Consider the following 113,897-nt stretch of genomic DNA (forward strand, 5'->3'; position numbering starts at 1 on the left):
CCTGTTGATCGCCGGGCCGATGCTGTTGTGCGGTACGGCCGTTGCCCAGGCGCAAGACCTCGAGTTGGCGCCTGACTGCGTTCAATACAGCTCGGATCAGGGGAGAATTACAGCTGTCTACACCTGCGGTCCGATGGGACCCCACGGCCGGTACTTCAAGTCGGACATCGACCGGTGCAAGTATGTGGGTAGGAGCGAAAGCTGGGCGACGATCGACAACAAACTCTACGTTTGCTCACCGGACCAACCCAGCGCAGCGCCCTCGACAGGGTCGGCGTAAGTCTCTGCCGTAGCCGGCTACTGTGTCGGCGCGTGGGATGCCGATACCTATCCTGTTGTGGCCGTGGATATTCCATCGTTGGACTGCGCGAAAGCGGTTGCCACGCTTGCTCCAGCTGCTGTGCCGCATCGGCCTCCGCGCGGCGCACGGTTTCCATCAGCGGCTGAGCAAGCCGGGCTTCGTCGAGTCGCAATGCCTGTGGTGTCAGCCGAACATCGGGGAGATGTCACTGGTCAGGTTGATTTGGTGGGTCGAGAGTCGGATCGTCGGTGTTGCCTGGCGTGAATTTGAATTCGGTTCCGCCGAGTGTTTCGTCGAGAGGGTGCTCGAGTGTGAGTATCGGACCTGGTGTGACGGCGTATGCGACGGTCCTGGTGCTATCGATGTCGGTCCGCTGCTCGACGCGGTGAGCCGCGGTCCACGTGCCGTAGATCTCGGTGTGCATTCGGACGGTCAGGTGTCCGGTCGGGGTTGCTTGCCAGGCCAAGCGGATCACTGTGAATGCGCCGCTCCAACTCGACCAGTAGATCCAGCCGGTGCCGTCGGCGCGGAATCCGATCTCTGTGAATTCGGGTTGTCCTGGGGCGAGGCCCATCTCGGACCAGTAGCCGAGCAGCTGCTCGGGGTGCATAGTCCCGATGATTCCGGATCGTCGGTGGTGATCACGACGGGATCCGGATCGGGGTTGGTCAACTGACGCGCGCTCCTGGCCCGCGATGCCCGTGGCGGTGAGAGTGGCGGCCGACGATCTTGGGTCCGGTCCGGGAATAGAGCGGTGATGACGTCGGTTGAGTCATTTCGACAACGTTGAGTGCCTCCGGCTCAAGTTTGAGTTGACTCCCGGCGGCAACCCGGTGCAAGATTGAGCCGACCACGCTCAGCGTTGCTGGGACCGTGCTCCGTGAGGTGCTTGGGGCCAGGTCTCGCGGCACAGGACAACTGGCCGCAGGGCGATCGTTTGCCCAGCACCGACACAAGTAGTTACGTCAACTAGGAGGAAAACCATGGCTCGTGCGGTCGGAATCGACCTCGGGACCACGAACTCGGTCGTCGCCGTTCTCGAAGGCGGAGAGCCGGTCGTCGTCGCCAACTCGGAAGGATCGCGCACCACCCCCTCGATCGTTGCTTTCGCGAAGAACGGCGAGGTATTGGTCGGACAGCCGGCCAAGAACCAGGCGGTCACGAACGTCGACCGCACCATTCGCTCGGTCAAGCGCCACATCGGCACCGAGTGGAGCGTCGAGATCGACGGCAAGAAGTACACGCCGCAGGAGATCAGTGCGCGCACGCTGATGAAGCTGAAGCGCGACGCCGAGGCCTACCTCGGTGAGGAGATCACCGACGCGGTCATCACCGTCCCCGCCTACTTCGAGGACGCACAGCGCCAGGCCACCAAGGAAGCCGGCCAGATCGCCGGCCTCAATGTGCTGCGCATCGTCAACGAGCCCACCGCCGCCGCACTCGCGTACGGCCTGGACAAGGGCGACAAGGAACAGACCATCCTGGTCTTCGACCTCGGTGGCGGTACCTTCGACGTCTCGCTGCTGGAAATCGGCGAGGGCGTCGTCGAGGTCCGCGCGACCTCCGGCGACAACCACCTCGGTGGTGACGACTGGGACGAGCGCGTCGTGACCTGGCTGGTCGACAAGTTCAAGGCCAGTGCGGGCATCGACCTGACCAAAGACAAGATGGCGCTGCAGCGGCTGCGTGAGGCCGCCGAGAAGGCCAAGATCGAGCTGAGCTCCTCGCAGAGCACCTCGATCAACCTGCCCTACATCACCGTCGACGCGGACAAGAACCCGCTGTTCCTCGATGAGCAGCTGACCCGCGCCGAGTTCCAGAAGATCACCTCGGACCTGCTCGACCGCACCCGTGCGCCGTTCCAGTCCGTGATCAAGGACGCGGGCATCTCGGTCAAGGACATCGACCACGTCGTGCTCGTCGGTGGCTCCACCCGTATGCCTGCCGTCACCGAACTGGTCAAGGAACTGACCGGTGGCCAGGAGCCCAACAAGGGCGTGAACCCGGACGAGGTCGTCGCCGTCGGCGCCGCGCTGCAGGCCGGTGTGCTCAAGGGCGAGGTCAAGGACGTCCTGCTGCTCGATGTCACCCCGCTGTCGCTGGGCATCGAGACCAAGGGCGGCGTGATGACCAAGCTCATCGAGCGCAACACCACCATTCCGACCAAGCGCTCGGAGACCTTCACCACGGCCGATGACAACCAGCCGTCGGTGCAGATCCAGGTGTTCCAGGGCGAGCGCGAGATCGCCTCGCACAACAAGCTGCTCGGTTCCTTCGAGCTGACCGGCATCCCGCCGGCCCCGCGTGGCGTGCCGCAGATCGAGGTCACCTTCGACATCGACGCCAACGGCATCGTGCACGTGACCGCGAAGGACAAGGGCACCGGCAAGGAAAACACGATCAAGATCCAGGACGGCTCCGGCCTGTCCAAGGACGAGATCGACCGGATGGTCAAGGATGCCGAGGCGCACGCCGCCGAGGACAAGGCCCGCCGCGAGGAGGCCGAGACCCGCAACCAGGCCGAGTCGCTGGTGCACCAGACCGAGAAGTTCATCAAGGAGAACGAGGACAAGGTCCCCGGCGACGTCAAGGAGAAGGTCGAGGCGGCCATCGCCGAGGCCAACGAGGCGCTCAAGGGCACCGACATCGCCGTGGTGAAGTCGGCTGTCGAGAAGCTGGCGACCGAGTCGCAGGCGCTTGGCCAGGCCATCTACGAGGCGTCGGCGGCGGAGTCCGCGGCCTCGGGCAACGGCGCGTCGAGCGCTGCCGACGATGACCAGGTCGTGGATGCCGAAGTTGTGGACGAGCCGGTCGACACGGAGAAGAAGTGACCCACGGGAACTCGGGGGAGCGTAACTCCGAACAAGAGCCGATCACCTTCGTCGACAACCGCAAAGTTGATCCCGAGACCGGCGAGATTCGAGAACCGGCCGCAGCAGACGCTGCTGCGGCCGGGCCGGAAGGGAGCAACGGTGCCGACACCGTGCTCGGAGCCGACGAGGGGGCCGCGATTCTGGCCGACAGCATCAACGGTGAGCTGGCCGAGCGCACCGCCGACCTGCAGCGGTTGACCGCGGAGTACGCCAATTACCGGCGTCGGGTCGAGCGCGACCGCAAGGCGACCATCGACGCGGCGAAGGCCGCGGTGGTGACCGAATTGCTCGGCGTGCTGGACGATCTCGATCGGGCCCGCGCGCACGGCGACCTGGAGACCGGGCCGCTCAAGGCCGTCGCCGACAAGCTGGCCGACGCGCTGACAAAGCAGGGCCTCGAGGAATTCGGTTCGGAGGGTGAACCTTTCGACCCGACCCTGCACGAGGCCGTGCAGCACGAAGGTTCCGGGCACGACCCGGTGATCGGTGTTGTCATGCGCAAGGGCTATCGCTTCGGCGATCGGGTGCTTCGGCACGCGCTGGTCGGGGTAACCGATGGCGTGGCCGATCTACCGGTGAGCGAACCATCGAACGCTGGTTCCGATGCCGGCACACCCAACCAATAGGGCCGCGGCGCGAGCGACGGGCCCGGAGGCGGTAGCGCAGCGTGACCACGGAGGGGCCCGGGAGCGCCGCAAGATAAGCCGCACGGCAAGCACTGTGAGAGGAGGAGATGCCCGGTGAGTCAACGGGAGTGGATCGAAAAGGACTTCTACAAGGAGCTGGGCGTTTCCTCCAGCGCCTCCCAGGACGAGATCAAGAAGGCGTATCGCAAGCTCGCTCGTGACTTGCACCCGGATGCCAATCCCGGTGACACCAAGGCCGAGGAGCGCTTCAAGTCCGTCAGCGAGGCGCACGCCGTGCTGTCCGATCCGGCCAAACGCAAGGAATACGACGAAACGCGAAAGCTTTTCGCCGGTGGCGGTGCGTATGGCCGGGGCGGCGGGTTCACCCCCGGTGCGGGCGGCGGGTTCTCCCAGGACTTCAATATCGGCGACATCTTCGGTCAGGCGAATGCGGGCGACGGTGGTCTGGGCGACCTCCTCGGTGGCCTGTTCAACCGTGGTGGCACCCGGACCGCGGGCAGTCGCCCGCGCCGTGGCGCCGATGTGGAGACCGAGACCACGCTCGGCTTCCGTGAAGCCGCGCAGGGTGTCACCGTGCCGCTGCGGATGACGAGTCCGTCACCGTGTACGACGTGTCACGGCAGTGGCGCGAAGCCGGGGACAAGTCCCCGAGTGTGCCCTATCTGCAATGGAAACGGCGTCATCAGCCGCAACCAGGGCGCGTTCGGATTCAGTGAACCCTGCGACGAATGCCGTGGCACCGGCTCGATCATCGACGACCCGTGCGTCGACTGCCACGGCAGCGGTATCCAGAACCGGACCCGCACCATCACGGTGCGGATCCCGCCGGGTGTCAGTGACGGACAGAAGATCCGGCTGGCCGGACAGGGCGAGGCGGGCTTGCGTGGTGCCCCTTCGGGCGACCTGTTCGTCACCGTGCACGTCAGCCAGGACAAGGTCTTCGGTCGCAACGGCGACGATCTGACCCTGGTGCTTCCGGTCAGTTACAGTGAATTGGTGCTGGGTACAACGGTTTCGGTGCCCACACTGGAGGGGCGCGTCGGCGTCAAGGTGCCTCCCGGCACCGCGGACGGCCGCATCCTGCGGGTGCGCGGTCGTGGCGTGCCGAAGCGCGGTCCTGGCGGCGGCGCGGGTGATCTGCTGGTCACCGTCAAGGTCGCCGTGCCACAGAAGCTGGACGACAATGCCTCCGAGGCGCTGCGGCGCTACGCGGACGCGGAGAAGACCAGCGGGTTCGATCCACGTGCGGGATGGGCAGGTGCGTGATGTCCGGTGATCCGAAGAATGCGTCAGGTGGGCCCAACTCGGGCCGTACCGAGGCTCAGGTCTTCATGATCTCGGTGGCGGCACAGTTGGCGGGCATGCACGCGCAGACACTGCGCACCTATGACCGCCTCGGACTGGTTACGCCACGTCGGACGTCGGGCGGCGGTCGACGCTACTCGACACGGGACGTGGAGCTGCTGCGCGAGGTGCAGCGGCTGTCCCAGGACGAGGGCGTCAATCTCGCAGGCATCAAACGCATTATCGAACTCACCAATCAGGTGGAGGAATTGCGGCAGCACGTCGCCGAATTGGCGTCCGAAGTGGAGCGGCTGCGCGCGGGCTATCGCCCGGATCTTTCACCGCCGCAACGCAGTACCGCATTGGTGGTGTGGCAGCCCCGACATCGGCGCTGACACTTCCTGACAACCATCGGGCCCCGGTGTTTCGGTTCAGTACGGATGAACCGAAGCCCGGGGCCCGATGTCGTCGAGGCCCGGCGATAGCGGGAGGGATGCCGGATTCGTTGGGGCGTACGGTGGCTCGCGCGGTGGATCGGTCGGTCGGTCGTCGAGTGATTTTCGGTCGGTCGCCGGGCGGCGGGGTGCGTAAAGGTTGCTGACCCTAGGTAATGGACAACATTTCGGAGTTGCCCTGTGATCGCTCGATGTGCTGGATCGGGATGAAACTTGCAAATTGGATCTCACAAAATAAGTGAGTTTGTGACTGATTTCACCCAAATTATCGATCTGCCAGTCTGTTTCTACGGCGTTTCGCCTTTCGGATCCTCGTTTCGGGAGAATTTCACGCGTGATGTTTCGACGGAGGATTCCGTTGCTGGCAAACCTCACCTACACTCGGTTGCGTCGGCTGCTGTCGAGTGTCCCGCAGCACCTCACTCGCCGGCTCGGTTTGTGTACGAGTGCGAAATGGGGTTGTGACACAAATGGATTCGCGGACCGTCGCTTTGATCAGAACCACGTTCAAGGCGGTTGCTGCGGAGGAGGGGGGATCCGCAAGACTGGCCAGTTCGTTTTATGCGATCTTGTTCACCGATTACCCACACGCCCGAGAATTCTTCCCGGCTGCGATGGATGCACAGCGTGATCGATTGGTCAAGGCCATCTCCTACGCGCTGGACCGGCTCGAGGAGCCGAACAAGCTACTGCCGTTCCTGGCCCAACTCGGCCGTGATCACCGCAAATACGGTGTGCGGCCCGAGCATTACGTCGCGGTGGCCAATTCTCTGAAGGCCGCGATGCGGATTTTCGCAGGCACCGAGATGTGGACCGATGAAGTGGAGCGGGCCTGGGACGAAGGCCTGACCATCATCGGCGAGACCATGATCGGCGCAGCGGAGAAGGAGACCACGCCCGCGGTATGGACCGGAACCGTGATCGAGCGTCGCGATGTGTTGCGCAACCTGACCGTCGTGCGGTTGCAACTGGACCAGTTGATGCAGTTCGCGGCAGGCCAGTACACCAGCGTGCAGATACCGTCCCGCCCGCGGATGTGGCGCTACCTGTCGCCTGCCATCCCCGCGAACGCCAACGGAGAGATCGAATTCCACATCCGTAGCGTGATGGGCGGCTGGGTCAGCCCGGCGATGGTCGGCCACACGAACATCGGCGACAAGTGGCTACTCGGGTCCCCCCTCGGCGGGCTCGGCATCCCACGCAACGCCAAGCGCAAGATGCTGATGGTCGGTTGCGGCACCGGTCTCGCCCCACTACGTGCCCAGCTCATGGCGATGGCGCAGCGGCGGATCAATCCCCGTGTGCACCTATTCGTCGGCGGGCACCACCCCTGTGACCTCTACGATCTCGAAACGCTCAGCGCACTCGCCGTGGCCAATAAGTGGCTCACCGTGACACCGGTGACCGAGAGCGACGAAAATCCGTGGTGGCACCTGGACTCCGGTGAACCGGAACGCATCTGGCCGGGACTGGAACCACGCATGACCGGACAGATCGGCAAGGTCGTCGCCAGCTACGGGTCATGGGCCGATCGCGACGTTCAGATCGTCGGATCGCCATCGATGGTGCAGACAACCAAGTTCCGCCTGATGGCAGCGGGTACCCAGACCAAGAATATTCGCCACGACCCGCTGTTTTGATTCGGCAGCGCCTGCGGCGCCGGATTACTCTCGAAACCCCTATCCGGCGAGCTGGGTGATGATCGCACGACTGACACGCTGGAGGCTTTCGTCGTTGTCGATGCTGGCGGACCAACCGCTGCGACGGTTCATGGCCAGCTCTGTGCGCAGTTGCGGCAGAGCCGATATCGCGGCCGGGCCCATCCGTTCTAAGCACGCGACGACGTGATTGGCCGTTGCGGCATTGTCTGCCCAGGCCTGCAGCAGTGTGTCCAGCACGGTCGATGCCTCGGAGTGACCGCCGATCTCCCAGAGTGCCGCTGCACAGTGGACGCGTATCCATTCGTAGTCGGCGGCCATCAGTTCCCGCAAGCGCGGCGCGGCGGCCGTGGCAGCCGGACCCAGCTGGGTGAGTACGTCCGCTGCCTCGGTAATCCGGAAAGAGTCGGGACCGTCGAGCTGTTGCACCAGCAGCGGCAGCATCTCCTCGCGGTCGCGACCGACGGCCCACAGCGCGGTGACGGCGGCGACGCGCACCTGATCGTCGGAGGCGGTCGTCAGCGTCCGGATCGTGGCGAGGGCGGGTACCGCTGCCGTGCCGAATGCGGTCAGCGCGGCCAAAGCCGATCTCGTGATCACCCACTGCTGCTCGTGGTGCACGGAAGCTGTGAGGGTTTCGATGATTGTCGGCAGTGCCGCCGGGTCGCCGAGGGCGGCCAGCGCGGACAGCGTTGCGCACGCCTCGAACCGATGCGCGGCGAGGTCGCCGCGGCGCAAGTACTCGCACAGCTGAGGCGTGAGCTCGTCAGCGGCCTGTGGCAAGTCACCGGCGACCTCGATCGCGCGCCAGGTATCGACTTCGCCGTCCAATGCTGCCAGCAGGCTGGGCACGGCCCGGATATCGCCGAGGCGGGCCAGAGCACACACCGCGCTCTGGTGAGCCCGGCGCAGCGCCGGATCCGCCGCCGCCCAGACATCGGGCCCATGCGCTGTGCGTTGCGCGGCGACGTGTTCGGCCAAGGTCTCTCGGGCGGGTTCGGCGATCGCGTGGCAGGTGTCGAGGACGGCCGCGGCCTCGGCGGCCACCTGCAGGTCGGCGGCGCCGAGTTGGTCTGCCACCAGCACGATCAGGGTGCTGTGGTCGCCGCGCCAGGACGCCATCAGTGGGCGGGCCATCCGGATCGCGTCGAGCCGGATTCGGGGATCCGGGCTCCGCAACTGCTCGGTGAGCAACTCCGTCCGCTCAGCGGTCCGCGATCCCAGGGCTTGGTGTATGGAGTCCAGCAGCTGCGCGGTCGGTGCATGGACGCCGTTGTGCCAGTCGGCCGTTCGCAGACTTATGTTGTTCGTGGGGACTGCTGGGGCATTCGGTCCCGACGAATCATGCAGTGGTGCGGCGGCGTCGGCGATTCGGCGCAGCAGGCCAGTCGCGGCAGGGACGAAATCCGGGCCGATCTGCTCCGGGGCGCAGCGAGCTTGCTGGGCCAGCGCCCCGAGCCGGGTTTCCGGGTCTGCGCAAGCGTCGGTGGCGAGCGCGTCGAACCAGGCCATCGCCTCGACGGCCACTGTCGGAATCCGAAGGGCCAGTGTCGCCATCGCCTCCATGATCAGCAGGCGTTCGGTGATCCCGAGCTCGGCTAGCAGCCGGTCGCGCAACAGCCCCGCGGCGCGGGGCCCATCATCGATAAACCGCGCCAGCCCTGGTATCGCCGCTCGCCGCACCTGCGCATCCGGATCGGCGGCGAACGCAACAAACATCTCCGCGTGCTCACGCATCACTGCGACGGCGCCAACGAAATCCACGTCGTCGGCATAGTCGGTATCGCAGTTTTCGACCGACGCGGTCCCGATGCTGACCAGCAACTCGATGACCGCAGCACAGTTCGGGGTCGTCGTGTCGATGGTCAGTTCGAACAGGAACGGCAGGCTCGCCGTCGTACACGCGTACACGCACCCCTCGTCGTGAACGGCAATGTAGAACCTGGTCAAGGCGCTATCTCGCTCGACGGCGTCCGTGGAGCCCAGGGCCACCAGCAGCGCCGGGACCTCCTCGGCCGAACCGTACGCGTGACGCATCGACGACCAGTCGATATCGAAAAGTCCAGCAAACACACGCGACACTTTGCCGGATCACACCAACACGGGCGCAAATCCAGGGCGCGGGCCCTGAGCCACGCGATGACCGAATCATGCCGAGAGCTGATGACCCGCCTCGACCCACGCTGACCGACCACCGTGCCCAACACCTGTCGCACTCGATAGTCTGCTGAGCGGTCAGACCCCTTCGAATTGGATTCTTGCGGAAGGGGTTCCGGTCGAGATGAGTCGGTCGACGGTTGCGCGGGTCATGGCGGGGGAGCCGCAGACGAGTACCTGGTGGTTGGCGAAAGCGCCGTGTGAGCCCACCACGTCGGCGAGGGTGCCGTGGAGCATATCGTCGGGCGGGAAGCCGATGTCTACGCGGGACTGTTCGTACCAATCGTCGACCCAGCGAGGATCGTCGGGGGTTTCCACCACCGGGATGACGGTGAGCCAGGGCAATTCGCCGGTCAGCAGGAAGAGCATATCGGCGGCGTATAGGTCGCGCGGGGAGTTGCCGCCGATGAACAGGTAGGTGGGCGGCGGGTCTTCGTGCCTGGCCAGGTCGAGGATCTGGGCGCGCATCGGGGCGAGGCCGGTGCCGCCCGCGATCATCACCACCTCGTCGCCATCGGGATCGACGGCGAAAGTGCCTGCTGGGGCGGTGATCTGCCATTGGTCACCCGGTGCGGTGTCGGCGACGATGGAGCCGCTGCACCAGCCGCCCGGCACGGTGCGAACATGGAATTCGAGCTTGCCGTCCAATGAAGGCGGCAGGGCGGGGGAGAATCTTCGCCGCATGCCCGGCTGCTGCGGTACCCGCACCTCGACGGACTGGCCCGCGATGAACGGCACGAACTCGCCGATCAGCCGGATTACCGCGAGGTCGTGGCGCAGCCGATGATGGCCGACGACGGTCGCCTTCCATTCGGGCGGTGCGTCGAAATCGGGCAGTGTGCGGTGATCGGGCGAAGCACCGTTGCCGTGCAAGTCCCCCAACGGAGCCTCCTCGTTTACACAGGGTCGGAGCTGATTATCGACTCCGGGGTGCCCACCGCTATCAGCGCGCGGCGGGTGTCGGCGATCATCCGCGCCGATCCGGCGATCTGGATCTGCCGATCCGCCCACGCACCGAAGCTCGCGACCACTGCACCGAGATTACCGATCAGCGTCCGGTGCATGCCGTAGGGCGCATCCGCGGGCGGATGCGGATACCACCACGGGTTGGTCTTCTGTTCGCAGACCGGGACGATGGTGAGCCATGGATTGCTCTGCGAGAGCTGCCACATGTTCTCCACGTCGTACAACTCGCACGGGTAGCGGCCGCCGATGAAGAAGTGCACGCGCGGGTTGATGCCGCGCTGGCCCATCTCGATGAGCTGGGCACGCAGCGGGGCGATGCCGGTGCCCGACCCGATCAGCAGCACGTCGCGGCCGCTGTCCCGATCGACGTGCAGTCCGCCGAGCGGGCTGGCGATCATCCACTTGTCGCCGACGCGGGTCTCGTTCACGATCGCGGGGCTCACCCAGCCGCCGCGGATCTTACGGACATGGAATTCGATCTCGCCGTAAGGATTTGCCGGAATCGCGGGCGAGAGATAGCGCCATATCTTCGGTCGCTGCGGTAAGGCGATCGGCACGTACTGTCCGGCCTGGAAGGGGATCGGGCTCTCGGACTGTAGTCGCACGATCGCCAAGTCCTCCAGCACCCGGCGATGACCGACGACTGTCGCTTCCCAGAACGGGCGCGACTTGTCGGAGTTGGCGCCGATGGCCATGGAGGCGGAGATGAGGATGGTGATGTCGCGCCAGCCCTCCTCGAGCGCGCGATTCCAGACGCCGTTGTTGTAGTTGAAGGTACGACAAGCCGCCAGCAGCGCCCGGCCCGCGGCATCGTAGTGCCCCGGCAATACGCCGTACTTGCGATGGTCGCGAGCCAATTGCTCGAGAAACTTCTGCGCCCGCTCCCAGTCCTCCAGGTGGTCGAGCACATACTGGATGGCCGTCACCAGTCGTTTCGCCTGCATATCCATGGCAGGTGGAAACAGCTCGCGTAATGGGGGGTTTTCTGCGAAGAGGTGACCATAGAACGCACTGATCAACCGCTCGGCTCCGTTCGGAGACTCGGTCACCGAACGGAAGTTGGCGCGGACCAGCGCAGCCGAACGCGCATCCACGACGTGGAGCTTCCTTTCCCTCTGATTGCTGCCCGAGGACATACCCGTAACCGGCGGTCCTCCGCGGTCAAGTATCCCCGAAAATCCCGTGGTCGTGTGGGTATGGCCCATCACGGCTCGGCCAACGGTAATCGGTGGGCAAACATTGTGTACAACGGGCCTGTGGCAGGGGTTGTCACAGGCGATTATGCACCGACGTTTGTGCCGACCGCGGGTGCGATCAGCTCGGCATTTAGGTGGATCTGTTGGACGGTCCTTCGAACGACCGGCACGCCCTCGTCGGTGGCCGGGCTCGCACCCGTCACACGCTTCTAGATGGTCAGCACTGTCTTACCGCGTGCGCCACTGGCGCCGATCACCGACGCGGCCCCGGCCAGTGGCACCATCGCATCGATCGGCACGACCACATCGCCCTCGGCGACGCGCTTGAGCAGGCGGGTCAATTCCGGTGCGCCACCGGAGGATTCGATATTGCCGCCCTTGATGCCGCGTTCGCGCAGCGCCGCCTCGTCGGCGGACCAGATGGTGGAATAGGCGGTGCCGCCTTCGCGGACCAGCGTGGTCAGCTCGGCGAATGCTTCGGGCGGGCTCACCACGTCGAACAGCACGTCCACGCCGGCGGGATGAGCGGCCGCGACCTGGGCGGTCACCGGGCCCTGGGTGTAGTCGACGGTTTCGGCCGCGCCCAGGCGGGTCATCTGATCGGCCGCGTCGCCGCGCGCGGTGGCGATGACGTGGGCGCCCGCCATATTCGACAGTTGTACGAGGAAAGAGCCGACGCCGCCGGTGGCGCCGACCACCAGCACCGTCTGGTTCGGCGTGATCTGGGTGGCGTCCACGATGTCCTGTGCGGTGACGCCCGCGGTCGGCAGTGCCGCGGCCGCGCCGGTCGGGATGCCGTCCGGGATTCGGGTGAGTGCGGCGGTCTCCGGCAGCACCGCGTACTCGGCGAAGCTGCCGTGGCCCGCCGGAGACGTCAGGAACTTGCCGACCACCCGGTCGCCGACCGCGAATCTGCTGACGCCCGGCCCGACCGCGGACACCGTGCCCGCGCCGTCGACGCCGAGGATCATCGGAAAGTCGTGCGGCATCCTCCCGTCCAGGTATCCGGTGGCCATCCGCTGATCGAATGGGTTGACCCCGGCCGCCTCCAACTGCACGCGGACGGTGCCTGCGCCGGGCTCGGGCACCGGCATGTCGGTCAACTCGGGTGTTGCTCCGAACTTCCGTACCACGATCGCGCGCATCTGTTCGCTCCTTGTAATTGGGAGAAGAAGTGACGCATCCGACGGCAACCGCCGTCGTAGGTATCCATACACCACCGACGTCGTGATTCATCGCATTCGACGGTGTCGCGGCGTAGCGTTTGTCGAGAGCCGAGAGGCTGGAAGAATTTTGAAGTTGAGCGGAACAGACTCAACCTTTCCCACGTTGAACGGTGAGGAACGGCAGCGGGCCGCGTGACCCAGCGTGCGGTCGAGCAGTATGCGATCCCTCGGTGCCGTGCACATCGACTAGTAGGAAGGTGACCGTGGACTCGTTCAATCCCACCACCAAGACCCAGGCGGCGTTGACCGCCGCGCTGCAAGCGGCATCCGCCGCGGGTAATCCGGAGATTCGTCCGGCGCACTTGCTGGTGGCGTTGCTGGATCAAACCGACGGCATCGCCGCTCCCTTGCTCAAGGCTGTTGCGGTAGATCCGGCGACGGTCCGTCGCGAGGCACAAGACATCGTCGACCGGCTGCCGAGGGCGACCGGCGCGACCACGACCCCGCAACTCGGCCGCGAAGCCCTGGCCGCCATCACGGCCGCCCAGCGCCTGGCCACCGAGCTGGGCGATGAATATGTCTCCACCGAGCATGTCCTGGTCGGCCTGGCCGCAGGCGACTCGGACGTGACGATGTTGCTCATCAAATACGGCGCCACCGCGGACGCGCTGCGCGAGGCGTTCACCACGGTGCGCGGCAGCGCGAGGGTGACGAGCCCGGACCCCGAGGGTAGCTACCAGGCGCTGGAGAAGTACTCCACCGACCTCACCGAGTCGGCTCGCGCGGGCAAGCTCGACCCGGTGATCGGCCGTGACACCGAAATCCGCCGCGTCGTGCAGGTGCTGAGCCGTCGCACCAAGAACAACCCGGTGCTCATCGGCGAACCCGGCGTCGGCAAGACCGCGATAGTCGAGGGCCTCGCCCAGCGCATCGTGGCGGGTGATGTGCCGGAGTCGTTGCGCGGCAAGTCTGTTGTCTCGCTCGATCTCGGCGCGATGGTCGCGGGCGCCAAGTACCGCGGCGAGTTCGAGGAGCGGCTCAAGGCCGTGCTCGAGGACATCAAGAACAGTGCGGGACAGATCATCACATTCATCGATGAGCTGCACACCATCGTCGGCGCGGGCGCTACCGGTGAATCCGCAATGGACGCGGGCAACATGATCAAGCCCATGCTCGCCCGCGGTGAGCTGCGGCTGGTCGGCGCCACCACGTTGGACGAGTACCGCAAGCACATCGAAAAGGACGCCGCACTGGAGCGCCGTTTCCAGCAGGTGCTGGTCGGCGAGCCATCGGTGGAGGACACCATCGGCATCCTGCGCGGGATCAAGGAGCGCTATGAGGTGCACCACGGCGTGCGCATCACCGACTCTGCGCTCGTCGCCGCGGCCACCCTCAGCGACCGCTACATCACCTCCCGGTTCCTGCCGGACAAGGCGATCGACCTCGTCGACGAGTCGGCATCGCGGCTACGCATGGAAATCGATTCTCGCCCTGTCGAAATCGATGAGGTCGAGCGCGCGGTGCGGCGGCTGGAGATCGAGGAAGTCGCGCTGAGCAAGGAAACCGACGATGCCTCCAAGCAGCGTCTGGAGAAACTGCGCCAAGAGCTCGCCGACGACCGGGAGAAGCTCAACCAGCTGATGACCCGCTGGCAGAACGAGAAGAGCGCGATCGATCAGGTCCGGGTCCTCAAAGAGGAACTGGAAACCCTGCGCGGTGAATCCGAGCGCGCCGAGCGCGACGGCGACCTCGGCAAGGCCGCCGAGCTGCGCTACGGCCGCATCCCGGCGCTGGAGAAGCAGCTCGCCGGGGCCGAAAAGGCTTCTGCCGCAGCCGGTGACGGCGAGGTGATGCTCAAGGAAGAGGTCGGTCCCGACGACATCGCCGAGGTGGTGTCGGCTTGGACCGGCATCCCGGTCGGCAGGCTGATGGAGGGCGAAACCCAGAAGCTGCTCCGGATGGAGGACGAGCTCGGCAGGCGTGTTGTCGGCCAGCTGGAGGCGGTGCAGGCAGTGTCGGACGCGGTGCGACGGGCACGCGCCGGCGTCGCCGATCCGAACCGCCCGACCGGCTCGTTCCTCTTCGTCGGCCCGACCGGCGTCGGTAAGACGGAGCTGGCGAAGGCGCTGGCGGACTTCCTGTTCGACGACGAACGCGCCATGGTCCGCATCGATATGAGCGAGTACAGCGAGAAGCACGCGGTGGCCAGGCTCGTCGGTGCGCCGCCCGGTTACATCGGTTATGACCAGGGCGGCCAGCTCACCGAGGCGGTACGGCGCAGGCCCTACACCGTGGTGTTGTTCGACGAGATCGAGAAGGCGCACCCGGATGTCTTCGACATCCTGCTCGCCGTGCTCGACGAGGGCAGGCTGACCGACGGCCAAGGCCGCACGGTCGACTTCCGCAACACCATCCTGATCCTCACCTCGAACCTCGGGGCGGGCGGCGATCGGGAGCTCGTGATGAACGCGGTGCGCGCGGCATTCAAGCCGGAGTTCCTCAACCGCCTCGACGATGTGGTCATGTTCCACCCGCTCGATGAGGAGCAGCTGGCATCCATCGTCGACATCCAGCTCGACCAGCTACAGAAGCGGCTGTCGCAGCGCAGGCTGAAGCTGGATGTCAGCGATTCGGCGCGATTCTGGCTCGCGGTGCGCGGCTACGACCCGGTCTATGGTGCACGGCCGCTGCGCAGGCTGATCCAGCAGGCCATCGGCGACACTCTGGCCAAGGAACTGCTGGCTGGTGAGATCACCGACGGCGATACGGTCAAGGTGAGCGTGACATCGAACGGTGAGAGTCTCATCGTCGGCAAATAAGCGAGGCGTCCCTCGCCGAGGATCGCTCGATTCCTCCGGGTACCTCGGCGAGCGGGGTCTGTCGGCGGCGGCCGACGAGGCCACCGCCGATCGCGAGGATGAGCATCGCGCCGACCACTGCCCACCCGGTGGCGGCGGCGCCGAGCGCGGTCAGTAGATAGCCCGCGAGCAGCGCACCGAGCGCGACGGCGCCGTCGGTCACGAGATTGCCGGCACCGACTGCTCTGCCCAGCGTGTCTTCCGGGATGACGCGCACCCGGAAGAGGGTCCGCGCGACATTGACGACGGTGCCGACCGCACCGACGCCGCACCACGACACCGCCATGATCGCGGGGTTCGAGCTGACCGCGATCGGCACCAGCAGCGCCGTCCACACCCACAACGATCCGCGGTAGACGGCGTGGGCGCTGAATCGGGTGGTGAGCCCGGATGCCGCGAACGAGCCGAGAACCCCGCCGACACCCGCCGCACCGAGTACGACGCCGACCGTCCACGCAGGTCCTCCGGTGGTGCTCAGCTCGAAGATCAGCAGCAGGATGACGACCTGGATGACCATGTTCGACAACCCGCTGATCACCGTCGAGGCACGCAGGAACGGCTCGGCCCATACGATCCGCACGCCTTCCCACGCAGCGCGCCGGCGTCCGCCGCGGGGCCGGTCACCTTCCGGCTTTCGTGCTGCGAAGTTGCCGCGAATCGCCGACAGTGTCGCAAGGCAGAACAGGTACGAGACGGCATCGGCGACGAACGGCAGCCACCGTGCCATACCAAAGGTAGTCGCGCCCAGCGCGCGGCCGAGCACGATGCCGATGGGCTGCTCGGCCTCGAACAACGAGAACGCCGCTGGGCGCTGCTCGCTGTCGACGATGTCACGGACGGCACCCAATTCGCTGAGCGTGAAGAAGACATAGGCCGTGCCCTCGACGAAGGCCGCGACAATGAGGAACGGCCCTGGGTTCGGCACACGCAGAACGACAACCAGGGCGGCGACACCGGCCGCGGTCAGTCCGGACAGTTGGCAGATCAGCAAGGTGCGCCGCCGATCCCAGTAGTCCGCTGCGATGCCCGCCGGGATCTGGAAGATCAGGCTCGGCACCGTGATCACGAACCCCGCCCAGCCCATGAGCGTCACCGAACCGGTGACCGAAAGCGCCAGCAGCGGGTAGGCGATGCGAATGCCGTAGAAGCCGGTCAGCGAAACAACATTGCCCGACCACAGCAATACGAACGCCTTGTTCGTGTGAATTCCCTTGCTGTTCAATCGAACACCATCATCCAAGGGCTGCTGCGGTGATGTCGGCCCTGATGCGGGATTCGATGTGGCGGATCAACTTCACGAGATCGGCGCAATAGATCGAGGGATTCCGAAAGCCGCTGCCCTCGCGATAACGGTGCACATAGTGTCCGCCGCCGCAGACATTGTGGAGAGGGCAGGCTCGGCAAGTGTCGCTCAGCGCCTCGATACCGATCTGCCGAGCGATCACATGTGGATCCCACAGCGCTTCATCGAGCGGGTTGCCGGTCGCCGTTTGCTCGATCTTGGTGGCGCCGGCGAAGGCCGACTTCAACTCGTCGACCTGTTCCAGGGTCCCGTCCGTCTCGAACACCGCCAGGCGGACCGGTGCCAGCCCGACGGCCTCCGCCGAGGCGTTGCCGCCGAGCAGCAGTTCGATCACCACATCGAAGAGCCGGACCCTGGTCTCCACTTCAGGGGCGTGGTACCAGCGATCGAAGATCGGGATCAGCCAGTCTGCGTACGGTGTGTTGGTGGCGTCTGCCGTCTTGGCCGGTGGCGGCGTGGTCCAGTTGCCGTGGGGCAAAAGAAAATCGAGCGCGGGTGGGCCGAATTGAACTAGTGCCTCATAGGTTGCGATGGGATCGTTCTCGACATCGACCGTGCACAGGAGCCCGGAGTACAGATGTCGATGGTCACCGCCGATGAGTAGCTCCAGCCCTTTCGCGACATCGTCGAAGCTACCGGTGCCACGGCGATATTTCCGATGTCGGTCATTGGCCTCGCGATCGCCGTCGAGGCTGACGCCGACCTGGATGCCCCAACGGTCACAGATTCGCAGGAACTCCTCGTCGATCAAGACACCGTTCGTCTGGATTCCCAGGCGCACCTGGGTGATCGGCTCCAGCAGCTCGCGCGCGGACCTGGCGAAGTACTCCAGCTTCTCGTGTCCGACGAGTAGCGGTTCACCACCGTGCATCACCAGATTCACCGCAGGCAATGCGAAGCGACGCGCATGCTCGGCGATTGTTTTGCAGGAGTCGGTAAATACCTGATCGTCCATGTTCTTGGGTTGGGCGCGCCAGCTCTGGTCCGCCATTTCATAGACGTAGCAGTAGTCACAGGCCAGGTTGCAGCGACTGTGGATCTTCATGACGTACTCGACGAAAGGAAGGGGCTGCCAACCGATTCGGCGCAACCCTTCGACGTCCAATCCGACGGTAGGCCACGATGCGCCCGCGGAATTCATCTTCTTCGCCTCCTTGGCGATGTCCAGTCGACTCGTCCGGGTGGCCCCGCGCGCCGAAACGGACGCGCGGGGCCACCCGGAGTTTCAGCCTGTTGCGTCGGACTACAGGTTCGAGCTGAGAGAGGAGTTGGAGGCGTGGTCTTCGTTGGTGATGGCCGAGTTGAATGCTGGGTTGGTGATGGCCGAGTTGAATGCTGGGTTGGTGATCGCCGAGTTGAATGCGGGGTTGGCGATGGCCGAGTTGAATGCTGGGTTGGTGATCGCCGAGTTGAATGCTGGGTTGGTGATCGCCGAGTTGAATGCTGGGTTGGTGATCGCCGAGTTGAAGGCATGGGCTTCGCCGTCGACGCGCGGAGTCAGATGACGCTGCAGCGCGGGATGCACAGCGGAGCCGGTCGAGAGCTTCCCGGCCAGCTCGGCAAGACCGATTCCGGCCGCGGCGCCGGTCGGAGCGGTGAGGGTTGTTGTCATGGCGATTCCTTACCAACAAAGGTGATCGGCCGACCTCGACTTGTAGTCGGCCGGCTCGGGGCCGAAGTCCGGATGACGTGTGGCAGCACGTTTCTCGTGGATATCCGGCTGTTGCCGTCGGCCCCAGCAGGACCCTACGGGCGCGAGATCACCTGCGGTATCGGACAAATGTCGGAGATCTGACGGATGCGGGCGGGCCGGATCGTCAGTATTCGCCGGACGAGCCGTACCTCAGATCGACGCGTGTCAGACCGTTCCTGTTGGTAACGCCCAGCTTGGGAAAAGCTCGATAGAGATGGTGGGCAACAGTTTTGGGACTCAGCAACAATCGGGCGGCGATCTCCTTGTTCGTCGCGCCCGCCGCCGCAAGCCGCACCACCTGTAGTTCTTGCGGAGTGAGCAGCGCGGCCGGATCGGATCCGTTCGGCGCGGTCGCCTCGCCTGCCGCGCGCAGCTCGATGCGGGCCCGTTCGGCCCACGGCTCGGCATAAAGCCGCTCAAAGGTCCGCCACGCGCCGCGCAGCACCGAACGCGCCTTGGTTTTGGAGCGGTCGCGCCGCAGCCATTCGCCGTACAGCAGGGCGGTGCGAGCGTGGTCGAACCAGCGTTGTTCGGTGGCGTGCAGTTCCAGTGCGCGAGCGTACGCCTCTCCGTTGCCGTCGAGCATTCCGCGACAGCGCAGTAGATGCGCCTGGATCCATGGTGAATGGGTGGCCGCGAACCACTGTTCGAGTGCGGCGATCGGTTCCCGCGCGCGTTCCGGGCTGCGCAGTCGGACCGCCGTCTCGACGCGGTCGCTCATGAGATGAATCCATTGGCCTAGCGCGCGGTCCGGCCGCTCCCATAGTGCCTCGAACCGATCGATCGCCGCCTCGTAGCGACCGTAGCCGAGGTCGAGCAGTCCCAGTGCCCACTCGGCGTGTGCGATATCGATGGCGTTGAAGTCGGTACTCGCTTGGCACAGGGCATGTTTGGTGAGCTTGCGGCAGCGTTCTTCGTCGCCACTGATAGCGGCGATCACAGCCAGAATCGACTCCGCCTGGCCGACCCGGTTGGGTTGGTTCACCTCCTGCGCGATTCGCACGCCCTCGGTCAGCGCCGTCTCCGCTTCCCGGAAGTGGCCGAGCAACATCTCGACCGTCCCGAGGGCGCCATCGACAGCGGGCAGTGAGCCGTCCATCGCGAGCTCCCTGCATGTCCGAGCCAACTCGACCAAGATGTCGCGGGCGTCGTCGAGATCACCTGCGGCAGTCGCCTGGTTCGCCACCGCGACCAGTACCTGCGGCCTGCATGATGGCTGGGATCTGGTGTGCCGCACGTTCGTTCGAATGAGCCGCACTCCCGCGGCGTGGTCACTGGAATGCAGCGCGAGCAAGCCGTCCACCGAGGCGAGTAACGGCACACGCTGCTGTCCGAGATCGAGCTCGGCCATTGCTATCCGTGCGCTGGCCACCGCCGATAGATCCCCGGTCGTCCATGCCGCAGTGGCGGCGCCGATCAGCAGCCGGGCCGCATACTGTGGTTGCACGGAAGCGAGGTCCGCGGCGCCGTCGACAAGTAGTCGGTGTGCCGCGCGCAGCGAGCCGCGGTCGAATTCGACACGGGCTCGGACGATGGCCAATCGGGCCCGTTCCTCCGGCCGCGCATCCATCGAGTGGATCGTCTCATAGGCCAGTTCGAGGGCGCGCCGATGTTGGCCTGCGTCGAGGGCCGCTTCGGCGGCGGCGACCAGCCGGCGGGCCCGGGCGATCGGGTCGGGGCTGAGCCGGGCTGCTCGCTCCCATGCCGCGCCCGCGCATCCGGTGCGGGCGCCTGCGCGCCGCGCGACCGCCTCCAACGCGGCGGCAGCTGTTTCGTCGGGCCCGGTCGCGGCCGCGGCGAGATGCCAGGCCCGACGGTCGGGCTGGTCGGTGAGTGCCGCTGCGAGCGCCGCATGCACCGCGAGTCGCTGCGTGAACGGTGCGTTGCGGTACACGGCCGTCCGCTCGAGTGGATTCGGAAAATCGATCGATTGGTCCATCACGGTCACCACGCCGGACCGTTCGGCCGCCTCCAGTGCGTCGATCGTCAACCCGAGATCGGCGAGGACCCGCAACACCAAATCCAGATCACCGGTTTCCTCGGTGGCCGCCACCAGTACCGCTATCCGGGTGGTCTCCGGCCTTTCGACAACAGTGTTGCGACGATCGATCGGCGTCGCGGTCGCGCGGCCGCGCAGCTCTGTCGTCCGCGCGACCGTCAGTACTTCCCGGGTCGCGACACCCAGGGGTCGCAGTCGTATATAGGGCAGGCAGTGCCCGGAGAACTCCGGCCGTCCTGCCAGCAGGATCGCGATCCGTTCGTGTCCGAGGCGCCGCGTGACCGACAGCAGCACCTCGATCGTTGGCTGGTCGAGCCAGTGCGCATCGTCGATCAAGCACAGCACCGGTTGGGTGTTCGAGAGCTCCGCGAGCAGCGACACCGTGCCGACGGCGACCTGCGTGCGGTCGGCCGCCTGTGGTGTGTCGAGCACCTCGACAACGGCGCGCAGTTCCGCACACTGTTGCCCCGGGAGCCTGTCGACATGACCGATAGCGGGCGCCAGCAGCAGTCGCAGGCCGCCGAATGGCAGCTCCGGTGCGTTCTCGATACCCGCGCAGCGCAACACCAGCCAGGAATTGCCTGCCATTCTGGCCGCGAGATCCAGCAACGCGGACTTTCCCGCGCCCGGTTCGGCGACGATCAACGTGGCAGCGCTTTGTCCCGCCGCGGCGCCGTTCAGCAGTGCCCGGATCTGTAGCTGTTCTTCGACCCGGCCATATAACACGCGATCTAAAGTAGCTGGCCCACAATGCTTCCGAACCCCCAATCTTGGTGGCAAACCCAAGAATGGGTAAAGGCTTCGAACCTCGTCGCGGGCGCGACCCGCGGGCCGGATGGCCAGGTCTGACTGCCTGCTGGGCCGGACCCGGCTTACCCTGGACGCCATGACGAACCGGGATGACCCCTGGGCGCAGCGGCCGGAGGATGCTCCGACCGAGCATCTGGGTAATCCGGACAAGTCCGGATTCGAGCAGCCTGCGCACACGACGGAGTACACCGAGGCATACGGCCACGGTGCGGGCCCGACGTATCCGTCCACCGAGCAGTTCGATCCGTGGACGCCGCCGCCGGTGAACGCCACCCGCGAGTTCCCGCCCTACGACAACCAGTGGGGCGCTTACGAGAGCAACTACGGCCAACAGTGGGCCGATCCGACCCTGCAGGCCAACCACGCCGTGCCGGGCCAGGGTGGCATCGCCCCGCCCGGTCCACCGCAGCCACCCAAACGGAACACGGGCCTGTGGATCGCGCTCACGCTCGGCATCGTCGCGCTGGTCGCGGTGCTCGGCGTTGTCGCTGGGCTGATGCTCGGCGGTGACGACTCGGCATCGCCGAGCGCCGCGAGCACTTCGACGCTGCCGGGCCCGGCCAGAGCGACGGGCACACCGAGGTCGGGTCAGTCCACCGCGACGATCCCCAGCATCCCCGGGCTCGGCAAGGTCGACGAACTCGGCGCGACCATGGGCACCATCACCGCCAACAACGGCGGCACCCTGACCCTGAATACGATGACGGGCGGCTCGGTCACCGTGCGCACCGACGCCAACACTCAGGTGATCTCGCTGTCCGCGGTCAAAGCCGCCGATCTGCCCGTCGGTGACATGGTCGTCATCCAAGGCGACAAGGCCGCGGACGGGTCGATCCAGGCCAGGATCATCATCAGCACCTCGTTGCCGGGAGGACCGAGATGAGCGACCCGATACGACGAGTTCCTCGCATGGCTCGGCCCGGCGCGGGGCCAATGTCGGACTCCGTCCGACTCGGACGATTAGGCTAGACGGCGATGACGGCATTGTGGTTCGGGTTGGCGGCGATCGCGCTGGTAGGTGCGATCGTGCTGCTCTATTTCGATCGGGTCCAACGACAGCGGACCGGTCATGCGCGCCAGGTCTGGGCGAAAGCCCAGGGATACACGTATGTGTCGGTGGAACCGGCACTCGCGTCGACCTGGCGCCGTGGCGCGTTGGCCAAGCTCGGCTACCTCTCCGCGGTGGACGTGGTGTCCGGTATCCGCAAGGGCGAGAAGTTCGTGCTCTTCGATCTGGAGGACGCGGCGACGTTGGTCGCGGTGCGGCGGCAGATCGGCTCGGATATCGACGTCGACATGCGGCTCAAGACCGCGTCACCGCCCAAGGACGCCGACCTGGAACTACTCGGCGCCATCGGTGACCGGGTGGTTTTCGCGACCAATCCGGAAATCGCCAGGCATGCCGTCGACCAGCGGATGGTCGCCTTCATCGAGACGCTGCCCGACACGGTGCAGATGCTGTGGAGCGAGGGCAACTGGACACTCGGCATGCTGAATGTCGGTACCGCCGCGCGGGATTGGGAAACCACCATCGACGCGGTGCTGCGACTTTCCGGTCTGCTGCACGTGTTGCCGCCGGTCAGCGATGTGCTGGGAATGGACTCCGGCGACCACGACCCAGGCCGCCCGCACCCGCGTACCCGCACGCGTCGTGACGAGCCCGGCGAGCGTGGTGAGCGTGGTGAGCCGGATGGTCCGATCGGGGCCGGCCGCGTGGCGTCGCCCGAGGTGAAGAAGGGCGCTGACTCCTACGACGATTCGGCATACAGCGATTCGTCGTACGAGGACGAGGATTCCGAGTACGACGATTCCGAGTACGAGCAAACAGGCTTCGACAAGTCCGGATACAAGAAGCCGAGCTATTCCGCTGCCGCCTACGACGATCCGGACGGGGACGAGGAGCCCGCGCAGCGCGCACCGGCACCGGCGGCTGCGGCCGTCCAAGACCCGCCGCGCAGCAGACCGTCGCTCGCGGTGGTGCCCGACGCTCGTTCCCGCTCACGTGAAGACCGCTGGTCGGCCGACGACCAGGCGCCGCACCCCACCGCGGAGGCCGACGACCCGTGGCCACCGATCGATGAAGCACCGGAGCAGCCCGGTGGCCCCTTCCATCCGGGATTCCGCCCATACCAGGGACCTGTGCCGCAGTGAGCGGCTGTCACAGATTGCGCAGACATGACCGATAGTCCTGTTCCCGCGCGCCTGCCCGGCGCGACCCGTCCTGTCGCGCTGATCACCGGACCGACCTCCGGTATCGGGCACGGGTACGCTGTGCGACTTGCCTCACTCGGCTACGACCTGGTGCTCGTCGCCCGCGACGAGCAGCGCCTCGCCGGGCTCGCGGCGGAACTGGAACGGAAGTTCGCCACCCGTTCGGAGGTGCTCGCCGCCGACCTGTCCGCCGCCGCCGATCGTGAGCGGGTCGCTGCGCGAGCGGCCGAAGGTGTCGAATTCCTGGTCAACAACGCCGGATTCGCGCATTCCGGGGAGTTCTGGACGTTGGCGCCGGAGCAGCTACAGGCGCAGCTGGATGTCAACGTCACCGCGGTGCTGCAGCTCACCAGGGCCGCGCTGCCGTCGATGATCGCCGCGGCGAAGGGGTCGATCGTCAACGTGGCCAGCGTCGCCGGTCTGATCCCGGGACGCGGCTCGACGTATTCTGCGTCGAAGGCCTACGTCGTATCCTTCACCGAAGGGTTGGCGGGCGGACTGGCCGGAACCGGTGTTCGGATCCAGGCCTTGTGCCCCGGCTTCGTGCACACCGAGTTCCATCAGCGAGCCGGTATCGAGATGTCTTCGCTGCCGAAACCGTTGTGGCTGAGTGTCGATCAGGTTGTCGCCGGTTCGCTGCGTGATCTGGAGAAGGACCGGGTGCTCAGCGTGCCCGGTGTGCAGTACAAGGCACTCACCACGGTCGCCGGAATGATCCCGCGAACCCTGGCAGCCCGAATGAATCGCGGCCTGTTCAACGCACGCGGAAGGACTTAGGCATGGGCGGTCGGGCCCGGAGTCGGCAGCGCATGCGTAACCACGGAGGGCCCCGCCCATGCCAGAAAGGAACACAGACATGATCGACCAGGCAACAAGCAATGACGCAGTGATCGAGGCCGCCGGATCCGACCGAGACAGGTTGGCCGCGCTGGTGCGCGAACTGGCGGTCGTGCACGGCCGCGTGACCTTGTCTTCGGGCAAAGAGGCCGATTACTACGTCGACCTGCGCCGCGCCACCCTGCACCACAGCGCGGGACCGCTGATCGGCAAGCTGCTGCGCGAGCTGGTGGCCGACTGGGACTTCGAATCCGTCGGCGGACTGACCATGGGTGCCGACCCGGTCGCACTGGCCGTGATGCATGCGCCGGGGCGCCCGATCAACGCCTTCGTCGTGCGCAAGGCCGCCAAGACGCATGGCATGCAACGCCAGATCGAGGGCCCGGACATTGTCGGCAAGCGGGTACTGGTTGTCGAAGACACAACCACGACCGGAAACTCGCCGCTCACCGCCGTGCGGGCGCTACGTGACGCCGGTGCCACGGTGGTCGGGGTCGCGACGGTCGTCGACCGCGAAACCGGGGCCGACCAGATCATCGCCGCCGAAGGGCTGGAGTACCGGTCTATCCTCGGATTGAAGGATCTTGCCCTCGGTTAAGCTGCGTTTGCGGGCCCGGGTCGGGTTCGGACTTCAGCTGGGAGCGACGAGCGACCGATAACGAGCCAACGCCGCGACCCGATATACGGAACGTATACGCCGAGCGCAGCGAGGCGGTCGGAGACAGTGAAGGGTCGTGTGGGTTACCTGTGGTGAGCATTGCAGTCAACAAGAGTCGTGAGAACGTCGCGATGCTCGGTATCGGTGCCTATCGCCCCCAACGCGTGGTCAGCAATGAAGAGGTGTGCGAGGTCCTCGACTCCACCCCCGAGTGGATCTACGAGCGTACCGGCGTCCGCAATCGCCGCTGGATCAGTGGCGAGGAGACCCTGCAGTCGATCGCCGCGGCGGCGGGCGAGCGCGCGATCGTCAACAGCGGTATCGATCGTTCCAAGATCGGCGCCTTGATCTTTGCCACCTCCAGCTGGCTGACGCTGACCCCGCACGGCGCCCCGAAGGTCGCCAACGACCTGGGGATGAACGGGATCGCGGCCTTCGACCTGACCTCCGGATGCGGTGGTTTCGGCTACGGCCTCGGTGTCGCCGCCGACCTGATCCGCGCCGGCTCGGCCGACTACGTGCTGCTGATCGGCGCCGAGACGATGACCGTCGGACTCGATCCGACCGACCGCGGCACCGCGATGATCTTCGGTGACGGCGCGGGCGCGGTGGTGGTCGGTCCGAGCGAGGAGAACGGCATCTCCCCGACGGTGTGGGGCAGCGACGGCGAGAACGCGGCCGCGATCGCGCAGGACGTCGATTTCCTCGAGTACATGCAGCGGGCGCAGGCATTGCAGGGCACCGACCCGGCTGTCGATCCGGTCGGCCGGATGTCGCTGCGGATGGAAGGCCCGCGGGTATTCCGTTGGGCGGCGGTCACTTTGCCGCGTGCGCTGTCCACCGCGCTGGAGATGTCCGGTGTCGCCAAGGAGGACATCGAGGTGTTCATCCCGCACCAGGCCAACGCCCGCATCAACGAACTGATGAAGAAGAACCTCGGGCTCGCCGACGACATCCCGGTGGCCAACGACATCGAGAACACCGGGAACACCTCCGCCGCGTCGATTCCGCTCGCGATGGAAGAGATGCTGGTGACCGGTAAGGCCAAGGGCGGCCAGACCGCGCTGCTGCTCGGCTTCGGTGCGGGTCTGAGCTATGCGGGCCAGGTGGTCACCCTGCCGCCCGCTCCGACCGAGCCGAGCTTCTAGTGTCCGATCGGCGCGAACTACCGCGGGGCCCGTCCCGGGTTGTGCGGCCGTTTCGGGCCGGCTTCCTTGTCGCGGCGGCGGTCACCGTGTACGGGGCTGTCACCGGGCGCGAGAAGCTCCAATGGCTCGCCAAACCGTTGCTGATGCCGCTGCTCGCGGCGGATGTCGCGCTCGACGGTGCGGAGTTGGAATCCACCGACCGAGCCCTGTTGCTGGGGTCGCTGGGCGCCGCGACGGTCGGGGACATCCTGTTGATCGATCCGGACAACGATCGTCGGCTGATCGCGGGCGCTTCGTCGTTCGCGCTGATGCAGACCGGGTACTCGGCACTGTGGTGGCGTCGCGGTGGGCGACCGCACACCGCGGTGGCCGTGCCGCGACTTCTTGCCTGGCTCGGTGCGGGCGCGCTGCTGCGGGCGAAGGCGCCCGGTGTCGCCGCGCCGCTGACGGCCTATGGCGCGACGTTGGGGACCGCTGCCGTGCTCGCCTCCGATCCCGATGTGGCACCGTACGCGAAAACCGTTGCCGGAGTGAATGTCCCCGGTGCCGACCCACGTAGCCGGCTCGGTGTCGGTGCGCTGCTGTTCACCGTTTCCGACGGGTTGATCGTGCTGCGCCGGCTCTTCGCGCGCGGCGAGCGATCTCGTCGCGTCACCGAAGGCGTCATTCTGTCCACCTACGCCGCCGCGCAGTACCTGCTCGCCGACCCGAGGGCGCACGCGAGAGTGGCTGTCGCGGTACCGGAATGAGTCAGAGGACCAGAATGATGCGGTCCCGGTTCTGTGGATCGACCCGGATCGAGATGGTCTCGCCCACCGCGAGCCGCGGCCTGTCGGCCGGGGTCACATCGAAAACAATCGTCCCCCGGTAACTTGCGGACCCGGGCACGGTGAGTTCCAGATCGAATTCGGTGAGCTCGGTGTGGTGATCGGTGGGGCGCAGCGGATGCGCTCCCTCGATCGTCGCCCAGCCCTCCAGGCCGTGCCGCCACAGCCGCCGATCCGCCCGCGACGGCCGCACGGCCAGCATCATCCCGATGCCGACGCACGATCCGAACAGGCCGACGAGCGCGATGATCTGATAGGGCTCGGTTCCGGGCGGGGTGTGCGGCAATAGCCAGCCCAGCCACAGCCCGAGCAGCATCAGGTACCCGGCGGTTACCCCGAGCACCGTGCGGAAGATGCGCGCGTGGTCCATACCAGCCTCCACCCAGACTGTCCTGCCCCTCCAGGATAGGACGTCGCGCTCGGCTGTGAACGCGCCTTGACGAGACTCGGCGGACCCTTGCGGGAGCGTAGACGTCTCGATGGTGTTGCCCTTTTCGGCCCCTGATCTGTGGTCCGACCAGCTCCGGCGGACCGATCCGAAGTCGTTCGGTCGGTCCGCCGAGCATTCCGGCGTCTTCCGGGCGATCAGCCTTTCAAGCGCAGTACCGCGAGCACGCGGCGGTGATGAGTATCCGACGGCGGAAGATCGAGTTTGGTGAAGATATTGCCGATGTGCTTTTCCACGGCACGCTCGGTGACCGTCAGCGTCCCGGCGATCGCATTATTGGACAGGCCCTGCGCCATCAATTCGAGGACCTCCCGTTCCCGTGGCGTGAGCCTGGACAGCGAATCCTGCTGTCTGGATGCACCCATCAATTGACTCACCACCTCGGGGTCGAGCGCGGTGCCACCAGTGGCTACCCGGTTCAAGGCGTCGATGAAGTCGCGCACATCGGCGACCCGGTCCTTGAGCAGATAGCCGACACCGCTGGCTCCGCCCGCGAGAAGTTCGGTGGCGTAGCGGGTTTCGATCCACTGGGAGAAAACCAGCACCCCGGTCATCGGGTACTTCCTGCGCAGCTCGATTGCGGCGAGTAGGCCCTCGTCGGTGAAGGATGGCGGCATGCGCACGTCCACCACGGCGACATCGGGATTGTGGGTGCCGACCACGTCGCTGAGCGTGCTCGCGTCACCGATCATGGCGACCACTTCGTGGCCGCGCTCGGTGAGCAGGCCCGCGAGTCCGTCACGCAGGATCGCGCTGTCTTCGGCGATCACGACGCGCAATGGCGTGCCGGTCGGTGGGATGGTCATTGCGGCCCGGCTTTCGGTAGCAGGATGGTCACCGCGGTGGGTCCGCCCGTCGGGCTCTGCACGGTGAGGGTGCCGTCGACGGCGCGCGCTCGCGCCGCCAGGCCCGCGAGTCCGCTGCCCGTGGTGTGGTCGCCCGCCGCGGGCGGCAGTACCCCGCCGATTCCGTTGTCGCGCACGGTGACCGCGATGGTTCGAATGTCGGTCGGCACCACCGAAACCCAGATGCGTTCGGCATGGGCGTGTTTGATCACATTCGTGAGCAGTTCGGCGACCGAGAAGTAGGCGATCGCCTCGATGGCAGGGTGCGGCCGTTGCGGCAGAACAACCCGCAGCTCCACCGGAACCGCGCAGCGCGCCGCCAGGGTCTCCAGGGCGGGCGCCAACCCGAGTTCCAGTGCGGGCGGATGGATTCCGCGCACGAGTTCGCGTAGTTCGGTCAACGCCTCTTTGGAACTGGCACGCGCGTCGGCGATCAGATCGGCGGGGTCACCGCCCATGGCCAGCCGCTCCTCGGCCCGCCCGAGCGCCATGGCGATGGTGACCAAGCGTGCCTGGGTGCCGTCGTGCAGATCCCGCTCCACCCGGCGCAGCGTATCCGCAGCGTTCTCGACCGCGGCTTTCCGGCTCGCCTGCAGTTCGGCGACCTGAGTATCGCGCGCCGTTGCGGCGAGCAACGTGACCGTGAGCGCGCGGTGCAGCAAACAGGTGCCACGCAACAGCCACGGCAGGGCGAAGCAACCGAGGATGCCGATCGCTGAGAACAGCAGCACCCTGGGCCAGGTGTCGATATAGAAAGAACCGAACTGCGCGAGCGAATGATGCTCGACGCCGTTGTCGTCGACATTCGTCGGGTGCAACAGCACCCACGGAATGGGCGAGATCGCGGTGAACAGCACCACCGCTATCACGACGAGCACGAGATAGCCGACGCCGACGCCGAGCACGGCTTGGGCGAACAGGAACAGGATGGCCCGCCAGCCGGCCCGATCGGTGAAGGCGCTCTTCAAGAATCCGAACACCCCCGGCCGCGGTGCGAACCGCGGCGGTGCGACGACCGGTGTGCCGAGCAGGTCCTTGCCTAGTGCGCGATAGATCCGGCCCCAGGTCCGCCCGCCCAGGATCACCAGCGCGAGCACCCACAACCCGATGAGGAAGATCAAGGCGTACAACCCGCCGAGGAAGCCGAAGAACACATACACGACGGCGACGCAGCCGAGCACGAATGCCGTGAAGACGTAGGCGAATTCCTTCCAGGTCTGCGCTTCGATCGGTGCCCGCAGCACCGCGCGAAGCACTTTCTGGGCGGCAGGTCGGCCGGGTGGCCCGGTCGGCACGGCCAGCACGAGGGTCGGATCGACGTCTGTCTCGGTCATGGCTCCATGGTTGTCGGGGCGGCCGTGGGATTCGATGGAGCTGTCCGCCGAATGGATGGTGTAGCCAGCTACACCCACTACCATCCACGCATGAGTTACCCGCCACCGCCGCCGCAGTACGGCTATTCACCTTATGGCTATGGCCCGCCGCGGGAACATCCGCAGGCCACCCTCATCTTGATTCTCGGCGTCCTCGGTCTGGCGTTCTGTCAGGTGCTCGGACCGGTCGCATGGGTGATGGGCAAGAAGGCGCTCAACGAGATCGACGCCTCTGGCGGCACGATGGGCGGACGCAGCACTGTCATGGTCGGCTACGTGTGCGGCATCATCAGCTCGGTGATGATCATCGTCGGCCTGCTGTTCGTGGTGTTCTTCGTGGTTCTCGGCGTCACCGGCGTGCTCGACTCCAGCTCGAGCTATTGAGCCGGGCGTGTATCCGCCTCGTGTGACGGCGGTGTCGCGACCGGAATTAGCATCATCCGAGTGAATGACCCAGTGCCGGGCACCTCGGAGCAGGAGCCGCCAGGACCCACCGAGTGGGGCGAGCATCCGCACGGTGTCGGCCCCTGGGCCGACGAGCACACCGAACCGCCGCCGGAGGATCCGCGCTTCGACAAGGAGCTGCTCGCGGGCGGCGACCGCCGCAATGTGGTCGACGCCTACCGTTATTGGACGCGCGAGGCCATCATCGCCGATATCGATCGGCGCAGGCACCCGTTCCACGTGGCCATCGAAAACTTCGGGCACGACGCGAATATCGGCACCGTGGTGCGCACCGCGAACGCTTTCGCCGCGGCCGCCGTGCACATTGTCGGCAGGCGGCGGTGGAATCGCCGCGGCGCCATGGTCACCGACCGCTACCAGCACATCGAACATCACACCGATGTGGCCGAGCTGCTCGCCTACGCCGCGCGCGCGGATCTCACCGTGGTCGCGGTGGACAACACCCCTGGCTCGGTGCCGCTGGAAACCGCGGTGCTGCCGCGCCGTTGCCTGCTGCTTTTCGGGCAGGAAGGCCCCGGTGTCACCCAGCATGCGAAGGACGCGGCGGTCATGACGGTCTCGATCGCCCAGTTCGGTTCGACCCGTAGTATCAATGCGGGCGTCGCGGCGGGGATCGCCATGCATGCATGGATCTGTCAACATGCCGATTTGGCCTCAGCTTGGTAACGAAAATAGGCGTAAAAACCGGCGTCCAACTGGCACCATTGATCTATGACATCGCGGAGCCCGCAGACCGGGCAGGGCACGGGTGGGGACAGAGCAGCACCGACGCCCGCGGTGTGGTCGGAGCGCGCCGACATGGCGGAGTCCGCGATCGTCTCGCGCCACTTGCGCGCACTGTGGGCTTGTCCCGGAACGGAATTGGGCGTGGTCGGCTGGCCCGCGACCAAGCGCGAGCGAACCTTCGCCTCCTGGCACTACTGGTGGCAGGCGCATCTGATCGACTGCGCGACCGACGCGGCCAACCGGGTGCCGACCCCGGCGCGCCGGCAGCGTATCGGTGCGATCGCGCGCTCGCACCGCATCCGTAATATCACCGGCTGGACCAATAACTATTACGACGACATGGCCTGGCTCGCCATCGCGCTGGAACGTGCCGAGCGCACCCAGGGCATCACCGAGGCGCGCCGCGCGCTCGTGGCGTTGGAGAAGGAGCTGTACGGCGCGTGGGATCCGGACCGCGGCGGCGGCATCCCGTGGCGCAAGCGATCGGACTACTTCAACGCACCGGCCAACGGCCCCGCTGGTATCGCACTGCTGCGCCTCGGCAGGCACGCGCGGGCCCAGGAGATGGCCGACTGGCTCGACGAGACGCTGCGCGATCCGGAGACCGGCCTGATCCTCGACGGAATCCATGTGTCCTCCGGCGAAATCGAGCGTCCGATGTTCACCTATTGCCAGGGCGTGGTGCTCGGTTTGGAGACCGAGCTCGCGATACACACCGGTGAGCCGAGGCACGCCGAACGGGTGCACCGGCTGCTCACCGCGGTCGAGGAACACATGACCACTCGCGGTGTGATCAACGGTGGCGGTGGCGGTGACGGCGGGCTGTTCAACGGGATCTTGGCCCGCTACCTCGCGGTGGTCGCCGTGATGCTGCCCGGTGACGATCGCGAGCAGGTCGCCGCTCGGCGTGACGCGGCCGCGATCGTGCGGGCCTCGGCCGCCGCGGCCTGGGCGAACCGGCTCGATGTCGAGGGTGAGCCGCTGTTCGGTCACGACTGGAGCAAACCGGCCCAGTTGCCCGGTGGTAGATCCGGTGCCGGGCATTTCACCGCGGGCGGTTCGGTGACCTCGTCGCGGGTCCCTGAGCGTGATATGTCGGTGCAGCTATCGGGGTGGTTGTTGATGGAGGCTGCCTACCAGGTCAGCGCCGCCGGGCTCTAGACGGCTGCCGCACCGGCGGCCCGGGGCTACTCAGATCGGGCTCAGCTCTCGGATTCGAGCATGCACGCGGGAGCGGATTCGAGATCGAAGTCCTCGGCGGGCTTACGCATCTCCTGCCGATAGTGCCGGATACCGAGCACCGTCCCGATGACCAACCCGACCACCAGCGTGCCGATGACGCCGGGCATCAACCACGGCACCCGCTCCAGGAAACTGCCCGCGTAATAGCCGATGAGCAGCAGCACCGGCGCCCAGATGATCGCGCCGATCGTGCTCGCCACGGTGTATTTGCGGTGGTTCATCCCGGCTGCGCCCGCGACCATCGGGCACAGCGTGCGCACCCACGGAATCCAACGAGCGATCAGCACCGCGAGGAACCCGTGCTTCTGCAACAGCTCGGTGACCCGTTGCAGATTGCGAGTGTTGATGTACCTGCCGTTTTTCCGCGCGACCAAATGGTGGCCGGTGCGGTGCCCGATGACATAACCCACCTGGTTGCCCGCGATGGCGGCGAGCATGGTGCCCACCGACAGCGCCCACACCTGAGTCTCGCCGGAGGCGTGCCCGGCCATCACGATGCCCGCGGTGATCAGCATCGAGTCGCCGGGCAGGAACAGCCCGATGATCACCGCGCACTCGATGAAAACGAAGGTCAGCACCACTGTCCAGACGAGCGCGGGGCCCGCCGAGGTCAGCGGATCGAAATTGCCCACTGCTAGGGGCAAAGGTGCCACCGACACCGGCTCAGTGGGTCGGCTCGTTCGCCGAGGCCGCCAACTCGGCGTCGGGCAGCGGAGCCTCGTCCTTGTTCAGCAGCCGCTTCGCCACCGCGAAGACGCCGGGCAGCACCGAGATCAGCACGATGAGCAGGAAGATCGCCTCGACGTGGTTTTTGATGAAGGTGACATTGCCGAGGAAGTAGCCGAGCACCGTCACGCCGCCGCCCCACAGGATGGCGCCGACGATGTCGAAGGCGACGTACTTGCGGTAGTCCATCTTGGAAACGCCCGCCAGCACCGGCATGAACGTCCGCACGATCGGCACGAACCGCGCGAGGATGATCGTCTTCGGCCCGTGCTTCTCGAAGAATTCATGCGTCTGCGTGACGTAGTGCTTCTTGAAAAACCGGCTGTCTTCCTTCTGGAACAGCGCAGGACCGATCGTCCGGCCTATCCAGTAGGCGCACTGATCACCCGCGAAGGCGGTGATCGCAACGGCGGGCACCAGGATCCAGATCGATACCGGATTCGGTGTCTGCGCGGCGAGCAGACCACCGGTGAACAGCAGCGAATCGCCGGGCAGGATCGGGAACAGCAGCCCGGTCTCGATGAAGACGATGACCAGAATTGCTGGAAGAACCGCGTTCTTCAGCCACGTCTCGGTGAGCAGATGCATCGGATCCAACAGCTGGGTCAGCGCAACATTGCTTACCGATTCTGTCGCTGCGAGCAGAATCACGCGGCCTCCTGTCCGGGTACGGCTGGCCAACTTGCTAATCGTCACGCGGGTTGTGTCACCGCGTCGGTAGCTGCCAGCGCAATTACGCGGCCCACAGTACCGGGTTCAACTGAGAATGCTCTATTGAATCTGGAGCGCCTGCGGCGCTGGTGTGTTTTTGGCCGCGGCGTGTTCGCGGCCCCCTTGGTCTCGCGGCCGAGCGGCCGAGACTCGCGACTGCGTCGCATGCACTTCGACCACTCGGCCGCGAGACGGGCCGCGAACGGTCGCTCGTAAGACTCGCTCCGTGGTGGGTGGGGTGGGGACGGGCCCTTTGGGCGCATTGTCTTGCCCGTGAAACATCGCGAAACGTCGCTGGCCTACTCTGTGGCCTGACAGAATTGTCTATTGCCGCACAACACGGAGGTCTTCACAGTGCCCATCGCGACTCCGGAGGTCTACGCCGAGATGCTCGGTAGGGCCAAAGCGAACTCCTTTGCCTTCCCTGCCATCAACTGCACCTCCTCCGAGACCGTCAACGCGGCCATCAAGGGCTTCGCCGACGCGGGCAGTGACGGCATCATCCAGTTCTCCACCGGTGGTGCGGAATTCGCCTCCGGCCAGGGTGTCAAGGACATGGTTGTCGGCGCGGTCGCGCTGGCGGAGTTCGCGCACGTGATCGCCGCGCGCTACGACGTGACCATCGCGCTGCACACCGACCACTGCCCCAAGGACAAGCTGGACACCTTCGTGCGTCCGCTGATCGCCATCTCCCAGGAACGGGTGAACGCGGGGCAGAACCCGCTGTTCCAGTCGCACATGTGGGACGGTTCCGCGATCCCGATCGACGAGAACCTGGAGATCGCCAAGGAGCTGCTCAAGGCGTGCGCCCAGGCGAACATCATCCTCGAGGCGGAGATCGGCGTCGTCGGCGGCGAAGAAGACGGAGTCGAGGCCGAGATCAACGACAAGCTCTACACCTCGCCTGAGGACTTCCAGAAGACCATCGACGCGCTCGGCGCGGGCGAGAACGGCAAGTACCTGCTCGCCGCGACCTTCGGCAATGTGCACGGTGTCTACAAGCCGGGCAACGTGGTGCTCAAGCCCGAGGTGCTGGCCGAGGGCCAGCGGGTGGCCGCAGCCAAGCTCGGTCTCGCCGCCGACGCGCAGCCCTTCGACTTCGTCTTCCACGGCGGATCGGGCTCGCTGAAGTCGGAGATCGACGACTCGCTGCGGTACGGCGTCGTCAAGATGAACGTCGACACCGACACCCAGTACGCCTTCACCCGTCCGGTCGCCGGTCACATGTTCACCAACTACGACGGTGTGCTCAAGATCGACGGCGAGGTCGGCAACAAGAAGGTCTACGACCCGCGCAGCTACCTGAAGAAGGCCGAGTCCGCCATGGCGGCACGTGTTCTCGAGGCGTGCAATGATCTGAAGTCCGCGGGACGATCGATCAGCGCCTGACCCGCTCAACCCCCCGGGGGCTCCCAGCTCATGAGTCTTGATGTGCGTGTGCTCGGGCCCGTTCGGCTGCTCGTCGGTGGTGAGCCGGTGGCGGTCGGCGGGCCCAAGCCGCGGGCGCTGCTTGCCGCGCTCACGGTGAATCGGCGGCGCGCGGTGGCTTCTGCCGCGTTGGCCGACATGGTGTGGAACGAGGATCCGCCCGATTCCTACGCCGCGAGCCTGCAGGTGTTCGTCTCGAATATCCGTAAGGCGCTACGTAATTCGGGTGTGGATCCGGCCATGGTGCTGCGCACCGAATCATCGGGCTATCGCCTCGAAATTGCCGAGGACGCCTGCGATCTCGGCCGTTTCGAGGCGGCCAGGGATGCGGGTGCACGCTGTGCGGAGGTTGGCGATCACACCGGCGCCGCGCAGTTGTTCGGTACCGCGCTGCGTGAGTGGAGTGGTCGCGCACTGGCCGATCTGGCCGGATTGCAGTTCGCCGACGGTTTCGCCACCGCGATGGACGAGGAGCGGCTGCAGGCCGCCGCGGCGCGCATTGATGCCGAAATCGCCTGTGGACGAGCGTCTTCGGTGATCGGTGAGCTCGTCGCCATGACGACCGAGCATCCGTTGCAGGAGCCGCTGTGGGGGCAGCTGATCACCGCGCTGTACCTGTCCGGTCGGCAGGCCGACGCGCTCGACGCCTGCCGCCGGGTACGCGGGGTGCTCGCCGAGGAGCTCGGCATCGATCCCGGCCCGATGCTGGTCGATCTCGAGCAGCGGGTGTTGCGTCAGGAACCACTCAACACAATCGAACTCAAGCGCACCGAGCGAATGGCCGCGGCGATGACCGAGACGGTCACCGAGATGCCGCGCGCGGTACGCAGCGGCCAGCTGCGGATGGCCGACGGCCGGGTGCTCGCGATCGGCCACGGCGGTTTGCGGATCGGTCGGATGACCGACAACGACTTGGTGCTGGAGGATCCCAAGACCAGCCGTTACCACGCGCACATCATGCCGAGCCGGGCCGGCCTGCTGATCAAGGACCTGCATTCGGCCAACGGTGTCTTCGTCAACGACGAGCCGATCGAGACCGGCGCCCTGCTGGCCGACGCCGACATCATCCGAATCGGCACCACACTCCTGGTGTTCCAGGCCGTTCAGTAGTCGCAGGCGACCCCGTCGCCATCGGGGTCGAGATGCGATGCGTACCCCGGCATCCCCCGATACAGCGGCAGCCTGCCCTCGGCCCGCGCCTGATCGCAGTTCGTGTAATACCAGGGCTGCTCCTGCGCCGGCTCCTTCGGCGGCGGCACATTGTTCCCTTTGGGCCCCGGCCGATAACTCGGTATCGGATGTGAATCATCCGGCCCGGATCTGGCGGAGGCCTGCGGCGGATCGGCAGCGGCGGTCGGCATGAGCGCCGACCCGCCCGCCAACAGACAGGCGGCGCCGAGTGCGGCGGCCCCGTGGCGGTGGATCAGTGAGATATTCACGCCATCCATCCTGCGCCGAATCCGGCGTGCGCGCCTGATGCTTCGGTCGGGGTGTAGTGGCCAGGTAGGTCTCCCGAGGGAAGCCAGGAGTTCGCACACGCTGGCGGACAGCGGATTTCCACGCGGACCGTTGCGCGATGGGATTGTCAGTTGGTGTGGGCCGCGGGTGTCTGCTCGACGAGGGCGGCGGTGGCGCGGTCGAGGAATTCGCAGAACAGCTTGTGCTCGTCGGGGGTGAATCGGTCGGTGAGAGCACGTTCGAGCACGATGACTTCCTGGTAGGCGTGATCGAGCAGGTCGAGGCCTGCCGCGGTGGGGCTGGCGATCATGACTTTCGCATGCTGGGGAGACGGTTTGCGTTCGATGACCCCCTTGTTCTGCATCCCGGTCAACACGGTGGCCATGCTCTGCTGGGTGACTCCGCACGCGCGGGCCAGCTGGGCACCGGACATGCCGTCCTCCCGGGACAGCGTCAGTAGCACCGCGTACTGGGTCATGGTCAACCCGTAGCCACGCAGCACCGCTTCGTGGTGGGCCATCAACGCCTGCTCGGCGCGACGGATCCGGGTGCACACGTATTCCTCTACGGGCACATCCATCATGTCACAACTCCCTAAGTTGACTCAATTACCTGATAATGTTTTAGTTCTGAGTATCAGGATACTGAGTCGACACAGAAGGTTGAATGTGATGAAGGCTGTTGTGTTAGGCGCCGACGACCAATTCCACCTCTCCGAGGTGGCCGAGCCCGTGCCCGGGCCGGGCGAGGTCGCGATCCGGGTCGCCTACGCGGGGGTGCAGTACGGGGACGTGCTGGTACGTGCAGGGCATTTCCCGATCCCGCGCCCGTTCGTGCCGGGCTTCGAAGCGGCCGGTGAGATCGTCGCGGTCGGCCACGGCGTGGCCGAGGCGCGGATCGGTGAGCAGGTGATCGCGCTGATCGGCGGGGGCGGTTACGCCGAGGTGGTGATCGCGCCTGCCGGGCTGGCGATCAATGCCGCCGGGGTCGGCCTGCGCGAGGCCGCGGGGTTCGGGTGGGTCGCGCCGACCGCCTACGACCTGATCAACTCGGTCGCCGGGGTGCGGGCCGGGGAAAGTGTCCTGATCCATGCCGCCGCCGGTGGTGTCGGCTCGTTGGCCGGGCAGTTCGCCGCAGCCGCGGGCGCGGAGCGGATCGTCGGCGTGGTCGGCAATGCCGGACAGGTCGATTACGCGCGCCAGTTCGGCTATCACGAGGTGCTCGTGCGGGAAGAGTTCCCCGATGCGCTGGGCGAGGAGAAGTTCGATGCGATCCTCGATCCGATCGGTGGCGCTACCCGGGTCGCGAATCTGGCACGGTTGGCGCCGCACGGCCGGATCGTGGTCTACGGCAACATCGCCACCTTCGAACCGGTCACGGTGTCGGCCAACGACCTACTGATGCAGGGCCAATCGCTGCTGACCTACAACAGCAACCTGGCAAGCCGGACCAACCCGAAGCGGTTGGCCGACAGCGCCGCCCGCGCCATGACCCTGGTCGTCGACGGGTCGGTGCGCATCGACATCACTGCCGAATACGCCCTCGCCGACGTCGAGACCGCGATCGCCCACCTGGCAGAGGGAGCGACCCGAGGCAAAAGCATCGTCCGCGTCGGGTGAGTCCCGGTCGCCGATCCGGCCGGGATTCCCCGGTCGCGTCCCGCGCTGGATCGGTCACCGCGCTGCCTGTGATGAGCCGGCCCCCCGCCAGCCGCTTCCGCGCCATCGGTGGTGTTTCCTACCTGCCGCGAGCCGGCTACCCGCCAGCCGCTTCCGCGCCGGTGGTGTTTCCTACCTGCCCGCCGACAACGAAGAAACCATTGCCGCAGATCAGCTCTACACCGAAGACAGGGCCACGACAGTGACATCGAGTCGGCGCGAATACCTTCGGCGATCGGAATGTCGCGCATGGCTGATCGGGTATGCCGGGTATGGTCGTCGGCTGGTGGCGGGTACTCCGAGCGATGTCGAGGGGTGGCTATGGCTGGGCGACTGGTAGCTGTACTCGGTGCTGTCGTGGTGGGGGCGGGGGTGTTGGTGTGCGCCGAGCGGGCTGCTGTGGCAGTGCCAGAGGCGAGCGCGGTAGGAGTCGGGCCGTGCGTGAGTGATCCGGTGGCCACCCATGAGCCGCTGATGCCGAAGACAATCGAGGTGCCGATTCCGTATCCAGTGGTCACCGTGCTTCCGCCGCAGCTGCCCGCGCCTGCGCCCAGGCGGGTCGTGATGGAACTGCCCGCCGATCCGTGCACCAATCCGTGTCCGGATCTCACCGACGGGCCGGTGCCGCCGCCCGGTCTGGCCAGTCGGCTCGGGATTCCGGAAGTTCTGTTGAGCCTCAAGCCTTTCCATTTCGGGGTTCCCGGACCGGGACCGCAACCGGGGCCCGTGCCGTCGCCGCCCGCTCGCGTCGATCCGCCGACCGAGCCCGCCGCGCGAACACCGCAGCGGCGTGCGCCGCGAGTCGGTGCGGTGCGCGAGGTGGCCAAGCAGACCGGTGCGAACTCGGTCAACCGCACCGACAAGCGGTGGCAGGTGGACGGGACCGACCTCGGCATCATGTGGGAGAGCGCACCGGGGGAGATCGCGACCGCCTTCGGTGACACGATCGGGCGCGGGTTCCACCCGCCCGGTGGGATGGGCCCGGACTGGCGCAGCAATGTGCTGGCATTCAGTACCGATCGGGATCTCTCCGACGGCATGACCTACGACCGGATGGTGACCGACGATCGCTGCCACGCAGCCGAAGTACTGTCCAGTCGCAAGCTCGACAATGTCGAGGTGACCACGATTCCGACCTCCGGATTCGCCATCGGTGACCGGCAGTACCTGAGCTACATGGCCATTCGTACCTGGAACAGCATCCCGGGCACCTTCTTCACCAACTACGGCGGCATCGCCTACTCCGACGATCACGGCCAAACCTGGACCAAGGACCCGCACGCGCGCTGGGACAACATCTTCGGCCTCGCGAACTTCCAGGTCAGCGCGATGGTCCCGCACGGCGACCACGTCTATGTGTTCGGCACGCCCAACACCCGCCTCGGCGCCGTCGGCGTGGCCAGGGTGGCGAAGGAGCAGATCCTCAACACCACCGCATATCAGTATTGGCGTGACGGGCAGTGGACACCGGTCGGCGGATTCGCCTCCGCCACTCCGATTGTCGACGCGCCGGCCGGCGAGTTATCGGTCCGTTTCGACGCGGCCCGAAACATCTGGCAGATGAGCTATCTCGACACCGCGAAGGCGGCCGTTGTTCTCCGCGAATCGGATTCACCGCAGGGTGAATGGTCCGAGAGCACGCCCACCGTGACGGTCCTGGATTACCCGGAGCTCTACGGTGGCTTCATCCACCCATGGTCCTCTGGCTCGGACTTGTACCTCAATGTGTCGACCTGGAGCGATTACAACGTCTATCTCGTGCACGCCACGATGGACTGAGTCGCGCGAAAAAGCTTGCTTCTCAGGCGAATCGGATCTCCGCAATGGCGCGCCCGAAGAGCTTGCGCCCCTCTGAGGTGCCCGCCATCATGACCGTCGCGGTCCGCCGCGCCGGATTCAAGGACTTGATCTTGCCGCTGAATTCGATGGTGCTCGGCGCATCGCTCGTCACCGGAACGAACCCGGAGAATCGCACGCTGAACTTCTCGATCGCGGTCGGATCGCCGACCCACGAGGTCAGGTAGCCGGAGGCAAGACCCATGGTGAGCATCCCGTGCGCCACTACGGTCGGCAGCCCGGCCAGCGTTGCGGCCTGCTCGCTGAAGTGGATCGGGTTGGGATCACCCGAGACCCCCGCATAGTTGGCCAGATCGCCACGAGTCACCTCGGCGGTAGCCGCCGGGAGTTGATCGCCGACCGACAGCAGGTCGAAGTCGGGCAGGCTGGGCATGAGCGCGCTCGGCGGCGACAGGCGCGCAGGCTCGGCGGCGTCGGTGCCGAGGGAGATCAGTGAGCTCTTGGCCGCCGCGACGCTGGTCGACGGGACGGCGTGCATCACGATGCTCTCCACCGTCTCGGCGATATTCGCGTCGACCTCGACGCCGCGACGCGCGACGATCGTGGTCGATCCGGTCTGCACGACCGCACCGTGCTGGTCGGTCAGCGCGAAGCCGACCAGGATGAAATCGTTGTCACCGAACTGCCGGATCGAGTCGATCACGACCTCGGTGGTGAGCCGGTCGCCCGCGAGGATCGGCCGCACGATCTCGAAGACCTGGTCGGTCTGCAGGATCTGGGAGAGGTCGTATTCGGTGAGCACGGAATCGAGCAGCGCCCGTGTCGCGGTGATGCCGATGACCGAGGAGAAGGTCGGCGGCGCGATGATGCCGGCATAGCCCAGCTTGCGCGCATCCGGCTCCCGCAGGTGCGCGCCGTGCTGGGCCTGGACGGCACGCGCGAATTCGCGGACCTTCTCCCGGCCTACTACGTAGTGGTCGCGGCTGCGGAATCGTCGTCCAGCCAGCGTCGGTGTCTGCGCCACAACATCCGATTCCGGGTGTGCGATTGTCTGTTCCGTGCCCATGATCCGGGCCATGCTACTGGCGAACCGGTCCCTTGACCAGGTCAATGTGACGTCCGGCACCACCCGAATGTGCTCGCGCTATGGCGTCGCCGTCGGCGGGTCGCAGACCTTCCAGCCGTCGTCGGTGCGTTCCAGATCGAAGGTTCGCGCCGATCGCTTGGCGGGATCCGCCTCGGTGTAGACGGTGGCCTGGGCGATCGCGGTGTTGTCGGTGATCCGGATCGCGTCGACGTTGTCCACCACCGGAATGTTCTTGCGCTCCACCGACAATTGGTGCACACCCGCGAATTGATCGGTCGGGATGTTTTTGTAGAAATCGTGCAGCGGACCGCACGTGGTGTCGCGCAGCGATGCCAGGTCACCGGTCTTCAAGGCCCGGGTGTAGTCGGTGATGGCACTGCGGACCTTGGCTTCCGGAGTGTTGTTGCGGGAATTGTTGATCAGCACCACCGCCAATGTGATAAGCGCCACGACGAGGAGGGCCGCCGCGGCGAGCACCGAGGTGGGCCAACGTTTCGAGCGTCCGGCTGGTGCCCCAGGTTCGGCGGCAGCCGGGCCAGGCTGCGGCTGAGCGGGCGGCATGATGCGCTGCGGTGGGGCGATCTGGCGCGGCTGCGGCGGGCGCGGGGCGGCGGGCGGGCCGGACAGCGACTGCGCAGGGCGGGTCACCTGCACATCTGCCGGTGACGGCGCCGAGTTGACTTGCCGTGGTGGGGCGGTCGGACGGGGTGCCGACGGCTGGGTCTGCTCGGTCGGCGGTGAACCGGGTGCGTTCTGCGGTGGTGCCGAAGAACCTTGCGCTGTGGGCTGTTTCGGGCCGGACGCGGGCCGAGGCGTACTCGGCGGCCGGGTGATCGGGGCCGGACGACCGGATGGTGACGGGACGCGGTCGGTGCCGGGTTTCCTGCCGGCCGCGGGAGGTTGCCTCCGCTGGGTCGCGTCGTTGTCGGCGCGCTTCTGGATCGGTATCGCCGTGGTCTTGGCGTCGTCGGCCGGGTTGGGGACGACCCGCATCGCGACGGTCTGCGCGTCGGCGCCCGCGATATTCGGCTCGTCGGGACCGGCGTCCTGTGGTTTGTCGGTCGCCGATTTGTCGGCGACCGGGGTCGCCGTCGGCAACGAAACAGTCTTGGCGTCGGCGGCCGCGATATCGGCGGGCGCGTTGCCGCCCGCGGGCTTGTCTGCCGGGGTCGCCCTGCGCATCACCACGGTTGCCGCGCTGGACTCGGCCAGCTCTGCCGCGGCGGCCGCGCGTTGTTGTCGGTCAGCGGTGGTCTCGGTGCCGGACCCGGATCGACCCGCCGCCGCGTCACGCTTGATCACCGCGGTTTCCGCATCGGGGCCTGCGGCGTCGGCCTGGGTCCGGCTCGCCGAGCTGTCGCCTCGGATAACGGTGGTTCGATCGTCACCACCGCTGCCGGCCTCGGAGGCGGACTTCGCGTCGGCAGCTGTGGGGCCGTCGGCTTCGGCGGACGCCGTGATGTTCGTGCCCGCGGCACCGGCCGCGGAGTGTGTCGGATGGCCGGGAACCGTCTCGGCATCGGGTGCGCCCGATGCCGCTGTGCCCGCCGCCGCACTGGAAGACGCCGCGCTCCCCGCGGATTTGCCGGACGCGGATTCGCCTGCGGTCTTGCCGGACGTGGATTCGCCCACGGCCCGGCCCGACGCCGATTCGCCCGACCTGATCGGTGTCGTTTCCGGCTCGGATTTCGGGTTCGCGTCCGCAGCTTTGCTGGAAGCGGCCGGGATCGGTGTGGTTTCCGGAGTTGTCCCGGCAGGCTTGCCCGACGTCGGAGCGTCGGGCCGGCCGGACGTTGCGGCGGCGGGTTCAGACGGTGTCTCGGGGGTTGATGCGGCCGGTGTCGCAGCAGACGGCGCGGACGGTGCGTCGATGGTTGGTGCCGACTGCGTTGCGGCGGCGGGTTCGGACGGTGTCTCGGTGGTTGGTGCCGACTGCGTTGTGGTGGCCGGTTCGGATGGTGTCGGGGGGGTCGGTGCGGCCGGTGTCGCAGCGGACGGCGCGGACGGTGTCTCGACGGTCGGTGGCGACTGCGTTGTGGTGGCCGGTTCGGATGGTGTCGCGGGGGTCGGTGCCGCAGCGGATGGTGGTGCTGACTGCGTTCCACCGGACGGCGCGGATTTCGCCGCGGGGGTTGATACGGCCGGTGTCCCCATGGGCGGCGCGGTCGTGGTCGCGGCGGCCGATGCCGTGGTGTCGGCGGCATCCTTCCCGTCATCGGATGCTTCGGACTTGCCCGACGTACCGGAGGCATCCGTGCGAGCCGAGGACCCCGACTGCTTCGCGGCGGCCGCGGTGGACAGTGGTTGGGTCGGTGCGGCGGTGGTGCCGCTCTGCGCGGTATCCGATGCGGATGTCCGTTCCGCGGGCGCGTCCGGGCGCGCGGCGTCCGCGGCCTGGTCGGCGGCACCAGCGCTACCTTGCGCCGGGTTTTTCTTGTCGGTCGGGTCGGACAACTGATACCCCTCGCTCACACGGAACTGTTGAACTCGACGGCCAGCCTAATGGGCGCAGCCGGAGGTAGTTCGCCTTTACCAGGTCCGGACGATGCTTCTGCCCGCCGCTGGTGATTCCCCTGTCGCCGCACTTCGCGCCACCAGGTGCACAATGATCGACATGACCTCGTTCGGTGACCTGCTCGGACCGCAACCGGTACTCCTACCTGAAAACTCCGAAGCGGAGGAGGCCTTGCTCGACAAGGTCGACCCCGTACAGGTCGCGGCTGCCCACCCCGCGGCCTCGATCGCTTGGGCCTACCTCGCGGAGGCCGCGCTGGCCCGGGGTGGCAGCGACGACGCCGTGGCGGCGGTCAATCACGACATCGTCGCCGCGTATGCCTTCGCCCGCACCGGCTACCACCGCGGGCTCGACCTGTTGCGCCGCAACGGGTGGAAGGGTTTCGGGCCCGTGCCGTGGAGCCACGAACCCAACCAGGGCTTTCTGCGGTGCGTCGGCGCGCTGGCGAAGGCGGCGCGTGCGATCGGCGAGACCGAGGAGTATGCCCGTTGCTTGGATCTGCTGGAGGACTGTGACCCACGTGCCGCGTCCGAGCTCGGCCTCGACTGAGCCGTAGTTGTTCGACCTGAACTCCCGCGTGGATGTCGCGCGGACGAGCAGTATGGACCGGCTGCGTAGCTCCTGGCGGCGGTTGCGACTGTCCGCCCTACCGATCCTCCAGTGCGCGGTCGGCGCCGCGCTTGCCTGGTATATCGCCCACCACGTCATCGGCCATAAAGTTCCGTTTTTCGCACCGACTGCGGCTGTGGTGTCGATCGGCATCTCCTTCGGCGCCCGGCTGCGTCGGTCGGTGGAGCTGGTGGTCGGCGTCGCGGTCGGCATCGGCATCGGCGATCTGTTCATCACCCGCGCCGGCACCGGGGTCTGGCAGATCGCTCTGGTGGTGGCCGTGGCGATGGCGGCGACGGTGTTCCTCGACGGTGGCTCGATCATCTCCATGCAGGCTGCCAGCTCCGCCGTGCTGGTCGCGACGTTGTTACCGCCATCGGCGGGCGGTGGTTTCTCGCGCATGATCGACGCGTTGGTCGGTGGGTTGGTCGGTGTGGTCGTCGTCGCATCGATTCCTTTGCATCCGGTGCGCAGGGCCCGCGAGCAGGCCGCGGAAGTTCTTGCGGTGATGGGCAAATCGCTCACCGAATGCGCGGACGGTCTGCTCGAGCAGGACCCGGACAAGATCCGTGCGGTATTGGACACCGCCCGCGCGACGCAGCCCCAGATCGATGGGTTGCGCTCAACCTTGGAGGGCGGCAGGGAGATCAGCAGGATCTCGCCGCTGTATTGGAATTCGCGCACGCGCCTGGAACGCATCCGGGCCACCGCCGACCCGCTGGACAACGCGATCCGCAATACCAGGGTGCTGCTGCGCCGTTCGCTCACGCTGGTGCAGGACGACGAAATCCTCGACCCGCGGCTGATCGAGCTGGTCGAGCGACTCGCGCAGGGCGTAGACGTGGTCCGCCGGATGATGCTCGCCGATCCGGGCGATCAGCCGGACCAGGCCGAGGCGGCGCGGGTGCTGCGCTCGGTTGCCAAGAGTGCGCGGCCGGAACTCGTTGTGGGCGCTGGGCTTTCGGCGCACGTGGTATTCGCGCAGGTGCGTTCGATGGTGGTCGACCTCATGCAGGTGTGCGGGATACAGCGCATTTCCGCCATGGCGTTGCTGCCGCCGACGGTGCCTCATCCGCACGTGCCGCCTGCGGAATGACCGAACTACTCAGCGTATTTCGGACATTCGAGCGAGCTGTGCGCGTGCCACACCACCCACCGGGCGCCCGAATACCGATCTTGGGGTAGTCCGCTACTCGTGTTCCCCCCGCCCTGCGGGTCATAACGTGTAGTGGTAACCGCGGTACGAGGGGTGTTGCGGTGCACCACTTCGCACGACTGTGCACGCTCGACCGGTCCTCTGGCGTGGTGGCCGGCCGGATCGGGCGCGCTACGGTCGGCGGAGATCGGTCGCCCGGTCCTGACATTCGGACCGGGCGGCCTGCGTGGCCGATCTGGCGCGTGCGCAGCCCTGAGCGTCAGGTCCAGAAGCGGGTCAGGTAATTGCCGAAGCGCGACCAGTTGGACGGGACGCCGGACAATTCGTACAAGGCATAGACCGCGTCGAAGAACACCTTGTTGACAGCAGGCGTGAACAGCAGCGCGAACAGGATCAGCATGCCGAACGGCTTGAGCTGGTCGAGCGAACGTCGGGTCTGATAGCTCAGCGACGGCTCGAGAATCCCGTAACCGTCGGTCCCCGGGATCGGCAGGATGTTCAAAAGCGCTGCGGTGACTTGCAGGAACGCCAGGAAGCTGAGCCCGTACCAGAAGGCGGGATGGGACTGCGCGCTGCCGAGCAGGCGCACGATCGCCAGCAGCACGACCGCGCAGAACACGTTCGTCGCAGGCCCTGCGCCACTGATGAGTCGCTGGGTGCGCGTGCTGAAGTCGGAGAGCCGCACGTAGACCGCACCACCGGGCAGGCCGATGCCGCCAAGTGCGATGAACACCATCGGCAGCACGATCGACAGCAGCGGGTGGCTGTATTTGAGTGGATTCAGCGTGAGGTAGCCGCGCAGCTCGACCTCGTTGTCGCCGGCCCGCCACGCGGTGAAGGCGTGCGCGAACTCGTGCAGGCAGACCGTGACGATCCAGCCGAACAGCACCAACACGAACACGCCGAACTTCGCCCGCGTCGAACCGAGCTCGGCGCCCCAGGCCAAGACGCCGCCTGCCACGGTGATCGCGACGACGAGCAGGAAGATGGGGCTGGGCCGGACCGCGCCGAGACCAGAGCGCCGATCCTTGGGGAACGTACGGCTCATCGGACCAGGAACCAGGGTTCGTGATGTCGATAGAACGTCGAGCGCGGTAGGACGCGGTCGTTGGCGATGCCGTCACGGGTCACCACCGCACCGGGGGTGCCGAGCTGTGCGGCCCGGCCCGCGACCCAGCGGCGCTTGCGGATGCCCTTCTGGACCGACGCGCGAACGCCGGGCATCTCCAGCGTCGGCGAAATGTGCATGGCCTTCACTTTGCCGGAGAACAGCATGGTGTCGTCCACATAGGCTTCGCCCTCCAGCTTGTCGCCGCCGGGGCCGGTGATCGTCGCGCGACCGATCAGCACGGTGCCGGTGTCGTCACGGATCAGCGGCGTTTGCGTGGCTCTGCCCTCCAACGCCCGCTTGGCCGCCGCATTTCCGGTGCCGGTTTGGTAGGCGCGGGAGCCATAGGTCTTGTCGACCGGCACATAACCGATCTCCACATGCAACCGTTCGGTCCGCATCAAGTGGGTCACTATTACGGCGAGCGCCGCATCGGTGCCGAGCACGATCAGCCGGGGCAGGCTATCGGCGGCGAGCACAGGCAGCAGTTCATCGATGACGCCGGTATCCGGAATGGCGAAGGTCTGGGAGGTCGGTAACGACGCGAGAGCGATGGGTACCGGTGCGCCGTCGCAACGGAGAACGTGGGTACTCAAACTGCGGTACACCCTCCTGATCCGGCCGACGACCGTCGGTGTCCACGGACCCCCTGCTTGGTCCGCTTCGGGTGTCACCATAGCCGCGTACGGCTTTGGGGACACGGTCGCCAAGCCTACGGGCTGAACCGGTTCGCTGCCGCCGCTGGTGCTTCGGCTAGACTGTGCTTCCGGCCACCGCCTCAATACGGCAGGTAGCTGCAACACTGGGCTTTTCCGGCCCCGCCGACTTCGTCGGCTGCCATCCCCCGGGGTGTTGCGCGTCGAACCGTAGGAGACGAGACAATGCCGGCAATCGTCCTGATCGGCGCCCAATGGGGCGACGAGGGTAAGGGCAAAGCAACCGATCTGCTCGGTGGCAGGTTGCAATGGGTGGTCCGGTATCAGGGCGGCAATAATGCCGGTCATACCGTGGTGTTGCCCAACGGCGACAAGTTCGCGCTGCACCTGATCCCCTCCGGCATCCTCACCCCCGGCGTGACCAACGTCATCGGCAACGGTGTCGTCGTGGATCCCGGTGTGCTGCTCGCGGAGCTGGCGGGACTGGAGGAGCGCGGCGTCGACACCTCGGGTCTGCTGCTCTCGGCCGACGCGCACCTGATCATGCCGTACCACGTGGCCATCGATAAGGTCACCGAGCGCTTCCTCGGCAACAAGAAGATCGGTACCACCGGTCGCGGCATCGGCCCGTGCTACCAGGACAAGGTCGCGAGGGTCGGTGTCCGGGTCGCCGATGTGCTCGACGAGAAGATCCTCACCCAAAAGGTCGAAGCGGCCCTGGAGTTCAAGAACCAGGTTCTCGTGAAGATCTACAACCGTCGCGCGCTGGATCCGCAACAGGTCGTCGACGAGGTGCTGGAGAAGGCCGAGAGCTTCTCCCACCGCATTGCCGACACCCGACTGCAGTTGAATCTGGCCCTGGAGCGGGGTGAGACCGTGCTGCTCGAGGGTTCGCAGGGCACGCTGCTCGATGTCGACCACGGCACTTACCCGTACGTGACCTCGTCCAACCCGACCTCGGGCGGCGCTGCGGTCGGCGCGGGTGTCGGGCCGAACAAGATCAACACGGTGCTCGGCATCCTCAAGTGCTACACCACCCGTGTCGGCTCGGGCCCGTTCCCGACCGAGCTGTTCGACAACCACGGCGAGTTCCTGGCCAAGCAGGGCGGCGAGGTCGGCGTGACCACCGGCCGGGCCCGCCGTTGCGGCTGGTTCGACGCGGTCATCGCCCGCTACGCGACCCGGGTCAACGGTGTCACCGACTTCTTCCTCACCAAGCTCGATGTGCTCTCCAGCCTGGAGACCGTGCCGATCTGCGTCGCCTATGAGATCGACGGTGAGCGGGTCGAGCAGATGCCGACCACGCAGACCGAATTCCATCACGCCAAGCCGATTTACGAAGAAATGCCCGGCTGGTGGGAAGATATTTCGCAGGCCAAAACTTTCGAGGAACTGCCCGCCAACGCACAGGCATACGTGCTGCGGCTGGAGGAACTCTCCGGTGCACGTATCTCGTGCATCGGTGTCGGTCCCGGCCGTGATCAGACCATTGTCCGCCACGACGTGTTGGCCTGAGCGGCTGACCGGTCTGTACCCGGTTCGGCGCTGTGTGGGCTGACTTTGTCCGACCACAACCGCCAGGAACAAAACAGTCTGAATTGCTGTGGCAGTTCATCGTTCGTTGGCTTCGATCATGATCGGTGAAGAACTACAGTTAGAGCATGGCTCGGAACTGGCCGATGATCGAGCGCGAGACCGAGTTCGAGGCGATCCGCGCGGCGCTCAGTGGTACCGACTATGTCGGCACGGTGCTCACCGGCGACGCCGGGGTGGGCAAGACGACGCTGGCGAGACAGGCGACAGCCGCCCTCGGCGGCAATATTCGATGGGTGGCGGGCACCGAATCGGCGCGGAGCATCCCGCTGGGCGTCTTTGCGCACATGGTCGGGGTCTACACCGCCCGTGATCCGGTGACGTTCATGTCCGCGGCGCGCGAAGCGCTGCTCGCGGACGGGCACACGATCATCGGCGTCGACGACGCACACCTGCTCGACCAACTGTCGGCCACGCTGCTGCTGCAGCTTGCCATCGACAAAGCCGCTCATATCGTGGCGACGGTCCGCAGCGGAGTGCCGGTTCCCGACGCGGTCACCTCGTTGTGGAAAGACGGCCATCTGCTGCGCATCGATCTGAGCCCGTTCACTCAGCGCCAGAGCGTCGACTTGGTCGAGTCGATGCTCGGCGGGCAGCTGGAGGGCTTCACCGCCAACCTCATGTGGGAGTCCTCCGGCGGAAATGCCCTGTTTCTCCGGCATTTGGTGGAGGGCGCGATCGAGGCGGGCACGCTACGTCAGGTCAACGGCGTGTGGCAGCTGCGCGGCCGGGCCGCGGTCACCTCGGAGTTGGCCGCGCTGCTGGAGGATCGGGTCGAGCAACTACCGGAGCCGGTGCTCCGGGTGCTCGAGCTGCTCACCTTCTGTGAGCCGATCGACCTGGACGTGCTTGCCGAGCTGGCCGGCGAGGAAGCCGTCGAGGCTGCCGAAAACCGTGGTGTGATCAGGGTTGTCGAGAACTCCCACCAACTGATCGTGCGCTACAACCACCCGCTGTTCGGTGAGGTGATCCGGCGCAGGCTCGGTATCGCCTCGGCCCGCAGGCTGCGTGGACGGCTGTACTCCTCGCTCAAGGAGCGGCGCATCAATTCTGCCGCCGACCGTATCCGGCTGGCCGAATTGGCTTTGGACAGTGATAAATCCGCCGATCTCGAGCTGTTCGAGGCGGCGGCGGCGGATGCGATCGGGCTGGCGAACCTGCCACTCGGTGAGCGTTTCGCCAGGGCGGCGGTGGAACGGCAGGGCGGTGTCGAGGCGGCGGATCTGCTCGCACGGGCGCTGCTGTGGCAGGGCCACCGTATCGAGGCCGAGCGCACCCTTGCCACGTTCGATCCCGATCAGCTGAACGAAGTGCAGCTGGCGCGTTGGGGCAGCACTCGGGTCTCGAATTTGCTGTGGGCCGTTGGTGATGCCGATCGCGCCGACGAGGTGCTGGCGTCGATCCGGGCCAGGGCGAAGCATCCGAAGATCGCGGCTACGCTCACCGGGCTTGCCTCGGCGTGTGCGGTCAACGAGAACCGGCTCGACGATGCGTTCGCAGATGCCGAATCCGTGATGTCGGCCGAAGGATCGCCGCCGTGGGCGGTGTGGTGGGCGTCGTTCGGCGGTGGACTGGCCTTGGCGCTGATGGGCAAAGGTGAGGCCGCCCGGCAGTATGCGACGCGGGGGCATCAGGTGGAATCCCACATCGATGGGCTCAACCGATTCATTTCGACGCACGCCGAGGTGCTCGCCCTGACCTTGACCGGTGACCTGGAAGCCGCGCGGCGTTGCGCCGCGGCGTATTTCGGCTACTCCGCGCCGGGCCAGTATCTGGCGTGGGGCATGTCCAAGATTCTGCAGGGCACCGTCAACGTGGCCGAAGGCCAGTTCCTGGACGGCATCGAGCATCTCGAACAAGCGGTCGCCGCCCTCTCGATGGAGGGCGCCGCGGCCTGGATGATCCCCGCGAGAATTCGCTTGGCGGAGGCGTATTCGGCGCTCGGCCGCACCACCGAGGCCGCTGAGACCATTGCCGAGGTCACCGCGCGCGCCGGCAGGCACAGCGCGGTGTACGACCCGCAGCTGGAGATCGCCAAGGCTTGCCTGGCGGCCGCCGAAGGCACCGTCACCCCGGCCATCCGATCGGCGATAGGCGCGGCCGACGCCGCCGCCCGGTCGCATCAGCACGCCATCGAGGCGATGGCGCTGCATGTGGCCGCCCGGTTCGGCGATCATACGGTCGCGGGCAGACTCGCCGATTTGGCGGCCAAAATCGACGGCAGGCTGGTGCAGGCACAGGCCACGCACGCGGTCGCGCTCGCCGCCCATGACGGGCCTGCGCTCGATGCGGCTTCGGCCGAATTCGAGCAGATCGGCGCGTTGCTCTCGGCCGCGGACGCCGCCGCCCAAGCCGCTTCCGCGCACGAACGCGGCGGCGATCGCCGCCGTCTGCTGGAGTCCGCCGCGGCGGCAAACCGACTGTCGGCCGCCTGCGGTGGGGCGAGCACCCCGGCGCTGCGCCAGGCCGCCCAGCCGTTGCCACTCACCTCTCGAGAACGCGAAATCGCGAATCTCGTTGCGGCGGGCCTGTCCAACCGGCAAATCGCCGACCGCCTCACCGTCTCGGTCCGGACCGTCGAGGGCCATCTCTATCGCGCCTGCATCAAGATGGACGTCACCGACCGGGAGTCGCTCGGCGCGCTGATGCGAGGCGAATTGGGCTCCGGCTGACGGGCACGAAGGTGTCGGGTCGGTCGATCATCGTGTCGGATCGGCCGAGCAGGGCAAGATGTTCTTCGACGTCCGGGCCATCGTCGGCGAGTCCGAGGTCGACCTGTGCGCCTGCGCACCCGCCGAGGTATGGCTATCGCCGAGTCCAAGGTCGAGCTCGACGGTGAGCAGCTCGAGTTGTTCGCCCGGCAGCAGTAGCACCTGGTGGAGTTGAACTAACAACCTGCCGACGCGTCACTGTGCACTGCACGACAGCCTCAGGATTGCAGGGCCGGTTCCGGGAACTCGCGCCCCCCTTCAACGCCGTGAAAAGCAGGACCACTGCTGCCCGCCGACGCACCCGCTGAGTTCAGCGGTCGCCTCGCCCGATGTTCACAGTGGGAAGGGTCCCAGCAGAGAACACCCCCACAATCTCTTTGCCCAACAAAGGAAGTGTGGCGAAGCCGCCGGCGGAAGACATCGAATTGGCCGTCCTTATCGCTCGTTCACCGCGGGTGAACTGATTCAGCGCTTCTCCGATAGTCCGCCCGGACTTCCCTTCCAGCAGCCACGCCTCGGTGGCTTTTCTTCCGAACGAAGCGCCGAGACCTCCGCCGACTGCGCCAATGGCGATGTCCGAGAAAAGATTCCAGCCGGTATGCTTATTCATCAGGCCGTAGACGGCACCGCCGACAAGTCCCCCAGCGGCCCCGATGAGCGGGCTCTTGAAGCAGCCGCCCAGAGCGGGGAGGACGAAGCCTGCTGCGGTACTGAGAAAAATGTTGTCGGTCAATGGTCACATCTCCGCCCTGGCCCGGTTCGCCCGAAGGTGGATCGAGGAACACCACATCATTATCTACCGAGTAATCGGCTTCTCAGAACAGAGTCGGTTCGCCGAATCCAGGGGTGCGTTCGATCTCCAGGAGGTGCTGTTTGGTGGTGATGCCGCCGGGGGCCGAGAAACCGGTCAGGGCGTTGTCTGCGGCCAGTACTCGGTGGCAGGGGATGATGAGGGGAATCGGGTTGCGGCCCAAAGCTTGTCCGACGGCCTGGGCCGCGCCGGGGGCATTGATCCGGTCGGCGACCTGCCCGTAGGTGAGGGTGTGGCCCGGATCGATGGCTCGGGTCACCTCGTACACCGCGCGGTGAAACCTGGGAATCGTACTGGTGTCCAAGGGAATCCAGCGCAGGTCGTGGGGGCTGCCGTCAAGGTGGGCGCGGATGCCCGCGATCGCTTCGGCGATCGGACCTGGCGGCGTCCGCTCGGGAATTTCGGCGTTCTCGGCACTGCCGCTGCGGCGGCGGGTGATCCGTGCGCGGGTAGCAGCGGGGTCGGCCTCGGGCAGCTGGAAGCGAATGACGGCGCCCTCGCTCCACGCGATCGCGCAGATCCCGATCGCGGTGTCGAAGAGCGCCGCCCCGGTGGACGCGCGAGCGGATTCAGTCATACCGCCAGTGTGCCTCCCGCGGCCGACATATTTTTGCGGACAAGTCCAGTTTTCCATAACTGGACTGGACTGCCTTTGTCGATCGGTCCCGCTTCGGAGCGCGGCGCGGCGACGGCAGGCCGCGCCGCGCTCCCCAAATCGGGATCCGGCACGTCGCTGCGCCCGTAGATCGCGACGAGATCCGAGTATCGGCGCTGGTCTTCGTAGTACGACGGCGACCGGTCTGTCAGTGGGCCCGGTGCGCGGAACCGGTCGAGCCGGAAGATCTCCTCCGGCCGTTTCGGCGCGTAGTGGTGGACGAGGTAGGTGCAGAATCCGAGGACGAGCACCGTCGCGATTGCGGTCATAGCGGTCAGCGTGCGCCGACTGGCCTTGCCAAGGAATATCCACTTCGTCGATACTGGACTTTATGTCGACAAGAGTGATCGGTGCCGCCAGCTTGGCTCGGGACCTGGGGCAGTGGCGCAGTGCGGACGAGGGCGGGGAATCCGGTGAGTCCCGCAGGTCCGCGCGCCCGGCCTACCTGGCCCTCGCCGAAAGCATTCGGCTACTCATCCACGACGGCAGGGCTCCGCTCGGCGTCGCGCTGCCCAGCGAACGCGACCTCGCCGCGACCATCGGCGTCAGCCGCACGACTATCACCTCCACCTACGCGTTGCTGCGCGAACACGGCTACCTGATCAGTCGGCAGGGCTCCCGCAGCACCGTGGCCCTGCCGCCCGCCATCCAGCACGACGGCGCCAAGCCCGCGCGCAGCATCCTGGCGCTGATGGCGCAGCCGGAATTGCCGACCATCGACATGACCTATGCCGCCATGGCCGCGCCGCTGGAAATGCAGGACGCGTATTCGACAGCGCTGCAGGGCCTTCCGCCCTACCTCATGACCCATGGCATGGACCCGGTCGGCGTCCTCGCGCTGCGCGAGGCGGTGGCGCGTCGCTTCACCGAGCGTGGCCTGCCCACCGGAGCAGACCAGATCCTGATCACCCTCGGCGCCCAGCACGGTTTGCGGCTGCTGCTCAATGTGCTCACCGCGCCGGCGGCACGGGTGCTGATCGACCATCCGACCTATCCGAACGCCATCGAGGCGATCCGCGATGTCGGCGCCCGCCCGGTGCCGGTGCCGCTGCGTCCCGAGACCCCGGGTTCGGGCTGGGATCTCGATGGAATCCGCAGTGCCGCACGGCAAACCGCGGCCACGCTCGCCTACCTGGTGCCCGACTTCAACAACCCGACCGGCCTGCTGCTGGACGCCGAAGGACGCGCGGAATTGGCGGCCATCGCCCGCGACACCCGCATGACCGTGGTGATCGACGAGTCGATGATGGACCTGCACCTCACCGACGCCACCCCGCCGCCGCCCGTCGCCGCCTTCGCCAAAGGCACCGAGATCGTCACCATCGGGTCGGCCTCGAAGTCCTTCTGGGGCGGCCTGCGCGTCGGCTGGATCCGCACCAACCAGGCGCTCATCACCAAACTGCTCGGCATCCGCTCGACTGTCGACCTCGGCACCCCCGTCATGGACCAGCTGGCCACCACCCATCTGCTGGAGAATGCCGAGACCATCCTCGACCGCCGCCGCGGCCAACTGCTCTCCCAGCGTGCCGCTTTGCTGACAGCGCTGGCCGAAGAACTGCCCGATTGGCGTGTCACCTCCGGTGCCGGTGGCATGTCCGTTTGGGCTCAGCTCCCGGCCCCGGTCTCCACCGCTCTCGCGGCCACCGGCCCCAACCACGGCGTATTGCTTGCTGCCGGACCGAGATTCGGCGTACAGGGCGCTTTCGAACGCTTCCTGCGCTTGCCGTTCACCCATCAGGAACCCGAACTCCGACTCGCGGTCAAGTCGATCGCCGCCGCCTATCAAGCGCTGACCCCCCGAGCGGCCGACCCGCTCCAGCCACTGACCTGCTACTGAGACCTGTTCGGCCCGAAGGGTTTTGGGACGTGCGACCATGTGCTCGGCGCGTATCGTCACCGTCCCGACGAGTAGCCGCGCGGTGCCGGTGCTTCAGCTGATCGGTCAGTTGCCGTCGGCCCGAATCCCGGCCGGTGTCGACAGCGTATCCGCGGGCGAAGTTCGGTGACCTCGGTTCCCAGCGCGCGGCGCCACACTGTTCGCGGTGACGTCGGCAGGAGAATCTTGTGCGGGCTTGTGCCGAGACTTCCTTCCCGGGCCGGTGGCATCATGCGTGGTCCCGGAATTGTCGGCTTCGGGTTCGGCGTGCGATGGGCAGTAGAAGCCGTCGAAGGCGCCGAATTCGCCGTGCTCGTCGCGCATGCGCGCGGAGAAAGGCCGCAGTCGTCCGTCGATGATCACTTCGCGTGTTCGCGTGGTGCCGGCTCCGAAGACGACGAGCACGGCGCTGCGTCGAGACCATACCGCGGTATCCCCTGTGACGGCTGACCGCGACGGACGCCGGGTTGGGGTTGGATGACGTTCGGTCGATGCGGTTGTTCCTGTGTCGGAGACCGCCAATCGGGCATTCGTTTCCAGCCGATTGCCGAACGCGGCATCGAGCACCGCCGCGGTCGCCGGTGCTACTTCTTGTGTCCTGCCGTCCGGGAACAGGTACATCACAGGCGCTCGTCTCGATCGCTTGCGCGACTTGTTCCGCACGCCGACCCGGGCCGCCGCCGCGGAGTACGCGGGGTTGCGCGGACCCGGCCCCACACCCGCACCGATGGCGGCTTGGTCCGGCTGGTGGGGATTGCTGCTTCGGCTACCCCCGGCGGTATCGGTTCGGCTGGTCCATGGCGTGCGCTTGTGTTGTTGTGCGGCGGGTTCCGGCAGCGCCGCGATACTTTCGCCGCCGCCTCGCACCGCATGCACGGGCGGGGTGCCGGTGTGCGTTGTCGGCGACTGATGGGCTTGCTCGGTCGCACCGATGCGGAAAGCATCGTGCGCATTGGACGACCGCGCGTTCAGTTCGGGTGACTCGAGGGTGGCGTCCCCAGCTGGTGTGCCGGTGCGGGGTATCACGAGTGAGTGCGCCGCGGGGACAGCCCGGTGGTCATCGGCTTCGCGATCGTCGATCGAAGTGGGTGTTCTCGCCGGTATCCGCCCGCTGCCGTCGCCGGTTGCCGACCGGATTCCGGGCGACTGCTCGGCGGGTGTAGTGACCGACGCCGCTTGTTGTGTCGACTCGATCAGTTGTGTGCTCAGCCCGATTACCACACTGGCGTGACTCCGCTGAGATTTTGTTGTGTCCTGAACAATTTGATCGATGTGGTCGAGTCCGTTGGATAGATACCGGAGGATATGAACGCTTTTGCTCATCCCGACCGGAACTGTTCCCGCCTCGGTGTTGACTCGTTGAATGGCGGCTTCGATCTGCTGTCGTCCCTTACGGGTGGCGAGCAGCGAATTATTGATTTGAACGGCCAGCCGCTCATCCATTTCCTGGAGTTCACGAAACCTTTGGTCGAGTCGTTCGGTGAGGTTTTCGTAGCTCTTGATATGCGCGCGTGCGGTTCCTGTTATTCGGCGAACAGTCGACGCGTTCGGCACCACAGCAGCGTCGGAGCCGTAGTTGTCCCAGTTTCTACGAAGGGTGCGCGGCAAGCCCCGGTAGTAGTTTTCCACGGCCGGTGAGAATTTGAAGGCGTCTGGATAACCTGGCGCGGTTTGATCCGGCATCAGAATCTCTGGCATCTCGGCCATCCGATGCTAGTTCCCTCGGCCGATGCTCACTGTCGGGGGCAACCTGTCGTCGGAGGATTCCGTCTCACCCAAAACGGCGTGGAAGATGAGTGCCTCCGCCAGGTAAAAACTCCACTACCGCCAGCGACGAGAGCTGGTGCGTGAGTCATGCGTACTCCGATTTCTACTACCGATTCATCCGGGCCTGATGCGTCGGAACGACGTAGGAGAACATGGTAGAAGTCGCGTTCACCGGGTCGCGGGCTTGTGCCCGCCACGGTTGGCAAGGGTGGTCTGGATAGTCGGGTCGCCGTGCGGATCACGATCGGCGCGCACGAACTCCACCGTATCCAGCACACTGCACTGGTGCGGTGGCGCCTACGAGATGCTGCCCCGCAGGGCGTGACGGCCACTCCTACGGCTGCTGTCTTGCCGTGCCCGGCCGACCTCGGCTGCGGTCGATTACCGCCCGCGTCCGGCTCCGAGGCCGCCGAGGAGGGTGTCGACGACGCGGCTCGCGAGCGTGTCCGGGTCGGTGGTGGTGTCGAATTCGGTTGCACCGTGCACTGTTTCGGTAATCAGTGCCAGGTAGACGCGGCGCACCCAGGTGAGGTCGGCCTCGGGGGCGATGATGCCTTCGGTTTGCGCGCGCGCGAACGCCGTATCGCATTTCGCGAAGACCTCTGCCTGGATCCCGGCGACTTCGGGGTCGGTGACGTCGATGCGGTCGAGGGCGTAGGAGGCTCCGTACTTGATCTGGATGACATTGGCCGTCGCTTGATGGAGCGCGACGAGCGGCGGGGCGGTTTGCGGACGGGCCGCATCGACCGCCGCGTTCATTCGGCGCCACGCGGTGACCGCCATGGTGCGCACCAGATCCTCACGGTTGGCGAAGCGGCGGTGCACGGTGGTCCGTGCGACGCCCGCGGCTTCCGCGATCTGTTCCAGCGTCGCGTTCGGGTTGTCGCTCAGTACCCGCTCGGCCGCGTCGAGGATGGCGCGCACGGTGCGTTCGGCGTCGGCGCGCAGTGGGCGTGCGGGTGTGGACGGCATGGGCTCCTCTTTGCTGATTACTGCTGGACATAGTACATGCGGCGGTCATTTTCAGATTTATGTGCAACATCGATGTTGCAATTTGAGGAATTACAGCTACTGTGATGTTGCATTCGATCGAAGGAGTTAGACATGACCCGCTCTGGAAGAACCGCCCTCGTCACCGGCGCCTCCTCCGGCATCGGCGCCGAGTTCGCAGCCGCCCTCGCCGCCCGCGGCCACGATCTCGTCCTGGTCGCCCGCTCGCTGGACCGCCTGGAATCCCTTGCCGCGCAACTGCGTGACCGCCACGGTGTCCGCGTCGAGATCATCGGCCAAGACCTCGCCGAACCCGATGCCGCCGCTCGCATCGCGAACGAGCTTGCCGCTCGGCGACTTTCGATCGACACCCTCGTCAACAATGCGGGCTTCGGCAGCGCAGGCCGTTTCGAGGAACTCGCCGCCGACCGCGAACACGACCAGCTGATGGTCAACGTCGTAGCGTTGGCCGGCCTCACCCGCCGTCTGCTCCCCGGAATGCTCGAGCGCGGCAGCGGCGAAGTCGTCAACGTCGCATCGACCGCCGCCTTCCAGCCCGCGCCCTACTTCGCCACCTACGCCTCGGGCAAGGCGTTCGTTCTCAACTTCAGCCTGTCGCTGTGGAGCGAATACCGCGACCGTGGCATCAAGGTTCTCGCGGTCTGCCCCGGCCCGACGGAGACCCAGTTCTTCGACGTGGTCGGCACGCGGAAAGCCGCCATCGGCGCACCGATCGGCAGCGTCACACAGGTTGTGGATTCCGCCCTGCGGGCACTGGAGCGCAACAAGGGCTATGTGGTCCCCGGTGTCGGGAACTTCGCCTCGGCCCACCTGATGCCCCGCCGCCCACGCACTTTCGTGGCCAGGATCGCGAAACTGGTCACCCGTGGAGTGGCCGACGCGGCGGCCACGGCTGCCTGAGTCCGAAGCGTCCGGCACGTACGGCCCCCGGGTGCGCGAACAGCGTCGGGTGAGGTTCGCGGCCGGTGTAGGCGGGCATGGCTGGGAATGGGCGTCCGGCTGCTGTGGGTCGAGGCGTTCGGCAACGTTGCCGAGGTGCCCGCCGGTTGCCATGGCAGATGCCCGAGCATCCGCCCCGTGTCATCTCATTCGACGGACCGCGGTGGGTGCGGATGTCGCTGTGGAGCTGTGGACCGCCCCCGGAGTGAGTGGGGCAGTATCGAGGGCATGGGCTCCACCACGGGACCGCGCGTCCCCGAGAACGTCGATGATTTCCGTGTGCTCGCGAGTGCGCGACTGAGCGAGTACCCGCACATCGAGGTTCCGGAAGCCCCTGGTATCCGGCGTGCTGCCGTGCTGTTGTGCGTGGTGGAGCCAGCTGATGGGCCACCGTCGGTGATCGTCATCAAACGGGCCTATCGAGGCCGCAATGCGGGACAGTGGGGGCTGCCCGGCGGCCGACTGGACGATGGCGAAACCGCCGAGCAGGCCGCCTTGCGAGAGCTGCACGAGAAACTCGGTCTGACCGCGACGTCCGCCGACCTGCTCGGCAGGCTCGACGATTTCCCCGCCGCATCGGGATTCGTGATCACCCCGTTCGTGGCGGCCCTCGCCGATATGGCCGGCCTGACGCCGAGCCCCGACGAGATCCATTCGGTCCATCTGGTGGATCTCGCTCGACTGGCCGCCGACGACACACCGCGATGGGTCCACCCTCGGGAGGCGGTGCGGCAATCCGAGCTCCCTGGCAACCCGCCGTCGCCTGTCGCCGATGCCCGCGGCCTGCTGCAGATGCGACTCGGCAGTGCCATGACGATCCACGCCCCGACCGGCGCGATGCTCTGGCAGTTCCGCGAGGTGGTACTACTGGGGCGTGATCCGTCCGAGGCGCGGATAGCCGACTTCGCTCAGCCTGACTGGACCCGTCGGTAGCCGCCGATATCGGAGCCGCGCCCCACCGACTGTGATGGGTTCGCGCCTGCCCTCCTCAGTCCCGTTGGTGGTAGGTGAGGAGTCGAGTGAGTAGGCGGGTCAAGTTCTGTCTGTCCTCGGCCGAAAGCGGTACGAGTAGGTCGTCCTGCACCTTGTCGAGCGCTCGGTCCATGCGGCGCAGTTGCCGATCGCCCGCCTTGGTGAGGGTCACGATGTTGCGTCTTCGGTCGTCCGGGTCCGGCGTCCGCTCGACGAAACCCTGCTCCGCCAGTTCGTTGATCGCCGCCACCACGTCGCTGCGGTCCATGCTGCACCGGCGACCGAGCTCGGCCTGGCTGGCCACCCCGAACTCGTCCAGTGCGGCCAGAATGCGGTAGTGGTACCCACGCGCGCCCACCTCGCCGAAGCTGTCGGACGCCAAACGGTGGGCGTGCACCGCCAACTGGGTGAGCAGCCAGCTCGGCTTTGCGGTCAGGCGTGCGGGTTTCTCCTCCACGAAGCAACCATACATCGTTGGCGCAGCCAATGAATCTCTACATGGTTGGGGGAACCAACGTTGAAGAAGTCAACGAAAGGGGCGCAATGTCCACGAATGCTCTGGTCGTCGACCGTATCGTGTTCATCCGGTCGCCCGGGGCGGGGTCGCACTCCGAGCGGCGAACGGCACGCTCGATGACGTGTGGTCATCCAACGTGCCGTTCGGGTAGTGCGGTGAAGGCCTAGTCGGCCCAGACGGATTCGAACGGGGTCGCCTCCGTCGGCGGTGGGGTGGGGGTGGCACTGGGGGTGCGGGAGAAGCGTGGGGCGGGTGCGTGCTGGACGACGCCGTCGAGCTCGATCAGACCGGTGCGGGCGACGATGTGCGGGTTCTGCTCGGCCTCGGTGAAGGTGAGGACGGGTGTGGTGCACGCATCGGTGCCGTCGAATATCTCGGCCCACTCGTCGCGGGTTTTGGTCTTGAACTTCTCGGTGAACAGCTTCTTCAGCTGGTCCTGACCATTGGGGTCGATCTGCATCGGCAGGCCCTCGGGATCGATCTCGAGGCCGTTGAGCAACTCGGCGTAGAACTGCGGCTCGATCGCGCCGACGGCCATGTACTTGCCGTCGGAGGTCTCGTAGGTGTCGTAGAAGGCCATGCCGGTGTCGAGCAGGTTGGTGCCGCGCTCGTCGGACCACAGGCCCATGCCCCGCATGCCCCAGATCATGTGCGAAAGGGCAAGGGCCCCATCGATCATCGCCGCATCGATCACCTGCCCCTTGCCGGAACTCTGCCGCTCCACCAGGGCGGCGAGGATGCCGAACACCAGGAACATCGAGCCGCCGCCGAAGTCGCCGACCATGTTCAGCGGCGGTACCGGGCGCTCACCCTTGCGGCCGATCGCGTTCAGCACACCGGTCAGTGAGATGTAGTTGATGTCGTGGCCCGCGCGGTCGGCGAGCGGACCGTCCTGTCCCCATCCGGTCATCCGCCCGTAGACGAGGCGTGGGTTGCGCGCCAGCGCGGCATCCGGCCCGAGGCCCATGCGCTCGGTGACACCGGGGCGGAAGCCCTCGATCAGCACATCGGCCTTCTCGACAAGTCCGAGCACCTTCTCGATATCGGCGGGATCCTTCAGATTCGCCTCGACAATGGTGCGTCCACGCCACTGTGGCCGTTCCATGAAGCCGGGGAGCAGGTTCGGCCGCTGCACCCGCACCACATCTGCGCCGAGATCGGCCAGCAGGAGCGCCGCATGCGGACCCGGACCGATACCGGCCAGCTCGATGACCTTGATGCCCGCGAGCGGGCCCTGCTTGGTGGCGGTGGTTGGTGTGCTCACGCCCTACCTCGGTTCGTCGTTGATCCAGTGCACCGGCGAGGCGGTGCGTCCGCCCGGGAGCGGCCCGGGGGTGTATTGACAGTATGACAATAACTTCGGATCTCCCGTTCGGAACCTCACTGTGCGCTGCTGCTGCGGCCGGGCTGCTACATAGCCCGGGCATCGTCCTCGCCCCCTCCGGACGCCGCCGAACCGGACCCGCTCCACGCCGCCACGCAGTTGTGGTTCGGTGCCACCAGGCCTACGTAGATCCGCCTGCTACGTGGAATTCCGGACATCACGGTGCGGATTCGGGGCCGCGCCGGCGTGATCTCCGACCCCGCGAGGACGGCCGTGCCGAGAACGTCGCCTCGTGGCCGACACTCTCAGCGGTTCGGGTCGAACGGTTCTGTGCCCAGGACCAGCGAGAGTCCCGAGATGCCGGAATGTGCTCGGGCGTATGCGAGTTCGTGGCTGATGTCACCGATGTTGTTGACGATCGGCACACCGATGCCCAGCGTCGACAGCGTGCCGAGGGCATAGCCGTTGCGGTCGAGGAAGGCGCTGCCGCTGTCGCCGGGTATCCCTGGCATGGTCGCGGTCAGCGCGTGTGTCCAACCGGCGGTGACATGCCCGTCGGCCTTGCTCTGGCCGGTCCGAGGGGACAGTTCGGCGATTCCGAACCGCAGGCCGGAGTTGCCGTAACCGTAAACGCGGTCACCGATGCCGCTTCCGGTGGTGTTGATGCCGACGGGACCACCCCAGTACGGCACGCTCGGGTTGACCTTGCCGACGTCCTCGGGGGCGACCTTCACCAACGCGAAATCGTTGTAGGCGCAGGTATTGCGGTCCTTCTCGCCGTTGTGCTGCATCGCCAGCCAGCTGCTGTAGACCAGACGGCCGGTGCCGACGACCTCGCCCGGGAACATCAGTAGACCGCCACGGTTGAAGGTAACCGTGGTGCCGAGGGGGAGACTGTCGGCGGTGCAGCCGTCGGGGTCGGCCAGATCGCCGATACTCGTACCCGCGCAGTGCGCGGCCTGACCGAGGTACACGTTGCCGGCAGCGTCGACGAAGGTGTAGTTCGCCGTGCACTGTCTCCCGCCCTGGGTGTTGGTCTGCACCCCGGGCGTTACGGTGGCTGACGCGGCGGAGGCCCATCGTTGCCCCGACCTGTCTGCGGCGAGGGTGAACTGCTCGGCGCTACCGCTACCGGTCCACGGCTGTGACGACGCAGTGCCGTATCCGGCAACGAGTTGCGCGCCAGTGGCTGCGACGACGGCAATCACGGTGACCGCGAGCGCACGGTAGAGAGTGGTTCGCTGCATGGGATATTTCCCTTTCGCTGTGATGTTCGACCGCTCTACTGCGCCGTGGCCTCCCGGCGTGGCGCCCGTGTCGATATTAGTAGCTGATATTTAGCTGAACGTCGGATTGGGTCGCGGAAACTCGGACCACGAGTTCGCCGACGCAACGGCTCGGGAGGCCGCCTGCCTGCTGGCCGCCTTCAGCAACAACGAACTGGCCGCCTTCATCCGCGATCAACTAGGGCTGGGTCGCTGGGGCGTGGTGAAGATAGCGAATCGATTGCCCGGGGTGTGGGTCCGTGTACGTCACGCCGAGTCCGGGTTGAATTGGTCTCGCGTCCACACATCGATTTGCCCTATTTTTCGGTAAATGCTCCCAACCTCACCCCGTTTGGTGTGGCTTTCCCGCAACAATCTCACCGCAGATGGGGGTGAAGCCCCGATATCCACACTGCCGGTGTGGATTCCGGAGCCTGGCATGCTGCCGCGTCACAAAACGATGAGCGGACACGGGGGATCACGGGAAGAGCGAGTGGGGTGAAGCTGCGGTGAAACCGAGAGTGTGTCAAGGGGGTCGAGAGCATGACCGTTCTTTCGTTGTCGGGCGCTACCGGCACCTACGGTTGCGCCCAGTCTGCTAAGTCGTCCCCACGACAACTTCCATCATCCATCCCCTGTTGACGTGCTACGTCAAGCCTCCGAGCCCACACAATCATTGTGGAAAGCACACCGCCACCACAGCTATCCAGCCACGCGGCCGTGTCGGCCCGGCCGCGTGTCGAATGAGCAATACCAACGTCAACCGGGTAAGTCCGGCGCATTCACCGAACCCCACACCTCGCGGAACGGGTGGCGGCACTTTCCGGCGCTTGGTGCTTGCCAGTGCGTCGGGGACTGTCTCGCAGCGGGACAAGTTGCCTGGTGAAAGCCCCAGTCTGATGTTGACAACCGGAGCCGGGCTCGATGCCAAATATTGGATACGCGATAACGCGGCCTGACTCGGCAGGTTTCAGGGCAACGGACCAGGCCCAATCGGTCACGTCAGCGGCTAATGGCCGTGCGGAATGTACTGGCTCCAAGACGTATTCCAGTAACCTGCACGGATATCGTCGACTCGTTGCCGCAACCGATCGGCGTGTTCTGCTGACGCCGTCGCCCGGCGGAGAGGGCCGGATACCTGAACAAGGTCCCGCATATCGAGCAGTACTCGGTATCCGGACCACTCCGACAGGTCGTAGCCGTACTCCTCGATGAAGTTCCGAACCCACGTCTCGTCCCGCCCGTAGCGCACCGTGGCATGCCATGTCGGTATCAGGTCGACTTCTCGTGGGCCGATGCTGACCCAGTCCCAGTCTCCGAGGATCGGCTGCGCCGGATTAATTCTGTTGTCCCATAGAAGATTTCCCGCCCAGGCATCGCCGTGGATGAGGCCGATTCCTAACGGCCAATCGAGTTGGCTCAGTTCTTTGCGGATCTCGTCGACGCGCCTCAGCAACCACGTCCGTTCGTCCTCGCTGATGGCGCTTGCCGTGTCCTCGAGCAACGCTGCGCGAAGTGACTCCAGCGGCATCCATCGTTGCAGCTCGATATCTGGCGTAGGTAGGTCGTGCAGTGAACGCAGCAGGCGGCCGAGCTCTTTCGATGTTGGCCCGGCGATGTTGGATGTTTGTGGGTAGTACTGCCAGAATCCGACCGTGTATCCGTTGACCCGGACGGGCTCCACGCCAGGCAGCGGCGCCGTCGCACCGAATTTGTGGTGTGTGGTCAACCAGTGGGTTACCGCGTAGGTCCGTCGCGGCCGGTCCGGGTCCGCCTCGTTGACACTTACCCGTCCAACGGCTGTGTGACGCGGTAGTACGTACACAGCGTTGGTCGAATGGTGGATGAGTTCCGCGCCGCTGGGATCGAGCCCGCAGGCTTCGCACGCGAGACGCAGAGCCGCATACTCTTCCGACGACATGCAGCCCTACCCGACCAGTGCCACTGTGGTTTGAAATTCGTTTTCGACCTGCTGAACGATAGCGAGGTCGGCGTACGGTGCCAAGCGACGACGCACGATATTGATCGATTCGATCCCGCGTGCACTCGTCAGTCCCCGGGCGGCACGCATCGTGTCTCGGAGCACATGACAGGCTTGCTCGATCTCGACACCTTTCACCGTTGCACCGTCGGATTCGGGTACGTAAGACGCTGCCAGGGTTGCCGCTACCAACACTTGCCTCCGCTCCATGCCAACTGAATCTGCCAGAACCAGCGGCGCACGCTGTTGGACATCGGCCGCATGCCGTCCATCGTGCGCCACGTACATGAACTCGGCCGTCAATTGCCGTTCCGTGAAGAACCGAATCCAGTCGGGCTCGTCGTCCGGACGGGCACGGTTCAAGCGACGCTCAGCTTCCGACATCGCCTGTGCGCCCGCGGCCGCGTCTCGGTTCAGTGCGTGCGCTCTCGCCAACAGCGCATTGCATCGGGCGGCGGTGCTCGGCGAGCCCGACTGCTCTGCCGCCCGCACGGCCGCCGTACCGAACCACAGCGCCTCTTTGGTGCGGTCCAGATAGTGCGCCTGCATCGACATATCTGTAAGGATGTGGGCTCCCAACGCGGCATTTCCGCTCGCTTTGGCGAGCCGAAGCGCCTGCCGAAAGTACCTCTGTCCCATTCCTTGTCGCGCCGAGTCGAAACACATGAAGCCGCTGAGGTCGCACAGTCGGGCTGCGACGGCGTACAACTCGGGCGCGGTACGGCCGTCATGCGAACCACGCAGCGCCGGTCCGACCACATCATCAAGAAACCGCGCCAGTGTCGCGCGCGCGTATCCGCCGCCGAGATGGTGATCTGCATTCGAGAACACGTCGCACATCGACCACATGACCTCGATGTCGGCGGTCCCAACGCGCCGATGGTTCTCGCCGGTAGCGAAGACCGGAACAGTCTCGTCAAGCCATTCGCGTACGGGATCGAAGACGTCACAGCCGGCCCATGGCGCGTTCGGTTCGTCCGCGACAAGTGGGACAGTCGAATCGGCCTGGCTCGCAGGCAAATTCATGTCTGCCCACATGCGTCTGAGAACGCCGCCGGTTTTCAGTGCCTCATCCATCCGCTGTGCGAAATCCTGCCCGGGACGCCTCTCGGCCTTCTCAACCTTGCCGATGAGCGAACCACTGTCGTGAGTGATCCCACCAAGCTGATTCAGTGACATCTTCCGCAACAGTCGCCAGTGCCGCAGTTCCGCTCCGAAGAACTGCTGCGCCGACTCCATAGCGGCCAGCTCACGCGGTTGTTGGGCCATCGCTTCATCCTCTGTGACCTGGTCGTTTGGGACCGGTTCCGGTACAGCCTCGGATGCGGACAGATTTTCTGTCCGCATCAAACATATACCGACCTCCGTGCGCCAGGTCACAGACTGAACCTGCGTCCGACGCCGGGCCGATGCCGACTCCTATCTCGGCACATCGACCGGCAGTGCCGCTGGTGGGTGGCGCAAGCCCCCGGCGTCGGGCGCAATCCGAAAATCGCAGGGAGGCAACGTTCATGACTCGGAACGATGAGAAATGCGCTGCGAACGCCACGCCGCTCCATGTCAGCCCTTCCAAGGTTCGCCGGGGGCTGGAAAGCGTTGCAGCCGAGCTGAAAAGCGAGCTTACGACTGAACGGGCAGGGTGCAGGGGCAAAGCTTTACAGGGCGAAGCGGGCGCCACGGTGGAGGAGTTGGCACGGCTGGCTTCCGCATTGGAGGCCATGCCAGATATCAGCCAGCAGTCTGAAGGGCTTCCGTGTCAATGGTTGCGCTACGACGACTCCACCTGGACGCCGGTCTATCCAGACGGTTCGACGGGCCACCAATTCACCTGGACTCAGATGATGGCCGCCCTTGGCGAGCGCATTGGCGACGTTATCGAATCCCTAACCGGCGCTGGACTCGTCCATGAAGTCGAGGAAGTCGGGATTGACATGTTCGACCACGGCAGGGGATGACGATGGGGTTCAACTGGTGGCGAGAAGCCGAGGCAGACGAAGTGTCACCGCAAGAGATCATCGACCGTGTGCAGGCCGAGTGGCGCGCCGAACGCCGACGTGAGCGAGTGAGAGCCGAGCAGGCCGATGCCAGACTGTGGCCTGCCGGGTGGCCGCACGAGGCTCCTGAGCACCTGCTGAGCGTTCCCGAAGCTCACCAGACGATGCAACGTCACAGGCAGTGCCGCGCTGATCAGTGCCCGCGGAAGGCAGCAGCTCGGCAAGTGCTGATCGATGCCGGGCGGATGAAGCCGGACGCCTCGCGGGAGCTCCAGTGAGGTTCGTAGCTGGAAGCGCAGTTGGAGCCGCGAGCGATGACACTGCCGAACTACCCGATCGCCCTACTGAAGCCTCGCCCCCATGCCCTGGTCATTCTGTCGACCGGCCGCATTCCCCGACCAAAACCCAGCGGTGCGGGATGATTGGTACATCGAATGCCTTTGCCCAACAACAGAAATCAGAATCCAACTATCTCGATGTGGCCGCCAACGACCACGGCCACGAGAAGGGTCTACTCGTTCACCGGGCTCTTGCTCGGGTTGGCGATGCCGACCCGCACATCGTCGAGATCGGCCCTGGTGGCGGCGCGGCCGTCGCATTCCTGGCGTCACAGCTGGAGGCCGAGCCCCGCAATGTTCGTCTCACCCTCATCGAGGCACCTGGAATAACGTCCCACTCACTCACCCAGGCCATTGACCGCTTCAATACGGTCGGCACTTGTGCACTCGTGCATGGCTGGGCCCAAGACATCGCGGCACTGGTCAACGAACCCGTCGATGTCATCAGCGCATCGGCGCTGCTGCACGAGGTCTACTCCTACGGCGGTGCCTACAGCGGCCTGCACACGATGATCCGGACCTTCCCGACCGTGCTGAAACCCTACGGATTCTTCGTCTACCGTGACGTGTACGCCGTCGACGCACCGTCACTGCACGAGCCCGCTGTCCAGTCCTACAGCGCCCCATCATGGTTGCAGTTCCTGCGCCTGTTCCTGCCGCACTACCTACACCACGGCACCCACCCCTACCACCACCACGACGACGAGGTCATCGTCCGCCAGAACTCCCGCATCGTCGCCGCCCCAGAACTCGACCCCCGCGTCTGCGCCGTCATCCACGCCCCGATCGGACTGTTCCGCGAAGCGCAACGCCACTACATCACCCTGCGCGATCACGTATGGCGGTCTGGCATATTGGGATTCACGCCTGTTCTCGACGGTCAACTCTCGGGAGACTGGATAGATTTCCGCACCGGTCACAAGCGCGTGCACTTCGCCTTCACCGATAGCGCGCGGATGTCGACCAACGACCGCGCGAACATTCAGGCGGTCAGCGAATCCTACGGCGACCATCACGTGATCGACGGCGACATCTTCGACGCCGTCACCGATGTCGCGGTGAACCTGTTCCTCGCAGCCGTCGAGCGCGGCAACAACGACTGCGGCCGGATCTGGGGTAGCTGGCTCGAGCGCGAAGGCCGCGAGACCTACGCCTACCTCACAGCCGACGAGCTATTGACGGCGTTCGCCGTCCACTCCGCCGAGACGGAAGCGGGTACACCGTCAGTTCTCATGCCGGTGCAACCCGCCGATGTGTTCGTACGAGAACGCCACTACTACAACCGGTTCCTAGGCAAGAACCTCGCCAACGCACTGAGCGACGCCAAACAGTTGGTGTTGTTTCAGAACATCCCCGTCACCGATTCCGAGGCACTACAGCAGGCGCTCGGAACGATCCGCCAGCATTGCTCCAAACCCAGCCTCGCCCGCGTCCACACCGCCATCCACACGAGAGGATGATCCACCCATGCACTTGATCGAGGTCGAGCGTAAACGCCAACTCCCCGACAACAGTTCCCTCCGCCAGCGGCTCACCGAACGCGGCTACCGCGAGGCCGGACACCTCACCGAGGTCGACGTCTACTACAGTCGCCCGGATGTTGACTACATGAAAACCGTTGAATGCCTTCGTATTCGGAAACGCGACGGGTTTGCCGAAATGACCTATAAACCCCCGTCCAACGCCGCCACGCACAGCGACACCGACGTGATTGCCAAACGCGAAACCAACGTCACCCTCGGTGGCCCTGACCAAGCAGCAGCCGCCAACCAGTTGCTTGCTGCAATCGGCATGGTCGAACTAGTCCGTGTCGAGAAGGCTCGCACCATTTACCGGCACCCCGAACACGACGACATCATCGTCGCCATCGACGCCGTCACCGATGTCGGAACCTTCGTCGAAACCGAGGTCACCGCCGCCGACACGGACGCCGCGACCATCCATCTCGAAGAGGTCGAAACTGAACTCGGCATAACCGATCACCCGGTCGTCGGCCTGCCCTACCGCGATCTGGTCATGGCCGCCGCCCACTGATAACAACCCGCAGAGAGCCTCCCGCATGCGAACCCTCGCCGTGAACGCAGGAACGGCCGACCCCCGGTGTCAGTCCAACAGCCCCTCGGACACCGGGGGTTCTTGCATGTAGCAGTCCGCCGTGCCGGGTGCGGTTTCCCCAATCCTGGAACCCTGCCCCGGAGGTACCTGCCGGGTCGCGTCGCGTGATGTGCGGGGAATCCGATCAGTCCCGCGAAATCTTCTGTGCCGCAGTATTGATGGCTGCTTGTAGAAGAGCGAGAAGGGTTGGGAGCCCCCGGGCGAGGAAGAAAAAGAAGAAAGAAACCGGAAACCCAAGAAAGAGAACTTGCCGAATTTCCCTCTACAGAATCAAGAGCGCGGCAAAGCCGCGCCGCCCAGGTGCACCGTCCTCGCTACGCTGCGGGCGGGCACCCGGGCGCAGAACCACAGGGGACGAGAGTCCCCTATATGTGAGGTTGATACTTCTGGAGACTCGTATGAAGTTCGATTTCAATCGCTGCAATTTGGACAGCTCGTTTGCCATTCATTCTCTAATTCTTCTATCCAAGAAATTTAGTGCACACGCGTGCATCACCGGCCTTCATCTGGGTCGTGGTCTTCTATCGAATCCGCCGTAGTATGCTCCGCCAATTTTTTTTCGAATTGCCGTGGAGATTGATAGATATGTTATCAGAACGCCATACTCCGCTCGAAGATATTGACGGACATAAGACTGTGCTTGGTAGAACAACAAAGGGAGTGTACAACTCGACTGGCGGCAGAGTATATCTGTCTTCAGTCGAAGGCGTCGGTATGGGGTTGCTTGTAGGTGACAAGTCAAAGTATATGTGGATCTGGCCATCATGGGGAGACAGAATGACTGAGACAACGTCTTCGCCGACGAAATCTGATATTCGTCCTGTATTGCGCACTGCATCGACTAGAATGGATCTAAATGCGTTTGGAGACTGATGGCCATGGTTCTTCAGTTGAACTCGCGTATTTGCGAGAACCGTTGAGTCTATGCAGCCTGCCGGTAAAACATGGTGTTCATGCCAGGATAGAAATCGATTGGGTTCAATGAATCCGTAACACTGGCAATTGGAAAACTCTAAGCCGATCATCAGGTGTCGCCATCTTGGTCGAGTAAACTGAAGTCCGGAGCCGACAATAAGTAGTGGGTGCTTACGCGTATCGTGTGATGAGCGCAAGATGGCCGATTTAATCTCCTCAGTGACGCGGTCAATAATTTCGTGCAGATTGAGAGGTGCCGGTGTCGGTCTAGAAACTATGGCGCCGTCGGTCAAATCGGGTATGCGGGTAATGGCCTCAGCGATTACTTGGTCGGTCGGTTTATTCTCTAGGTATGCAATTCCTGTGAATGACAGAATTATCCATGCATCGGAACCAACTGCAATAATCGTCTTGTTGGCCCGCGCGTCCCACTGTTGCGTTTTGCCGTATTTCTGAACCGTGGTCAGACGGTCGCTTGCGTGCAACGCATGGTCCTTTACTACTGCATTGACGAGCAGTGTCATGCGACCACCGTACACAGAGGTATCTCCTCGACATGCGGTCTGCCACTATCCGGGGGCTTGCGCGGAGCCCCGGGTTGCCAATCGGTAACTGAAGTCGAAGAATCACGGCGTGTCGCGATTGGACACGCCAGCTGAAGGTACCGATTTCTCCCAAGGAATTCCCAAGTAAGTCGGGAGACGTCACGCATGATCGAACGTGAATTCGAACATCCGTAGTAGTCAAAGATAGCTATAGCACCAGTTCAGAGCCCAGAACGATGAGCGCTTGATAGCCCAGAGTGGTTCGTGGTAGTCGTTACTTTTCGTAATGAAAAGTTCAGGGGTTCGATTGCCCTTTACCATCGTCAGCCCCGCCGTCCTGTCTCCCGCGCCCGGCGGCATCCCGGCATCTGTGACTCGCCCCCGGCGGTCTTGACCTCTAGGCTTCACCTGTGGAAGCGCACGCAACCCAGGGGTGGTTTTTAGCACTTGTCGGCCTGGTAATTCTGGTGGGGCTGTTGGGGATAATTGTCCCGATACTTCCTGGCGTCATCCTGATTTTCGGTGCCATCGCGGTCTGGGCGTTCGTCGAGGGCGGCGCTACCGCGTGGACCGTTTTCGCCGTCAGCACCGGGTTCCTTGTGCTGTCCGGGATCATCAAATACACCTGGCCCGGCCGGAAGATGAAGGATGCGGGTGTCTCCAACCGGGCGCTTTTCTTCGGGGCGGTTTTGGGCATCGTCGGTTTCTTCGTGATCCCGGTGGTCGGTCTGTTCGTGGGATTTGTTCTCGGCGTTTATCTTTCAGAGTTTCAGCGTTTGCGTGGAAATCAACAGGCTTGGCAGGCAACGGTTCACGCGCTCAAGGGTGTCGGTCTTTCGATGTTGATCGAGTTGTTCGGGGCGCTGCTGGCGACGGGGGTCTGGGTTATCGGTGCGATAGTGGCATAGCCGAATTCATCCCAGCGCTAGGGGCTGCGACACCACGCGAAATCCATTCGCTCTCGGGGGCACCCCTAGCGCACGACCTAGAAGTAGTCTTTCAGCATCTCAGTGGACCATAGAGCTCGGCGAATCTCTCCACGTGGGCCGAACTCCGCAAACCACGGCTTGATGTCCAACACTCCGACACCGACGGGCCCGAGCGAGTGTTCAGCTGGTGGGCTCGCACTCCCATAGCGCCGGATTACCGTTCGTGCCCTTGGGGATCGGGAAGAACGTGTGATGGGTGGTCGGGTCGAGGGCGACCGAATGCGCGCCCTCAGCAAGGTGCTTGGAGCCCAGGACGGTGGTGTGGCCGTCGCCGCGGTCGAAGACGCTGGCCCAGCCGCTTTCGGCGGCGAGGTAGACCCGGTGTGATTGCTGGTCGTAGGCAAGCACGTCGGGTGTCTCACTGACCTTGGTCGGGTCGCCGGTTGTCCGCGCGGTCAGGTCGACAGTGACCATCGTGGCGTTAGCCTCACAGCCGACGAACATCACCTGAACTGCAGAACCAAAATGGGCACCGCCGCCGCGGCCGGTGTACTCGTCCTCGCCGAGAGTCATCGAATACACCTGGCCCGGCCGGAAGATGAAGGATGCGGGTGTCTCCAACTGGGCGCTGATGGCGTCACTGCCCGGCATGCCTTGTCCGCCGCCCGATGGCTGGCGTCGACGTCTCGGGCCTGTTCAGCACGCGTGGTGAAGAAGGCCTGTCGGTCGACCTACGACGTCGCGGGGTTGTCGTGCATGGCGGTGATCAGTAGTCGGAACGGAGCTATGCCGTTCGGGTTGAGCAGGATGTCGACGCCCCGAGGAACGATCTCCGGAAGATTGCTGCCCAACGTAGGAATCCAACGGTCAACGTCCACTGTTCGTTTCTGAATCGCCGCGGTTGCGACGACTACGCACGGTGTACCGTCCGGCGCAGCGCCGATGAGTGGGAGATCGTCTTCGCCGCAGCCGATTTCCACAACCGAGTGGCAGATCATGGCGACGAGTTCGTCGCCGAGTTTCTCCCCGGCAGCGATCAGTCGCAGCATCGCATCGATCGGATCACTCGGCGTGGAGTCGTCCGCGGGCAGGTAGCCCGGATTTGGCTCGAAAGGGCCGATTGTGCCGTCTTCTTCCACTATCCAGCCTCCGGCGATCGCTTCCGGCGGAGGGGTCGCCGAAGGGCCATCGGGGTCCCAGGAGGGGGCGGGCAGCACGAACCAGTCGCCTTGCCGGATGACCGTCTTCGGTATCGGTTGGTCCATCGAGTATTCCTCCGATCAGATTGCGGCTAGAAGTAGTCGTCACTGGCGGTACGGCCTTCCGGCGGTGTGTTGCGGGCCCAAATGGGGATGTCCTGGCCTTGCACCGTGTGTCGTATCCAAGCCGGCTGGGTGCTGTCTATGCCTCCGGGTAGGCTCACGCCCAGTTCTGAAGATCGTAAGAAATTCGGCCAGATGGTTGGTGGTGTGCCGACGGTTCCAGTGGCAGCGAACACATCTTTTTTCACACCGGCCTCGTTGTGTATGTAATTGGCGAACTCCTTACTGGCATAGGTCATGATATGAAAGCCAGCTGCCGCCTCGCATGCAACGAGTGTCAATGCGTTTGCGTCCCGATTCTCCGACAATGCTCGATTGAAATGAATGTTGGCTGCGTTGAGGCGAGCGAAATCGGCGCCCCTGAAGTCCACTGCCCTAGAAGAAAACCTACCGGTCTTGATTCGGACGAGGAAGGCGGATTGATTCGCGTGCACATCCACGTACACTGGGTTCGTACGTGCGCGGGGGGAAGAATGCTGATAGTCAGAACTGATGCGGACCCATGGTGGCTCGCGTAGAGGTGAACGCCGTTTGAAAGACATTCTGGAGGATTCGACATCATCGTCGATGAAATACTCGAAATCGGTGTGTCGATACTTCGCCCTGGACCAGCCTTTACCGGTCGTGGAATCCCCCAATTTGGACGGATACTGGACGCCGATCGGTTTCCCATCATAGTTTCGCAGCAATCTGGACCGGACGTGATCCGCGGTGAAAGCCCATTGATTTCCGCGGTCGTCCCAGCCTAGGAAATGTTCGCCTGCGGGGATATCGCTGTCCTCCAGGACGCGGGTGGCATATCGTCCATCCGCCCTAGTGAGCGCGTCCGCCGCCGCGCGAATCCGGGCGGCACCTTCACGAAAAATCTCACCGACAGCTCGAGCGCCATGTCCGGTAGCTACGGCGATCCGCCGTGTCAGCTGAACGAGCAGCTGACCAGTCTGCATCACCATCGGATCGGCTACTTCTCGGGGGCATCCGCCGCGCCAGCGATTCTGCCGCTCGTCGCGGCGATGCTATGACCGGGTTGGTCGAAGGACTGGGATATGTGCTCGGCCCGGGGCGACGGGGTGTCTCTGGAGGAATTTCCCCAGCTGTCGATGTCCCGCCTGTCCGATCGCCGTGCCGTAATTCTCTCGCTCAGGTGCGGCACACCAGCAACAATAGCAGCAATAATCACGACAACCTCCCGATCTCACGCCGACGGTGTTGCCGACACAAATATGAGAGGCATGGGTCGTCCAAAAGGATTCTCATCCGATGACCGGGCTCGGCGCCGATCAGTATCGTTGGAGCACCGGTGCGCCATGTTTCGAACACTCAATTGATGGCGCAAGGGGTGAGTGTGACCCTGTCGGAGGCGAGTTGATCGGCAACACTGGGTAGAACACCCGAACCAGATCGGCGCCGATCATGTCGTATCGACACCTCGGTGATCCGAACTCGCTCGGCCGCGGCGTGTTTCGGCGACATGGACTGGCACCGAGACGACGGTTGACAAACGGGGGAACCGGCCTGGACCGTGAGCGACGGTGGTAGGAACGTCGTCGGCGGCTTCCGTGATGACAGTGTATTTCCGGGTCGGTTGTCATGTCCTCTTGATGAGTGTTCGGCGACGCAGATAAGTGCGGCGCCCCGGCGGTGAAACCGGACCGGGTTCAACCATGTGGTCGCCGCGTTGTACCGGATTCGGCTTCCCACCCCAAGGGCTTGCGCCGCCCGGACGCATTGCGCGATGTGCCCTTACATGTTCAGTTCCGCAAAATTCTTTGCCCCGATCGGCCTGTTCCGTGAGGCGCAACGCCATTACATCACCTTGCGCGATCACGTATGGCGTTCAGGCATCTTGGGATTCACGCCGGTCCTGGACGGTCAACTCTTGGGAGATTGGATAGATTTCCGCACCGACTGACGGCGTACCTCCCCGACCCCAGTTCTCTCCGCCAGCGGCTCACCGAACTCGGCCACCGCGAGGCCGGACACCACACCGATATTCGTCGAAAACGAGGTCACCGCCGCCGACACGGACGCCGCGACCATCCAACTTGGAGAGGCCGAAGTCGAACTCGGCATCGCCGACTACCTCGTCGTCAGCCTCCCCTACCGTGATCTGGTCATGGCCGCTGCCCGCTGATCACAACCGGGCGGGGGTCGCCCTCATGTCGGCCCTCACTGCCCGACTACTTCCCGGCGAGCTCGGCGACGACCGGAGCGAATCTGTCGGCGAAGTCGGCGCCGAAGACGAAGTAGGAGAAACCGATCTCCTCCCGGCGCCGCTCGATTTCCTCGACGGCGGCCGCCGGATCATCCGGAAGGACGGTCATCGCGTCCGCCGCGCGAAGCGCAGCAGTATCGGTATCGGGGCGCGCCATGTGCGGCGCGACAGTGTCACCGATCACCGGCACGGCGAGCGCGAGCTCGACGTCTGCGACGGCGCGGAACTCGCGTGCCATCCGCTCGACTTCGCCCCGAGGCTGATTCCCCAGCACGAAGGTGACCGTGTCCGCGACCTCGGCCGCCAACGCCCGGGCCTTCGGACCGAAGACAGCCATCGCCACGGGCGTGTGGCAGTCGGGGCCGTCGAGATCTCGCAGCCTCCTGACGGTCTCACGGACCTCGGCCAGCCGCTCGTACGGCGGCGGTACATCGGGCATCCCCTTGTCGCGGAGCTCGTCCTCGATTCCCGGTCTGCCGGTGCCGATGCCCATCTCGAAGCGACCCTCGGTCAGGAGCGACAGCGAATGCGCTTCCCACGCCGTCAACCACGCCGGGCGGAGCGGAGAGGCGTACACCCATGTGCCCACGCGCAGGTTGGTCAAGGCCGCGACGGTGGCCAGCATGGGGCCGGGCGCCGGTTGCATCTGCGGGAAGTCGGGCACCAACACTGTCGAGTAGCCGCTATCGGCGATGCGGCGCACCCGATCTCGCCATGTCGGCACGTCAGTTCTGAGCGGGGCAACGACCCCGAATCGAAACGGTCTCGTCATCTCAGGACTCCTGTCGTTCGGTCTCTCCAGAGGAATCGACGACGGATCCACCCGAAATTCATCGGTACAGCCGAGATCATGAACATACTCCGGCGAACGCCCTGCACTCCGCATGCCGGTCCGTTCGGCAAGGTGATCGGCCAGTTGATCTTCCGGGGCATCGACCTGACAGGTCCGAACCGCACTCGACGCGGCATGCGCGCGTGTTCGTGCGTACTGTCGGCCGCGTGGATCTGCAGCCCGTCGTCGATTCGTCCGAGCCGCTCACGCGCCGGGGCAAGTGGTTCATTTCGACGCAGGGTGTTCGCGGCGAATGCCCACGGGTGGAGGAGCATCGGGCCCGGTGGCTCGAAATCGGCATTCCCGCAACACAGATCGACCGTGTCGTCGAGTTTCAGCGGCGGTGGGGCGGGCTGATCCTGCCGCCATCTCCGGACTACGGGAGGATGACGGTGATCGTGCCGCTCGACCGCCCAGTCAATGCGTCCGCTCAGGTGCGAGCCCGGCCGCCAACCTCGGGGTCGGTCGAAGCCTGCCGAGATCTTGACGCAAGACAGCAGTGTGCGTGGCGATGTCACCGAAGAGGCATTCGAGAGCTGCCCGGCATCGCGCGGTAGCTGCCGCAATCCTCAAGGAGGGGGCCGACCCGATGAATCGGATCGGCCCCGCAACACGACAACGGTGTTACTCGGAATCGTTCTTGCTGTAGTAGACGGTGATCGACGGCCAGTTACCGTCCGCGGTGATCTCGTTGTGCAGGATCAGGTCCGCCACCGTGATGGGGCCGAGGTCTTCGATCGTGGACGCGACGGCGCGGAGCAGGTTCGGCACATCCGCCTGGCCAGGGCCGGCAGGGTTCGCCTGAGAGAAGTGCAGTGCCTTGAAGTCGGTTGACGCCATGAAAGGTCCCCTCTGGTTCGACTCGAACTACTTGCGTCCGCGCTTCTGCTTGTTCCGTTCGCCATCGTACTTTTCGGCCTGCTTGATCTTCTGCATGGCGCGGTTGTAGGCAGCCTGGTCATACGGTCGACCGGCGTTCTTGTTGTCGACGGCTGCCTGCTCCTCGGCCGACAACTGCGCGCCCTGCGGTGCCTTCTGAGGCATCACGATGCCCGCGGGTGCGGCGCCGGCCATCTGCGCTTCGACTACAGATCCGATCGAGAGTGCAGCGAGCACGGTGAAGGCCGCAGCGGCGGACTTTGCGGAGTACTTCAATTTTGTTCCCACCCTTCGAGTTCGTCCGATGTGACACGTGCCCCATCGGAGCGGCGTCTTTAGATCCTCTGCGCCACTACAGGATTAGATGCAGCACCAGGGCGGCCGGTTCCATGCGAGGTTGTGTGGGATCTCACAGTCGAGGTTGCCGCGCTGTTCCACGTGCTGTCCGGCATCATCGAATACACCTGGTCCGGCCTGAAGACGAAGGACACGAGTGTCTCCAACCCAGCCCCTTTCCTCGGGGCGGTCCTCGGCATCGTCGGTTGCTGGGCAGCGCCGACGGCGGAGTGGTCGAGCTACTTATTCTGTTCGGCCTGCAAGGCATGCGTGCGCGCCGGACGGCCTGAGAACCGTTGACCCGACAACGGGTCTTCTCCAGTTCACAAAGAAGCTCCTGCTGCGATGTCCGTTCGTCGGCATAATCGTGCGTTGGAAGCCCCGACGGGTTCGCAGTCGCTTGGTCAATGTTCTTGACAGCCTGGATTTTTCGGGTCTTAGGTCGGGTGTGGGGACCGGGTGACCCGCCCCGTCCTTCAGGGAGTGAAGCCGGCCTCGTGGTCAGCGGCAGCGATCGCGTCGTGAAAGCGCTTGTGGACCCAATGACGCTTGCCCAGGATGTTCATCTGACCCCATCGGCCGGAGACCGGACCGAGCTGGGTGTGGCGCGGCAATGTGTCCAGCAGTTGCTGCGGCATGGCGCCGCCCGACAGCTTGCTGCTCTCCAGCACATATATGGCGTCCTGAGTGACTGCCACACAACGGTATTTGTTCCAGAAGATCGTCAGACCAGTGAGATACGTGATGATGAAGAACGCGAAGCTCGGCGCGGTCTGACAGATGAACACCTGTCGGATTTCACTGCCCCTGGGAAGTAGGGGTGCTGCACGCTCCACCAGGTCCTTCCGCGGTTCGGATTGCGCCGGGCGATCTGGGGTGGGGCCGCTTGTCACTCGCACATTCATACCAGGTTCGCGTGGACCGTTTTCCCGTCAACACCGTGTTCCTTGTGCATCATCGAACACACGTGGCCCGGTAAAAAGATGAAGGACGCGGGTGTCTGTCATCAAGCCCTGTTCCTCGAGGCGATCCTGGGCATCGTCGGTTTCTTCGTTATCCGGGTGGTCGATCTGTCAGTGAGATTCGATCTGGGAGTTGAATTTTCGGAGCTCGAGCTCCAGTGTGGACTCCAGCGTCCATTGCGTCGGCGGTCGCTACTGCGATCTGATCATCTGTCAGAAACTGTTCGGACGCGGTCAGTCCCTCGACGAACGAGTCGAAATCAGGTGCGAGAAAGACGACGCCCGGCCCGTCGGAGTCGATTTCCACGACCGATGGTTCGCCTGTCGGGCCGCAGGCGCGATAGTCCAGCGCGACCCACCAGTGCCCGTCGCCGTGCAGGAGTACGACCGGTGCGGGAAGGTCCCACTCCTGCACCAGGTACGGCGTATCCAGGATCGTGGAGGAGTCGTTCTCGTCGAGGATGCCTTCGAGGTAGTCGAAGCACGCGTAATGCTCCGACCACGATGAACCCTCGACCGGAAAGGCGTCCCAACGGTCGGCGACGTGGCCGCCGTTGCGCACCCGGAGCAGGCGCAGCAGCGCGGCGGGAAGTCGCACACCGAGTTTTTCCTCGGCGTCTGCGATCGCCGCATCGGTCAACGCCACATGGTCGTCGTCGATCGCGTCCCGCCAGAAGGAGGTGAGGACTTCCTCGAACTTCGTCACGGCTGAAATGCTAGGGGCACAATAGATTTCGATAGCTTCCGTAGATGGGAAGTGCTGAATGCGTCAGCTGGGCCATCCGACGATGACGGCGCTATTCGATCGCCGGAAACGGAATGGTGTCCGCCACCGTTTCGAGTTTCGGAAGTTCGTCGCGGCGCAGGGGCAGCGTCGGCTGCTCCGCGCGAAACATGGGGGTGGTCCGGTTCGGATCGGTGGGGATCTCGCGGACCAGGGCAGGAAGCCGGTAGAAGGCGCGGGCGTTGTCTTCGAGGACCTTGACCATGTCGGTGCCGACGACATCGCAGATCAGGTCCACATCCGAGTCCTTGAACGGGCGACCTGCGCGAGTGCCGGGCAGGTCGGAGCCGAACATGAGGGCTTCGGGGTTCACCGTGTGAATGCGGCGCAATGTGTCGGCGACGTTCGAGACGACGCGGCCGAAGCCCGTTGCCTTCACACGGGCGCCGCGGTCGACCAGGTCGAGCAGGTAGGGCAGGCCCTCGTCGGACATGCCGAGATGGTCGATGGACAAGGCGGGAAGTTTGGAGATGACGGGCTGTAGCGAGCCGAGCATCTGGCCGTCGATGTAGACCTCGACATGCCAGCCGACCAACTCGTGGGCGCGTAGTGCCTGCAGGGTCATGCCGGTGATGTCGGCGGCGGCGCGTTTGAGGTTGAAGCGCAGCGCGCGCACGCCGATCTTGTCCAGTTCGATGATCTCGTCGTCGGTGGCGTCGAGATCCAGGCGCGTCACCCCGACCCAGCCCTCGCCCAATTCGGCGAGCGCCGCCTTGAGATAGGTCTGATCGTTGCCTTGGAAAGAGCCGCTGACCACGGCACCACCGCCGATATCGAAGCGCGACATGCGCTTTCGATAGTCGGCGATGGTGAACGGGTCGGGCAGGTAACCCTCGTTCTCGGCCAGCGGGAACCGCGGGTCGAAGATATGGACATGGGCATCGAACACTTGTACAGAATGCCTCAGTGTCGGAGTTTTCGCTGCCGCAGACGTGACAGTAGTTCCACTCCTCGCACAGACGAATCCGGCGCGATCACACCGAGCGGGTTTCAGACCTTGTGCGGCTCGCTGGCACGCAGCATGTCTTCCCGCTCGACCACCTTGACGCGCTCGCGACCTTCCGGCTCGCCCAGGGCACGCTCGTGCGCATCCAGGCGGTACCAGCCCTGCCACGTGGTGAAGGGGATGCCCTTGCTCTCCAGGAAGGCGGTCACCGCGTCCAGCTCCGGCTGGGCGGCCGGGGTGAAGTTCGCGCTGTCGTCGAGCAGGCAGGCGACGGTTTCGTTGGCGTCACCCTTGGTGTGGCCGATGAGGCCGACGGGGCCACGCTTGATCCAGCCGGTGACGTAGGTGGCGGGCAGGTAGCGGTCGGCGCCGTCCGCGTTCTCGTCACCGATCACGCGGCCGGCCTCGTTGGGCACGGTGCCCGCCTGATCGTCGAAGGGCAGGTTGGTGAGGTTCTGCGACAGGTAACCGACAGCCCGGTACACAGCCTGGACGTCCCATTCCCGGTACACGCCGGTGCCCTTGACGTTGCCGGTGCCATCGAGCTGGGTTCGCTCGGTGCGCAAGCCGACGACCTGGCCGTTCTCGCCGATGATCTCCGAAGGGGACTCGAAGAAGTGCAGGAACAGCTTGTGCGGGCGGTTGCCCGCGTCGCGGATGGCCCACTGCTCGAGGGTGTTGGCGATCATGTCGACCTGCTTGGAGTGCCTGCGCGCGGCCTCGGAGCCCTCGTCGTAGTCGATGTCTTCCGGATCGACGATGACCTCGATGGTCGGGGAGTGGTCCAGCTCACGCAGTTCCAGCGGGGTGAACTTCGCCTGCGCGGGCCCGCGGCGGCCGAACACGTGGACCTCGACCGCCTTGTTGGCCTTGAGGCCCTGGTAGACGTTCGGCGGGATCTCGGTGGGCAGTAGTTCGTCGCCGGTCTTGGCGAGCACCCGCGCCACGTCGAGCGCGACATTGCCGACACCGAGGACGGCGACCTTCTCGGCCTCCAGCGGCCAGGTGCGCGGCACATCGGGGTGCCCGTCGTACCAGGACACGAAGTCCGCCGCGCCGTAGCTGCCGTCGAGACCGATACCGGGGATATCCAGGGCGCGGTCGGCGTTGGCGCCGGTGGAGAAGATGACCGCGTCATAGAAGGTGCGCAGGTCGTCGAGGGTGATGTCGGTGCCGTAGTCGATGTTGCCGAGCAGGCGCACCTGCGGCTTGTCGAGCACCTTGTGCAGGGCGGTGATGATGCCCTTGATGCGCGGATGGTCGGGCGCGACGCCGTAGCGGATCAGCCCGAACGGAGCAGGCATGCGCTCGAACAAGTCGATCGACACTTCCGCGTCGGACTTCATCAATGCGTCGGCGGCGTAGATGCCGGCCGGCCCTGCGCCCACGATCGCGATGCGGAGCGGGCGGGTCGCTGCACTCTGTTCGGTCATCTCTTACGCGCACCCTTAAGGTCGAAAACAATTAATGGCGTCGGTCTTAGCCTAGGCTAACTCGACGCGCCGCTGTGGTTGCACCTGATGTGCGGACACTGGTGCCGACTCGCAGTCATATCAGCTATGACAGCAGGCCGCAGTCTCGCGATTCTATCGGTGGTCCAAGGGGCGGCCCGCGCCGGTGCGGTGACCGGCCTGCGGCCACTACGGCCCGCCTCTCGTTGCATACCCACGGTGTGCCCAGGGGTAACCGTTGTGTGCGCGGATCCTCGGCGGCGTGTCGTCCGAGTTCGGGGGCGCGCGCTCGATAACCCCGCCGACCAGGGATCATCGTGGCCATGACCGATCAGCAAGGCACCGACGGCGACGCCGTAATCGAGGTCGACCAGACCGACTCCCGCACCCCGTGGCCGTTCATCGCGGCGGCAGGGGTGGCGGCCATCGTGGTCGTCGGGATCGTGCTCGGCGGGCTGCTGTCACCGGCTGAGAAAAATGTCACAGAGGCAGATCGCATCGCGGCGGCGGTCCGCAACTACGCCAACGCTCGTGGCCACAGCGACGTCACGCCGCCGCCGGCTGTGGCGTGCGACGGATTCGACGAGCGCAAGTCGTCGCTGGCCACCCAACTCGGCGGCCTCGAAACCGGAAAGTCCGTCGAGATAACAAAAATCGAGAATCCGATGGTCGACGGTGACCGGGCGAAGGCGACGGTCACCACCGAGGTCGACGGCAAGGCGGCCACGGCGACCTGGAATCTGACGCGATCGGGCGACGGCTGGCTCATCTGTGGGTGACCATCCCACGTCGTGAACTGGGGTTTGACAGGGTGACCCCCGCCCAGGCAATCTCAGAACCAGGTCATGAGAACCAGCGTCAAGCCCCGGCTTGCTGGTCGGCAACCCTCCTCCGCGGCGGGGTGCTCCGGGTGACGACCTGGCCGCGCACCCGAACCCAGGTGCGGCAAGAGCGGATTCACAGGAGGTCCACATGAGTTATGCCGGTGACATCACCCCGCAGCAGGCGTGGGAATTACTGCGGGACAACCCCGAAGCCGTCCTGGTGGACGTGCGGACCGAAGCCGAATGGCGCTTCGTCGGAGTTCCCGACACCACATCGATCGAGCGCCCGACGGTGCTGATCGAGTGGGTCGACGGCACCGGTACTCGCAATGGGGCGTTCGTCGAGCAGCTGACCCAGGCGCTCGACGGCCGTAACCCGGAGGCCCCCGTCGTGTTCCTGTGTCGCTCCGGGCAGCGTTCCGCGCATGCCGCGAACACCGCGACCGGGCTCGGGATCGGACCGTCCTACAACGTGCTGGACGGCTTCGAGGGCGGCCTCGACGCGACCGGTCATCGTGGCGGCTCCGGTTGGCGCGCCATCGGCCTCCCATGGCGGCAATCGTGATCACCGGCGGCTCCTTCGACAAGCCGCTGCCCGATGGCGTCGGTCCGGCGACCCTCGGCGTGCGCGGTGGCTTGCGGCGCTCCGGTTTCGAGGAGACGGCCGAAGCGCTGTACCTGACCTCCGGCTTCGTCTACGAGAGCGCGGAGGCCGCCGAGGCCGCGTTCACCGGCGATGTCGAACATTTCGTCTACTCCCGCTACGGCAACCCGACGGTCGCCATGTTCGAGGAACGGCTGCGGCTGATGGACGGGGGCGAAGCCTGCTTCGCCACGGCGAGCGGTATGTCCGCCGTCTTCACCGCGCTCGGCGCGCTGCTCGGCGCGGGTGATCGACTGGTGGCCGCGCGCAGCCTGTTCGGCTCCTGCTTCGTGGTGTGCAACGAGATTCTGCCGCGCTGGGGAATCGAAACCGTCTTCGTCGACGGTGACGACCTCGACCAGTGGGAGCAGGCACTGTCGGTACCCACCCAGGCGGTGTTCTTCGAGACACCGGCCAATCCGATGCAGACGCTGGTGGACGTGCGCCGGGTCACCGAACTCGCCCATGCCGCGGGCGCGAAGGTGGTGCTGGACAACGTCTTCGCCACGCCGCTGCTGCAGCGTGGCTTCGAACTCGGCGCCGACGTCCTGGTGTATTCCGGCACCAAGCACATCGACGGCCAGGGCCGGGTGCTCGGCGGCGCGATTCTCGGTGCACAGGACTACATCGACGGCCCGGTGAAGAATCTGATGCGCCACACCGGTCCCGCATTGAGCCCGTTCAATGCGTGGACCCTGCTCAAGGGCTTGGAGACGATGCCGCTGCGGGTGCGTCATTCCACTGAATCCGCGCTGCGCATCGCCCAATTCCTCGAGGGCAACAAGTCCGTCGGCTGGGTGAAATACCCCTTCCTGGAATCACATCCGCAGCACGAGCTGGCCGTGAGCCAGATGAGCGGCGGCGGCACGGTGGTCACCTTCGAGCTGAACGCGCCTGCGGATGAAGGCAAGAAGCGTGCCTTCGAGGTGCTCAACCGCTTGCGCATCGTCGACATCTCCAACAATCTCGGTGACTCCAAGACCCTCATCACCCACCCGGCCACCACCACCCATCGCGCCATGGGCCCGGAAGGTCGCGCGACCATCGGTCTCACCGACGGCGTCGTCCGCATTTCGGTCGGCCTGGAAGACGTCGAGGACCTCCTCGACGACCTGGACCACGCCCTCGGCTAGAGCAACTCGCCGCCGGTCGGGACATTGTCGCGGCGGCCGCCGAGAAGCGAGCGGTGATGTCCCGTTCGGTGACCTGCGGCGCCGCCGCGTGCCTACCCTGGACGTATGCGGATCTCGGTGGCAGCGGACGAGCGTGTGGGAGTGGCGAGGGAACTGATCGAGGAGCTGCATCGGCGCGGGTTGGAGACGCTCGCACACGGGGCGCTCTCCGAGGTGGAGCGCGACGACTGGGCCTGGGCCAGTGCGGCGGCGGCGCGTGATGTCGCCGAGGGGCGAGCCGAGCAGGGCATCGTCTGCTGCTGGACCGGAACCGGTGCGTCTATTGCCGCGAACAAGGTGGCCGGTATCCGGGCCGCGCTCTGTGGCGATGCCGCCACCGCGGCCGGTGCGCGCAAGTGGAACGACGCGAATGTCCTCGCGCTGAGCCTGCGCACGACCTCGAGTGCCCTGCTGACAGAGATCCTCGATGCCTGGTTCATGACGGAGCCGAGCGCGGACTCCGACGACCGAGCCAATATCGCGCACCTCTCGAAGCTCGAGCGCGCCCGCTGAGTAAATCTGACCGGCCCGTTCCTTCGCCGATCCGCAGGTCGCGCCCCCTTTGCCCGTGCTGTCGAGCGCCTGAACCCGGGGTGTGCCCGGTGATAGGGGCGGGCGTAGTCGAATGGTCGCTCTGCCTCGCAACCACCCGCCATCTCGCTAACGACGATGAGCTCCCGAGTCCAAATAACGCGTCGGTTGAGCTGTGTTTCAGATCGGCCTCGCTTGCGGTGTTGACAGTATCCTGTCAAATATGACAGGATACTGTCATGACCACGCAGACAGTTCACCTGGCCGTTTTCGACACTCTCGCCGACTGGGAGGTCGGTGCTGCCACTGCGCACATCAACAAGCACACCTGGCATAAAGAGCCCGGAAAGTTCCGGGTCGAGACGGTCGGGTTGAGCACGGATCCGATCACCACGATGGGTGGGATGCGGATCGTGCCGGATGTGGCGATCGCCGATCTCACCCCAGCTGACAGCGCGATGTTGATCCTGCCCGGCGCGGATACTTGGGTTACGGGCGAACTTGCCCCGTTCGCTCGCCTGGCCAGAGTGTTCCTCGAGGCGGGTGTCCCGGTCGCCGGCATCTGCGGCGCCACCTTCGGGCTGGCGCAGGAGGGGCTGCTCGACAATCGCGCGCATACGAGCAATGTCGCGGAATTCCTTGCCTACAGCGGCTATTCGGGCGGCGACCGCTACATGAACGAGCCTGCGGTGACCGACGGTGATCTGATCACTGCGAGCGGGACCGCGCCCTTCGAATTCGCCCGCGAGGTACTGGGCAGGCTTGGTGTATACGAGCCGCACGTGCTCGACGGCTGGTACCGGCTCTACGCGCACAGCGATCCGGCAGGCTATGCCGTCCTCGCCGAATACGAGGCGCAGACGGCGGGAGCCTCCCACTGAGGGACAATCCACGGCGATCCGATCGAACGGTCGGATCGCCGACGATCCCTACCGAGGAGGTGGCATGCCAGGCGTCGAAAGCCTTGCGGCACAGGAGGACTGCTCGGCATGAGTGACACGCCCGAGCAGGAGCTCTTCAGCATCGCCGCCATCACCTCGTTCCGGCTCAACGGCCAATTCCTCACGATCGCGGAGGAACTCGCCCAGCCCGCCGGCATTACCGCGGCCTGGTGGCAAGTGCTCGGAGCAGTGCTGCGCGAACCGCTTCCGGTGGCGGGCATCGCCAGGGCGATGGGCATTACCCGCCAGAGCGTGCAGCGTATCGCGGACCTGTTGGTGGACAAGGGACTCGCCGAATACCACCCGAACCCCGCCCACCGCCGCGCGAAACTGGTCGCGATCACCGAAGCGGGCCGAGGTGCCATCGAACGCATCAACCCGCAACATGCCGTCGTCGCCCAGCGCCTCGCGACCGAACTCGGCCCCGACCGGCTCGCCCTGGCCGTGGATGTGTTGACCGAACTGTCAGCGGCGCTGGACACGATTGCCGACGAGTAGACCTGATCGCCCGTCCTGTGCACGCACCTCGATGGGTGGTGCGGCCGCATGGGACACCGTCTGGACGGCGGCGCCCTTCGCGTTCGGCGAAGCGCACTCGGCTTCGGCGTCGATATCGGGTTCATCTGCGATCACCATGAGATCGAGCGCGGTCTGAACTGAGGTCCCCCCGCACGTGCGGCGGGGGAAGTCGCGGGCAAGGCGGCCGGACGTGCGATCAACGGAAACCGGTTGTCTCGCCCGGCAATGCCATCCCTACCTATGCGCGAATTCGAGCCCTACGCATCGCATAGACCGTCACGACGGATGCGGTGCCCGCTCAGCGGGCACCGCCACACCACCGAATCGGTCCACGCCCTCGGCCCTGGCGCTCAGTCGCCGTCCACGCCGGTGCTCGGGGTTGCGGTCGAATCGTCCAGGCGTACACGCACCGTGACCCGCCCGCGCTCGTCACGATGCGCGAGCGCGTGACCACGCCGGTCGCCGCCCTCGAGGTGCAGCGTGATCGGGCCGCCTTCATCGGTGAAGTTGCGCCACCAACTCTTTCGATCGGGGAGGGCAACCCCGATGACGACCGAATCGCCGGAACGGCGGTAGTTCACGGGCGTGCTGAAGGTTTTGCCCGAACGGCGGCCCACGTAACTGATCTCGACGAAGCTCTTGCGCATGAGCGACCCCACCACGGGTGCATTCGTCAAGGTCAGCATCACCGCGTTGAAACCGTTCACGAAAGATTTCGCATTCACCGAATGCCTCCTGGTACAGCCTGGATAGCGGTCGAGCTCACTGTACCGACCAACCATGACACCGGCAGGTGGCGGCGGTCGGTGTATTCCGGCAGGACCAAGTCGCGGCCGAATTCAGCTGAGCCCCAGCACTTTTCAGCGGCAATTCGCGCCTGGCGGGCTGTCGGATCGGATTGATCTACTCGGCTCGTCGAACATTGTCGGTACGCGCTCCACGTGTCGTGGTTCGGCAACGGGAGGACCGAGTGCCACGGACAGTCATCACTGTTCGGTCTTGGGCCGAGCGCGGCGGCTTCTTCGAAAGCTGAAGGACCGCAACGTGTCTGTTGTGGGCGGAACAGATAACACTGAACGCATCGCACTCGCGATCGCCGCCGTCGTTGGCGAAGGTGACCTTGCGGGATCCACGAAGAATATTGCTGCGCAGCGCGTCTGATCCAGCGACGGTCGTTCCGAGTGGTCAGTCGGTGAACGGTGTCCTGGTGCGGCCGACGAGGTCCGCGACCGAATCGACGACCAGGGTCGGGCGGTAGGGGAATTGCTCTACCGAGGCGCGGGTGGAGATACCGGTGGTGACGAGGACAGTGCGCATGCCCGCCTCGAGGCCGGAGATGACGTCGGTATCCATGCGGTCGCCGATCATCACGGTGGACTGGGAGTGTGCGCCGATGCGCCGCAGGGCCGACCGCATCATCAGCGAATTCGGCTTGCCGACGTAGTAGGGGTCGCGGCCCGTCGCGCGGGTGATCAGGGCGGCGACCGAACCGGTGGCAGGCAGCAGGCCGTCGCGGGAGGGGCCGGTCGGGTCCGGGTTGGTGGCGATGAACCGGGCGCCGCGGTCGACAAGGCGGATGGCGGTGGTGATCGCCTCGAAGGAGTACGTGCGGGTCTCGCCGAGCACGACATAGTCGGGATCGCTGTCGGTCAGCACGTAGCCGATCTCGTGCAGCGCCGTGGTGAGCCCGGATTCGCCGACGACATAGGCGGTTCCGTTCGGGCGCTGGTCGTTGAGGAAAGTGGCGGTGGCGAGGGCGGAGGTCCAGATGGCCTCCTCCGGGATGTCCAATCCGGTGTGGCGCAGCCGGGCTTGGAGGTCACGCGGGGTACGGATCGAGTTGTTGGTGAGCACCAGGAACGGGATCTCGTTGGACCGCAGCTCTGCCAGGAACTTGTCCGCGCCCGGGATCATGTGGTCCTCGTGCACCAGCACGCCGTCCATATCGGTGAGATAGGACAGGATGGGCTCGTCAATGGCGGTCACCGGTCAATTGTCCACCATGGCGCGGCCGGACGAACTTCGTTGCCTGCTCTCGCTGGGTTGGGGGAAGGCGGAGCAGCTGTTTGCGTCGGGGTTGTGGGAAGGCGGAGCAGCCAGCTGTTCCAGGTAATCGCGGGCAGGGGTCGACTCGGTGCGACCCTGCACACATCAGGGGTGGTGGCTGACTATGGTCGAGGACGGCCGTCTGAAACGCGGAGGACTGTCGTGCGGCGTCGCGCCGCGACGCGGATTATCGCGACACGATGAAGCGTTGATACGGCCGAAACGGGGTGCGGGAACGCCCGCACACGAACCGTGGCAGCTAAGCGACAGGAGTGGCGCACATGGGTGAGCTCAAGCTCGGGTACAAGGCATCGGCAGAGCAGTTCGGACCTCGGGAGTTGGTCGAGATCGCGGTGCTCGCCGAGGAACACGGGCTCGACAGTGCCACCGTGAGCGACCACTTCCAGCCGTGGCGGCACAAGGGCGGGCACGCGCCGTTCTCGCTGGCCTGGATGGCCGCGGTCGGCGAACGCACCCAGCGCATCCAGCTCGGCACCTCGGTGCTCACCCCGACCTTCCGCTACAACCCCGCGGTGATCGCGCAGGCCTTCGCCACCATGGGCTGTCTGTATCCGGACCGGATCATGCTCGGCGTCGGCTCCGGTGAGGCACTCAACGAGATCGCCACCGGGTTCACCGGCGAATGGCCGGAATTCAAGGAGCGTTTCGCCCGCCTGCGCGAATCGGTCGACCTGATGCGCGCACTGTGGACCGGTGAGCGCACCGACTTCGACGGTCAGTACTACCGCACCGTCGGCGCCTCGATCTATGACGTCCCCAAGGGCGGTATCCCCGTCTACATCGCTGCGGGTGGCCCATTGGTGGCCCGGTACGCGGGTCGCGCCGGTGACGGTTTCATCTGCACCTCCGGTAAGGGCATGGATCTGTACACCGAGAAGCTGATGCCCGCCGTCGCCGAGGGTGCCGCGAAGGCAGGGCGCACCGTCGAGGACATCGACCGGATGATCGAAATCAAGATCTCCTACGACACCGATCCCGAACTGGCCCTGGAGAACACCCGCTTCTGGGCCCCGCTGTCGCTGACCCCTGAGCAGAAGCACAGCATTACCGACCCGATCGAAATGGAGGCCGCCGCCGACGCCCTCCCCATCGACCAGATCGCCAAGCGCTGGATCGTCGCGAGCGACCCCGACCAGGCCGTCGACCTCATCAAGCCCTACCTGGACGCGGGCCTCAACCACCTGGTCTTTCACGCACCCGGCCACGACCAGCGCCGCTTCCTCGACCTCTTCCAGCGCGACCTGGCCCCCCGCCTGCGCGCGCTCGGCTGACAATCGAACATGGCCACGCGGCACTCGAGACAGTCACCGTGGCCATGTCTCGTCGCCCGCACGGTTGTGTGTATTAGCGGTCCCCAGCTCTGGTGGGCGAATTGTGTTGTGTTGAAAGCTGTTCCAGGGAATGATCCGGTCATGTGATGAACAGACGAATCAATGGAGCTATCCTCTTGGCCGCGTCCGCTGCGGCTGTGGCGTTTGCCCCCGTGACCGCGGGTGCCGCGACACCATTCAACGCGCCTGAGGTCACCTTCGCGGGCACCGGAACCGGGACAGTGACGGCGACGCTGCACAATACGAACGACCGGGGTCAGTGCTGGGCGGAGGCCGGAGTCGGCCCCGAGAACAACCACGTATTCTTCGGCGGCTCCCGCCCGGAGTCGCTGGCCAACCCCGGCCAGACGATCAAGACATCGTTGGAAGGTCTCGAGCCCGGGACGACGATCACGGCCCGGGGTGGCTGCGTGAACGGCGCGGAGTTCGAATTGTCGGAGACGGTCACTGTCACCGTTCCCGCCGCCAAGCCCGCAACCGGTAGCTTCGGCGGCTAGCGGAATTCGAGGCGTGGTGGCGGCAATCGCATGGACCGCCACCACACCGCCAAGTATTTCGAGGGACTGCGCCCGGCGAAAGACCTATGGGCGGGGCGCGTCTCAGGCGCGGTGGAGGGCGAAGATGCGCAGGTCGCGGGTGGTGCGGGAGCGGTAGGTGTCGTAGGCGCCGGTGATTTCGACGAAGCGGGCGAAGACGGCGTCTTTATCCTCGGCGGCCACCAGGGTGGCCTCGACCGGTATGCGTTCACCCGCGATGGCGACAGTGGCCCGCGGGTTCGCCAGCAGATTGGCGGTCCAGGCCGGGTGCTTGGCCTGGCCGAAGTTGCTGCCGATCACGTACAACGTGTCGCCGTCGTGCACATAGAGCAGCGGCTGGGTGCGCGGCTCACCGGACTTGCGGCCGATGCTTGTCAGCAGGATGACGGGGGCACCGATCGGGCCGAGCACGGTGTACTTGGCGTCGGTGCGCTCGAGCAGTGCCCGATCCAGCGGCGTGATCTTTCGGATGAACCACGAACCAGGCTTGGTTGCCGCGAACTTATTCGCCGCGCGGGAAAGAACATTGGTGCGCGAACCCCATTGCCGGTCCGGGAACTGCTCAGCCATGTCCGGACTATAGGTGACGCCTTCGCCTTCGCTCGTCCGGGCACGTCCAGGGACAGGCTTCGTCCGGCTGCCGTCGATCAGGTGACGTTCTCGCCTTCGCGCGTCGGGGTAACGCTTGGGTGCGGGCTTCGTCCGCCTGCGCCGGACAGGTGACGTCCTCGCGTGCGCTCGGCTGGGGACGTGCTTCGTCCGGCCGCCGTCGATCAGGTGACGCATTCGCCTCCCGCTCGCTCGGGTACAGCTGGGACGGACTTCGTCCGGCTGTGGCGATCAGAGTTCGTCGCGCTCGAACACGAGTCCGAGGACGGAGCTCGCGATTTCAACCGTGATCACGGTCTCGCCACCCGGTTGTGGTTGCCATCTGTTTACTAAGCTTCGGGCATGGCCGAATCTGCTCCATCCGCTGTGTACATCGCGTCTCCGGAGGGTGACACCGGAAAATCGACGGTGGCGCTCGGGATGCTCCAGATGCTGTGCGCGACCACCGCTCGGGTCGGGGTGTTCCGGCCGATCACCCGCTCTAGCACCGAGCCGGATTACATTCTCGAACTGCTGCTCGAACACAGCACAGCCGATATCGACTACGCGCAGGCCACCGGCGTCACCTACGACCAGGTGCACGCCGATCCCGATGCCGCGATCAGCGAGATCGTGATGCGCTTCCACGAGGTCGCCAAGGTGTGCGATGCGGTGGTGATCGTCGGCAGCGACTACACCGACGTGGCCAGCCCCAGCGAGCTGCGTTTCAACGCCAGGATCGCGGTGAACCTCGGCGCTCCGGTACTGCTGGTGGTGCGCGGCTGCGGCCGCACGCCGGAGGAGGTCCGGCATCTGGCCGAGCTGTGCGCGAGCGAACTGGCCCTCGAGCACGCGCAGCTGGTCGCGATCATCGCCAACCGCTGCGATCCGGATCGGCTCGACGAAGTGCGCTCGGCCTTGCAGGGCTTCGATGTGCCGTCCTGGACGCTGCCGGAAGTGCCGTTGCTGATCGCGCCCACCATGGCCGAGCTGTGCACCGCCATCGACGGCGAGATGTACAGCGGCGACCAAGAATTGCTGCAGCGCGAGGCGCTGACGGTCATGGTCGGCGGCATGACGGCCGAACACATTCTGGAGCGGCTGGTCGACGGCGTCGTGGTCATCGCGCCGGGCGACCGCTCCGACGTGCTGCTCAGTGTGGTGAATGCCCATGAGGCGGAAGGCTTTCCGTCGTTGTCGGGCATCATCATGAACGGCGGCATGCGTCCGCATCCCGCGGTCGCGCGCCTGATGACCGGTCTCAAGCCGAAGCTGCCGATCCTCACCACCGAGCTCGGCACCTACGACACGGCCAGCGCCGCCTACCGCACCCGCGGCCGGATGTCGGCGGGCAGCCCGAGCAAAGTCGACACCGCCCTCGCGCTGATGGAACAGCGGGTCGACGACACGGAGTTGTTGCGGCGCATCGACGTTCCGCCCAGCTCGGTGGTGACTCCGCAGATGTTCGAGTATCAGCTCATCGAGCGGGCGCGTGCGGATCGCAAGCGCATCGTGCTGCCCGAGGGTGACGACGACCGCATTCTGCGTGCCGCGGGTCGGGTGCTGCAGCGCAAGATCGCCGACCTGATCATTCTCGGTGACGAAGGGGCCATCCGGGCCCGGGCCGCCGAACTGGGTGTCGACATCGCCGCCGCGCAGGTGCTCGATCCCGCCACCTCGGGATATCTGGACGATTTCGCCGCGGAGTACGTGAAGCTGCGCGCACACAAGGGTATGACTGTCGAGCGCGCCCGCGAAACCATGACCGACATCTCGTATTTCGGCACCATGATGGTCCACAAGGGCATTGCCGATGGCATGGTGTCCGGTGCCGCGCACACCACGGCGCACACCATCCGGCCGTCGTTCGAGATCATCAAGACCACGCCCGGCGTCGCCACCGTGTCCAGCGTGTTCCTGATGTGCCTCGCCGACCGGGTGCTCGCCTACGGCGACTGCGCGGTGGTCCCCGATCCGACCTCGGAGCAGCTTGCCGATATCGCGATCTCCTCGGCGGGCACCGCGGCCAGGTTCGGCATCGCGCCACGGGTGGCCATGCTGTCCTACTCGACCGGCGAATCGGGCAGCGGCGCCGATGTGGACAAGGTGCGGGTCGCGACCAAGCTGGTCCGCGAGCGTGCGCCCGAACTGCTGGTGGAGGGCCCGATTCAATACGACGCGGCGATCGAGCCGACCGTCGCCACCACCAAGCTGCCCGATTCCGAGGTGGCGGGCCGCGCAACGGTATTCGTGTTTCCCGACCTCAATACCGGCAACAACACCTACAAGGCGGTGCAGCGCAGTGCGGGCGCGATCGCCATCGGCCCCGTGCTGCAGGGGCTGCGCAAGCCGGTCAACGATCTGTCCCGCGGCGCTTTGGTCGCCGACATTGTCAACACCGTGGCGATCACCGCAATTCAGGCGCACGGAGAGTGACGGGGTGTCCTGCGGCACAGGGGCAATGTGGAACATTCGCGTCGTAATCGTGGTTGCTGGGGGTGTGCGAGAGCACCGCAGGACCCCGGAGGCGATGTGAACTCTCCCGGGACACAGGAGGCGTCATGAGCAGCGAACGTGCCGATGGTCTGGTGCTGGTGATCAATTCCGGCTCATCGTCGATCAAATACCAGCTGCTGGACCCGGAGTCGAGCTCGGTCGCGGCTTCGGGCCTGGTCGATCGAATCGGCGAGGCGAACGCCGGGATCGAGCATCGTGCCGAGGGGATAACCATCCAGCGGCATGAGCCGGTCGCCGATCACACCGCCGGACTGCGACTGGTCTTCGAGATGTTCGCCGAGACCGGACGCGATCTGGCGAGCGAGGGTGTGCATGCGGTCGGGCATCGAGTGGTACACGGCGGCGAGGTGTTCTACCGCCCGACGCTGATCGATGATGCGGTGGTGGCCGCGATTTCGACGTTGTCTTCGCTTGCGCCGCTGCATAATCCGGCCAACGTGGCGGGTATCGAAAGTGCCAGGAAGCTACTGCCGGGGGTGCCGCAGGTCGCGGTGTTCGACACCGCGTTCTTCCACGGCCTGCCCGATGCCGCGAAGACTTACGCGATCGATGCGAAAGTCGCTGCCGCGCAGGGTATTCGGAAATACGGCTTTCATGGCACTTCGCATGAATACGTTTCGGGGCGGGTCGCGGAGCTGCTCGGCCGCGATCCCGCCGACCTGAATCAGATTGTTTTCCACCTGGGTAACGGCGCTTCGGCCTCGGCGATCAAGGGCGGCCATCCGGTCGACACCACGATGGGTCTGACCCCGCTGGAAGGCTTGGTGATGGGCACCAGGTCCGGTGATCTCGACCCGGGCATCGTGCCGCACCTCATGCGCTCGGCAGATCTGACTATCGACCAGGTCGAGGAGCTCCTGAACCGGAACTCGGGCCTCAAGGGGCTCTCGGGCGTCAATGACTTCCGTGAGCTGCAACGGCTCATCGATCAGGGTGACGCCGCCGCGAAGCTCGCCTACGACGTATACATCCACCGACTGCGCCGCTACCTCGGCGCGTACTTGGTGCAGCTGGGTCACCTCGACGCCATCACCTTCACCGCCGGTGTCGGGGAGAACAGCCCACAGGTCCGTGCCGACGCCCTTGCCGAGCTCTCCCGCTTCGGCATCGCGGTCGATCCCGCGCTCAACACGGCGAAAGACCGTACCGCCCGGCATATTTCGGCATCAGGAGCCGAGGTGGCCGTGCTGGTCGTGCCGACCAATGAGGAATTGGCGATCGCTCGCGCGGCGCGGCGCGTGGTGGCCGCCGAACAGGTCTAGAAACCTTCACGAATTCCTCATGGTCGATACGCCAGTATCGGTATCGGATCAGTTCGTCGGCCCACCGAGATCCCGGGTGAACCGATCCGCGTGCTCTCGGGTCAGCGATGCCCTCGCCCCTCCCGAATTGCTCGCTCCGGCTGCCCCCGGAGCGTGCCGACTGCACGTGGATCCCGGAGTTTCGGTGGGCCGACTCTTCCGACAGATCCGACCCGGCCGGTCTTCCCTCCGGCCGGGTTCTTTCTTGGTGCGCGTCCGAAACTATCGTCAGTTGTGGCCGGCGTGAGTTTCCGGCGGATTCGGCCATGCAGGGCCGGTGGTGCGGGAGCGTGTGCCGGTATTGCCGAGCCGCCGACGCGATGTCCGGCTCAGCGTCCTCGTGTGGCGAGCAGTGGTCGCGCACCGACTGCGGCGAACACCGACTGCGGCGAACACCGACTGCGGCGAACACCGACTCCCCATCGGTGCCCGCCGGCGTGCGGCGCCAGTTCACGCGTAATGGGAAACGGCAAGTCGGCGGCCGCACACGGCGACGGGTCGGGCGTTATCACGGAGGTGCAGACATATTGTGCCGGTGGACAATACGATATCCGTGAGCTGACGGCGAGGGTGGTCACCATGAAGTGCTATCGCGTGACGGCGAGCGATTCGCAGTCGTGGACGACGGTCGCCAACAGCTTCGTCGGGATGGACTATCAGTACCGCGACCCCGAGCGCTGGCATTCGGGGCTGACGGTTCAGGAGTCGACGGTCTATCGGTTGTTGCGCTGGGAGCAGCGTGGCACCAGCACCTCCTACCGAACGCGAACACACATCCGCCGCGGTCCCTGCGACGACTTCTACTGGGTCGTCCTCCCCGAACAAGGCTTGTACTCGGTCCGTTATCGGGATGAGGTGACGTGGACGCATCCCGGTCATGCCGCGTTGACCGCCCTCGATGACGTGTGCCAGCTGCACATTCCGGAATTGTCGGCGTACGCATTCCAGGTGCCACGCACCGAGATCGACCATCGAGTGGGGTCTTCCGGCCCGGGTGCCAGGGTGCTCGACCTGAACTCCGGCCTCGGCCGCATCACCCAGGCCATGATCCGTAGCGCGCACGCCGAACAGTCGAACCTGTCCGACCGTGAGTTCAACGCGGTCTGCGATCGAATCGCCGAGCTGCTGTCGTTGATCTCACTCGGAGACACCCATCCGCAGCGGGCCCAGCACGCGCAGATCGCCGAACATGTTCGGCGATATGTGCGGGCGAACGTCGGCCATGGTGACGTGCGGTTACCCGCGGTGGCGCAGGCACTGGGATGGTCGGCACGGCAGCTGCGAACGGTCCTGCACCAGTCGGGTACCACGTTCCGTGATGTGCGTCGGGACGAGGCGCTGCGTGCCGCCCGAGACCTGCTCGAGGACCCGACAATGGAGGAAGTGCCCATCCGCGACCTGGCCATCCGCAGTGGCTTCACCCCCGCCTGGTTCTCCACGGCGTTCAAAGCGCGGTTCGGCGAGACACCACGCGATTTCCGACGCCGCAGGCTGGCCGAACCCGCCGAACCCACCGAGCGCGGCGGTGTACCGGCGCAGTGACCGGAGCCGCTCGAGCCGGATGCGCAAGCCGGCATCCGGTCGACATCGCCTAGGTCGCGGAATCGAGCCGCACCGGAAGCTCGAGTGGTCCGTTGGTGCTGATCTGCGGGGCGTACTCGATATCCGCCGGATCGGTCGCGAGGCTCAACCGCGGAAAGCGATTGAACAGCATGGAAAGTGCGATGCGGCTCTCCAGTCGGGCCAGTGGGGCACCGAGACAGAAGTGTGGGCCGCGACCGAACGCCAACTGGTCCCGGTGGTCGTGGTCGATGTCGAACCTACCGGCACCCGGGTAGTGCCGCGCGTCCCTGCCTACTCCGCCGTACCACATCATCATGCTGCCCGCGGGAATGTCGACTCCCGCCACCGTCACATCATGGCGTGCGTATCGCATGAGGGCACCGACCACAGATGACTTGTAGCGCAGCACTTCCTCTACGACATCGGCCCATCGGTCCTCGACGAGCGCCTTGGCCCGTTGTTCAGGATGGGTGCACAACGTGACGACGGCGTTGCCCAGCAGGTGCACGGTGGTCTCGTGTCCGGCGACGATCACTATCCAGAGCATGTTGCACAGCTCGTCGTCGGTCAGCTCGTTCTCTGTATTGGCTTGCAGCAGTGCGGTGGTGAGATCGTCACCCGGCGCACGCCGTTTGGTCTCCAGCAATTCGGCGAAGTAGCCGAGCATGCCCGCCATCGCGTTCTGCGCCTCTGCTCCAGTGCTGGTGTGCGAGATGAGGGTGGTGGTCCAGTCTTTGAGCTGCGGCTGTACCGCTGTCGGCACGCCGAACAGTTCACAGGTCACCCGAACCGGGAAGGGCGTGGTGAAGGCCGAGACCAGATCGATCCGGTCATCACTGGGAAAGTTCGCGATCAAGTTCGCGGCGATCTTCTCGATGCGCGGTTCGAGTGCGGCGACCCTGGCCGGGGTGAATGCCTGGCTGATGGTCTTGCGCAGCCGTCGGTGGTCGAGGCCGTCCTTATTGAGCATGTGGTCGATATCGGTGAGCGCGCGCATGGGCCAATCGGCCGGAATGGTGCCGTCGTGCAGGGCGGGACACTGCGCGGCGCTCTTACTGAACAGCTTGTCATCGAGGACTTCGCTGACAGCCCGGTAGCTGGTCGCGATCCAGGCGGGCACCCCGCCTGGCAATTCGATAGGAACGACCTCGCCGCCCTCGCGAATTCGGTCATAGGTGTCGTAGGTGGACTCTCCCACCGTGGGCAATTGGATCGCTTGCTCGGTCATGCTGTCTCCCAACAAATTTCGGATTGCTGGAGAAATTCTCGGTCGAGCGTGCCTGCGGAGAGCGCGGTACGCGCGTTTCCGGCCTCAGACCGGAATCGGAAGAACCAAAACGTAAGTGAGCGTCCGAGAACTCGGTCCGGTGCCTAACGCGTCGATGCGCCGTTGACATTGCTGGTGTACGCATCGTCGAAGAGGTCCCAGCCATTGCGGCGGCCGACTGTGTGTGCCTCGGCCATCCAGCCCGCATCGATGGCGGCGTCGACGAACCTGCGGACCACTCCGGGCTTGTTCAGGTTCAGGAAACGGTCGCCGATCCAGATGACACCGGTCACGGACGGCCCGCCGTCGGAGACGTGGCGCTCACCATCGGGGCGGAATACCAGTGTCAGGCCCGCCACCGACCCGAGTTGTCGCAGGCGCAGGACTTCCTCGCAGCCGTCTACATGATGGTGGTAGGTCGTCCAAAGGTACTGCTGCGCAACCACTGTAAGCACTCGGCGGCGGCCTTCTTTCACCAGCGCGATGCTAGAGCGGGTCCATGGATCCGGCCATCGGTTTGTTGAGCGGGCCGATCACCGTGACATGGCGATCGCGAGGTAGACCATGGCTTTGTGGTGGCTAGACCCAGGTCTTGGCTCGGATGGCGTTCGCCAGGTCGACCAAGGCGTAGCGATGGTTTCGCCCCGGTGCGCTGCGGGCCAGAGCCCGCAGGTTGGCTTCGGTGCCTTCGCGCAGGTCGCGGTCGGTGAAGGGGGCGCCGAACAGGGTGGCGTCCCGCCGTTTGGGCGTATTCCCCGATTGCAGCCAGGCCAGGGCCGCGCCGAGAACAAGGACGCGCATCTGGACCGCTCGGCCTTCGCTCTTCGGTATGGCAAGCATTCGGGAGGCCGCGACGTGCAGCGTCGCTTCCTCGAGTTCGCCCACCGGCGCGGAGGTGAGCAACAGCAGCACGGCGGTCAGGCGTGCGGTGGTGTGGTGCCGCGACGCGGTGGGGACCTCGTCGAGCGCGCGCACCGCATCGGTGACCCGACCCGCCGTCGCCAGTTGCCTGGCCAAGCCGAAGGCGGCGCTCACCACCGCGCGGTCGGTGCGCCACACCGTGTCGTAGAACTTCTCGGCATAGGCCCGCCACTGGTCAGGATCGTCGGAATCCCACTGTTGCAGTACGAGTTCCGCCGTGGCCGCCAACGCCAGCTTCGGCGCTACTTCGCCAGGCAGCACTTGCAGCACCGCGTCGAAACTCGCGAAAGCCTTTTCGTAATCGTGTTCCAGCAGCTGGGCCTGGCCGGTGTGCCAATCGATACGCCAATCGTGATCGGCGGGTATCCGCGACAGCTTATCCAGCACAGTGGCCGACTCGCCGAGCTCGAGGTGCGCCCGCGCCTGCGCGAGCGTCAGCTCCAGATCGATAGTCTCCGGCGCATTCTCGGGATCGGATTCGGCGCGCTCGCGTGCTTCACGTAGTGCTTCCAGCGCCTGCCGCGGATCGGGGCGCACGGCGGCGGCGAGCAACGGCGCGGAAGGGTTCGCCGGATCGATGAGCGGAATAGGAAGGGCCGCAACAACTTCCCGCGCAGGCAACCGACTGCTGCGGCCGATGCCGTCGGCGTAGGCATCGGTCTGACTGATCAGCTCCTCGGTGCCGAAACTGGCACGCTGCGGGCTGAACACCGTGGACAGCTGGGGATGCTCGGTTCCGGTCTCCGAAGCCAGTATCTCGCGCAGCACGCCCGCCAGCTGGGCGGACACGGCGCGAGCGGAGGGGAAGCGCCGCTTCGGGTCGGGGTCGGTCGCCGACAACAGCAACCGATGAAAGAACTCGTTGCGTTCGAGGACGGGATGTGCTGCGGGGTCTGGAATTCCATCCAGATAGCGGCCCTGCTCCATCGGCATGCTCAATGTAAGCACGGCAAGCGTCCGCCCGACGGTGTAGATGTCCGACGCCACAGTCGGCCCGGTCTTTGCTATCTCCGGCGCCTGGAACCCCCGGGTGCCGTAGAGATTTCCGTACGCTTCGATGGTGGCGACGGCACCGAGATCGATCAGTTTCACCTGGTCCTCGGTGATCATGATGTTGTCGGGCTTGAGATCGTTGTAGGTCAATCCGGTGGAATGCAGGTAGTCCAGCGCGGGCAGGATCTCGAGCAAGTAGGCGATGGCCTCGGCGACCGGCATCCGCTGTGGCCGCGGATAGGTGTCGAGGATGTCGCGCAGTGACTTGCCGCCGACGTATTCCATGACGATATAGCCGACCGGCTCACCGTCCTGGCCGGTGTGCTCGACGAAATTGTGGATCTTGACGATGCTGGGATGGGCAACCTCGGCAAGGAATTGGCGCTCGGCCACGGCCACCGCCTGAGCCTCGGCATCGCCCGTGTGCAGCAGGCCCTTGAGCACCACCCAGCGGTCGCTGACATTGCGGTCGATCGCCAGGTAGATCCAGCCGAGCCCGCCGTGGGCGATGCAGCCCTGGACCTCGTACTGGCTCGAGACCACGTCGCCCGGGTACAGCAAGGGTCGGAAATCATAGGTGGCGCCACAGGTTTGGCAGGTCCCCGCCGTCGTCGCAGGCCGGACCGCGGTGGCCCGGCCGACCGGGCTCCCGCAACGCCAGCAGAAGCGCTTGGCCTCGGCGACGACCGGATCGGTGAGCACCGCGTCGCGCGGATCGGCGGGCACGATGGACGGGATGGGTACCAGCCCTCCGCCGAGCTTGCGCACTGTCGGCCGCGAGCGGACGGTGCGTCCACTGCGGCCCGAGGTCCGCATCGTGGCATTCGAATTCGGCTGGGACTGTGGACGCTGTGTGCCGACGCTGAAGTTGGCGGCGATGGTGCCTGGTCCGATGGTTTCGGCGGCGTCCTCTTCGGCAGCGCGGTCGACGGCGGTGGTGTTCGGTCCGATGTTCTCCTCGGCCGCGGGTTCGTGCCCAGGTCGGACCGCCTGGGTGCCCGCTAGGTCGTTGTCGGCTGAATCCTCCTGCGGCGCAGCCGAACCACTTCTACCGGAAGCGGAATTGTCGGCGTCGGCGCCGTGCGTGCTGGTCATCTGCGGTCAGTCCAGGTAGGTCGGTTCCGGCGGGGCCGGCGGAGGGCCGAGCACGGAAAGCCACTGTTTATAGATTTTGGTCCAGGTGCCGTCGGTCCGGATCCGCTCCAGCGTCCCGTTGACGAAACGCACCAGATCGTCGTTGCCCTTGGGGATGCCGATGCCGTAGGGCTCGACACTGATGCTGCCGCCCACCAGCTGGGTGTAGGGATCCTGCGCGGCGAGGCCCGCCAGGATGGCGTCGTCGGTGCTCACCGCGTCGACCTGGCGCTGTTGTAGAACCACCAAGCAATCTGCCCAGGTCGGCACCGCAAGGATGGTGGCGCCCGGCTGTTGGTGGCGGATCCGGACCAGTGAGGTGGTGCCGGGCACTATGCACACCCGTCTGCCCGCGAGGTCGCCGAGGTCGTTGATGCCGGAGTTCTTCACCGCCAGCACGCGCTGGTTGGCGTGCAGGTACACCGTGGAGAACGTCACCTTCTGCCGTCGTTCACAGTTGATCGTCATGGTCTTGGCGACCAAGTCGACGGTGTGATTTTGCAGCGCCTGTTCGCGGTCGGCGGAGCCGAGACTGCGGTATTCGATCAGATCCGGGCTGCCGAGCAGGTCGCGTGCGACCTCCCTGGCGATGTCGGCGTCGAAGCCGACGACGGCGCCGCTGACCGGATCACGGAAGCTGAACAGATTGCTGCCGGTGTCCAGTCCGACCACCAATCGGCCACGGGCCCGGATCGCGTCGATGGTCGGCCCACCGACCGCCGAGCCTGTCGGCCGCAGGCTGGCGGTCGGATCGCCGCATTGCGGGTCGATCTCCGGCGTGATCGGTGTATTCGGCAGGACCGGGACGGCCTTGGCAGGCAGCGGCGGTTCGTCGTATCGGATGATCTTTGCCGGCGCGCTCGAGAGCGAGTCGTCGGCACAACCGCCGGCACAGGCGACGGCGAGCAGGGCTGCGGCCAGGATGCCGCGGGTGGATTTCATCGGTACTCCCGCAGTCGGGGCCAGAGACCGAGGCCGACCAAACTCGCGGCGAGGATACCGAGCACCATCGCGCCTGGAGCAAGGAAGTCGAGCACTCGGGCGCCCTGGGAGATCTTGCCGCGCAAAGTGTCCCTTGTCTTCGCGAGCGCCGCACCGAGCGACCTGTCGAGTGCGTCCACTTGGGCGGCGGCATCCGCGGTGCCGGGTCCGGTCGCGACCGCTGCTGCGCCGTTGAAGTCGCCGTGGGCGAGAGTTTCGTTCATTCGCTGATGCGCGGCGCGCCAACGGGCGAGTGCGCTACGGGCATTCGCCACGTCCCCGGCTGCGGGCGCGCGCGTCGGGTAGCCGTCGAGCAGTTCGGTCAGCCGGGCGATGCTGTAATCGTAGGTCCGGTCGTAGTCGCCCGTCGCGTCGCGGCGCACCAGTTTCAATGTTTCGGCGGAACGCGCCTGCTGGGTCACGATTCGGCTCTCGGTCAACCGGGATGCGGGCACCGCCGCACCGTCGCGGCCGCTGATCATCGACACGGCCGAGATCGACCCGGCGACCACGGTCCAGGCCAACAGGGTCACCACCGCGGCGGAGGCCAGCAGCAGTCCGGGATTGATCACCCGGTGCCAGCGCTTGGCCAGCTCGATTTGCGCCCAGACCAAAAACCCCAAGGCGAGCATCAGCAGCACGATGGCGGGCCACGGTGGCCGCGCATGGCGGCGCTGGGCCGCGTCGACGGCGCCCGATCGATGATCCTGTAGTTCCTGAGCCATCGGCAGCAGCGTCGTCTGCATCTGATTCGACGCCTCGCTCAAGTACGCGGCGCCGACCGGGTATCCGCTGCGATTGTTCGCTCGGGCCGTCTCGATCAGACCTGAATACACGGGCAGGCCGGTGGCGATCCCGGTCCGTAGCCGGGTGTCGGGGTCGCCGGATGACAACGCGGTGGGCCCGGACTGGGTCACCAGCTCCGAGGACGCCTCGCCGAGTGCCTGACTGTATCGGTCGCGCACAGCTTCGGGTTCCAGGCCGCCCGCGATGAACGCGGTACTCGCCGCGGCGTCCGCGATGGACAGCGTGGTGTAGAGCCGCTGTGCGGACTGCGCGTCCGGCTCGGTGTCGTCGAGCAGGATGTCGAGTGCCTGCTGACGCTCGCTCACCGTGACCGCGGTAACAACGCCCGCCGCTAGGCAAAGGCCGATGAGGACCAGGCCGATCGCGATGAGCCGTCCCGGTGACGACTGCGCGAATGAACGCAGATTGGCCGGGTCGAGATGCTCACGCACCGCCGAGTTGCGCGCGGCACCGAGATGCTTGCGCGCGGGCTCGGTAACGACCGACGGCGGCTGCACAGCCGTCGCCTGCTCGGTGCGAGCCATCTCCACCTCCCCGGTTTTGTGGCGCACGTACACGCCGTGTCGGAGTTTATTGTGGTCTTACCGGTGCCGTGGCGTGTGAAACACCCCCGCCACGGCTGGATGAGGATGGTTTAGCAGATGCGTGGTGACGGTGACGGTTGGTCGGACGACCCCGACGGTGCGCGACACTGGGGCCGCTTCGGCGCGGCCGGTCTGCTACTGCGCGCTCCGCTGGCCGGCGGTGGCTGCGCGGTGTTGCTGCAACATCGCGCGCTGTGGAGTCATCAGGGCGGTACCTGGGCGTTGCCGGGCGGCGCGCGCGATAGCCACGAGACGCCCGTGCATGCCGCAGTACGTGAGGCATGGGAAGAGGCTGGTATCAAACCCGCCGACGTCCGGGTGCGTGGGGAGCGGGTCACCGCCACCTCGTCGAGCGGCTGGACTTATACGACTGTGGTCGCCGACGCCGTGATGACCCTGGCGACCAGCCGCAACCGCGAGAGCACCGCGTTGGCCTGGGTGCCGGAAGACGAAGTCGACGCCCGTCCGCTGCACCCCGGCTTCGCCGCCTCCTGGCCGTCGCTGCGTGCCGCGCCCGCTCGCATCTGCTTGGCCGATGTGGTCGATGCCCCTGCCGTGGCAGCCGCGCTACCGCGCACTGTCGACCTTGCCGACGAAGGGTTCCTCTGGCTGCATTCGGATCCCGATGGCCCCGGCGGATACGCCAGGATCGTCGATTCGGCGGTGGTTGCGGCGCGGGAAACCAGCGTCCCCACGGCAGCATCGGATGCGACCTCGGTCGGCGATAGCGTGACGCTCGGCCCGATCCTCTCGCTCACCCGCGTCCAGGTGGTGTCCTAGTCGGCGCTGGACGCCCAGCCCTCGTTCGACTCGGAAGACGCAGGAAGCACAGCGTTTCGATTTTTGGTCGCCCGAGACCGCACCCTCGTGGACCGAGGTCGACACGATGTCGGGAGAGGCCCCGCGGTCTATGCGTTTTCGAGCAGTGCGGATTTGAGTTCGCGCGCCGCGGCCTGCGGATCACGGGCCTCGGTGATCGCTCGCACCACGACAATGCGGTCGGCCCCGGCTTCCAGCAGTTCCGGCAAGCGCGGGCCATCCACACCACCGATCGCGAACCACGGCCGAGTGGGGTGGGCGTCGGCGGTGGAGCGCACCAGATCCAGTCCCGCGGCCTGGCGGCCGGGTTTGGTCGGGGTCGTCCACACCGGGCCGGTGCAGAAGTAATCGAGGTGCTCGTCGATCGCGGCAAGTCCGGCCTGCGCGCGATTGTGGGTGGAGCGCCCGATCACCACATCGGGTCCGAGGATGCGCCGGGCGTACCAGGGCGGCAGGTCACCCTGTCCGAGGTGCAGCACATCGGCGCCCGAGGCGAGCGCGATATCCGCGCGGTCGTTCACCGCGACCAACGCACCGTGTCTGCGGGCCGCGGACTTGAGCTCGGCGAGCGCGCCGAGCTCGGCCTTGGCTTCCAGCGGACCGAATTTCGCCTCGCCGGGCGAGCCCTTGTCTCTGAGTTGAATGATGTCGACGCCGCCCGCGAGGGCGGCTTCGGCGAACTTGGCCAGATCGCCCTTCTCTCGGCGGGCGTCGGTGCAGAGATACAGCCGCGCGGTTGCCAGACGCTCCCTGGGCGGTAGGGACCGATAGAGGTGGGAGGGTTGCACGCCTTCGACCGTAGCCGCGCTACCGTGGGGATGCGAATAGAAGGCAGGTGGAACGGATGCGGACTTTGGCTGTCGTCGGTGGCGGCGCCATCGGACTCGCCGTGGCCTGGCGGGCCGCACAGGCGGGCTGGACGGTCACAAACTTCGACCCCGCCGTCGGATCCGGCGCCTCATGGGTTGCGGGGGGCATGCTGGCACCGCTGTCGGAAGGTTGGCCGGGGGAGGATCGTGTCCTCGAATTCGGCGCCGCCTCACTGGCCCGCTGGCCGGAATTCGCCGGGCGTGTCGCGGCCGCCACCGGAGTGGATGTCTTCGTCGCCGATGAGACGTTGACCGTCGCGCTCGATGGAGCCGATGCCGCTGACCTGCGCACGGTGGCCGACTGGGTGGGCGGTCGCGGTAGCGAGCTGCACCTGCTGGATCGGTCAGGCGTGCGTGCGCTGGAGCCTGCGCTGGCCCGCACGGTGCGCGCCGGTCTGCTCGCACCCGCCGAGCCCGCCATCGACAACCGGCGCCTGCTCGATGCTTTGCGACAGGCCTGCGTGGCCGAGGGAGTCGAGTTCCGCGCCGAATCGGTCGTCGCGCTCGACGCACTGCCGCATGATCAGATTGTGCTCGCGGCGGGCGCGGCCTCCGCGGGTCTGTGGCCGCAGCTGCCGGTCCGTCCCGTCAAGGGGGAGATCCTGCGCCTGCGGCATCGGCCCGGCGCGACGCCGCCGCCGATCCGGGTGATCCGGGCTCGAGTGCACGGCAGGCCGGTCTATCTGGTGCCGCGCTCGGACGGAATCGTTGTCGGCGCAACGCAATACGAGGCAGGCTTCGACACCGCGGTGACCGTGGCCGGTGTCCGTGATCTGATCGCGGACGCCGAGGCGGTGCTGCCCGGTATCGGCGAGTACGAATTGGCCGAGGCCAGTGCGGGTTCGCGGCCGGGCACCCCGGACAATCTGCCGCTGATCGGCAGGCTCGACGACCGTATCGTCGCGGCGACCGGACACGGCCGCAACGGCATGCTCGCGGTCCCGCTCACCGTCGAGGCGGTGCTGAGCGTGCTCGACGGCTCGGTGCTCAGGGCAGCGGAAGTCGCTGATCCGCAACGCTTTTCGGCGCCGGGTGCGCCGTCCCCAACGTCGTCAGTAGGAGGAATTCGATGACCGCGACGTCAATCCCCATCGGTGTCACCGTGAACGGCGCCGACCACGAGTTCGCCGAAGCACTGACCGTGCGTGAGCTGCTCGACCGACTCGGGCTGCCGAATCAGGGCGTCGCGCTCGCGGTGGATGGTGCGGTATTCCCGAAGTCCCGCTGGGGCGAGCCGGTCGGGCGCGGCTGGCAGATCGAGGTGCTCACGGCGGTCCAGGGTGGCTGACGCACTGGAGATCGCGGGTAAGCAGTTCGGCTCCCGGCTGATCATGGGCACCGGCGGCGCGGACAACCTGGCCGTGCTCGAGGAAGCGTTGCTCGCCTCCGGTACCCAACTCACCACGGTCGCGATGCGCCGCGTGGACGCGGTCGGCGGCACCGGCGTGCTCGATTTGCTCGAGCGCCTGGACATTACGGCGCTGCCCAATACGGCGGGCTGTCGCACCGCCGCCGAAGCGGTGCTCACCGCACAGCTGGCCGCCGAGGCGCTCGACACCAACTGGGTGAAGCTGGAGGTGATCGCCGACGAGCGAACCCTGCTTCCCGACCCCATCGAATTGCTCACCGCCGCAGAACAACTGGTCGACGCGGGTTTCGTGGTGCTGCCCTACACCACCGACGACCCCATCCTGGCCCGCAGGCTGGAAGACGCGGGCTGCGCCGCGGTCATGCCGCTCGGCGCCCCGATCGGCACCGGCCTCGGCATCGGCAACCCGCACAACATCGAGATGATCGTGGCCGGGGCGGGGGTTCCGGTCATCCTCGACGCGGGCATCGGCACCGCGAGCGACGCCACCCTGGCCATGGAACTCGGCTGCTCGGCCGTCCTGCTCGCCACCGCTGTGACCAGGGCCCGACGCCCCGCGCTGATGGCCGCCGCCATGGCGGACGCGGTCCGCGCGGGTCATCTGGCTCGCCAGGCCGGTCGCATCCCCAAGCGCTTCTGGGCTCAGGCGTCCTCGCCCGCGTTGTAGGGGAACATCCGCAGCACCCTCGGGGTCGAGATCATCCCTGAGGATGATCCGACTCGACACTTTCTAGTGACGCGCCCGGCCCGTTTTTGCGGAATGCTGGTCTCATGATCGAGCTGAGGGGCCTGACCAAGCATTACGGGCAGACCGTCGCGGTTCAGGATCTGTCCTTCACCGTCCGACCCGGACAGGTGACAGGCTTCCTTGGACCCAACGGCGCCGGTAAATCGACCACTATGCGGATGATCCTCGGGCTGGACAAGCCCACCGCGGGAACCGCACTGATCAATGGAAAGCCGTACCACGATCTCGACCACCCGTTGCGTGCCGTCGGCGCGCTGCTGGACGCCAAGTGGGTGCATCCGAATCGTTCGGCGCGCGCGCATTTGCAGTGGATGGCCGCCTCCAACGACATCGCTTCTACCCGCGTCGACGAGGTATTGCGCCTGGTCGGCCTATCCGAGGTGGCGGGCAAGAGCGCGGGTGGATTCTCGCTGGGCATGTCGCAGCGGCTCGGCCTGGCGGGCGCACTGCTCGGCGATCCGCAGGTGCTGCTGTTCGACGAGCCGGTCAACGGTCTCGACCCCGAGGGCATTCTCTGGATCCGCCGGTTCATGCAGCGGCTCGCCGCGGAGGGCCGCACCGTGCTGGTGTCGAGCCACCTGCTCTCGGAGATGGCGCAGACCGCCGAACACCTGGTTGTGATCGGCAAGGGTCAGCTGATCTCCGATACGACCACCCAGGAATTCATCGAACGTGCCTCGGAAGCGTCGGTGCGGGTGCGCAGCCCACAGCTCGAGCAGCTGCGCAGCGTGCTGACCTCCAACGGCATGACCGTGCGCGAAGACGGTGAGGGCACCGACGGCCCCGCCTTGGTCGTGGCGGGCGTGACCAGCGACGACGTCGGCAAGCTCGCGGGCGCGAACGACATCACGTTGTTCGAGCTCGCGCCGCAGCGGGCCTCGCTGGAAGAGGCATTCATGCGGATGACCGGCGGCGCGGTGCAGTACCACGGCGAAGGCTTCGATCAGGTGATGGGAGGTGCGCTCTGATGGGCGTGCTGGCAGCAGAACGAATCAAGCTCACCTCGACCAGGTCGCCGTGGTGGTGCTCGGCCATCATCGTAATCCTCGGTATCGGATTGTCGGCGCTGTTCGCGCTGGTCGTGCGTTCCTCGGGTGACAATCCCGCCGAGGGGACGCCGACGCTGGACATCGGCACCGCGACCGCGGGCGTCACCGGTTTCGGCATCATGGTCCTGATGATCATGGCCGCGTTGACCGTGACCAGCGAATACCGCTTCGGCGTCATCCGGACGACGTTCCAGGCCGTACCCCATCGGACGAAGGTCCTGGTGACCAAGACCGCGCTGGTCGGCGGCTTCGGGGCCGTGCTCACCACGATCATCGCGCTGATCGCCATTGCGGTCGCCAAGGTGGTCGGCGGCTCGAAAGCCGCCGCCGACATAGTGCTCGAGGACCATTGGCGCTCGGTGTACGGCATTCCGATCTACGCGTTCTTCGCCGTCGCGCTCGCCATCGGTATCGGCGTGCTCGTTCGGCAGTCGGCCGCCGCGATCTCCCTGGTCGTGTTGTGGTCCTTGCTGATCGAGCCGCTGCTGAGCGCCTTCGGCAGCTTCGGCCGCAATGTCGCGCCGTTCCTGCCCTTCCAGAACATCACGCGCTTCGTGAGCTCTTCGGAGTCCACCGCGAACTGGCACTGGGGCGTATGGGGCAGCCTGGCCTACTTCATTGCTTTCGTGGCGATCATCTTCGCCGCGGCGCTGGTCTCGGTGAACCAGCGCGACGCCTGAGCAAGGAGCTACCCGAGTAGCCCTCCCTCGCCACTCGGGTGTGGGGCGCGTCACCTCGTCGGGAGGAATCGCGCGCCCTTTGTCACCGCCTGCCACTGCCCGGTGGACGGTGTGATCGCCGGTCCGGTGTGTGAATCCCCTTCCACACCGGGCCGGCGATCTCGTTTTCGGGCGCTGCCGATGCGTGTGAACATCGCGGAAACTGTGAAATAGGCCGCTTCCTTCTGGAATCTGCGCTGGGTAGCATCGGCCCCAGCAACTATCACGTTATCTATCGGCGGCCCCAACGTCGTGCCCGCTCCGTTCGATCGTGAGGTGGCAGTGGCGATGATAAGTAATCCGCCGACGGTAGGTCGGCTGAGATACGCTCGGGGCGTGAGCGATACACCTTCCGGCGGTGCTGAGCCGGAGTCGACGCCGGAGGAGATCGGCGGCCCGTCCGAGGTGGTCATACCGCTGGTGCCTGTCGACCAAGATGGTTCGCCGCGCCGTCCGGGTCCGGGACTTCGCCGGGGGCAGCTTTCCGCACTGATGAATGTGGCGAATCAGCGACCGGATCTGATCGGCGCGCTGCGCAAGGCGCGTGAGCAGCTGCCAGGTGATCCGGCCTTCGGCGACCCGCTGTCGGTTTCGGGTCCCGGCGGCGCTCGCGCCGTCGCCCGCGCCGCGGACAAACTGGTCGGTGATACACCGAGTGCGGCTCGTGAGATCGGCTTCGGCGCGCTCCAGGTCTGGCAGGCCATGTTGGAGCGTGTGGGCCGCGGCAAGGGTAGCCAAGAGGTAACTGTGATGTTCACCGACCTGGTGGCATTCTCCAGTTGGTCGCTGTCGGCGGGGGATGAAGCGACCCTCGAACTACTGCGGGTGGTAGCCAAGGCTATCGAGCCGCCGATCGCCGACCGGGGCGGTCACGTCGTCAAGCGCATGGGTGACGGCGTGATGGCCGTGTTCACCTCGGCTGATCGTGCGGTGCGCGCCGCGACGCAGGCCAAGCGCAACCTGGCCGAGGTCGAGGTCCGCGGCTACCGGCCGCAGATGCGCGTCGGGCTGCACACCGGTTCACCGCGTGAGATCGGTGGCGACTGGCTCGGTGTGGACGTCACCATCGCCGCGCGAGTGATGGAAGCGGGCGGCAACGGCAACACGATGCTGTCGGGGGCGACGCTGGGTTCGCTGCGGCCGGAGACGTTGGCGGAATTGGGGTACGCGGTCAAGCCGTATCGGCGGAGTTTTTTCGCGGCGCCGTTGAGTGGGGTGCCCGATGATTTGCGGATCTTTCGGCTGAGTTGAATTGACTGGCGCTGTGTTTTGGCAGCGCCTGCGTGTGGCTGACCATCATATCTGTCACTTGATCACGCTATCTGTCACCGCTGAGTCTGCTGGTCGGCGGTCACGTATCTCGGCGGCGATCGGAAGGCGAAAACGTTTACGCGGAACGACAATTCGGTTCCCGCGACCACCGAATCAGCGGTGGATTGCCGTGAGCGCGGGCTTCCACGGCCGTTACGAGCCGGGGATGATGGGTGTGTCTCGGGCAACGGTGAAAACGTGTGAGCAGACTTGAGCGCATTTGGCAGATTGTCGTTAATCCGTTGCTAAACACCGGCTTTGGACGCTCACTTAGATGAGGTCCAGCGCAAGGGCGATGGTGCCGAGCGCCGCCAGGATCGAGGTCGAGCCGGCGTGCATCCCGATCGATAGCCGGATGTCTTTCTCTCGCCAGGCGAACCAGAACCCCGGGAACGTGAAGATCACCCGCGACACGAACACCCACGGCGACCAGAAGTGGTACAGCGCGAACAAGACCGTGTTGACCACTGGTGCCCATCCGCCCAGATGGGCGATGCGGGGCAGCAGGAAGCCGCGGAAGTACAGCTCCTCGATGAGCGGGAGGGATATTCCGGTCAGCGGCAGGCATATCGCCATCGTGGTGAGCATGATCGAGTGCGAGTATCCGTCGAGGTCGAGGTAGGTGTTGTTGCCGCTGCCGCCTGTGTCCGCGTACGGGAGCCATGTGAAGAAGTCTTTGAAGAAGTTGTTCATCGGTGCCAGCGCGAACCCGAGCACCATCATCCACAAGATGAGCCCGATGACCATCGCCATCAGCTTCCCGCGCGAGACCGGCTTGTCGGTGTAATGCAGCACGCCATGCAGCGAGAAGCGGCCGTTGTGCTTGCGGCCCAGCCACAGCAGCCCCACCAGGACCGGTAGCAGAACCAGGCACAGGGCGATCGCCCAGCCCATGAAGGCTGGACAACCGATGGCCTTGACGAATGGTTCGCCGATAAGCAGGTAGGCGGCGACGATCAGGACGCCGGGGACAAGATGCAATACGATCGACAGCGGCAGGGAGTGGCGGTCGCCCAGTAGCCGCGTGACTATTCCATTCGGTCGAGCGTCTTCAAAGGCGCGCATGACAAGAGTTCCTCAAACCTGCTCGTGAATTGGTGCGTGAAATGAATTGGAAAGTGCCCACCCGGCCGAGTAGAACTCGGCGGACCGGACATTGGCGAGATTCCCGGCCGGTTGCTGAAGTCGCCGTTCACGCTCGTGACGAAGGTCTGCCGACCGTCTCGGGTACCGAAGCCCCAGGTCCAGACGCTGAGCGGCGTCCGTGAGGCAGGCCAAGGGTTTGCTGCCGCCGGTGTGCAGACCTAGCCGGTGAGCTACTGGCGGTCGATGCGAGCCCGGTTGCCGGGCAGCTGGACGTTGGCGGAGATCTTCTCGGTCAAGTTGGAGTTTGGTCCGGGGATATCGATACCGGCGGAGCGCAGCTTGTTCGCGAAGAGCGCGGACAGCCGGGTCGCGGCCGGTGTCTGCTCTGCGCCGTACTGGCGGATCAGCGTGTATCGGGTCGCGGCCTCGGTGCGGGCTTGCAGGCCGGTCACGATTTTCAGCTGTGCGGGGTTGGCGAGGAAGTGGTCGGCTGCGGCGGTGGCGAGTTCCTCGATGCGGGGATCGTCCGGTTCCCAGGCCGTGGCCTCCTCCGCGCGCTTACTCAAGGCGACGAACCGGGTGTCCTGCAGGGCGTGCTCGACATGGGTGAGGTAGTCGTCGAAGCCCTCCGGGACCAGTGCCCTGGCCAGCACCAGGCCCTCCCGGTAGGTCGCCGCCTCGTCCGCGGTGAAGCCGAGGCCGGGCATCCGCTCCAGCAGCGCCACAGCGCGGTCGGGCAGCAGAGCCCGGTCGCCATCGGCGAGCCGGTGCAGCGTGTCACGCTGCGCGATCAGCTCCTCGATCCGTTCGGTGAGCTGCCGCTCGACGTCGGCGAGCGCGGCAGCGAACAATGCGGCATCGGTGTCGAGCAGGGGCCGGATCTCGGCCAGCGGCACCCCGGCGGCGGCCAGCGTCCGGACCTGCACCAGCCGCGACAGGTCGGCGGATCCGTACCGCCGGTAACCGGAGCTGTCGCGTTCGGGCTCCTCGACCAGGCCGAGCTTGTGGTAGTGCCGCACCGTCTTCACCGTGACGCCGACGAATGCCGCAGCCTGACCGATCGTGACACCGTTCATCATCTGCTAGCCAACCTCGCGGTGGAGGGCGGTGGCAAGCTCGCGAACCGCGTCGGCGACGGCGGGGGAGTCCTTGGCCAGGATCTTTTCGTGGTTGCTGGCGACCTTCGCGCTCACCGTCAGGTTCGGGTTGCGAGCCAGCAGAGGATCGAGGGTAGCGCGCGCCTGGTCCATCTCGCCACCCGCGTCGCCCGTGTGGTCGCCTGTGGCGACCACGTACCGGACCGGAACGGTCAGACCCTCGAGGATCGGGCCGAGGGCGGCGTGGAGTGCGTGCGCCTCGATGGCGATCTCGGCGTGCTTGGCGGCGGACATCCGCGCTGCCAGGCCCAGCGGGACCACCAGGGGCAGCACAAACCGCAACCGGCGGAACAGCTTGCGGACCCGCTCCAGGTCGGCCTCGTCGGTCCAACCGACCGGGAACGGGCCGTCGACCCCGACCACGCCCGCAACCCGGTCCGGGTTCCGGTCTGCCCAGGACACCCCCAGCAGCGCACCATAGGACCAGCCCACCAGCAGTGGCCGATCCACCCCTCTGGCTACCAGGACGGCATCGAGATCTCGGACGACGGCCTCGAAGGAGTAGTCCGCCGACCGCTTCGATTTGCCGCGGGCCCGCTCGTCGTAGGTGATGTGCCGGTAGCCGGGGCCCAGGTCGGCGATGACACGCTGCCAGTGCTTCTGGCTGGCGTAGGAACCGTTCAGATAGACCAGGGGGGTACCTGTCCCACCGGTGTCGGTGACGGCCAGCGCGGTGTCTTCCACCGGCACCATGCCGGTCCAAGCCGTGTTGTTCGAGTTGCGCGAGTGCGAAGAAGTAGTCATGCGATGAGCGTGCACCTTGACCTCGGGTCAAGGTCAAGCGTGCGAACTCCCGCGATTCGCTGCCCAGACCACCCCACAATCCCCGACTGGCAGCTACCACGTCACAGGGTCTCGAGCAGAGAGGATTGACCGAAGCGGGTGATGCTCTAGTTCATCCAGGCGATCGCGCCTGCCACGGCCAAGGCTGCGCACAGGCCCAGTGCGATCGACAGGGGGCGGAGGGTCTTCCAGGTGGAATAGGCGCCGCCGAGGAGGAATCCGGCGAGGGCGAGTAGGAGGATGGAGGACACGGCGGGCAGCTTACTCGCAGGTCGGGGTGAGGTTGAGGAATGTGTCAGGAGCGGCAAACGGAGCTGTCGGCCCGGTCATCGGTGGGCGTCGGGTCCGAGCAGGCTGATGAGGTTGCGCATGGCCTGGAGCGAGGCTGCCGACGACGCGAGTCAACCGGTCTTCGCTCGGTGAGTTCCCGACTTCGGCACAGATCCGAACGGAGGCCGCACCTGATGTGCGGGATCTCGGTCGAGGCTGTGGCCGGACAGCATCCGGGCGGGGTTGTCTCGCAGCAGTGTGTTGATCATGGTGGGGTCGATTCCCTGCACGGTGAGCATGTCTGCGAAGACAGTCGGGATGAAGACGAAACCGTTTCCGCCGTTGCGAGTCCACATTTGTTTGAGGAAGACGTCATGGCTGAGCAGGATTTGATCCGGGTGCCGTGCCACCAGGTCTGTGATTGCGGCAGCGATGAAATCGGGGTCGGGTGAGCGGCCTTCGTGGGGGAAGGTGATGTCCATGCCGATCATGTCGAATTCGAGCCATACTCCGCGTTCGGCAACGCTGCGCTGGTAGGCGGTGTCGGCAGCGGACGGGTCCATGTGGGCCAGCACGACCCGTTGTGGCGATACCCCGATCTGGTCGAGCACGATGTCGAGTACCTCGTGCGCGCGCCGTTGCCATCCCGGCAGGTGGATCATCAGGGCGAGGGCGGGATGGTCGAGTTGCGCCAGCGCTGCGGCGCGCAGCGACGCATGTTCGGCCGGCGTGAACGTCGGTGAGACACCGATTTCTCCGATGATGCCGGGTTTCGTGCCGTTGGGTCCGACGCCGTGGGCCAGTTCGTCGGCAATGGCGGCGGCCAGTGCATCGACGGTGGTGGCCGTGATCCGTCCCCCCTCGAATTTCTCGAGGTAGGCGCCACAGCCCATCACGATATGCAGCCCTGTCCGCCGCGCGGTCGCTACGAGGGCGTCCGGATCGCGCCCGATGGCCGCGCTGGATGTGGCGTCGACGATGGTTCTTCCGCCCAGATCGGCGAACTCGGCAATCTCGGCGACGACCTCGTCGACGGGTTTGGCGGTCAAGTTGTCCAGGCAGCAGTACGGATCGTGGCGCAGCGCCCACGCGGCCGCGGCGTCGACGGAACTCGTGGTGAGGAATTCGGTGAACTTATGGTTCGGTCGATCGCGAGCACTGGACAGGTCGTTGAACAGGTGCTCATGCGGCAGCACGATCCCGAGTTCGCTCGCCGGTACGGGGCCGGTGACCGTTTGCACCGGTGTCACTTGGCCGCTCCGTAATTACCGGTGTCGCGCGCCGGGATCGCCGCGATCCCGGCAGCAGCCAGCGCGAGGACGGTTCCGACCACTGTCACCACATGAAGCGACGCATAGGTTCGGGACTGCCCCCGGTTCGGTTGACTCCTGACCTGTGAGGATTTCCTTGCAGTGGAAGGATCATCGATATGCCCAAGGCCTATCCCGAGGAGTTCC

The 113,897-nt window shown here is 65.7% G+C and carries 106 protein-coding genes and 1 riboswitch; of the genes, 51 read left to right on the top strand and 55 right to left on the bottom strand.

Going from position 1 to position 113,897, the window contains the following annotated elements:
* Positions 1–506: 506 nt before the first annotated feature.
* Positions 507–911: a hypothetical protein gene (locus tag AB0M74_RS15100; protein WP_364906837.1), complete on the bottom strand. Its 405-nt coding sequence runs from the start codon at positions 909–911 to the stop codon at positions 507–509.
* 373 nt (positions 912–1,284) lie between these two features.
* On the opposite strand from AB0M74_RS15100, the gene dnaK reads away from it, so the two are divergent.
* The 5 genes from dnaK (at position 1,285) to AB0M74_RS15125 (ending at position 7,200) form a co-directional block, all read left to right on the top strand.
* Positions 1,285–3,132 carry a molecular chaperone DnaK gene (gene dnaK / locus AB0M74_RS15105; protein ID WP_364906840.1) on the top strand — a complete coding sequence of 616 codons (1,848 nt, stop codon included), beginning with the start codon at positions 1,285–1,287 and terminating at the stop codon, positions 3,130–3,132.
* Entirely contained in the window at positions 3,129–3,800 is a 672-nt protein-coding gene (gene grpE, locus AB0M74_RS15110) for a nucleotide exchange factor GrpE (RefSeq protein WP_364906843.1), read from the top strand. Before dnaK ends, grpE begins: the two co-directional genes overlap by 4 nt.
* 114 nt (positions 3,801–3,914) lie before the next feature.
* Positions 3,915–5,087: a molecular chaperone DnaJ gene (gene dnaJ / locus AB0M74_RS15115; RefSeq protein WP_364906846.1), complete on the top strand. Its 1,173-nt coding sequence runs from the start codon at positions 3,915–3,917 to the stop codon at positions 5,085–5,087.
* Positions 5,087–5,500: a helix-turn-helix transcriptional regulator gene (locus AB0M74_RS15120; RefSeq protein ID WP_364906849.1), complete on the top strand. Its 414-nt coding sequence runs from the start codon at positions 5,087–5,089 to the stop codon at positions 5,498–5,500. Before dnaJ ends, AB0M74_RS15120 begins: the two co-directional genes overlap by 1 nt.
* A 530-nt stretch (positions 5,501–6,030) precedes the next feature.
* Positions 6,031–7,200 (top strand): globin domain-containing protein, encoded by a 1,170-nt coding sequence (locus AB0M74_RS15125; protein ID WP_364906853.1) that lies wholly within the window; start codon positions 6,031–6,033, stop codon positions 7,198–7,200.
* Positions 7,201–7,239: 39 nt separating this feature from the next.
* Here AB0M74_RS15125 and AB0M74_RS15130 read toward each other — a convergent pair whose 3' ends face one another.
* From AB0M74_RS15130 to AB0M74_RS15145, 4 genes are all read right to left on the bottom strand, one after another.
* A complete protein-coding gene (locus tag AB0M74_RS15130; protein ID WP_364906856.1) occupies positions 7,240–9,255 on the bottom strand; it encodes a hypothetical protein in 2,016 nt (671 codons plus the stop codon).
* A 198-nt stretch (positions 9,256–9,453) separates the two neighbouring features.
* Positions 9,454–10,212, bottom strand: a complete 759-nt coding sequence (locus AB0M74_RS15135) for an FAD-binding oxidoreductase (RefSeq protein ID WP_364907136.1) — start codon at positions 10,210–10,212, stop codon at positions 9,454–9,456.
* A gap of 59 nt (positions 10,213–10,271) precedes the next feature.
* Positions 10,272–11,435, bottom strand: a complete 1,164-nt coding sequence (locus AB0M74_RS15140) for an FAD-binding oxidoreductase (RefSeq protein ID WP_364906859.1) — start codon at positions 11,433–11,435, stop codon at positions 10,272–10,274.
* Positions 11,436–11,746: 311 nt separating this feature from the next.
* The gene (locus tag AB0M74_RS15145) at positions 11,747–12,682 is read right to left on the bottom strand and encodes an NADP-dependent oxidoreductase (RefSeq protein WP_364906862.1); all 936 of its coding nucleotides are present in this window, start codon (positions 12,680–12,682) and stop codon (positions 11,747–11,749) included.
* Between the two features lie 284 nt (positions 12,683–12,966).
* Between AB0M74_RS15145 and clpB the strand changes: the two genes are divergently transcribed.
* The gene (gene clpB, locus AB0M74_RS15150; protein ID WP_364907139.1) at positions 12,967–15,522 is read left to right on the top strand and encodes an ATP-dependent chaperone ClpB; all 2,556 of its coding nucleotides are present in this window, start codon (positions 12,967–12,969) and stop codon (positions 15,520–15,522) included.
* Here the strand turns inward: clpB and AB0M74_RS15155 are convergent.
* The 4 genes from AB0M74_RS15155 to AB0M74_RS15170 form a co-directional block, all read right to left on the bottom strand.
* Positions 15,506–16,783, bottom strand: coding sequence for an MFS transporter (locus AB0M74_RS15155; protein ID WP_364906865.1), 1,278 nt, complete (start codon positions 16,781–16,783; stop codon positions 15,506–15,508). The genes clpB and AB0M74_RS15155 overlap by 17 nt on opposite strands.
* 10 nt (positions 16,784–16,793) lie before the next feature.
* Positions 16,794–18,005, bottom strand: a complete 1,212-nt coding sequence (locus tag AB0M74_RS15160) for an FxsB family cyclophane-forming radical SAM/SPASM peptide maturase (RefSeq protein ID WP_364906868.1) — start codon at positions 18,003–18,005, stop codon at positions 16,794–16,796.
* A gap of 102 nt (positions 18,006–18,107) precedes the next feature.
* Positions 18,108–18,476 carry a hypothetical protein gene (locus AB0M74_RS15165; protein WP_364906871.1) on the bottom strand — a complete coding sequence of 123 codons (369 nt, stop codon included), beginning with the start codon at positions 18,474–18,476 and terminating at the stop codon, positions 18,108–18,110.
* A gap of 205 nt (positions 18,477–18,681) precedes the next feature.
* On the bottom strand, positions 18,682–21,282 hold the full coding sequence (locus tag AB0M74_RS15170; RefSeq protein ID WP_364906874.1) for a LuxR C-terminal-related transcriptional regulator: 2,601 nt from the start codon (positions 21,280–21,282) through the stop codon (positions 18,682–18,684).
* Positions 21,283–21,442: 160 nt separating this feature from the next.
* On the opposite strand from AB0M74_RS15170, the gene AB0M74_RS15175 reads away from it, so the two are divergent.
* From AB0M74_RS15175 to AB0M74_RS15200, 6 genes are all read left to right on the top strand, one after another.
* Entirely contained in the window at positions 21,443–22,249 is an 807-nt protein-coding gene (locus AB0M74_RS15175; RefSeq protein ID WP_364906877.1) for a DUF5666 domain-containing protein, read from the top strand.
* A 92-nt stretch (positions 22,250–22,341) separates the two neighbouring features.
* Entirely contained in the window at positions 22,342–23,517 is a 1,176-nt protein-coding gene (locus AB0M74_RS15180) for a hypothetical protein (protein WP_364906880.1), read from the top strand.
* A gap of 24 nt (positions 23,518–23,541) precedes the next feature.
* Complete coding sequence (locus tag AB0M74_RS15185; RefSeq protein ID WP_364906883.1) at positions 23,542–24,354, top strand: SDR family NAD(P)-dependent oxidoreductase; 813 nt, start codon at positions 23,542–23,544, stop codon at positions 24,352–24,354.
* Positions 24,355–24,433: 79 nt separating this feature from the next.
* Positions 24,434–25,012: an orotate phosphoribosyltransferase gene (pyrE, locus tag AB0M74_RS15190; protein ID WP_364906886.1), complete on the top strand. Its 579-nt coding sequence runs from the start codon at positions 24,434–24,436 to the stop codon at positions 25,010–25,012.
* A 149-nt stretch (positions 25,013–25,161) separates the two neighbouring features.
* Positions 25,162–26,220, top strand: coding sequence for a beta-ketoacyl-ACP synthase 3 (locus AB0M74_RS15195; RefSeq protein ID WP_364906889.1), 1,059 nt, complete (start codon positions 25,162–25,164; stop codon positions 26,218–26,220).
* 41 nt (positions 26,221–26,261) lie between these two features.
* Entirely contained in the window at positions 26,262–26,969 is a 708-nt protein-coding gene (locus tag AB0M74_RS15200) for a lysoplasmalogenase (RefSeq protein WP_364906893.1), read from the top strand.
* A gap of 1 nt (position 26,970) precedes the next feature.
* On the opposite strand, the gene AB0M74_RS15205 is transcribed toward AB0M74_RS15200, so the two are convergent.
* The 3 genes from AB0M74_RS15205 to AB0M74_RS15215 all read right to left on the bottom strand — a co-directional run bounded on the left by AB0M74_RS15205 (position 26,971) and on the right by AB0M74_RS15215 (position 29,674).
* Positions 26,971–27,417, bottom strand: a complete 447-nt coding sequence (locus AB0M74_RS15205; protein ID WP_364906896.1) for a hypothetical protein — start codon at positions 27,415–27,417, stop codon at positions 26,971–26,973.
* A gap of 215 nt (positions 27,418–27,632) precedes the next feature.
* Positions 27,633–28,301: a response regulator transcription factor gene (locus AB0M74_RS15210; protein ID WP_364906899.1), complete on the bottom strand. Its 669-nt coding sequence runs from the start codon at positions 28,299–28,301 to the stop codon at positions 27,633–27,635.
* On the bottom strand, positions 28,298–29,674 hold the full coding sequence (locus AB0M74_RS15215; protein ID WP_364906902.1) for a sensor domain-containing protein: 1,377 nt from the start codon (positions 29,672–29,674) through the stop codon (positions 28,298–28,300). Before AB0M74_RS15215 ends, AB0M74_RS15210 begins: the two co-directional genes overlap by 4 nt.
* 90 nt (positions 29,675–29,764) lie before the next feature.
* Between AB0M74_RS15215 and AB0M74_RS15220 the strand changes: the two genes are divergently transcribed.
* The 3 genes from AB0M74_RS15220 to AB0M74_RS15230 all read left to right on the top strand — a co-directional run bounded on the left by AB0M74_RS15220 (position 29,765) and on the right by AB0M74_RS15230 (position 32,065).
* Positions 29,765–30,097: a DUF4190 domain-containing protein gene (locus tag AB0M74_RS15220; protein ID WP_364906905.1), complete on the top strand. Its 333-nt coding sequence runs from the start codon at positions 29,765–29,767 to the stop codon at positions 30,095–30,097.
* Between the two features lie 60 nt (positions 30,098–30,157).
* A complete protein-coding gene (locus tag AB0M74_RS15225; protein WP_364906908.1) occupies positions 30,158–30,844 on the top strand; it encodes a TrmH family RNA methyltransferase in 687 nt (228 codons plus the stop codon).
* Positions 30,845–30,976: 132 nt separating this feature from the next.
* Entirely contained in the window at positions 30,977–32,065 is a 1,089-nt protein-coding gene (locus AB0M74_RS15230) for a glycoside hydrolase family 76 protein (RefSeq protein ID WP_364907142.1), read from the top strand.
* Between the two features lie 41 nt (positions 32,066–32,106).
* On the opposite strand, the gene AB0M74_RS15235 is transcribed toward AB0M74_RS15230, so the two are convergent.
* Entirely contained in the window at positions 32,107–32,790 is a 684-nt protein-coding gene (locus AB0M74_RS15235; protein ID WP_364906911.1) for a DedA family protein, read from the bottom strand.
* 19 nt (positions 32,791–32,809) lie between these two features.
* Positions 32,810–33,460, bottom strand: coding sequence for a VTT domain-containing protein (locus AB0M74_RS15240; RefSeq protein ID WP_364907145.1), 651 nt, complete (start codon positions 33,458–33,460; stop codon positions 32,810–32,812).
* Positions 33,461–33,937: 477 nt separating this feature from the next.
* Here AB0M74_RS15240 and fbaA point away from each other — a divergent pair, with 477 nt between their 5' ends.
* Positions 33,938–34,972, top strand: coding sequence for a class II fructose-bisphosphate aldolase (gene fbaA / locus AB0M74_RS15245; RefSeq protein WP_364907148.1), 1,035 nt, complete (start codon positions 33,938–33,940; stop codon positions 34,970–34,972).
* A 30-nt stretch (positions 34,973–35,002) separates the two neighbouring features.
* Positions 35,003–36,121 carry a BTAD domain-containing putative transcriptional regulator gene (locus AB0M74_RS15250; protein WP_364906914.1) on the top strand — a complete coding sequence of 373 codons (1,119 nt, stop codon included), beginning with the start codon at positions 35,003–35,005 and terminating at the stop codon, positions 36,119–36,121.
* Here AB0M74_RS15250 and AB0M74_RS15255 read toward each other — a convergent pair.
* Together AB0M74_RS15255 and AB0M74_RS15260 are read right to left on the bottom strand one after the other, a co-directional pair.
* On the bottom strand, positions 36,115–36,450 hold the full coding sequence (locus tag AB0M74_RS15255) for an excalibur calcium-binding domain-containing protein (RefSeq protein ID WP_364906916.1): 336 nt from the start codon (positions 36,448–36,450) through the stop codon (positions 36,115–36,117). The genes AB0M74_RS15250 and AB0M74_RS15255 overlap by 7 nt on opposite strands.
* A 146-nt stretch (positions 36,451–36,596) precedes the next feature.
* The gene (locus AB0M74_RS15260) at positions 36,597–37,052 is read right to left on the bottom strand and encodes a MarR family transcriptional regulator (RefSeq protein WP_364906919.1); all 456 of its coding nucleotides are present in this window, start codon (positions 37,050–37,052) and stop codon (positions 36,597–36,599) included.
* 88 nt (positions 37,053–37,140) lie between these two features.
* On the opposite strand from AB0M74_RS15260, the gene AB0M74_RS15265 reads away from it, so the two are divergent.
* A complete protein-coding gene (locus AB0M74_RS15265; RefSeq protein WP_364906922.1) occupies positions 37,141–38,088 on the top strand; it encodes a zinc-binding alcohol dehydrogenase family protein in 948 nt (315 codons plus the stop codon).
* 360 nt (positions 38,089–38,448) lie between these two features.
* A complete protein-coding gene (locus AB0M74_RS15270) occupies positions 38,449–39,906 on the top strand; it encodes a DUF4185 domain-containing protein (protein ID WP_364906925.1) in 1,458 nt (485 codons plus the stop codon).
* A 22-nt stretch (positions 39,907–39,928) separates the two neighbouring features.
* Here AB0M74_RS15270 and AB0M74_RS15275 read toward each other — a convergent pair whose 3' ends face one another.
* Together AB0M74_RS15275 and AB0M74_RS15280 are read right to left on the bottom strand one after the other, a co-directional pair.
* Complete coding sequence (locus AB0M74_RS15275; protein ID WP_364906928.1) at positions 39,929–40,990, bottom strand: fused (3R)-hydroxyacyl-ACP dehydratase subunits HadA/HadB; 1,062 nt, start codon at positions 40,988–40,990, stop codon at positions 39,929–39,931.
* Positions 40,991–41,068: 78 nt separating this feature from the next.
* Positions 41,069–42,643, bottom strand: coding sequence for a hypothetical protein (locus AB0M74_RS15280; protein WP_364906931.1), 1,575 nt, complete (start codon positions 42,641–42,643; stop codon positions 41,069–41,071).
* On the opposite strand from AB0M74_RS15280, the gene AB0M74_RS15285 reads away from it, so the two are divergent.
* From AB0M74_RS15285 to AB0M74_RS15295, 3 genes are all read left to right on the top strand, one after another.
* Positions 42,621–43,469, top strand: a complete 849-nt coding sequence (locus AB0M74_RS15285; protein ID WP_364906934.1) for a hypothetical protein — start codon at positions 42,621–42,623, stop codon at positions 43,467–43,469. The genes AB0M74_RS15280 and AB0M74_RS15285 overlap by 23 nt on opposite strands.
* Positions 43,470–43,625: 156 nt before the next feature.
* On the top strand, positions 43,626–44,075 hold the full coding sequence (locus AB0M74_RS15290) for a DUF3151 domain-containing protein (RefSeq protein WP_364906936.1): 450 nt from the start codon (positions 43,626–43,628) through the stop codon (positions 44,073–44,075).
* 52 nt (positions 44,076–44,127) lie between these two features.
* Positions 44,128–45,231 carry an FUSC family protein gene (locus AB0M74_RS15295; RefSeq protein ID WP_364907151.1) on the top strand — a complete coding sequence of 368 codons (1,104 nt, stop codon included), beginning with the start codon at positions 44,128–44,130 and terminating at the stop codon, positions 45,229–45,231.
* A 319-nt stretch (positions 45,232–45,550) separates the two neighbouring features.
* Here the strand turns inward: AB0M74_RS15295 and AB0M74_RS15300 are convergent, their stop codons facing one another.
* Together AB0M74_RS15300 and AB0M74_RS15305 are read right to left on the bottom strand one after the other, a co-directional pair.
* Positions 45,551–46,339, bottom strand: a complete 789-nt coding sequence (locus AB0M74_RS15300; RefSeq protein ID WP_364906939.1) for a site-2 protease family protein — start codon at positions 46,337–46,339, stop codon at positions 45,551–45,553.
* Positions 46,336–47,007: a hypothetical protein gene (locus AB0M74_RS15305; RefSeq protein ID WP_364907154.1), complete on the bottom strand. Its 672-nt coding sequence runs from the start codon at positions 47,005–47,007 to the stop codon at positions 46,336–46,338. The genes AB0M74_RS15300 and AB0M74_RS15305 overlap by 4 nt, the downstream gene beginning before the upstream one ends.
* Positions 47,008–47,280: 273 nt before the next feature.
* Here AB0M74_RS15305 and AB0M74_RS15310 point away from each other — a divergent pair, with 273 nt between their 5' ends.
* Together AB0M74_RS15310 and AB0M74_RS15315 are read left to right on the top strand one after the other, a co-directional pair.
* Positions 47,281–48,570: an adenylosuccinate synthase gene (locus tag AB0M74_RS15310; RefSeq protein ID WP_364906941.1), complete on the top strand. Its 1,290-nt coding sequence runs from the start codon at positions 47,281–47,283 to the stop codon at positions 48,568–48,570.
* Positions 48,571–48,716: 146 nt separating this feature from the next.
* Entirely contained in the window at positions 48,717–51,320 is a 2,604-nt protein-coding gene (locus AB0M74_RS15315) for a LuxR C-terminal-related transcriptional regulator (protein WP_364906944.1), read from the top strand.
* Between the two features lie 349 nt (positions 51,321–51,669).
* On the opposite strand, the gene AB0M74_RS15320 is transcribed toward AB0M74_RS15315, so the two are convergent.
* The 3 genes from AB0M74_RS15320 to AB0M74_RS15330 all read right to left on the bottom strand — a co-directional run bounded on the left by AB0M74_RS15320 (position 51,670) and on the right by AB0M74_RS15330 (position 53,094).
* Entirely contained in the window at positions 51,670–52,092 is a 423-nt protein-coding gene (locus tag AB0M74_RS15320) for a hypothetical protein (protein ID WP_364906945.1), read from the bottom strand.
* A gap of 82 nt (positions 52,093–52,174) precedes the next feature.
* Positions 52,175–52,747, bottom strand: a complete 573-nt coding sequence (locus tag AB0M74_RS15325; protein WP_364906949.1) for a methylated-DNA--[protein]-cysteine S-methyltransferase — start codon at positions 52,745–52,747, stop codon at positions 52,175–52,177.
* Positions 52,744–53,094 (bottom strand): hypothetical protein, encoded by a 351-nt coding sequence (locus AB0M74_RS15330; RefSeq protein WP_364906952.1) that lies wholly within the window; start codon positions 53,092–53,094, stop codon positions 52,744–52,746. Before AB0M74_RS15330 ends, AB0M74_RS15325 begins: the two co-directional genes overlap by 4 nt.
* 62 nt (positions 53,095–53,156) lie before the next feature.
* On the opposite strand from AB0M74_RS15330, the gene AB0M74_RS15335 reads away from it, so the two are divergent.
* Positions 53,157–54,662: a PLP-dependent aminotransferase family protein gene (locus AB0M74_RS15335; protein ID WP_364906955.1), complete on the top strand. Its 1,506-nt coding sequence runs from the start codon at positions 53,157–53,159 to the stop codon at positions 54,660–54,662.
* 105 nt (positions 54,663–54,767) lie between these two features.
* On the opposite strand, the gene AB0M74_RS15340 is transcribed toward AB0M74_RS15335, so the two are convergent.
* Both AB0M74_RS15340 and AB0M74_RS15345 read right to left on the bottom strand, forming a co-directional pair.
* Entirely contained in the window at positions 54,768–56,399 is a 1,632-nt protein-coding gene (locus tag AB0M74_RS15340) for a hypothetical protein (protein WP_364906958.1), read from the bottom strand.
* Between the two features lie 450 nt (positions 56,400–56,849).
* The gene (locus tag AB0M74_RS15345; protein ID WP_364906961.1) at positions 56,850–57,440 is read right to left on the bottom strand and encodes a helix-turn-helix domain-containing protein; all 591 of its coding nucleotides are present in this window, start codon (positions 57,438–57,440) and stop codon (positions 56,850–56,852) included.
* A gap of 132 nt (positions 57,441–57,572) precedes the next feature.
* On the opposite strand from AB0M74_RS15345, the gene AB0M74_RS15350 reads away from it, so the two are divergent.
* Both AB0M74_RS15350 and AB0M74_RS15355 read left to right on the top strand, forming a co-directional pair.
* Complete coding sequence (locus AB0M74_RS15350; protein ID WP_364906964.1) at positions 57,573–58,379, top strand: SDR family oxidoreductase; 807 nt, start codon at positions 57,573–57,575, stop codon at positions 58,377–58,379.
* Between the two features lie 267 nt (positions 58,380–58,646).
* Positions 58,647–59,351, top strand: a complete 705-nt coding sequence (locus AB0M74_RS15355) for a CoA pyrophosphatase (protein ID WP_364906967.1) — start codon at positions 58,647–58,649, stop codon at positions 59,349–59,351.
* Between the two features lie 55 nt (positions 59,352–59,406).
* Here the strand turns inward: AB0M74_RS15355 and AB0M74_RS15360 are convergent, their stop codons facing one another.
* From AB0M74_RS15360 to AB0M74_RS15380, 5 genes are all read right to left on the bottom strand, one after another.
* The gene (locus AB0M74_RS15360) at positions 59,407–59,847 is read right to left on the bottom strand and encodes a MarR family transcriptional regulator (protein ID WP_364906970.1); all 441 of its coding nucleotides are present in this window, start codon (positions 59,845–59,847) and stop codon (positions 59,407–59,409) included.
* A gap of 223 nt (positions 59,848–60,070) precedes the next feature.
* Positions 60,071–61,171 carry a CaiB/BaiF CoA-transferase family protein gene (locus tag AB0M74_RS15365; protein ID WP_364906974.1) on the bottom strand — a complete coding sequence of 367 codons (1,101 nt, stop codon included), beginning with the start codon at positions 61,169–61,171 and terminating at the stop codon, positions 60,071–60,073.
* A gap of 365 nt (positions 61,172–61,536) precedes the next feature.
* A complete protein-coding gene (locus AB0M74_RS15370) occupies positions 61,537–62,478 on the bottom strand; it encodes a hypothetical protein (protein ID WP_364906977.1) in 942 nt (313 codons plus the stop codon).
* Positions 62,479–63,505: 1,027 nt separating this feature from the next.
* Complete coding sequence (locus AB0M74_RS15375) at positions 63,506–64,417, bottom strand: aminoglycoside phosphotransferase family protein (RefSeq protein ID WP_364906979.1); 912 nt, start codon at positions 64,415–64,417, stop codon at positions 63,506–63,508.
* Positions 64,418–64,423: 6 nt separating this feature from the next.
* A complete protein-coding gene (locus AB0M74_RS15380) occupies positions 64,424–65,746 on the bottom strand; it encodes a helix-turn-helix transcriptional regulator (RefSeq protein ID WP_364906982.1) in 1,323 nt (440 codons plus the stop codon).
* A gap of 242 nt (positions 65,747–65,988) precedes the next feature.
* On the opposite strand from AB0M74_RS15380, the gene AB0M74_RS15385 reads away from it, so the two are divergent.
* The 4 genes from AB0M74_RS15385 (at position 65,989) to AB0M74_RS15400 (ending at position 71,292) form a co-directional block, all read left to right on the top strand.
* Positions 65,989–66,432: a hypothetical protein gene (locus tag AB0M74_RS15385; protein WP_364906985.1), complete on the top strand. Its 444-nt coding sequence runs from the start codon at positions 65,989–65,991 to the stop codon at positions 66,430–66,432.
* A gap of 457 nt (positions 66,433–66,889) precedes the next feature.
* On the top strand, positions 66,890–68,269 hold the full coding sequence (locus tag AB0M74_RS15390; RefSeq protein ID WP_364906988.1) for a hypothetical protein: 1,380 nt from the start codon (positions 66,890–66,892) through the stop codon (positions 68,267–68,269).
* Positions 68,270–68,276: 7 nt separating this feature from the next.
* A complete protein-coding gene (gene cyaB / locus AB0M74_RS15395; RefSeq protein WP_364906990.1) occupies positions 68,277–68,843 on the top strand; it encodes a class IV adenylate cyclase in 567 nt (188 codons plus the stop codon).
* Between the two features lie 1,951 nt (positions 68,844–70,794).
* Entirely contained in the window at positions 70,795–71,292 is a 498-nt protein-coding gene (locus AB0M74_RS15400) for a DUF456 domain-containing protein (RefSeq protein WP_364906993.1), read from the top strand.
* A 201-nt stretch (positions 71,293–71,493) separates the two neighbouring features.
* On the opposite strand, the gene AB0M74_RS15405 is transcribed toward AB0M74_RS15400, so the two are convergent.
* From AB0M74_RS15405 to AB0M74_RS15415, 3 genes are all read right to left on the bottom strand, one after another.
* Positions 71,494–71,964, bottom strand: coding sequence for a hypothetical protein (locus tag AB0M74_RS15405; protein ID WP_364906996.1), 471 nt, complete (start codon positions 71,962–71,964; stop codon positions 71,494–71,496).
* 80 nt (positions 71,965–72,044) lie between these two features.
* Positions 72,045–72,578, bottom strand: coding sequence for a type VII secretion system-associated protein (locus tag AB0M74_RS15410; RefSeq protein WP_364906999.1), 534 nt, complete (start codon positions 72,576–72,578; stop codon positions 72,045–72,047).
* 26 nt (positions 72,579–72,604) lie between these two features.
* Positions 72,605–73,588, bottom strand: a complete 984-nt coding sequence (locus tag AB0M74_RS15415; protein WP_364907002.1) for a hypothetical protein — start codon at positions 73,586–73,588, stop codon at positions 72,605–72,607.
* A gap of 794 nt (positions 73,589–74,382) precedes the next feature.
* On the opposite strand from AB0M74_RS15415, the gene AB0M74_RS15420 reads away from it, so the two are divergent.
* Complete coding sequence (locus AB0M74_RS15420) at positions 74,383–74,547, top strand: hypothetical protein (RefSeq protein WP_364907005.1); 165 nt, start codon at positions 74,383–74,385, stop codon at positions 74,545–74,547.
* A gap of 268 nt (positions 74,548–74,815) precedes the next feature.
* Here the strand turns inward: AB0M74_RS15420 and AB0M74_RS15425 are convergent, their stop codons facing one another.
* The 3 genes from AB0M74_RS15425 to AB0M74_RS15435 all read right to left on the bottom strand — a co-directional run bounded on the left by AB0M74_RS15425 (position 74,816) and on the right by AB0M74_RS15435 (position 76,837).
* On the bottom strand, positions 74,816–75,622 hold the full coding sequence (locus tag AB0M74_RS15425) for an LLM class flavin-dependent oxidoreductase (RefSeq protein ID WP_364907008.1): 807 nt from the start codon (positions 75,620–75,622) through the stop codon (positions 74,816–74,818).
* 684 nt (positions 75,623–76,306) lie between these two features.
* Positions 76,307–76,522, bottom strand: a complete 216-nt coding sequence (locus AB0M74_RS15430) for a hypothetical protein (RefSeq protein WP_364907011.1) — start codon at positions 76,520–76,522, stop codon at positions 76,307–76,309.
* Between the two features lie 27 nt (positions 76,523–76,549).
* Positions 76,550–76,837 carry a hypothetical protein gene (locus AB0M74_RS15435; protein ID WP_364907014.1) on the bottom strand — a complete coding sequence of 96 codons (288 nt, stop codon included), beginning with the start codon at positions 76,835–76,837 and terminating at the stop codon, positions 76,550–76,552.
* Between the two features lie 123 nt (positions 76,838–76,960).
* Between AB0M74_RS15435 and AB0M74_RS15440 the strand changes: the two genes are divergently transcribed.
* The gene (locus AB0M74_RS15440) at positions 76,961–77,197 is read left to right on the top strand and encodes a hypothetical protein (RefSeq protein WP_364907017.1); all 237 of its coding nucleotides are present in this window, start codon (positions 76,961–76,963) and stop codon (positions 77,195–77,197) included.
* Positions 77,198–77,373: 176 nt separating this feature from the next.
* Here the strand turns inward: AB0M74_RS15440 and AB0M74_RS15445 are convergent, their stop codons facing one another.
* From AB0M74_RS15445 to AB0M74_RS15460, 4 genes are all read right to left on the bottom strand, one after another.
* Positions 77,374–77,733, bottom strand: coding sequence for a hypothetical protein (locus AB0M74_RS15445; RefSeq protein WP_364907020.1), 360 nt, complete (start codon positions 77,731–77,733; stop codon positions 77,374–77,376).
* 217 nt (positions 77,734–77,950) lie between these two features.
* Positions 77,951–78,565, bottom strand: coding sequence for an SMI1/KNR4 family protein (locus tag AB0M74_RS15450; protein ID WP_364907023.1), 615 nt, complete (start codon positions 78,563–78,565; stop codon positions 77,951–77,953).
* Between the two features lie 91 nt (positions 78,566–78,656).
* On the bottom strand, positions 78,657–79,532 hold the full coding sequence (locus tag AB0M74_RS15455; RefSeq protein ID WP_364907026.1) for an amidohydrolase family protein: 876 nt from the start codon (positions 79,530–79,532) through the stop codon (positions 78,657–78,659).
* Between the two features lie 101 nt (positions 79,533–79,633).
* Positions 79,634–81,022, bottom strand: a complete 1,389-nt coding sequence (locus tag AB0M74_RS15460; protein ID WP_364907028.1) for an FAD-dependent oxidoreductase — start codon at positions 81,020–81,022, stop codon at positions 79,634–79,636.
* A 341-nt stretch (positions 81,023–81,363) separates the two neighbouring features.
* Between AB0M74_RS15460 and AB0M74_RS15465 the strand changes: the two genes are divergently transcribed.
* The 6 genes from AB0M74_RS15465 (at position 81,364) to AB0M74_RS15490 (ending at position 85,649) form a co-directional block, all read left to right on the top strand.
* Complete coding sequence (locus AB0M74_RS15465; protein ID WP_364907031.1) at positions 81,364–81,819, top strand: hypothetical protein; 456 nt, start codon at positions 81,364–81,366, stop codon at positions 81,817–81,819.
* A 62-nt stretch (positions 81,820–81,881) separates the two neighbouring features.
* Positions 81,882–81,998: riboswitch (SAM riboswitch) on the top strand.
* Between the two features lie 14 nt (positions 81,999–82,012).
* A complete protein-coding gene (locus AB0M74_RS15470; RefSeq protein ID WP_364907033.1) occupies positions 82,013–82,429 on the top strand; it encodes a rhodanese-like domain-containing protein in 417 nt (138 codons plus the stop codon).
* On the top strand, positions 82,414–83,640 hold the full coding sequence (locus tag AB0M74_RS15475; RefSeq protein ID WP_364907036.1) for an O-succinylhomoserine sulfhydrylase: 1,227 nt from the start codon (positions 82,414–82,416) through the stop codon (positions 83,638–83,640). The genes AB0M74_RS15470 and AB0M74_RS15475 overlap by 16 nt, the downstream gene beginning before the upstream one ends.
* Before the next feature lie 105 nt (positions 83,641–83,745).
* The gene (locus tag AB0M74_RS15480; protein ID WP_364907039.1) at positions 83,746–84,192 is read left to right on the top strand and encodes an RpiB/LacA/LacB family sugar-phosphate isomerase; all 447 of its coding nucleotides are present in this window, start codon (positions 83,746–83,748) and stop codon (positions 84,190–84,192) included.
* Between the two features lie 257 nt (positions 84,193–84,449).
* Positions 84,450–85,091, top strand: coding sequence for a type 1 glutamine amidotransferase family protein (locus AB0M74_RS15485; protein WP_364907041.1), 642 nt, complete (start codon positions 84,450–84,452; stop codon positions 85,089–85,091).
* Between the two features lie 108 nt (positions 85,092–85,199).
* Positions 85,200–85,649, top strand: a complete 450-nt coding sequence (locus tag AB0M74_RS15490) for a MarR family transcriptional regulator (protein ID WP_364907044.1) — start codon at positions 85,200–85,202, stop codon at positions 85,647–85,649.
* 371 nt (positions 85,650–86,020) lie between these two features.
* Here AB0M74_RS15490 and AB0M74_RS15495 read toward each other — a convergent pair whose 3' ends face one another.
* Entirely contained in the window at positions 86,021–86,356 is a 336-nt protein-coding gene (locus AB0M74_RS15495; protein WP_364907157.1) for a hypothetical protein, read from the bottom strand.
* Positions 86,357–86,855: 499 nt separating this feature from the next.
* Entirely contained in the window at positions 86,856–87,656 is an 801-nt protein-coding gene (locus tag AB0M74_RS15500; protein WP_364907047.1) for an HAD-IIA family hydrolase, read from the bottom strand.
* 341 nt (positions 87,657–87,997) lie between these two features.
* On the opposite strand from AB0M74_RS15500, the gene fgd reads away from it, so the two are divergent.
* Together fgd and AB0M74_RS15510 are read left to right on the top strand one after the other, a co-directional pair.
* On the top strand, positions 87,998–89,008 hold the full coding sequence (gene fgd / locus AB0M74_RS15505; protein ID WP_364907049.1) for a glucose-6-phosphate dehydrogenase (coenzyme-F420): 1,011 nt from the start codon (positions 87,998–88,000) through the stop codon (positions 89,006–89,008).
* A gap of 146 nt (positions 89,009–89,154) precedes the next feature.
* On the top strand, positions 89,155–89,565 hold the full coding sequence (locus AB0M74_RS15510; RefSeq protein WP_364907052.1) for a hypothetical protein: 411 nt from the start codon (positions 89,155–89,157) through the stop codon (positions 89,563–89,565).
* Positions 89,566–89,667: 102 nt separating this feature from the next.
* Here AB0M74_RS15510 and AB0M74_RS15515 read toward each other — a convergent pair whose 3' ends face one another.
* Positions 89,668–90,174 carry a nitroreductase family deazaflavin-dependent oxidoreductase gene (locus tag AB0M74_RS15515; RefSeq protein WP_364907055.1) on the bottom strand — a complete coding sequence of 169 codons (507 nt, stop codon included), beginning with the start codon at positions 90,172–90,174 and terminating at the stop codon, positions 89,668–89,670.
* A 381-nt stretch (positions 90,175–90,555) separates the two neighbouring features.
* On the opposite strand from AB0M74_RS15515, the gene pta reads away from it, so the two are divergent.
* The 3 genes from pta to AB0M74_RS15530 all read left to right on the top strand — a co-directional run bounded on the left by pta (position 90,556) and on the right by AB0M74_RS15530 (position 95,552).
* Positions 90,556–92,628, top strand: coding sequence for a phosphate acetyltransferase (gene pta, locus AB0M74_RS15520; RefSeq protein WP_364907058.1), 2,073 nt, complete (start codon positions 90,556–90,558; stop codon positions 92,626–92,628).
* Positions 92,629–92,753: 125 nt separating this feature from the next.
* The gene (locus tag AB0M74_RS15525; RefSeq protein ID WP_364907061.1) at positions 92,754–93,971 is read left to right on the top strand and encodes an acetate kinase; all 1,218 of its coding nucleotides are present in this window, start codon (positions 92,754–92,756) and stop codon (positions 93,969–93,971) included.
* A 618-nt stretch (positions 93,972–94,589) separates the two neighbouring features.
* A complete protein-coding gene (locus AB0M74_RS15530) occupies positions 94,590–95,552 on the top strand; it encodes an AraC family transcriptional regulator (protein ID WP_364907064.1) in 963 nt (320 codons plus the stop codon).
* Between the two features lie 49 nt (positions 95,553–95,601).
* Here AB0M74_RS15530 and AB0M74_RS15535 read toward each other — a convergent pair whose 3' ends face one another.
* The 5 genes from AB0M74_RS15535 to AB0M74_RS15555 form a co-directional block, all read right to left on the bottom strand.
* On the bottom strand, positions 95,602–96,801 hold the full coding sequence (locus tag AB0M74_RS15535) for a cytochrome P450 (protein WP_364907067.1): 1,200 nt from the start codon (positions 96,799–96,801) through the stop codon (positions 95,602–95,604).
* A 143-nt stretch (positions 96,802–96,944) separates the two neighbouring features.
* Entirely contained in the window at positions 96,945–97,316 is a 372-nt protein-coding gene (locus AB0M74_RS15540) for a hypothetical protein (protein WP_364907070.1), read from the bottom strand.
* A gap of 103 nt (positions 97,317–97,419) precedes the next feature.
* Entirely contained in the window at positions 97,420–99,849 is a 2,430-nt protein-coding gene (locus tag AB0M74_RS15545) for a serine/threonine-protein kinase PknG (RefSeq protein WP_364907073.1), read from the bottom strand.
* Positions 99,850–99,855: 6 nt separating this feature from the next.
* Positions 99,856–100,830, bottom strand: a complete 975-nt coding sequence (locus tag AB0M74_RS15550; RefSeq protein ID WP_364907076.1) for a glutamate ABC transporter substrate-binding protein — start codon at positions 100,828–100,830, stop codon at positions 99,856–99,858.
* On the bottom strand, positions 100,827–102,200 hold the full coding sequence (locus AB0M74_RS15555; protein WP_364907079.1) for a hypothetical protein: 1,374 nt from the start codon (positions 102,198–102,200) through the stop codon (positions 100,827–100,829). Before AB0M74_RS15555 ends, AB0M74_RS15550 begins: the two co-directional genes overlap by 4 nt.
* A gap of 117 nt (positions 102,201–102,317) precedes the next feature.
* Between AB0M74_RS15555 and AB0M74_RS15560 the strand changes: the two genes are divergently transcribed.
* Positions 102,318–103,040, top strand: a complete 723-nt coding sequence (locus tag AB0M74_RS15560; RefSeq protein WP_364907082.1) for an NUDIX hydrolase — start codon at positions 102,318–102,320, stop codon at positions 103,038–103,040.
* A gap of 128 nt (positions 103,041–103,168) precedes the next feature.
* Here AB0M74_RS15560 and thiE read toward each other — a convergent pair whose 3' ends face one another.
* Positions 103,169–103,867 carry a thiamine phosphate synthase gene (gene thiE / locus AB0M74_RS15565; RefSeq protein WP_364907085.1) on the bottom strand — a complete coding sequence of 233 codons (699 nt, stop codon included), beginning with the start codon at positions 103,865–103,867 and terminating at the stop codon, positions 103,169–103,171.
* Between the two features lie 56 nt (positions 103,868–103,923).
* On the opposite strand from thiE, the gene thiO reads away from it, so the two are divergent.
* From thiO to AB0M74_RS15595, 6 genes are all read left to right on the top strand, one after another.
* Positions 103,924–105,021, top strand: coding sequence for a glycine oxidase ThiO (gene thiO, locus AB0M74_RS15570; RefSeq protein ID WP_364907088.1), 1,098 nt, complete (start codon positions 103,924–103,926; stop codon positions 105,019–105,021).
* A complete protein-coding gene (gene thiS / locus AB0M74_RS15575) occupies positions 105,018–105,236 on the top strand; it encodes a sulfur carrier protein ThiS (RefSeq protein WP_328406919.1) in 219 nt (72 codons plus the stop codon). Before thiO ends, thiS begins: the two co-directional genes overlap by 4 nt.
* A complete protein-coding gene (locus AB0M74_RS15580; protein ID WP_364907092.1) occupies positions 105,229–105,984 on the top strand; it encodes a thiazole synthase in 756 nt (251 codons plus the stop codon). Before thiS ends, AB0M74_RS15580 begins: the two co-directional genes overlap by 8 nt.
* Before the next feature lie 104 nt (positions 105,985–106,088).
* On the top strand, positions 106,089–107,033 hold the full coding sequence (locus AB0M74_RS15585; RefSeq protein WP_364907095.1) for an ATP-binding cassette domain-containing protein: 945 nt from the start codon (positions 106,089–106,091) through the stop codon (positions 107,031–107,033).
* Positions 107,033–107,794 carry an ABC transporter permease gene (locus AB0M74_RS15590; RefSeq protein WP_364907098.1) on the top strand — a complete coding sequence of 254 codons (762 nt, stop codon included), beginning with the start codon at positions 107,033–107,035 and terminating at the stop codon, positions 107,792–107,794. Before AB0M74_RS15585 ends, AB0M74_RS15590 begins: the two co-directional genes overlap by 1 nt.
* Positions 107,795–108,325: 531 nt before the next feature.
* Complete coding sequence (locus AB0M74_RS15595) at positions 108,326–109,084, top strand: adenylate/guanylate cyclase domain-containing protein (RefSeq protein WP_364907159.1); 759 nt, start codon at positions 108,326–108,328, stop codon at positions 109,082–109,084.
* Between the two features lie 330 nt (positions 109,085–109,414).
* Here AB0M74_RS15595 and AB0M74_RS15600 read toward each other — a convergent pair whose 3' ends face one another.
* From AB0M74_RS15600 to AB0M74_RS15625, 6 genes are all read right to left on the bottom strand, one after another.
* On the bottom strand, positions 109,415–110,209 hold the full coding sequence (locus tag AB0M74_RS15600; protein ID WP_364907100.1) for a CPBP family intramembrane glutamic endopeptidase: 795 nt from the start codon (positions 110,207–110,209) through the stop codon (positions 109,415–109,417).
* Positions 110,210–110,460: 251 nt separating this feature from the next.
* Positions 110,461–111,309, bottom strand: coding sequence for a MerR family transcriptional regulator (locus AB0M74_RS15605; RefSeq protein WP_364907103.1), 849 nt, complete (start codon positions 111,307–111,309; stop codon positions 110,461–110,463).
* A gap of 3 nt (positions 111,310–111,312) precedes the next feature.
* The gene (locus tag AB0M74_RS15610) at positions 111,313–112,131 is read right to left on the bottom strand and encodes an alpha/beta hydrolase (RefSeq protein ID WP_364907106.1); all 819 of its coding nucleotides are present in this window, start codon (positions 112,129–112,131) and stop codon (positions 111,313–111,315) included.
* A gap of 146 nt (positions 112,132–112,277) precedes the next feature.
* A complete protein-coding gene (locus AB0M74_RS15615) occupies positions 112,278–112,421 on the bottom strand; it encodes a hypothetical protein (RefSeq protein ID WP_364907109.1) in 144 nt (47 codons plus the stop codon).
* 150 nt (positions 112,422–112,571) lie between these two features.
* Entirely contained in the window at positions 112,572–113,690 is a 1,119-nt protein-coding gene (locus tag AB0M74_RS15620) for a phosphotriesterase-related protein (protein ID WP_364907112.1), read from the bottom strand.
* Positions 113,687–113,897: hypothetical protein (locus AB0M74_RS15625; RefSeq protein ID WP_364907115.1), on the bottom strand; the 211-nt coding region annotated here is incomplete at its 5' end. The genes AB0M74_RS15625 and AB0M74_RS15620, both read right to left, overlap by 4 nt.

It is taken from the genome of Nocardia sp. NPDC051463, from assembly GCF_040681975.1.
Taxonomy (GTDB): Bacteria; Actinomycetota; Actinomycetes; order Mycobacteriales; family Mycobacteriaceae; genus Nocardia.

Bases quoted from the DNA above. Each gene is read 5' to 3' on its own strand.
- AB0M74_RS15530 (WP_364907064.1), top strand. From the start codon at position 94,590: ATGAAGTGCTATCGCGTGACGGCGAGCGATTCGCAGTCGTGGACGACG.
- AB0M74_RS15230 (WP_364907142.1), top strand. From the start codon at position 30,977: ATGGCGGAGTCCGCGATCGTCTCGCGCCACTTGCGCGCACTGTGGGCT.
- fgd (WP_364907049.1), top strand. From the start codon at position 87,998: ATGGGTGAGCTCAAGCTCGGGTACAAGGCATCGGCAGAGCAGTTCGGA.
- AB0M74_RS15160 (WP_364906868.1), bottom strand. From the start codon at position 18,005: ATGAATTCCGCGGGCGCATCGTGGCCTACCGTCGGATTGGACGTCGAA.
- AB0M74_RS15275 (WP_364906928.1), bottom strand. From the start codon at position 40,990: ATGGGCACGGAACAGACAATCGCACACCCGGAATCGGATGTTGTGGCG.
- pta (WP_364907058.1), top strand. From the start codon at position 90,556: ATGGCCGAATCTGCTCCATCCGCTGTGTACATCGCGTCTCCGGAGGGT.
- AB0M74_RS15525 (WP_364907061.1), top strand. From the start codon at position 92,754: ATGAGCAGCGAACGTGCCGATGGTCTGGTGCTGGTGATCAATTCCGGC.
- AB0M74_RS15340 (WP_364906958.1), bottom strand. From the start codon at position 56,399: ATGCCAGAGATTCTGATGCCGGATCAAACCGCGCCAGGTTATCCAGAC.
- AB0M74_RS15300 (WP_364906939.1), bottom strand. From the start codon at position 46,339: ATGAGCCGTACGTTCCCCAAGGATCGGCGCTCTGGTCTCGGCGCGGTC.
- AB0M74_RS15315 (WP_364906944.1), top strand. From the start codon at position 48,717: ATGGCTCGGAACTGGCCGATGATCGAGCGCGAGACCGAGTTCGAGGCG.
- AB0M74_RS15390 (WP_364906988.1), top strand. From the start codon at position 66,890: ATGATTGGTACATCGAATGCCTTTGCCCAACAACAGAAATCAGAATCC.
- AB0M74_RS15480 (WP_364907039.1), top strand. From the start codon at position 83,746: ATGCGGATCTCGGTGGCAGCGGACGAGCGTGTGGGAGTGGCGAGGGAA.
- AB0M74_RS15545 (WP_364907073.1), bottom strand. From the start codon at position 99,849: ATGACCAGCACGCACGGCGCCGACGCCGACAATTCCGCTTCCGGTAGA.
- AB0M74_RS15240 (WP_364907145.1), bottom strand. From the start codon at position 33,460: ATGCATCTGCTCACCGAGACGTGGCTGAAGAACGCGGTTCTTCCAGCA.
- AB0M74_RS15145 (WP_364906862.1), bottom strand. From the start codon at position 12,682: ATGCGCGCGATCGTGGTACGGAAGTTCGGAGCAACACCCGAGTTGACC.
- AB0M74_RS15350 (WP_364906964.1), top strand. From the start codon at position 57,573: ATGACCCGCTCTGGAAGAACCGCCCTCGTCACCGGCGCCTCCTCCGGC.
- AB0M74_RS15180 (WP_364906880.1), top strand. From the start codon at position 22,342: ATGACGGCATTGTGGTTCGGGTTGGCGGCGATCGCGCTGGTAGGTGCG.
- AB0M74_RS15610 (WP_364907106.1), bottom strand. From the start codon at position 112,131: ATGACTACTTCTTCGCACTCGCGCAACTCGAACAACACGGCTTGGACC.
- AB0M74_RS15590 (WP_364907098.1), top strand. From the start codon at position 107,033: ATGGGCGTGCTGGCAGCAGAACGAATCAAGCTCACCTCGACCAGGTCG.
- AB0M74_RS15460 (WP_364907028.1), bottom strand. From the start codon at position 81,022: ATGACCGAACAGAGTGCAGCGACCCGCCCGCTCCGCATCGCGATCGTG.
- AB0M74_RS15130 (WP_364906856.1), bottom strand. From the start codon at position 9,255: ATGCGTCACGCGTACGGTTCGGCCGAGGAGGTCCCGGCGCTGCTGGTG.
- AB0M74_RS15410 (WP_364906999.1), bottom strand. From the start codon at position 72,578: ATGGACCAACCGATACCGAAGACGGTCATCCGGCAAGGCGACTGGTTC.
- AB0M74_RS15490 (WP_364907044.1), top strand. From the start codon at position 85,200: ATGAGTGACACGCCCGAGCAGGAGCTCTTCAGCATCGCCGCCATCACC.
- AB0M74_RS15485 (WP_364907041.1), top strand. From the start codon at position 84,450: ATGACCACGCAGACAGTTCACCTGGCCGTTTTCGACACTCTCGCCGAC.
- AB0M74_RS15470 (WP_364907033.1), top strand. From the start codon at position 82,013: ATGAGTTATGCCGGTGACATCACCCCGCAGCAGGCGTGGGAATTACTG.
- AB0M74_RS15345 (WP_364906961.1), bottom strand. From the start codon at position 57,440: ATGCCGTCCACACCCGCACGCCCACTGCGCGCCGACGCCGAACGCACC.
- AB0M74_RS15475 (WP_364907036.1), top strand. From the start codon at position 82,414: ATGGCGGCAATCGTGATCACCGGCGGCTCCTTCGACAAGCCGCTGCCC.
- AB0M74_RS15370 (WP_364906977.1), bottom strand. From the start codon at position 62,478: ATGCAGCGAACCACTCTCTACCGTGCGCTCGCGGTCACCGTGATTGCC.
- AB0M74_RS15430 (WP_364907011.1), bottom strand. From the start codon at position 76,522: ATGGCGTCAACCGACTTCAAGGCACTGCACTTCTCTCAGGCGAACCCT.
- AB0M74_RS15210 (WP_364906899.1), bottom strand. From the start codon at position 28,301: ATGACCATCCCACCGACCGGCACGCCATTGCGCGTCGTGATCGCCGAA.
- AB0M74_RS15555 (WP_364907079.1), bottom strand. From the start codon at position 102,200: ATGGCTCGCACCGAGCAGGCGACGGCTGTGCAGCCGCCGTCGGTCGTT.
- AB0M74_RS15220 (WP_364906905.1), top strand. From the start codon at position 29,765: ATGAGTTACCCGCCACCGCCGCCGCAGTACGGCTATTCACCTTATGGC.
- AB0M74_RS15330 (WP_364906952.1), bottom strand. From the start codon at position 53,094: ATGACCGCAATCGCGACGGTGCTCGTCCTCGGATTCTGCACCTACCTC.
- AB0M74_RS15585 (WP_364907095.1), top strand. From the start codon at position 106,089: ATGATCGAGCTGAGGGGCCTGACCAAGCATTACGGGCAGACCGTCGCG.
- AB0M74_RS15185 (WP_364906883.1), top strand. From the start codon at position 23,542: ATGACCGATAGTCCTGTTCCCGCGCGCCTGCCCGGCGCGACCCGTCCT.
- AB0M74_RS15405 (WP_364906996.1), bottom strand. From the start codon at position 71,964: ATGCCGGGCAGTGACGCCATCAGCGCCCAGTTGGAGACACCCGCATCC.
- AB0M74_RS15270 (WP_364906925.1), top strand. From the start codon at position 38,449: ATGGCTGGGCGACTGGTAGCTGTACTCGGTGCTGTCGTGGTGGGGGCG.
- AB0M74_RS15375 (WP_364906979.1), bottom strand. From the start codon at position 64,417: ATGTCGTCGGAAGAGTATGCGGCTCTGCGTCTCGCGTGCGAAGCCTGC.
- AB0M74_RS15415 (WP_364907002.1), bottom strand. From the start codon at position 73,588: ATGGTGATGCAGACTGGTCAGCTGCTCGTTCAGCTGACACGGCGGATC.
- thiO (WP_364907088.1), top strand. From the start codon at position 103,924: ATGCGGACTTTGGCTGTCGTCGGTGGCGGCGCCATCGGACTCGCCGTG.
- AB0M74_RS15515 (WP_364907055.1), bottom strand. From the start codon at position 90,174: ATGGCTGAGCAGTTCCCGGACCGGCAATGGGGTTCGCGCACCAATGTT.
- AB0M74_RS15335 (WP_364906955.1), top strand. From the start codon at position 53,157: ATGTCGACAAGAGTGATCGGTGCCGCCAGCTTGGCTCGGGACCTGGGG.
- AB0M74_RS15595 (WP_364907159.1), top strand. From the start codon at position 108,326: ATGAATGTGGCGAATCAGCGACCGGATCTGATCGGCGCGCTGCGCAAG.
- AB0M74_RS15290 (WP_364906936.1), top strand. From the start codon at position 43,626: ATGACCTCGTTCGGTGACCTGCTCGGACCGCAACCGGTACTCCTACCT.
- AB0M74_RS15385 (WP_364906985.1), top strand. From the start codon at position 65,989: ATGACTCGGAACGATGAGAAATGCGCTGCGAACGCCACGCCGCTCCAT.
- AB0M74_RS15425 (WP_364907008.1), bottom strand. From the start codon at position 75,622: ATGACGAGACCGTTTCGATTCGGGGTCGTTGCCCCGCTCAGAACTGAC.
- thiS (WP_328406919.1), top strand. From the start codon at position 105,018: ATGACCGCGACGTCAATCCCCATCGGTGTCACCGTGAACGGCGCCGAC.
- AB0M74_RS15295 (WP_364907151.1), top strand. From the start codon at position 44,128: ATGGACCGGCTGCGTAGCTCCTGGCGGCGGTTGCGACTGTCCGCCCTA.
- AB0M74_RS15605 (WP_364907103.1), bottom strand. From the start codon at position 111,309: ATGATGAACGGTGTCACGATCGGTCAGGCTGCGGCATTCGTCGGCGTC.
- AB0M74_RS15125 (WP_364906853.1), top strand. From the start codon at position 6,031: ATGGATTCGCGGACCGTCGCTTTGATCAGAACCACGTTCAAGGCGGTT.
- AB0M74_RS15175 (WP_364906877.1), top strand. From the start codon at position 21,443: ATGACGAACCGGGATGACCCCTGGGCGCAGCGGCCGGAGGATGCTCCG.
- AB0M74_RS15265 (WP_364906922.1), top strand. From the start codon at position 37,141: ATGAAGGCTGTTGTGTTAGGCGCCGACGACCAATTCCACCTCTCCGAG.
- AB0M74_RS15120 (WP_364906849.1), top strand. From the start codon at position 5,087: ATGTCCGGTGATCCGAAGAATGCGTCAGGTGGGCCCAACTCGGGCCGT.
- AB0M74_RS15325 (WP_364906949.1), bottom strand. From the start codon at position 52,747: ATGACTGAATCCGCTCGCGCGTCCACCGGGGCGGCGCTCTTCGACACC.
- AB0M74_RS15495 (WP_364907157.1), bottom strand. From the start codon at position 86,356: ATGCTGACCTTGACGAATGCACCCGTGGTGGGGTCGCTCATGCGCAAG.
- AB0M74_RS15510 (WP_364907052.1), top strand. From the start codon at position 89,155: ATGAACAGACGAATCAATGGAGCTATCCTCTTGGCCGCGTCCGCTGCG.
- AB0M74_RS15465 (WP_364907031.1), top strand. From the start codon at position 81,364: ATGACCGATCAGCAAGGCACCGACGGCGACGCCGTAATCGAGGTCGAC.
- AB0M74_RS15420 (WP_364907005.1), top strand. From the start codon at position 74,383: ATGTTCAGTTCCGCAAAATTCTTTGCCCCGATCGGCCTGTTCCGTGAG.
- AB0M74_RS15310 (WP_364906941.1), top strand. From the start codon at position 47,281: ATGCCGGCAATCGTCCTGATCGGCGCCCAATGGGGCGACGAGGGTAAG.
- AB0M74_RS15260 (WP_364906919.1), bottom strand. From the start codon at position 37,052: ATGATGGATGTGCCCGTAGAGGAATACGTGTGCACCCGGATCCGTCGC.
- AB0M74_RS15535 (WP_364907067.1), bottom strand. From the start codon at position 96,801: ATGACCGAGCAAGCGATCCAATTGCCCACGGTGGGAGAGTCCACCTAC.
- AB0M74_RS15600 (WP_364907100.1), bottom strand. From the start codon at position 110,209: ATGCGCGCCTTTGAAGACGCTCGACCGAATGGAATAGTCACGCGGCTA.
- pyrE (WP_364906886.1), top strand. From the start codon at position 24,434: ATGATCGACCAGGCAACAAGCAATGACGCAGTGATCGAGGCCGCCGGA.
- AB0M74_RS15355 (WP_364906967.1), top strand. From the start codon at position 58,647: ATGGGCTCCACCACGGGACCGCGCGTCCCCGAGAACGTCGATGATTTC.
- AB0M74_RS15560 (WP_364907082.1), top strand. From the start codon at position 102,318: ATGCGTGGTGACGGTGACGGTTGGTCGGACGACCCCGACGGTGCGCGA.
- cyaB (WP_364906990.1), top strand. From the start codon at position 68,277: ATGCACTTGATCGAGGTCGAGCGTAAACGCCAACTCCCCGACAACAGT.
- dnaK (WP_364906840.1), top strand. From the start codon at position 1,285: ATGGCTCGTGCGGTCGGAATCGACCTCGGGACCACGAACTCGGTCGTC.
- AB0M74_RS15550 (WP_364907076.1), bottom strand. From the start codon at position 100,830: ATGAAATCCACCCGCGGCATCCTGGCCGCAGCCCTGCTCGCCGTCGCC.
- AB0M74_RS15100 (WP_364906837.1), bottom strand. From the start codon at position 911: ATGCACCCCGAGCAGCTGCTCGGCTACTGGTCCGAGATGGGCCTCGCC.
- AB0M74_RS15250 (WP_364906914.1), top strand. From the start codon at position 35,003: ATGAGTCTTGATGTGCGTGTGCTCGGGCCCGTTCGGCTGCTCGTCGGT.
- AB0M74_RS15380 (WP_364906982.1), bottom strand. From the start codon at position 65,746: ATGGCCCAACAACCGCGTGAGCTGGCCGCTATGGAGTCGGCGCAGCAG.
- AB0M74_RS15165 (WP_364906871.1), bottom strand. From the start codon at position 18,476: ATGACAACAACCCTCACCGCTCCGACCGGCGCCGCGGCCGGAATCGGT.
- AB0M74_RS15215 (WP_364906902.1), bottom strand. From the start codon at position 29,674: ATGACCGAGACAGACGTCGATCCGACCCTCGTGCTGGCCGTGCCGACC.
- AB0M74_RS15205 (WP_364906896.1), bottom strand. From the start codon at position 27,417: ATGGACCACGCGCGCATCTTCCGCACGGTGCTCGGGGTAACCGCCGGG.